The organism is Kitasatospora sp. NPDC004669 (assembly GCF_040609455.1).
In the GTDB taxonomy this organism is placed as follows: domain Bacteria; phylum Actinomycetota; class Actinomycetes; order Streptomycetales; family Streptomycetaceae; genus Kitasatospora.
Genome location: NZ_JBEXKB010000021.1, coordinates 1 through 114,316 on the forward strand (window position 1 = coordinate 1; position 114,316 = coordinate 114,316).

The following is a 114,316-nucleotide window of genomic DNA, read 5'->3' on the forward strand; positions in this document are numbered from 1 at the left end:
CTGTACATCCCGATGGTCTCGGGGGCCATGGTCAGCACGAAGCCGGGGCCGACCTTGGCCTGCAGGGCGTGCAGCGCGTCGCCGAGCGGGCCGGCACCGTGGGGGCCCGGGATCCGGACGACCCGACGACGAACAGGGGGACCGCCCCGGGCGGCTGGGCCACCCAGGGCGATCCCCCTGTCGTGTTCTGTCGTGCTCTACCGCACTACTGCTCCACTGCTCCACCGCGCCACCGGGCTACTGCCCGATGTTCGACGAGTCGCGGTACAGCCGCCGCAGCTCTTCCTCCAGCACCTTGACCTCGTCCAGGCGGGGGTGGCTCTTCGGAGCGAACAGGCCGTCCTTCTCCCAGCGCTCCGGGTCCAGGCTCATGGCCGACACGTTGAGCCAGCCGCGGGAGCGCACGGCCTCCAGCTGCTCGGGCAGCGCGTCCTCCAGGGCCAGGTAGAAGATGACGTGGGCCAGCTCCTCGATGCGGTCGATGCCGTCGCGGACGCTGGTCAGCACCTCGCCGAAGGCGGGCGTGGTGGGGCCGGGCAGGTTCTGGACGAAGAGGCGGGCGAGCGTCGGGAGGTCGTCGTAGTAGTCGATGTAGTCGAACTCGAAGACGCCCCGGTAAGCGGGCGACCAGGCCTTGAACAGGTTCATGATGGCGCCCTGGGTCGCCACCACGTGGGCGCCCAGCGAGCTGAGCGTGGTGCTGGCGGACTCGTCCAGGAAGGTCTTGCCGTAGAACTGCGGGTCGGAGAACGCCCAACCCACGTAGTAGTCCCAGATGGTCTTCAGCGACATGATCATCGGGTTGTGGTGGAAGGGGTAGGAACCCTGGATGTTCAGGGTGAGCCCTTCGGCCAGCGAGAGGAACCAGCGGTTGGCGTACCGGACGAAGCCGTCGTCGAAGGAGCCGGCCTGGTCGCGGCCGATCATCTCGGTCACGAAGCTGTTGGCGTAGCCGATCAGGTTCGACCCCACTGAGTAGTAGGGGTCGGCGAAGACCGCGGCGTCGCCGACGCACGCCCAGCGGTCGTGCGAGAACACCTGCTGCGAGGAGTGGCTGTAGTTCTTCAGGACGCGGAAGTCGAGCACGGGGAGCTCGCGGATGGCGGGTTCGAAGCCGGGGACCCGCTCGGCTACGAAGTCGATCGCCTTCTCTATCCGGTTGTACCCGGTGACCGGGTGGAGCTCGTCGGACACCACGATGCCGACACTCGTGTGGTCGGGCGCCAGCGGGATGGCCCAGACCCAACCGCCCTCGAACATGAAGTGGTTGGTGGAGTGCCAGCGGGGCTCGTGGATGCGGTCGTGCCAGACCGTGTGGTCGGCGGCGACCGCCTGGTCGGTGTCGAGGCGTCCCTCGAGCCGAAACCACACCGAGTTGTGCGGCTTGGGGTAGCGCTTGGTGAGCCCGAGTTTCCGCTGGAGCAGCCGGAGGCGCCCGGTGGCGTCGACGACCCAGCGGCAGGTGACGGTGGTGGACTCCTGCTCGCCCTCCCCGTCGGGCTGGTAGGTCACCCGGTGCGGCGCGTCCTGCTCCCCGAGCTCGATGTCGAGGACGCGGACGCCCTGCTGGAGCTCGGCTCCCGCGTCGGCCACCACCACACGCAGGTGCTCCTCCAGGGAACCCCGGTTGAGCTGGTAGGACTTGGCCGGCAGCCAGCGGTTGACGCCGAACTCGGATTCCTGGTGGAGGCCGGGGCGGTCGCCGTAGAAGTACCGCAGACCCAGCTTCTCCAGGTGGTGCTCCTCCAGGTAGTCGCGCAGACCGATGACCGAGGCGAAGTAGTGCGCGCCGACCTCGACCGTCGACTCGCCGACCTTGAACGCGGACAGCGGGATCGGCGACCGCTCGCGCTCGGCGACGAGGACGCTGAGCGAGGGGTAAGCGTCCCGGAGCTGCTTGGCGAGGCAGAGCCCGGCCAGGCCGCCGCCCGCGATGACCACGTCGTAGTCGACGCCCGTGAACATGGAATCAGTACCGCCTTGCGTGCTCAAGATGTCTCCGCCTTGGTGTTCTGAAGGTTCTCGATGATGCGGGCCAGACTCCGGATGGTCCTTCCGGTGTAGGGGTCGGAGTTGTCCAGCTGGACTCCTAGTCGCTCCTCCACGCCGGACACCAGGTCCATCACGCTGAGGGAGTCGCCGCCGAGTTCGAAGAAGTCGTCGTCCAGGCCGATGCCGAGGGGCGCGAAGATCTTCTGCCAGATCTCGAGCAGGGCGGCCTCGACGGGTGTCGCGGGCTCCGGTGCGGGACCGGCCTGGCCGGTGGCGTCCGCGTACCGGGCCGCCAGGGCCGTCTCGTCGACCTTGCCGTGGCCGGTGAGCGGCACCGCGTCGATCGGGATGATCGCCGACGGGACCATGTACTCCGGCAGTTCGTCCTTCGCCAGCGCGCGCAGCCGGTCGACGTCCGGCGCCGTCGGTCCGACGACGAAGGCGATCAGCCGGGGCGTCTCGGAGTCGGCGTCGTGGCGCAGCAGGACGACGTGGTCGACCGCGTCGTCCTTGGCCAGTACCTCGGCCACGCTGCCGAGTTCGACGCGCCGGCCGCGGATCTTCACCTGGTGGTCCCGGCGCTCGACGAACTCCAGGTCGCCGCCCTCGTGCACCCGGACGACGTCCCCGGTGCGGTAGACGCGCTCGCCGTCGAAGGGGGGCGCGGAGGACACGAAGAACCTCTCCGCGGTCAGCTCGGGGTTGCCCAGGTAACCGCGGGCCAGCCCGGCGCCGGACAGGTACAGCTCACCGGTCCCGCCGGGGGCCACGGCTCGTCCGTCCTCGTCGAGCACGAGCGCCCCGGTGTTGGTGATCGGCTGTCCGATGAGCACCTGCCGGTCCGTCGCGCGCAGCGGGTGGACGGTGGAGCACACCGAATTCTCGGAGGGGCCGTATTCGTTGAGGAGAGCCACCTCCGGAATGCGCCGGAAATGCTCGCGGACCAGGCCCGAGGTGAACCGTTCCCCGGCGACCGTGACGCTGCGCAGGGCCTTGGTTGTCTGCGCGTCGATACCCGGGAGAAGCCGTTGGTAGAGCGCTGGCGTAATGAGGAAATGCGAGACGTTCCGATGCTCCAGCAATTCGACCAGATAATACCGGTCGGTGATCCGCTCCCGGTCCGGCGTAAGGAGCCGGGAACCAGCCGTGAGGGCGCAGAAGATGTCCTCGACGGAGCTGTCGAAGGACGGCCGCGGAATCGCCAGCGTCACGTCGTCCGGACCGAATCCGTAATACGAATTGCGCCAGGTGATCGTGTTGACGATGGAGCGGTGTTCGACGGCGATCCCCTTGGGCGTCCCGGTGGTCCCCGAGGTGTAGATCACGTACGCGAGGTCCGCGGGCGTCGACGCCGGCGCGGGGTCCACGTCCGGGGTGTCCAGGGCGGCGCTCATGACGTCCGTCACGAAGAGCTCACCGCCGAAGAACATCGCACCCGCTGCCGCCGAGGACTCGATCACCATCACCCGGGGGGCCACGTTCTCGACGATCCGGTGCGTCACGGCCGGCGGGTTGTCCGGGTCCAGCGGGACGTAGGCGCCCCCGGCCTTGAGGGTGGCGAGCACCGCGACGATCACGCTCGTCGGATGCCGCACCAGGATGGCCACCCGGTCGTCCGGCCGGACGCCGCAGCCCTCCCTCAGGTGATGCGCCAGCCGGTTGGCCCGGCGATTGAGTTCGCCGTAGCTGATGAATTCACCCTCGTACTCCAGGGCGATATTCTCGGGATCCCGGCGGACACACTCTTCGAAAAGGTGATGCAGGGTCCCCGGATCGTCGGGGCTCGTCGGCATAAATTCCCCCTGTGGTATCATCTGAAATTCGATTTCGGTAGCCTATCCGTTACCGATCGAATGATCAAGGGGGGTTCGGTCCTTCTCCGGAGTTCACTGCGGATGAATCGGGCCGTTATCGGAGTTCGTTTGCTATCGATTGATGGCATGCAGGATCGTGTCGATCGTCGTGGCGGTCAGAGTCTGCGGGAAGAAATGCCCGCCCGGCATCGCGGCGAGGTCGAAGGGCCCGGCGTACAACGTCCGCCACTTCGCCGCCTCGTCGCCCGTCACGACGGGATCCTCGTCTCCGTACAGCACGGTGACCGGCACGGTCAGCGGCGGTCGGCGAAGCGGGGGCCGGAAGGCGGCGTGTGCTCCGAGGTCCGCGCGCAGGGCCGGGAAGAAGCGCTCGCGGAACTCCGGCAGCGCGAGCCCCGCGGGATTCGCGCCCAGTCGCCGCCACAGCTGCTCGATCTCGTCGTCGTTGCCGACGGGCTGCAGCGCCGTCAGCCCCGGAGCGCCGGAGGCGAGCAGGACGAGGTGCGCCGGCGGCCGCCCTTCCTGCGTCAGGCGATGTGTCAACTCGTGGGCCAGGAAGGCGCCGAAGCTGTGGCCGAGGAGGACCAGCGGCTTCGGGAGCGCCAGGATGTCCGGCAGGACATCCGCGACCAGCTCGTCCACCGAACCCAGCGTGGCCTCCCGCCCGCGCTCCTCGCGTCCGGGCGCGACATGGGCGTAGAGGTCGAGCCAGTCGGGGAGTTGGCGTCGCCACGGGGCGAAGGTTGTCGCCCCTCCTCCCGCGTACGGGAAGCAGACCAGGGCAGCGCGACGGGCGTCGCCCGTTCCGGGCGTCGGCGGACCGAAGCGGCGCAGCGGCATGCTGCCGTGGCCGGGGCTGTTCTGCATGTGTACTCCACCCGAAAGGTTCCATGACGGGTACTGCGGTGAAGGATGTCGGGTTCGCGTCATGACATGGCGTGCGCGGGGCTTGGGTCGAGTGGACTTGGGGGATGCCGCGTGCGGCCTGACCGGGAAGCACTGTGGGCTGCTGCGTGGGTCCGCGACTGGGCTGAACTCGCCCCCGCCTCGCGACTTTTCATGTCTATCACAGTTCAGGGATCATGAACCCGACTACTTTGCGTGACTTTCCCTCTGCGGATTGTGGCTTTCCGTGGCCTTAGCGTCACTCCTGGCGAGCAATCAAGGCGCGGGTCGGGTGACGCGGATCACGTGGAGTGGTGCGACATGGACATGCTTCACTGAGGCGAAAGTTCGTGGACCGGGGGAGGTGCTCCACGTGCGGGGCGGGGCCGCGAGTCGTCGGGCGTGGGCTACCGCTCGGCCGCGAGGTCGATGAAGAGGGCGGCGGATCAGCCGAAGCCGGGGGTCGCGCGGGGTGCGCGGATGCCGGTCAAGGGGTTCCAGTACTCGTAGAGGCCGCCGGCGCCGCGCGCCATGGCCAGGGTTCGGTAGCAGAGTTCATCGGCGGTGGTGGGGAAGCCGGAGCGGCGCAGACCCTCGATGAGGAGGTAGTTGATGTTGGCTGGCGCGGACGTCTTCCCCGGCTCCGGGTCGGCCGGGGCCCGCTGCCGCCGATCTGGTCGGTGATCGCGTCGGCGACGCGGTCGGAGAGGGCGTCCCAGTTGCGACTTGAGCGGATCTTGGGCGTGGTGAAGATGAGCTGGTTGTTGTCGACGGCTGAGAGCGTCCAGCGGATCTACATGAAGCGTTTGTCGATGTAGGCGTCGTCCTCGTGGAGGACGAGGGCTTCGCGGCGGCGGCAGCCGGAGCCGATGAGCAGCTCGGTGAAGTTGGTGATGAGGGGGGTCGACACCGTGGGCGTAGCGCAGGAACTCGGCGGCTCGGTCGGCGGTCCACCGGGGGCGTTCGGCGCGTCGGGGCCGCGGGATGACCATGCGGCGGGCGATGTTGCGGCGCGGACGGCTCGGTGTTCATCTCCACCATCTTCGGCCTGGCCGAACCGAAGGTCGGCGCTGCCAGCCAGGCGTTGGTGAACGCGGCGCGGTCTGCACCCTGCTCCACCGGCCCGTCCCCACGACCACGACGCCCTCCGCGCCCGGCTGAAACACGGCCGCCGAGGACGCGCGGCCGTCGAGCTCGCCGGGTTCGGTGGGATCCGCTTCGGGACGGACCCGGAGGAGACCGCCCGGCGGGCGTCGGAACTACTGGCCGTCCCGGCGACGGTCCGTGAGGTCAGCGTGCAGGCCGTCGAAGGCCGTGGCCACGTCGGCTACTGCGAGGTGGTGGTCGGGCGGCGCGGATTCTGGGGTGCCGGCATCGCGGACGAACCCGGCCGTGCGGTCGCGGAGGCGTCCCGGGCCGCGGTCGGCCGGGTGCCGCGGGGACTGCTCGCGCAGGCCGGCCACGGTCGGCAGCTGGACCTCGTCGGCGCGTGGGTCGTCGGCGAGGTGACCGAGGGGTCGGCGGCGCCCCGGCGCCGGCCCGGCTGGATGCCCAGGACCGTACCGGCGCGGACGAGTTGACGATTTCCGTCAGTCGGTGCGGCGCGGCAGGAGGAACGCGACCGGCGCGGCCGCCAGCAGCAGGGCGGCGGCGGTCAGTATGACCGGGCGGGCGGCGAGGACCTCGGCGAGCGAACCGGCCAGCAGGTAACCGGCCGCGTCGCCCAGGGCGTTGGCGGAGGCCATCCAGGTGAACGCCTCGGTGCGCCCGCCGGCCGGGACGCTGCCGCCGAGGATAGTGGCGCCCATGGTGGCCGCCGGGGCGATGGCCAGGCCGGCGACGAACATCAGCGGCACCAGCCCGGCGAAGCCGGAGGCCAGGGAGACGCCGGCGAACCCGATGCCGCCGAGCGCCATGAGCAGGCCGTACTGGGTCCGCAGCGACCAGGACCAGGAAGCGGCGCCGTAGCCGAGGTCGCCCACGACGCTGCCGAGGGCCCAGGCGGTCAGCAGCACGCCCGTCCCGGCGGGGCTGTCCAGTTCGACCGCGCGGGCGGCGGCGCCGACCTCGACCATGCCGATGGCGAGCATCTGCGGCAGGGCGGTGGCACTGATCATCCAGACCGTACGGTTGGACCGCAGCGAGGTGCGCGGCTCGCCGGCCGCCGGCCGCGGTCGGCGGCGCACGGGCGGGAGCTGAGAAAGAGGAAGGTGCCGGCCGGGGTGAACACGGCGCCGGCGAGGAGGGCGAACTCCGGCGCGGCCCAGGCGATGGCGGCGCCGACCAAGGCGGGGCCGGCCACGAAGGTGACCTCGGTGCTGATCGCGTCGAGGCTGTAGGCCGTCGCGCGGGTCTCGGCCCGGGCGAAGGTCTCCGCCACGAGGGCGCGCAGGGTCGAGGAGATCGGCGGCTGCGCGGCGCCGGCCAGCAGCGCCCCGGCCCACACCCCGGCGACCTGCCCGTACACGGCGGCGGTCACCAGCAGCACCACTCCCAGCGGCCCCAGCACGGCGCAGACCGTGAGCACGGCTCCGTGCCGGTCGATCAGCCGGCCGAGCGCCGGGCTGGAGACCGCCGAGGCGAGGCCGAAGCCGGACACCACGGCGCCGGCGACGGCGAAGCTGTCCAGCCGCCGCTGGAGCAGGAGCAGCAGCGCCATCGCGTACATGCCCTGGGCCAGCCGGGCCACGAAGGCGCCGATCATCGCCCGGCGGACGCGCGGCTCGGCCAAGACGGCGGTGAAGTGCCGCAGTCCGTGCGACGGCCGGGAGTCGGCCGTGGGGGCTTCGGTCGGATGCGACGTCTCGCGGGTGCTGCCGGCGCTCACTGGGCGGCCTCCGGGAATCCGTAGCAGATGAGGCGCACCGGCCGGCGTTCGGCGGATCGGCGAGCGAGATCAGGATTCAGGCCGAGCACCTGATGCGCACCAAGCAGCGGCTGATCGACATCACGGCCGAGCGCACCGGCCGCTCGGTCGAGGACATCAGGAGGGACTCCGACCGCGACAGGTGGTTCTCCGCCGAAGAGGCGGTGGCCTACGGGCTCGCCGACCGGGTGGAAGGCTCTGTCGGCATTCCGGGGACGGCCGTGACCGCGGGGTAGCGGTAGCCGACCGCCCGGGGTCGGCGGCGTAGGGCGCCACGGCCGCCAGTGACGTCCCGAGTCGACACCACCAGACGCGACTTCTTCGCATTAAGCTGTGCGTATGAGTGCCCGAGCGACCACACGCCCCGGCGGGCGCAGCGCCCGCGTCCAGCAGTCCGTGCACCAGGCCGTCCGGGATCTCGAGGCGGAACTGGGGCGGGACGCGCTCACCGTGCCCCTGATCGCCGCCCGCGCGGGAGTCACGCCGTCCACCGTCTACCGGCGCTGGGGGGACCTGCGGGAACTGTTGTCCGACGTGGCCGTCGAGCGGTTGCGCCCCGACGCCCCGCCGGCCGACCACGGCAGCCTGCGGGCGGACCTGGAGGCGTGGACGGTGCAGTTCGCCGAGGAGATGTCCTCGACGGCCGGCCGCACGTACATCCGCGACGCCCTGCTGGGCGACCCCGAGCACGGCAACGCGGCCCGGTGCTCCGACTATGCCGCCGAGCAGTTGAAGGCCATCGGCGTGCGCGCGGCCGGGCGCGGGGAGGCCGTGCCCGACGTGGAGACCCTGCTGGACGTCGTCGTCGCCCCCCTGATGTACCGGATCCTGTTCCGCCCCTCGGACCTGTCCGCGGCCTACGCCGGCCATCTGGTGGCGGCGGTGCTCGGCCGCGCCACACCCCCTCTCGCCACCTAAAAGCTAAATATTTGCGTTCCGGGACGACGCGGGCCTAGAGTGCTTAATGCAAAGCATTCGCCTTAAGGCTCAGAGGTGCTTCCATGACCAGCGTCACAGCCCTGCCGTCCCGTCCCCGCCACCTGCCCGTGCTGAGCCACCACGGTGCCTTCCGGCTCCACGCCTCGGTCCTGGTCGGCCTGCTGGCCGCCTCCAGCGCGCCGACCCCGCTCTACGCGCTCTACCAGGCCGCATGGCACTTCTCGGCCATGACGCTGACCGTCGTGTTCAGTGCCTACGCGCTCGCCCTGCTGGCGGCACTGCTGACCGCGGGCACGCTCTCGGACCACCTGGGCCGGCGCCCGGTCCTCGCCGGGGCGCTGCTGGCGGAAGGCGTCGCGATGGCCGTCTTCGCCACCGCCCAGGGGGTGCCGGCGCTGATCGCCGCCCGGATCCTGCAGGGCCTGGCCACCGGCGTGGCCACCAGCGCCGCCGGAGCCGCCCTGCTCGACTTCGAGGACCCCGACCGTCCGGGCCGGGCGACGGCCGCCAACGGCATCACCCCCGTGGCCGGCATGGCGGTCGGCGTGCTGGCCGCCACCGCCCTCGTGCAGTACGCCCCCGCCCCCACCCGCACCGTCTACCTGCTGCTGCTCCTGCTCTTCACCGCGCAGGCCGCCGCAGTCCTGCACACCCCCGAGACCGCCCGCCCCCACCCCGGCGCCTGGCGCTCACTGCGCCCCGCGATCACCGTCGCCCCCGCCTCCCGGCCGGCCATGGCGCTCGCCGCGCCCGGCGTCGTCGCCGCCTGGGCACTGGGCGGCTTCTACTCCTCCCTCGGCCCCTCGCTCGCCCGGCTCATCGCCCCGCACGCCGCCCGCGCAACCGGCGGCCTGGTCTTCTTCACCCTGACGGCCGCGGCCGGCCTCGCCGGCCACACCGCCCGGGCGCTGCCCGCCCGCACCGTGAGCCTCGCCGGCAGCGCGCTCCTGATCCCGGGGGCCCTGCTGACCCTGGGCGGCCTGCACCTGCACAGCCTGCCCGCGCTGTTCGTCGGTACCGCCCTGGCGGGCGCGGGCTTCGGTGCCGTCGCCCAGGGCGCCCTGCGCCTGCTGCTGCCCCCGGCCGCCCCGGACGAACGCGCCGGCACGCTCGCCGCCTACTACGTCCTCAGCTACCTGGCCATGAGCGTCCCCGCCGTCCTCGCCGGCCTGCTGACCAACCTGTACGGTCTGCGGACCGCCGTCTCGCTCTACGCCGTGACGGTCATCCTGCTGACCCTGATCGGCCTCACCCGCGCCGTGCGGCAGCCGCGCACCGCCTGACCGAGTCCTGCCTTCCCGCAACGCCCCGCCCGCCCGAAAGGACCCACCGATGAGCACCGCCACGCCCCGTCAGGCCACCTCCTTCGCAAGCACGGGATGGAGCCTCGGCGACATCGCCGTACGGCGCGTCGACGAGATCGAACTGCCGCGGCAGACCGGACCCTGGTTGCTGCCGGACGCCACCAAGGAGGTGCTGGACGAGGCGTCGTGGCTGCGCCCCGACTTCGCCGACGCCGACGTCCCCCGTCTGGCGAGCCACAGCTTCGCGGTGGAGGTCGGCGGGCTGCGGATCGTCGTCGACACCGGCATCGGCAACGCCAAGCCACGCGCCAACCCGGCCTGGAACGGTCTCGACACCGACTTCCTGGAGCGCCTGGCGGCGGCCGGCTTCCCGCCCCAGTCCGTGGACCTGGTGATCACCACGCACCTGCACACCGACCACGTCGGCTGGAACACGCGCCTCGTCGGCGACGACTGGGTCCCCACCTTCCCCAACGCCCGCTACCTCACCAGCCGCACCGAATGGGACCACTGGGCCGCCACCGACCTGGACGAGGCCCGCCGCCAGATGTTCCGCGACTCCGTCACCCCCGTCCGCGACGCCGGACAGTACGACCTCGTGGACGTGCCCGAGCAGGGGCGCGAGGTGGCGCCGGGCGTCTTCCTGGTCCCTGCCCCGGGCCACACCCCGGGGCAGGTCGCCGTGGAACTGCGCGGCAGCGACCGCCGGGCGCTGATCACCGGCGACAGCATCCACCACCCCGTGCAGCTGTCCCACCCGCACGTGAACAGCTGCGTCGACATCGACGCCACCCAGGCGGTCCGCACCCGCGGCCGGCTGCTCGACGCCCTGGCGGACACCGACGCGTTGCTCCTGGGCACCCACTTCCCGCAGCCGACGGGTGGCACGGTTCGGAGGGAGGACGGGCGGTACCGGCTGGTCGCCGAGCCGGGGAGGGGGATCCCGGCCGTCGGGATCTCGGCCGCCGGGGTCTGATCGTCGAGGTCTGACCGCCGGCATCCCATCGCCCCCGCTGTTCCGGTTTCCCGCTGAGAGGCCCGCCATGCCCGTGCCCGACCCGCGCTTCAGCATCCTGTCCGAGGACTTCGCCGCCGATCCCTACCGGTACTTCGCCCGGCTGAGAGACCGGTCACCGGTGCACTACGAGCCTGCGATCGACAGCTACTTCCTCTCCCGCTACCAGGACGTGCAGCGGGTGCTGACCGACCATGAGGCGTTCACCACCGAGACGCTGCAGGAGCGCGCCGAGCCGGTGATGCGCGGGCCGGTCCTCGCGCAGATGACCGGGGCCGAGCACACCGCCAAGCGAAAGATCGTCGTCCGGGGCTTCACCGGGCCGGCCCTGCAGGAGCAGATACGCGCGATCCACGCCAACGCCGCCGAGCTCGTCGCGCCGTTCCTTCCCCGGGGACGGATGGACCTCGTCAACGACTTCGGCAAGCCCTTCGCCGTCCGCGTGACGCTCGACGTCCTCGGGCTGGACCGGGAGGACTGGCAGCAGGTCGCCGCCTGGCTCGGCGGGGTCGGCGAGTTCATCACCGGCATCGTCCTCACCCCCGAACGACGTCGGCACTGCCTGGACTGCGCCGAGCAGTTGGAGGCCTACCTCGTCCCCGTCATCGAACAGCGGCGCCGCCACCCCGGCGAGGACCTGATATCGAAGCTGGGCACGGCCGAGTTCGACGGCATCGCCATGAGCACCCGCGACGTCACCGCGCTGGTCGTCAACGTTCTGGTCGCCGCCGTCGAGCCCGCCGACAAGACCCTCGCCCTGCTCTTCAAGCATCTGATCGACCACCCCGAGCAGCTGGCACAGGTCCGCCAGGACCCGACCCTGCTGCCCGCCGCGATCGCCGAGACGCTGCGGTACACCCCGCCCGTCCAGCTCATCCCGCGACAGGTGGAGGAGGACGCCGAGTTCGCCGGCACCGTCGTCCCGGCGGGCGCCACCGTCTTCTGCATGATCGGCGCGGCCAACCGCGACCCGGACGTCTTCACCGCCCCGGACACCTTCGACCTCCACCGCCCGGACCTGGGCACCGCCCGCTCCTTCACCGCCGCCGCCCAGCACCTCGCCTTCGGCACCGGCCTGCACCAGTGCGTCGGCGCGGCCTTCGCCCGGGCCGAGATCGAGACCGTGGCCGCGCTGTTGCTGCCGTTGCTCGACCGGGTCCGGTACAGCCCCGGGTTCGCCTACCGGGAGACGGGGCTGTACACCCGCGGGCCCGCCTCCCTGGCGCTGGACTTCAGCCCGTCGACGCCGTCCTCCGCGCCGACGCCGTTCACCCCGTCGGTGCCGTTCACCCCCTCGACATCGACGAATTCCGCCGCCGACGCAACCCGTCGGCACGTCCGGCGCGTTGTCTAGGTTCGCCACCGACGTGCTGGACACGCCACCACCGCGACGAACCCGTGGCGCGGTCCGGACCGGACCGGTCGGAGCAGGGCGGGCGCCGGCGCGTACAGCGCGGGCAAGACCGCCGCCACGCGTGCCTCGTGCCGGTGCCGGTCACCACGGGGCCTGGAGCGGACTTCCGGACGGCGTCGTCCGGTACCGGGATGGGAGGGGGATACCGCCATGGTGTCCGTCGGTGAGAGGCTGAGCAGCGCGCGAGTACAGGCGTTCATCGGCCGGGACGAGGAACTCGGGCGCTTCGCGGAGGCGCTGGCCGGAGATCCGCAGGCGCCGTTCGCGTTCTACCTGTTCGGGCCGGGCGGTATCGGGAAGTCGACGCTGCTGCGGCACCTGGCGGACCACGCTCGTGCGGCGGGCCGACCGCTCGTCGAGCTCGACGGCCGTTTCGTCAGCCGGGACCCGGCCGCCTTCGAGCGTGCGGCCGGTCCTTTCCTGGACGTTGCCGGCACGGTGCTGTTCGTGGACTCCTTCGAGCACTGCCAGTGGCTGGAGAGCTGGCTGTGGCACCACTTCCTGCCTCGCGCCGCGGACGATGCCCTGGTCGTCCTGGGCGGTCGGCTCGCGCCGCAGCCGCAGTGGACCGCCGACCCCGCCTGGGCCGGGCTCCTGCACGTGACCGAACTGGAGCCGTTCTCCGAGGAGCAGGCCCGGAGCCTGCTGACCACGGCGCAGATCCGGCCCGAACTGCGGGAACGGGTACTCCGCTTCGCCGGAGGCAATCCACTGGCCCTGTCCCTCGCGGCGGCAGCGGGTTCGACGGGATGGAGCAGGGAGGAGGTCTGGGCGCCGTCGGCGGACGTCCTGCGAACCCTGCTGACAGGGTTGATCGGAGAGGTGCCGTCGGCGGCCCACCGCCGTGCCCTGGAGGTGGCGGCCCAGGCCTATGCGACCTCCGAGGAACTGCTCGCCGCGGTGCTGCCCGAGGAGGACACCCACCTGCTCTTCGCCTGGCTGAGGGACCTGCCCTTCATGGAGTCCACTCCCCGGGGGCTCCACCCGCACGACGCCGCACGCGAGACGCTGGCCGCCGACCTGCGCTGGCGGGCTCCCAGTGCCTTCGTGACGATACGCCAGCGGTTGGCGGAGGAGTACCTGCGCCTGTTGCGCGAGGCACCCGAGGAGCGGGTCTGGACCGTCACCGACGAACTCTTCTACCTCTTCCGAGAGGGGGAGATCGTGGCGCGGCTGCGCACATGGTCCCGTGAGGACGAGGTGCACGACCGTCCGCTGCACCCGGACGACCTCGACGTCATGCTGCGCATGGCCGTGGAGACCGAGGGCCCGGCTTCCGCGGACCTGGTCCGCTACTGGGCGCAGCGCCAGCCGCAGGCCTTCAGCGTCTACCGTCTGGTGAGCACGGGCCGGATCGTGGCGTTCACGGCCCGACTCGCTCTGCCGGCCCCTGCCGACCCCCTGGACCTGGCCACCGATCCCGTCGTCGCGGCCGCTTGGGCACACACCGACGCCACCGCGCCGGTCAGCCCGGGTGAGCACATCGGCATAAGCCGCTTCTCGATCTACCCCGAGCGGTACCAGGTCCCCTCGCGCGTCATCGACCTGAGCAGTTCCCGCGCCCAGGCGGAATCCGCCCGAGCGCGCGGTCGCGCATACGGCTTCGCCGTCTGGCGGGACGCCGATGCGTGGTCCGCGCGCGTCAAGGGCAGCCTTGCCGACACCGGTGCGCGACCACGGGTCGGCGAGCACACGTACGGGCTGTTCGGCGTCGACTGGCGCGAGGTGCCCGTCGAGACCTGGCTTCGCCACTTCATAGCGGCCACCGATGTGCCGGCCCCGTCCGGGCCGTCGGGCTTCTCGCGCACCGCGTTCGACCAGGCCGTCCGCGAAGCCCTGCCGCACTGGCGCGACCCGGCCGCCTTCGCCGTCTGCGCCCTGACCCGCACCCGCCTGGCGGCGGACTTCACCGACCCCGTTGCGGAGCTGCGTGCCCTGCTGCGCCAGAGCGTCGACGACCTCGCCCGTGACCCGCGCGGTGTGCGCGCCCGGGAGGCCCTGACGGCGGGCTACTTCTCCGGCGCGCCCACCCAGGAGGCCGCCGCCCGCCGCCTCGGCCTTCCGTACGGCACCTACCGGCGCCACCTGCGCCAGGGCCTGGACCTGCTCTGCGAAGCCCTGTGGCAACGGGAGCTGCACGGCCCCCGATAGGAACGGCAGGCGCACGCCTTCGGCGGGAGCGGGTGGACAGGTGCGGACAGGAGTGGACATCGGCGGCTCCTGCCGGGCCTGGATAGTGGACACCGCCGCACACGAGGCTGTGCGCCATGAACCCCCACCCCACACAGCCGGGGCAGACGCCGTCAGCCCCTCGGCGGGCGGCCGTGCTCTCGGTGCTCGCCGCAGCCCAGTTCACCGTCATGCTCGCCACCTCGATCGTGAATGTCGCGCTGCCGCAGATCCGCGCCGGGGTCGGCCTGTCGGACAGCGGCACCACCTGGGTGGTCAACGCCTACGGCCTGGCGTTCGGAGCGCTGCTCCTGGCGGGCGGACGGGCGGGCGACCTGCTCGGTCGCCGCCGGGTGCTGATCGCCGGCCTCGCGCTGTTCGCGGCTGCCTCGCTGGCAGCGGGACTGGCCGCCTCCTCCGTCGTGCTGATCACGGCCCGCGTGGTTCAGGGCCTGGGCGCCGCCGCCATCGCCCCGGCCGCGCTCGCCCTGGCCATGGACCTGTTCCCGCCCGGCTCCGGGCGAGGCCGGGCACTGGGGGTGTGGGGCGCGGTCTCCGGTGCGGGAGGAGCGGGCGGCGTCCTGCTGGGCGGCGGGCTCACCCAGGCATGGGGCTGGCCATGGGTCTTCCACTCCGTCGCGCTCGCGGCGGCGCTGGTCCTGGTCGCCGTGGCGGCCCTCGTCCCACGGACGGCCGGCCGTAAGGCCGGGCGGTTCGACCTGGTGGGCACCGCCACCGTCACCCTCGCCCTGACCTGCCTGGTCTGGGGGCTGACCACCGCACGCGGCGCCGGCTGGACGGACGGCGGGGTGCTGGGCGCCCTCGGTGCCGCCGCCACGCTGCTCGCGGCCTTCGCCGTGATCGAGCTCCGCCGGCCGAACGCGCTGGTGCCGCCGAGACTGTTCACCACCGGCCGGGTGGCTGTGGGCAACCTGCTGATGGCCCTGCTGGGGTCCGTGTGGATCGCGCTGTTCTTCTTCCTGCCGCTCTATCAGCAACAGGTCCTCGGATCCAGTCCCCTGGCCACCGGAGCGGGCCAACTCCCGCTCGCCGCGGCCAACATGCTCGGCTCCGCCCTCGCCCCACGGGTCTCCCGGCGGATCGGCGCCGCCGCGACCGTGACCACGGCCCTGCTCGCCGAGGCCGCGGGCCTGCTGTGGCTGTCACGGATCAGCGCCGACGGGAGCTACCTCACCGACGTCGCGGGTCCGAGCGTCCTGGTCGGCCTTGGCCTGAGCATCGCCTTCGTCCAGCTCACCGCATTCGCCGTGGACGGCGTCCCGCCGCAGGACGCGGGCCTGGCCGGCGGACTGGTGAACACCACCCGCCAGGTCGGCGGTGCGATCGGCCTCGCCGCCCTGGCGACCCTCGCCGGCTCCGTCACCGCCCACGCGTCCACGCACGAGCCGCACCTGGAGGCCCTCACCGCCGGCTACCGGGCCGCCTTCACGGTCTCGGCCGCCGTCCTGGCCGCAACGGCCCTCCTCGCGGTGATCCTCACCCGCTGCACCGGCCCGCGGACCGCAGCCGGCTCCACGCGCCCGGCCGCCGATCCGCGAACCCCACGCATCTCCCGACTCTCCCGAACCCGCTGACCCGATGGATCAGCCACACCACCGACACGTGCCATCAAGAGAGGAAACACAGCTGTGATCACCATCGACGAGACCGCCCCCGTCATCGTCCGCCTGAGCACCGTGATCGACGCCCCGCTCACGACGGTGTGGGAACTGCACACCGACATCGCGGCCTGGCCCACCTGGAACACGGACGTCGACCAGGCCGAGCTCAACGGCCCGCTGGCGCCCGGCAACTCCTTCAGCTGGCGGACCCACGGCCTGGACATCACCTCCACCGTCCGCGAACTGGTCCCCGGCGAGCGGATCGTCTGGGGCGGCCCCGCGAACGGCATCGAAGGCATCCACGTCTGGACGTTCGAGCGGAACGGCGACCAGGTCACCGCCCGCACCGAGGAGTCCTGGAGCGGCGCCCCGGTCGAGGCCGCGGCCGACGACCTCGGCAAGGCCCTCCACGACTCCCTGCAGACCTGGCTCTCCCGCCTCAAGGCCCGGGCCGAGCAGACCACCTGACGAAGCAGCACGACATCCGACCGGGCGTCACCGATCGCCCGCCCAAGCGGCACACCTACCGAAAGAGGCCTCCGCCATGACCACCGACAAGCCCTACCTGACCGGCCACTACACCCCCGTCGCCGACGAGGTCACCGCCACCGAACTCACCGTCGAGGGCACCCTGCCCCCGGAGCTGACCGGCCGGCTGCTCCGCAACAGCCACAACCCCAGGCCCGGCGTCACCCCCACCCACTGGTTCAAGGGCAGCGGTATGGTCCACGGCATCCGCCTGCGTGACGGCCGGGCGGAGTGGTACCGCAACCGCTGGGTGCACACCCCCGCCCTGGACGGCGCCCCCTACATGACCGACAAGGGCCCGGACCTGACCGCCAGCGTCGCCGGCACCCACATCATCGAGCACGGCGGCCGGCTGCTCGCGCTGTGCGAGGCGAACCTGCCCTTCGAGCTCACCCCCGAGCTGGAGACGGTCGGCGCCTTCGACTTCGACGGAAAGCTGCGCGGCGCGATGACCGCGCACCCCAAGGAGGACCCGGTGACGGGCGAACTCCACTTCTTCGGGTCCTCGCCCTTCCCGCCCTTCCTGATGTACTACGTCGCCGACGCCAAGGGCGAGATCGTCCACAGCGCGGAGATCCCGGGAGCGACCGCCTCGCTCAAGCACGACTTCGCGATCACCCGCCGCCACGTGGTCTTCATCGAGGGCAACGTCACCTTCGACCCGAACGAGCACTCCGGCATCCCCTACGGCTGGAGCGACCAGCAGCCCGCCCGCATCGGTGTCATGCCGCGCGGGGAGGACGGCGCTCGGCACATCCGCTGGTTCTCCATCGAGCCGGGCAACATGCTGCACGTCTCCAACGCCTACGAGGACGGCCAGGGCCGCATCGTCCTGGAGGGCCCCACCGTGGACCGTGCGGGCTTCCAGCTCTCCTGGAACTGGTGGGTCGGCGCCCCCGGGCGCGGCACCGAGCCCAACGCCCGCTCCTACACCCGCCGCTGGGTGATCGACACAGCCGCCGGCAGCGTCGACGAGCAGATCATCGACGACCTCGCGGTGGAGTTCCCGACCCTCAACGAGGAGTACCTGGGCGCCGAGAACCGCTACCAGTACGCCATCTCCTTCCCCGACGAGAAGGGCTACGGCGGCTACGGGGTGGTCAAGTACGACCGCACCACCGGCGCTCGCCGCATCCACCAGGTCGGCGACGCCCGGATGCCCAGCGAAGCCGTCTTCGTCCCCGCCGCGGCAGCCACCCACGAGGACGACGGCTACCTGCTCACCGTGATCTCCGACCTCAAGCAGGACGCCTCGCAACTGCTGGTCCTCGACGCCTCCGGCCTCAACCGGGTCGCCATCGTCCACCTGCCCCGACGGGTGACCGCCGGAATCCACGGCTCCTGGATCCCCGAGACCGCCCTCGACGGGAACCAGGACTGACCACCACCGCCCACCCCGGGGGACCGGCGCGGCCCGTCCCCCGGGGTGCCGAACATCTCGAAGACCTTCCGTTCCAAGGAGTGACCATGAAGCCTCTGCTGTTCCCGAACGACGCCCAGTTCTGGTACGAGACCCTGCGGTCGTTCGGCCACATCGCCTACGGTGGGGCCGACTTCGGCGAGGTCGTCTCGACGGGCCTGCGGATCGTGGAGGGCGACTACGACAGCTGGCACGACGAGTGGCTGGCCACCGCCGACCGGGTCTCCGACGAAGCCCGGCGGGCCCTGGAAACGGGCCACCCGGTCAGCGCCCGGGACGGGTTCCTGCGGGCGTCGAACTACTACCGGTCGGCGGAGTTCTTCCTGCACGGCAACCCGTGCGACCCCCGCCACGACCACGCCTACGACCGCAGCGTGGAGTGCTTCCACGCGGCGGCGGCGCTGTTCACCCCGCGGATCGAGCCGGTCCGCATCCCCTACGAGGGCGGCACGCTCCCCGGCTACCTCTACCGCGCCGACACCACCGGGACACCGCGACCGACCCTGATCATGCACAACGGCTTCGACGGCACCGCGGAGGAGATGCACTACTTCGGCGCCATGGCGGGCGTGGAGCGCGGCTACACCGTCCTCGTCTTCGACGGACCGGGGCAGCCCGGGCCGCTGCACCACGACGGACTGGTCTTCCGGCCCGACTGGGAGAACGTCGTGGGCCCCGTCCTCGACTTCGCCCTGACCCTGCCGGAGGTCGACGGCGACCGCATCGCGCTGCTCGGCAACAGCATGGGCGGACTGCTCGCCCCCAGGGCGGCCGCGTTCGACCACCGGCTGGCCGCCGTGATCGCCCTCGACGGCGTCTACGACCTCGGCCAGGCGGTCACCACCATCGTGCCCGGCGACCGCGCCGAGGCCGAACGGCGGCTGCGCGCGGCCTCGGACCTCGAACTCGACGCCCGGCTCGACCACTTGATCGCCACCGACCCGGTGATGCGGTGGGCGCTGAACCACGGCATGTACGTGATGGGGGCCGACACCCCCCGCGCCTTCGGTGCCGCCTACCTCGACTACCACCTCCGCGACGGCATCGCCGAGAAGATCGAGTGCCCGGCCCTGATCTGTGAGGCCGCCGAGGACCTGTTCTTCGCCGGACAGGCCCGGCAGCTCTACGACCGCCTCACCTGCCCCAAGACCCTGCTCGAGTTCACCGCGGAAGACGGCGCCGACGCGCACTGCCAGGCGGGAGCCCAGCGACTCGCCCTCGCCCGGATCTACGACTGGCTGGACGACACGCTCCACCACCAGCCCGCGGCCAGGTAGGAACGTGCCGCCGCGGGGTTCGGCATGCTCCGGGCCCGCGCGGGCCGGCCCTGACGGCTGCGCCCGCGTGGGCGCAGCCGCTGCCGGGGGTGGAGGCTCGACGTGTCGATCACCGCCCGGATCGGATGGTTGCCTGCTGCGATCGCAGGTCTACTGAGCGGCGGCCCTGGAGCGTGAGGTCTCGATCTCGGCGTAGGCGTCGGCCTTGTTCGCCCAGTGGGAGCCTTCGACGGACTTTCCGGGTTCGAGGTCCTTGTAGACCTCGAAGAAGTGGGTGATCTCCTGCAGGTCGTGCTGGGGCATGTCGTCGATGTCCTGCAGGCGGGCGAAGCGGGGGTCGTGGGCGGGCACACAGAGGATCTTCTCGTCCGGCCCCTTCTCATCGGTCATGACGAACATGCCGATGGCGCGGCAGGTGATGCCGCATCCCGGAAAGGTGGGCTCGTCGACGAGGATGAGGGCGTCGAGGGGGTCGCCGTCTCCGCCGAGGGTGTCCTCGATGAACCCGTAGTCGGCCGGATAGCGGGTGGCCGTGAACAGCATCCGGTCCAGGCGGATCCGTCCGGTGGCATGGTCCATCTCGTACTTGTTGCGTGACCCCTGCGGGATCTCGACGATCACCTCGAAGTCCATGCCGCTCTCCTTCGCGATCCGTGGCGTCCGACGGCGTCGGCAGCACCATCTTCGAGGGGATCAGTCGCCGTCGCATGCCGGGTACGCGATTGCCCTAACCCCCGTGGAGACCTCCAGTCCCCGGGGTTAGCCTCGGTCTGAAGCTCCCGGCGGCCGATTCGCGCGCCTGGCGCCCAGGCACGACGTCAAGGAGGACGGAATGGCTGGGATCTTTCATGCGGGCGCATCCGTCGCGGCCGCGCCCGTGTTGACCGGGTCGGGCCGAACGCTGCTGGTGATCGTCGCGGTGATCGGGGCAGGAGCCCTGGTGGTGGCCTGGGCGTTCGTACGCCAGGTCCTGGCCGCGGACGAGGGCACCGAGACGATGCGGCGGATCGCCGGGGCGATTCAGGAGGGTGCGAACGCCTATCTGAGGCGTCAGTTCCGCACCCTGGGCGTCTTCGCCGGGGTGGTGCCCTTCGTGCTGTTGCTGCTGCCGGCGGACAACTGGGGGCAGCGGATCGGGCGTTCGGTGTTCTTTCTGGTCGGGGCGGCCTTCTCGGCGACGACGGGGTACGTCGGGATGCAGCTCGCGGTGCGCAGCAACGTCCGGGTGGCGGCGGCGGCCCGGGCGGGGACGGCGCCGGTGCCGGACGTCGAGTCCCGGGATGGGCCGACGGCGGCATCGATCGTGCGAGGGGTGTCGCACCGGGCGATGCGGATCGCCTTCCGTACCGGCGGGGTGGTGGGGATGTTCACCGTGGGGCTGGGCCTCATGGGGGCGGCGACGGTGGTGCTGATCTACCAGGCGAACGCGCCGAAGGTGCTGGAGGGGTTCGGCTTCGGTGCGGCGTTGCTGGCGATGTTCATGCGGGTGGGCGGTGGGATCTTCACCAAGGCCGCGGACGTGGGCGCGGACCTGGTGGGCAAGGTCGAGCAGGGGATCCCCGAGGACGATCCCCGCAACGCGGCGACGATCGCCGACAACGTGGGTGACAACGTGGGCGACTGCGCGGGGATGGCGGCCGACCTGTTCGAGTCCTACGCCGTGACCCTGGTCGCCGCGCTGATTCTGGGCAGAGCCGCCTTCGGTGACAACGGACTGACCTTCCCTCTGGTGGTGCCCGCCATCGGGGTGATCACAGCGGTCCTCGGCATCGAGACGGTCTCCCCGCGGCCCACGGACCGCAGCGGGATGACCGCCGTCAACCGCGGCTTCTTCGTCTCCGCCGTGGTGTCCCTCGTTCTGGTGGCCGGCGCGGTCTTCGCCTTCCTGCCGGCCCGCTTCTCCGGACTGCACGGGGTGCCTGCCGAGATCACCCGGCACGCGGGCAGCCCGCGGGCGTTCGCCCTGGCCGCGGTGGCCATCGGGATCGTGCTGGCCGCCGTCATCCAGCAACTGACCGGCTACTTCACCGAGACCACCCGCCGCCCGGTACGGGACGTGGGCAAGACCTCGCTGACCGGGCCGGCCACCGTGGTGCTCTCCGGTGTCGCGCTCGGCCTGGAATCGGCTGTGTACTCCGCCGTGGCCATCGGAGCCGCCGTCTACGGCGCCTTCCTGCTCGGCGGCGGCTCGCTGATCCTGTCCCTGTTCGCGGTCGCGCTGGCCGGGACCGGACTACTGACCACCGTCGGTGTGATCGTCGCGATGGACACCTTCGGCCCGGTCTCCGACAACGCCCAGGGCATCGCGGAGATGTCCGGAGACATCACCGGCGCCGGTGCCCGGGTGCTCACCGAACTGGACGCCGTCGGCAACACCACCAAGGCGATCACCAAGGGCATCGCCATCGCCACGGCGGTGCTCGCCGCCACCGCGCTGTTCGGCTCCTACACCGACACCATCACGACCGCCGAGGCGCAGATCGGCCCGGCCGCCCACGGTTCGAGCCTGAGCCTGGCCATCGACCAGCCCGACAACCTGGTCGGCCTGCTGGCCGGCGCCGCTGTCGTCTTCCTCTTCTCCGGTCTGGCGATCAACGCCGTCTCGCGCTCCGCCGGCGCGGTCGTCTTCGAGGTCCGGCGCCAGTTCCGGACCAGGCCCGGCATCATGGACGGCACCGAACGGCCCGAGTACGGCCGGGTGGTGGACATCTGCACCCGCGACGCGCTGCGCGAACTGGTCACCCCGGGCCTGCTCGCCGTGCTGACCCCGATCGCCCTCGGCTTCCTGCTCGGCGTCGGCCCGCTGGGCTCCTACCTGGCCGGAGCGATCGGCGCGGGCACCCTGATGGCCGTCTTCCTGGCCACCTCGGGCGGCGCCTGGGACAACGCCAAGAAGCTGGTCGAGGACGGTCACCACGGCGGCAAGGGCAGCCCCGCGCACGCGGCCACCGTCATCGGCGACACGGTGGGCGATCCCTTCAAGGACACCGCCGGACCGGCCATCAACCCGCTTCTGAAGGTGATGAACCTGGTCTCCCTCCTGGTGGCGCCCGCGATCGTCGAACTCAGCTTCGGCTCGCATGCCGACCCGGGCCTCCGGCTGGCCATCGCCCTGCTGGCCCTGGCCGTCGTCGTCCTCGCCGTGTGGGTCTCCAAGCGCCGGGGCATCACCGTCGGCACCGACGAGACGCCCACCGGGACCCGCGCGCCGGAGGAGCCCGCGCCCGTCCGGTGACCGGTCGCCGGCCGACGTGCGCGCCCGGCGGCGCCGGTACGGGTACGCCGCGCCCCGCGCGTGGTGTGGGCCTAGGCTGGTCGGTAGGAGCCACTCAGCGGAAGTCCCCGTCGCCCATCAACCGGGGGACGGGTGTGACCGCACTGGAGGTGTCCCATGGGGTCTCCTGCTTCCTCACCGACCGGTGCGAGCGAGAAGCCCGCAGTGCGCCACTGCTGTCCGAGCGGCACGGTGACCTTCGCCGGTGTGCTGGTGTTCATCCTGGCGCTCTTCAACGGCCTGAACGGCGTCGCCGCGATCAACCGGTCGCACGTCTTCATCGCCGGCGCCCACATCGTCGTGGGCGATCTGCGGGCCTGGGGCTGGACTCTGCTGGTGCTCGGGATCCTGCTGGCCCTGATCGCGGCCGGCATCCTGGCCGGCAGCCAGCTGGCGCGCTGGGCCGGCGTGGCCGTGCTGTCGCTCAACGCCTTCTCGCACATGTGGGTGGTGGCCAGCTACCCGCTCTGGTCGGTGCTGATCATCGTGCTGGACATCCTGGCGATCTACGCGCTCTGTGTGCACTGGGGCGACCACGGGCACGAGGGGGCGACGCGGTAGCTTCCCAGGACGGCCTGCACTCGGGCCCGCACTTGATCTCGTCGAGTGCGGGCCCTCCGGGGTCTCGCGGATCTTGCCGGGTACCGCGCCGCCCGGCACACGCCCTCGCCGCACGGCGCCGGCGGACAGGTGGCTTCGCCCACACCCCGAGCGCGGCCCGGCCGGCAGTGGCGGGACGCCTCGGGATCGCCGGTGCCGGCAGCCCGGAGAACCCCCGTCGTCACAGGTCACACCGCACGTCGTCGTCGGCAAGGCGCCCGTCGGCAGCCATCGTTCGGTAGATCCGGCTTCAAATCAAGAGCACGTGTTTCACACATCCCCCTCATTGGGTGGCCCCGATGCTCTAGATTGATTTTCGCTTCGCACGGTTGGACGCGAGGTGACGTAAATGATCTACCGTCCGGCGCTGCGGACAGCCAGTGGTCGTGTCCCCCGCGGCGGGCGTCGGGTGATCAATTCTTGGCGCCCGAGTGGGGGCTTTGAGTGTGGAGAGCAACCGTCGGCGGTTTCCCGCGCACCTCGGGATTCCGGCAGGGCGGGCGAGTCCGCTGCGCCTGGGCGGGATGTTCAAGTAGCGCTGCAGTAGCCGGTTTGCCATTCACGGGGGGCAGGGCCTCCCGGAGGTAGGAACAGCGCGGCACGGGAGGCGGGGCCTCCCAAGGGGAGGAACAGGTGCGGGAGGCTGCGGGCCTCCCGGGGGGAGGAACCGTGTGGAGCGAACACGTCGAACCCACTGGTGACCTGGAAGGGGCTGTGGAGCAGGGGGAAGGGGAATTAGTCAGCCCGTCGCTGTCGGCGCGGGGGCGTCCGATGAACGGGAAGATCAGCCGGCCCGGGATCGACTGGGAGCAGCAGTACCGCCGTACTGTGATCATCAGCGATACCGTGGCCACCGCCTTCGTGGTGGCGGCGATAGGCGGCTTCTTCGGGGTTCGGGACGCGGCCAACTGGCACGAGAAATGGGGAATTCTCGCCTTCGGCACCGAGCTGCTGGTGCTGGGAGCGCTTGGGACGACCCGGTCGTGGGCTCCGGCCGTGCTCGGCCAGGGCGCCGAGGAATTCCGTCGGCTCGGACGCTCACTGTTCACGGCGGCCGTCGTACTGGCGCTCGGCGGGATCGCCCTCACCTCGCACAACATCAAGCTCTGGATCTTCGTCGCGATCCCGGCGATCACGCTCATCACCATGACCGAGCGGTATCTGCTGCGCCTCTGGCTGCACAAACAGCGGAACAAAGGACGGTGCCTGCGTCCGGTGCTCGCTGCCGGGAGCCCGGCCACCGTTCGCGACCTGATCACCCGAACCCGCAAGTTCCCGCACCTCGGCTGGCGGGTGGAGGCGGTGTGCACGCCGTACAGTCTCGGGCCGGGCGGTGACCGGCTGGACGGAGTGCCGGTCGTCGGCCGACTGACGGACGTCGCCAACCACGTCCGCCGCGACGGCTACCGTGTCGTCGCGGTCACACCGGACCCGTACTGGACACCGGACCGGCTGCAGCGGCTGGCCTGGAACCTCGAAGGCGGCGACGCCGAGATGGTCGTGGCCCCCGTGCTGATGGAGGTGGCCGGCCCGCGGCTGCACGTCGATGCGGTGCTCGGGATCCCGATGCTGCGGGTCAGCATGCCGGCCTTCACCGGGGGCCGCCGGGCGGTCAAAGAGGTCGTCGATCGGTTGGGCGCCGCGGTCCTGCTGATCCTGTTCGCGCCGCTGATGGTGTTCGTCGGGATGCTCGTGCTGGCGGACAGCCGGGGCGGGGCGTTCTACCGACAGCACCGGGTCGGCAAGGACGGCCGCGAGTTCACCCTGATCAAGTTTCGCACCATGGTCGCCGGGGCCGACCGGGCACGTGCCGAGCTGGCCGACCGCAACGAGGGCGCCGGCCTGCTCTTCAAGCTCCGCCGGGATCCGCGGGTGACCCGGGTGGGAGGAGTGTTGCGCCGGTACTCGCTCGACGAGCTCCCGCAGCTTCTCAACGTGCTCACCGGCTCGATGTCGCTCGTCGGTCCGCGGCCTCCGTTGCCGGAGGAGTCCGCTGCGTACGGCCCGGAGATCCGGCGGCGGCTGCTCGTCAAGCCCGGGCTCACCGGCCTGTGGCAGATCAGCGGACGCAGCGACCTGCCGTGGGAGGAGGCGGTGCGGCTGGACCTGCGGTACGTGGAGGACTGGTCGCTCGCCCTGGACACGGTGATTTTGTGGAAGACGCTGCGCGCGGTGCTTCAGGGGCAGGGGGCCTACTGATGCGTGGGGGGCGTCGTTCGATCGGCGCGCGGATGGCCGGCCAAAAGGGCCTGCCCGAGGGGAGGAACGGGTCATGAGGATCAGCGTCTTAGGGCTCGGCTACGTGGGCTGCGTGTCGGCCGCGTGCCTGGCGAGTCTGGGTCACGAGGTCATCGGGGTGGACGTGAACCCGGTGAAGGTCGACCTGGTCAACGACGGCAAGGCCCCGGTGGTCGAGGAGCGGATCGGCGAGCTCATCGCCGAGGTCGTGCGGTCCGGAGCGTTGCGCGCCACCGGCGACGTCCGCGAGGCGATCATGGGCAGTGAGGTGTCGCTGGTCTGCGTGGGCACGCCGTCGGAGCCCAACGGCAGCCTGTGCACCACGTACCTGGAGCGGGTCACCGAGCAGATCGGTGCCGCGGTGGCCGAGCGGGGCGGGCGGCACACCGTCGTGTTCCGCAGCACCATGCTCCCGGGCACCTGCCTCGACCTGCTGGTGCCGATCCTGGAGAAGCACCTCGGCGGCACGGCCGGGGTGGACGTCGGGGTCGCGGTCAACCCGGAGTTCCTGCGCGAGGGCACGAGCGTGCGGGACTTCTTCGATCCGCCCAAGACCGTCATCGGCGAGCTCGACCCGGCGAGCGGTGACGTCGTCGCGGCGCTGTACGACGGACTGCCGGGCGAGGTGTTCCGGGTGCCCGTCCCGGTGGCCGAGGCGATCAAGTACGCGGACAACGCGTTCCACGGCCTCAAGATCGGCTTCGCGAACGAGCTGGGCGCGGTGTGCCAGGCGCTCGGGGTGGACTCGCACCAGGTGATGGACGTGTTCCTGGCCGACCGCAAGCTGAACATCAGCCCCGCCTACCTGCGGCCCGGCTTCGCCTTCGGCGGCTCCTGCCTGCCCAAGGACCTGCGCAGCCTGGTCCACGCGGCGCGCCGGGCCGACGTCTCGGTGCCCATCCTCTCCCACGTGCTGCCCTCCAACTCCGACCACCTCCAGCGCGCGGTGGAGCTGGTCGAGCGCACCGGCAAGCGCCGGGTGGGCCTGTTCGGCCTGTCCTTCAAACCCGGCACCGACGACCTGCGCGAGAGCCCGCTCGTCGAGCTGGCGGAGCGGCTCTTCGGCAAGGGCTACGACCTGCGGATCTACGACCCCAACGTGAGCCTCTCCCGGCTGCTCGGCGCGAACCGCGAGTACATCGAGACCCGGCTGCCGCACCTCGCGCAGCTGCTCGCGGAATCCGTCGACGAGGTGCTCGACCACGCCGAGGTGTGCGTGGTCGGGACCAGGGAGCCGGCCGTGCTGTCGGCGTTGCCCCATGGCGACGGCCCGATGATCGTCGACCTCATCCGCCTTCCCGACGCCGAGGCGCGCCGGACCGAACCGGGGTACACGGGCCTTGCTTGGTGACACGTCGTTTGATGACACGGTCGGCGGCGACGGGCGGGCCCGTCGCGCGCTGATCCTGGTGGAGAACCTGTCGGTGCCGTTCGACCGGCGGGTGTGGCAGGAGTGCACGACGCTGCGCGACGCGGGCTGGACGGTGGACGTCATCTGCCCGCGGGGGAGCAAGCGGGACACGGAGCCGGAAGCGGTGATCGACGGGGTGCGGATCCACCGCTACCCGCTGCAGGCGGCCACCGGAGGGCCGGCCGGCTACCTGCGGGAGTACGGATCGGCGTTGTGGCACACGGCCCGGCTGGCCCGCAAGGTCGGCCCGGTCGACGTGGTCCACGCCTGCAACCCGCCCGACCTGCTGTTCCTGCCGGCCCTGATGATGAAGCGGCGCGGCGCGCGGTTCGTGTTCGACCAGCACGACCTGGTGCCCGAGCTGTACCTCTCCCGGTTCGACCGCGGGAAGGACCTGCTCTACCGCGCCGTGTGCGCGCTGGAACGGTGGACGTACCGGGCCGCGGACGTCGTGCTCGCCACGAACGAGAGCTACCGGGACGTCGCGCTGCGCCGTGGCGGTCGGCGGCCGGAGGACGTCTTCGTGGTGCGCAGCGCGCCCGACACCGATCGGTTCCAGCCGGTGCCGCCCGAGCCGGAGCTGAAGCGCGGCAAGCCCCATCTGCTGTGCTACCTCGGCGTGATGGGCCCGCAGGACGGCGTCGACTACGCCTTGCGGGCCCTCGCGAAGCTGCGCGACGAGCTCGGGCGGACCGACTGGCACGCGGTGTTCGTCGGCGCCGGCGACACCTTCGACGCGATGAAGGAGCTGTCCCGGCAGCTCGGGCTCTCGGAGCAGGTGCAGTTCACCGGGCGCGTTCCGGACGCCGACCTGGTGCGCTACCTGTCCACCGCGGACGTGTGCCTCTCCCCGGACCCGCGCAATCCGCTCAACGACGTGTCGACCATGAACAAGGTCCTGGAGTACATGGTGATGGGCCGGCCGATCGTCTCGTTCGACCTCCGGGAGGCGCGGGTCTCCGCCGGTGACGCGGCCGTCTACGCGCCCGCCAACGACGAGGCCGAGTTCGCCAGGCTCATCGCGCTGCTGATGGACGATCCGGAGAAGCGGGCCTGGATGGGCAAGCTCGGCCAGGAGCGGATCAGCGGGCCGCTCTCCTGGCGGAACTCCCAGCGATCGCTGCTCGACGCCTACGCCGCCGCCTGCCGTGACCGGCCCGCGGGGTCGGCGCGCGGCCCGTTCCGGGCAGGGAGAAGGCCTCGCCGTTGAGCGACGAAACGATACGCCTGGTCGCGATCGGTCGGATCCTCCGTCGGCGCTGGCGGCTTCTCGCCGTCCTCGCCGTGGTGGGTGCGCTCGTCGGTTACGGCACCTCCTTGCTGATTCCGCCGAGTTACACGACGTCGGCATCGGTCCTGCTGCCGGGGGTGTGGCAGGACCGCGAGCTGCTGACCCAGGCGGAGATCGCGACCAGTTCGGTGGTGGTCGACCGCGCGGCCGCCACGCTGGGCTGGCCCGGGGACAGCGGCAGCAAGCTGCAGGACCGGGTGAGTGCCAGCGCCGCCGACGGGAACATCATCAAGATCTCCGGCACGGCCGACACCCCGGAGCACGCCCAGCAACTCGCCGATCAGGTGGCCCAGCAGTTCGTCGCGTTCGCCTCGCACGTCGCGGGCGACAGCACCGACCCCGAGGCGGCGCAGCCCGAGGCGCTGCGCCAGCTGGTGCTCCAGGCCGGCCGCCGCATCAGCGACCTCGCCGCCGCGGCCGGTCCGGGGCAGAGCGTGGAGAGCGTGGAGACCCGCACCGAGCTGGCGCAGCTGCGCACCACGCTGCAGGACGCCATCAAGAAGCTGGACCAGGTCGACCCGGCCGCCAACAAGGCCAACATGGTCGTCATGGGGTCGGCGCCCCGGCCGTCCGGCGAGGCACCGCCGACGAGGATCCAGCTCATCGCCGCCGGGGCGCTGCTGTTCTTCCTGCTCGCGGTCGTCGGCCACCTCACCGCCGCCCGGACGAGCCGCCGGCTGCGCACAGAACCGGAGATCGCCGCGGCGCTGGGCTCGGCGTTCCTCGGCACCGTCGACGTCCCCGGTGACCGGTCCGCGCACCGGCCCGGGGGCCGTGGCCCGCGGGCCCTGGTCCGCCGGCTGCTGGGCACGGACGTCCGGTGGGACCTGCCGGCCCCGCGCGCCTGCGGCGACGAGGCCGGCCGGCAGATCCGCTACCGGCGGGTGTGTGCCCGCCTGCGGGACCAGCTGCCGGACCCCCGGCGGCTGCTGGTCGTCGTCCCGGAGGGCGACGAGACGGCCCGCCGGGCCGCCGGGCAGCTCGTCGCCGAGGCAGCGGGCGATCCCGTGCTGCGGGCGGTGGACGTGTCGGTGTCCCAGCCGCTGGTGCCGGACCGCGACGACGAGTCCGGTGCCCTGGTCGTGCTCAGCGCGGGCGACTGGACCGCCGGGGAGCTCGCAGGCATCGCCGGGGCGTGTGCGGACGCCGGGCACGAGGTCGTCGGTGTCGTCGTCGCCGAGACGGTCCTGGACCATCCGACGCGCTCCGCCGACCGTCAGCCGGAGGGCGCCACGCCGGTGCTCGCGGTCGGCGACGACGCGAGGAGAGGTCCGGAGTGACGACGAGTACGACGCCGGAGCCGGCGGCCCCCGTTCCGTTGCTGGACCTGCAGTCGCTGGTGGTCGCGGTGCGCAGGCGCCGCCGCCTCTGGTGTGCGATGGCGCTGCTCGGGTTGCTCGCAGGCGCGGCGCTGGCCGTCCTGCGGCCGCCCGCGCCGAGTGCGACGGTCAAGGTGCTGGTCGCCCATCAGGCGGACCAGCCGAACGACCCCGGAACGCTGATCCGCACCGACGCCGCTCTGCTGCAGACCACGGGGATCGCCGGCAAGGCCCTGCAGTCCCTCGGGTCCTCGGAGAAGCCCGAGGACTTCATGCGGGACTACGGGGGCACCGGCCTGACCAACAACCTGCTGCAGATCAACGTGACGGGCCACAGCGACGCGGAGGCGGTGGCCCGGGCCAAGGCGCTGGCCGACGCCTTCGTCGCGGACCACGTGCGGCGGATCAAGGAGGCCGCGGACGCCGAGGCCAAGGCCCTGCTCGACCAGCGCGACCGGCTGCGCGAGGAACTCGCCCAGGTCAACAAGGCGATCGGGGACGCCTCGCAGCAGAGCGACCCGAAGACGGCGGCGAACCGGGAGTCGCTCGACGCCAGCCGGGCCGAACTCAAAGCGAGGATCACGGACTTCAGCCAGCGTGCCGCCGAGGCGGGCGTCGGCATGCCCCGGCTCGTCGCCGGCACGCAGATCGTGGACGCGCCCCGGGCCGTGCGGCAGTCGCTGCCCAAGACCGCCGCCACCAACGCGGCGATCGGGCTCGTCCTCGGGCTCGTCCTCGGGCTCGCGGTCGCCGCGGTCGGCGCGGTGGTGGCGGACCGCCCGGTGCTGCGCCGGGAGATCGCGGCGGACCTCGGCGCCTCGGTCATCGCGGAACTGCGCAGCGTGCCCCGCAGGTCGGCCGGCCGATGGCAGCGCCGGCGGACCCGGGCGGCCCGGACCCGGCTCACCACGACCCTGGCCCGCAGCGTGCGCGGCTCCGCGGAAGCGGTGTCGCTGCTCGAACTGGGCTGTGCGCGCAGCACGAGCGCGATCGCCCTGGACCTCGCCGGTGCGCTGGCGGCGGAGGACGAGGGGCCGGTGGTCGTCGTCGACGGCCTGCCCGGCCCGCAGCTCGCCAAGCGCCGCGCCCGGCCGGGGGATCCGACCGTCGTCGTCGGCGAGCGCACCGGCGCCGCGTCGCCCCAGGAGCGCCGGCTCGGCGTCGGGTCGGTGTCACCCGGCACGGCGTGGACCGACCTCCAGTACCTCGGCACCCGGACGGTGCTCGTCGTCCGGGCCGGGCACGGCAGCGCCGCCTGGCTGCACACCGTGGCACGCCAGCTCGCCGACCAGGGCATCCCCGTGATCGGTGTGGTGCTGATCGACCCCGATCCGCGTGACCGGACCGACGGCACGCTGTGGGACGGGCCGCACACCGCGCTGCGCGGCCGGAACGAGAGGCCGGCCCGGCGGAACCGGACGGGCCGGCGGCGGACGGAGCGACGACCGATGTGGACCGCACGGGTCCCGGACAGCGATCAGGAGGCGAGGTAGGACATGTGTGGCATCGCAGGCACGTACCGATGGCCGGACGGGAAGGCCGTGACCGACCTGCTCACCGACACCCTCGCCCACCGCGGTCCGGACGGGGCGGGCCGCTACAGCCACCCCGTCGGTGACGGCGACGTGCACCTGGGGCACCGCCGGCTGGCCATCGTCGACCTGTCCGAGACCGGCGCCCAGCCGATGGTCTCGGACGGCCTCGTGCTGACGTACAACGGCGAGCTGTACAACGCGCCCGAGCTGCGTGCCGAACTGGCGGCCGCCGGGGTGCGCTTCCGCGGCACCTCCGACACCGAGGTGCTGCTGGAGGCCTGGCGGCGCTGGGGCACGGACTGCCTGCCCCGGCTGCGCGGCATGTTCGCGTTCGGGATCTTCGACGAGCGAACCGGTGAGCTGGTGCTCGCCCGCGACCAACTCGGCATCAAGCCGCTGTTCCTGGTCCGGCGCGGTGAGGGCCTGGTGTTCGCCTCCGAGCTCAAGGCGCTGGCCGCCGCCACCGGCGGGTCGCTGGAGGTGGACCACGCGGCGCTGGTGGCCTCACTGCTGTACTACTGGGTGCCGGACTCACGGTGCGCGTTCCGCGAGGCGGAGAAGCTGCCGCCGGGGAGCTGGCTCCGGTGCCGGCCCGACGGCCGGGTGGAGCGCGGCCGGTTCTGGCACCTGCGGGACGTCGCGGCCGAGGGCCGGGAGCGGGCCCGGAGCGGCGAGCGGCCGGATGTCGCCGCCATCGTCGAGGAGTCGACCCGACGCCACCTGCTCTCCGACGTACCCGTGGCGACCTTCCTCTCCGGCGGGCTGGACTCCAGCTACCTGACCGCGTTGGCGGCCCGCGACCAACCCGGGATCTCCGCCTACACGATCGGGTTCCGCGCCGAGGACGCCAGGTTCGAGGCGATGCCGGACGACCTTCGTTACGCCCGGCAGGTGGCCGAGCGGTTCGGCGTCGACCTGCATGAGATCGAGATCGCTCCGGACGTGCTCGACCTGCTGCCGCAGATGACGTACCACCTGGACGAGCCGATCGGCGACCCCGCCGCGATCAACACCTTCCTGATCTGCTCGGCCGCCAGGGAGGCCGGGGTCAAGGTGATGCTCTCGGGGATGGGTGCCGACGAGTTGTTCGCCGGTTACCGCAAGCACCTGGCCAACCAGCTCGCGCTGCGCTACCAGCGCGTCCCGCGGCCCCTACGGCGTGGCCTGTCCGCGACCGTGGACCGGCTGCCGGTCGCCACGGCCCGCCGGGGGTTCCGGTCGGTGCGGTTCGCGAAGCGGTTCCTCTCCTTCGCCGATCTGCCGGAGGAGACCGCGTTCCGGCGCAGTTACACCATGTACGACCAGGACGAACTGCTCGCCCTGATCAACCCGGACTTGGCCGGGACCGTCGAGGACGTGCTGACCGAGCACGCGGACGTCTACCAGGACAACGACCTCGACGACTTCGTCAACCGGATGTGCCTGGGCGACGCCCGGATGTTCCTGCCGGGCCTGAACCTCGCGTACACGGACCGGTCGAGCATGGCCGCGTCGACCGAGGTGCGGGTGCCCTACGTGGACGTCGAGGTGGTCAAGGCGGCGTTCGCCGTGCCCGGCGATCGCAAGATCGTCGGACGCCAGGGCAAGGCCGTCCTCAAGGAGGCGGCCACCTCGATCCTGCCCCGGGAGATCGTGTACCGGCCCAAGGGCCTGTTCAGCGCCCCGCTGCGCGCCTGGATGAGCCGGGATCTGGCCCCGCTGGTGCGCGAGGTGATCAACGACGGCGTGCTCGTCCAGTCCGGGTTCCTGCGCCGCGACGCGCTGGCGCGGCTCGTCGCCGAGGACGCCGCCGGGCAGCGGGACTTCTCCAAGCACCTGTGGCACGTGCTGACCCTGGAGTACTGGTACCGCGGCGCGACCTCCGGCTCCAACGCTCACTTGACGGCTTAGGGCTCACTGAACGGCATAGAAGCAAGGGGACTTCCGGTGAAACAGGTTGTGCAGAACTACAAGAGCGGCGAGCTGTCGGTGCTCGACGTGCCGGTGCCGGGGTGCAAGCCGGGCGGGGTGCTGGTCCGCAGCGCCTTCTCGCTGATCTCCACCGGGACCGAGATGATGAAGGTGTCCGAGGCCGGCATGTCGATGGTGGGCAAGGCCCGCTCGCGTCCGGACCAGGTGGCCAAGGTCATGCAGAGCGTGGCCACCAACGGGCTGCCCGCCACCTACCGCAAGGTGATGGGCAAGCTGGACTCCTACACGCCGCTGGGCTATTCGCTGTGCGGGGTGGTCGAGCAGGTCGGCGCCGGGATCGACGATGTGAAGGTCGGCGACCTCGTGGCCTGCGCCGGCAACGAGCACGCGCTGCACGCCGAGTTGAACTGGGTGCCCAGGAACCTCTACGCCCAGGTGCCGGACGGCCTCGCGCCGCAGCACGCCGCCTTCGGCACCGTCGGGTCGATCGCCTTGCAGGGTGTCCGCCAGGGCGAGCCGCAACTCGGCGAGGTGGCGCTGGTCATCGGCCTCGGGCTGATCGGGCAGCTGGTGGTGCAGCTCCTCGCCGCCTCGGGGGTGCACGTCGTCGGGGCCGATCCCGACCCGGTGCGCTGCGAACTCGCCGAGCGCCTGGGCGCCGTGGCCTGCGGCGATCCCGCGTCCGCGGCCGTGGAGACCGCCGTCGCCGAGCTGACCGGCGGTCACGGGGTGGACCAGGTGTACCTGGCCGCCGGCGGCGGCAGCAACCAGCCCGTGGAGCTGGCCGCCCACTTGAGCCGGGACCGCGGCCGGGTCGTCGACATCGGCAAGTGTCGCCTGGACCTGCCGTGGAACGCGTACTACGAGAAGGAGCTCGACGTCCGGTTCTCCCGCTCGTACGGCCCCGGGCGCTACGACCCGGAGTACGAGCTGGAGGGGCGGGACTACCCGATCGGCTACGTGCGCTGGACGGAGCGCCGCAATCTGGCGTGCTTCCTCGACCTGATGGCCCGCGGCCGTGTGGACGTCGGCCCGCTGGTCTCCCACGTCGCCGACTTCGAGGACGCCGTGGAGACGTACCGGCGCCTGAAGGACGGCGAGTTGAAGGCCGTCACCGCGCTGTTCCGCTACCCCTCGGCGGAGGTGGAGGCGCCGGCCCCGAAGCTGGAGGTGCCCGCGGTGCGGCGCCCCGCCGCGCAGGCCGCCCCGGCCCGTAGTTCCAAGTCCCCGGTGCGCCTCGCGTTCGTCGGCGCGGGCAACTACGCGACGTCGATGCTGCTGCCGCACCTGGCCCAGCGCGAGGGCGTCGCGCTGTCCACGGTCGTCACCACCACGGCGCTGTCCGCGGCCAACGCGCAGCGCAAGTTCGGCTTCGCCCAGGCGACCACCGATCTCGACGCGGTGCTCGGGGACGAGTCCATCGACGCCGTGTTCGTGGTCACCCGGCACAGCTCGCACGCCGACCTGACCCGGAAGGCGCTGCTCGCCGGCAAGACGGTGTTCGTGGAGAAGCCCCTGGCCCTCACCGAGGACGAACTGGCCGGCGTGCTCGCGGCGGTGGAGGAGTCCGGCAACGACCGGCTGCAGGTGGGCTTCAACCGCCGGTTCGCGCCGCTGCTGCGCGAGGCCAAGAACCGCCTGGGCGCCCGGACCGGACCGGCGAGCCTGCGCTACCTGGTCAACGCGGGCCGCCTCCAGCACGGCAGCTGGTACCTCCAGCAGGGCACCGAGGGCTCGCGGTTCGAGGGCGAGGGCGGGCACTTCATCGACACGGCGAGCTGGCTGCTGGGCGCCGACCCGGTCGCGGTGTACGCCGTCGCCCCGTCCGGCAACGAGGACCTCCAGGTCGTCCTGCGCTACCCGGACGGCTCCACCGCCACCATCAGCTACGTCACCTCCGGCGCGCCCGCCTTCCCCAAGGAGACGCTGGACCTCCTCGCGGACGGCAAGGTGCTCAAGCTCGACGACTTCGTCCGCGCCTCGGTGTACGGCCGCAAGCGCTGGGTCAGCTCCCGGCTGCCCAAGGCCCGGGACAAGGGCCAGTCCAACGAGCTGGCCTCGTTCATCAAGGCCGTGCGCACCGGCGGGCCGATGCCGGTGCCGCTGGAGTCGCTGGTCGCCACGACGGCGGCCACCCTGGCTGTGCAGGCGAGCCTGGCCGGCGGCGCACCAGTGACCCTGGCGAGGTCGCTGTGACCATGAGCGCGGGCTGGTACCTGCGGCGCCTGTCGGCGATGGGGCCGCAGGAGGTCGCAGGCCGGGTGGGCGACACGCTGCGCCGGCGGCGGTGGCGATCGCTGACGCCGCCGGGCCCGGCCGTGACCGGCGCCCGGTTCACCGCCGTCCTGCCCGCCGGGGCGATCGACGCGGTGCTCGCGGACGCCGCCAAGCGGCTGGTCGCCCAGGCGGACCGGCTGATGGACGGCCACGCCGAGTTCTTCGGCGTGGAGCGCGAGGACATGGCGGCCCCGGACTGGTGGCTCGACCCGAAGACCGGGCGCTGGGCGCCGGGCGGCTACGCCTTCGACGTGCCGTACCGGGACGAGGACACGGTTGGCGACATCAAGCAGATCTGGGAGCCCTCCCGGCACCAGTACCTGACGGTGCTCGCCGCCGCCTACGCGATCACCGGCAACGAGCGCTACGCCGAGCGCGCGGCCGCTCACCTGCGCTCCTGGTGGCAGGCCAACCCGCCGCTGGAGGGCGTGCACTGGGTCAGCGGCATCGAGCTGGGCATCCGGCTGCTGTCCTGGGTGTGGGTGCGCCGGCTGCTGGACGGCTGGTCGGGCGCGGCCGCCCTGTTCGAGGACAACCCGACGGCGCTGCACCAGATCTGGCACCACCAGCGCTGGCTGGCCGCGTTCCCCAGCCGGGGCTCCTCGGCGAACAACCACGTCATCGCCGAGGCGGCCGGGCAGTTCGCCGCGGCCTGCGCGTTCGACTGGTTCCCCTCCTCGCAGCGGTGGCGCTCGGACGCGCTGCGCTCGCTGGACCGGCACCTGCGCGCCAACACCTTCCTCTCCGGCCTCAACCGGGAGCTGGCCACCGAGTACCACGGGCTCGTCCTGGAGCTCGGCCTGGCCGCGGTGGCCGAGGCGGACGCCGCCGCCGTGCCGGTCCCCGCGACGATCCGGCTGGTACTGCTGCGGATGACCGACGCGCTCGCGGCCGTGGTGGACAACCGGCTGCGCCCCCCGCGCCAGGGGGACGCGGACGACGGGCACGGCCTGGTCGTGGACGGCGCGGGCACCGACCGCTGGGCCTCGCTGCTGGCCACCGGCGGCGCCGTGTTCGGCCGCCTGCCCTGGTGGCCGGAGGTGACCGCCGCCGACGCGCGCACCCCGCTGCTGGCCGCGCTGATCCGCCCGTACGGAAACGACGGTTCGGTGACCCGCCCGGCGAGCCGGCCGGTGCACTTCCCCGACGCCGGGATGACCGTCCTGCGCGGCGGCGAGGAGATCTGGTGCCGCTGCGACGGCGGCCCGCACGGGTTCCTGTCCATCGCCGCGCACGGCCACGCCGACGCCCTGTCCGTGGAGGTCCGCCACGACGGCGTCGAGGTGCTCGCGGACCCGGGGACGTTCTGCTACCACGGGCAGCCCGAGTGGCGGCGCTACTTCCGCTCGACCCTGGGCCACACCACCATGGAGCTGGGCGGCCGGGACCAGTCCGTCTCCGGCGGCCCGTTCCTGTGGACCAGGCACGCCCGGACGAAGGTGCTGGTCGCGGACACCTCCGACCCGGCCGTGGCCCGCTGGTGCGCCGAGCACGACGGCTACCAGCCCTCGGTGCACCGCCGCCGGGTGGAACTCAACCGCTCCAGCCGGGAGTTGCGGATCACCGACGAGGTGATCGGCCAGGGCGGCGACGTCCGGCTGGCCTTCCACCTCGGCCCGGCGATCACCGCGAACCTGACGGGGAACCGGGCCGTACTGACCTGGACCCGGGACGGCGAGGACCGCTCCGCGGTGCTCGACCTGCCCGGTCAGCTGACCTGGCGGGCACACCGCGGCGAGACCGACCCGCCGCTGGGCTGGTACTCCGCCGGCTTCGGACGCAAGGAACCCGCCACCACGCTGGTCGGCACGGGCTTCGCCGACGGCGCACAGGGGTTCACCACCGTGCTCGGGTTCCGGGGCTAGGGGGGCGGGTGGGGATCAAGAAGCGGCACTGGGGGGCGCTGGCGTCGGTCCTGCTGCTGGCGACCGGCTGCACGAGCGGTTCGGACGCCCGGCCGGAGCCGACCGCCACGCCATCCGGGGCCGTGGCCGCGGCCCGGGTGTGCGCCACCCCCGAGGCCGGGCCGGCGAACGCGCCGGCGGGCGCGGTGACGGTCGACCCGGCGGTGGTCGGTGACCTGGCGGCGAAGACCAAGAGCAGCCCCCCGAACACCACCTTCTGGCTCCAACCGGGGACGCACAGGCTCGAATCGGACCGGTACGCCCAGATCATCCCCAAGGAGGGGGACAGCTACCTCGGCGCGCCGGGCGCGGTGCTCGACGGGGGGAAGACCAACGAGTACGCGTTCGGCGGTACCGCCGGCAACGTCACCATCCGCTACCTGACCGTGCAGGGTTTCGTCGCGCCGCAGAACGAGGGCGTGGTCAACCATGACTCGGCCGACGGGTGGGTGATCGAGCACGCGACGATCCAGAACAACTCCGGCGCCGGGCTGATGGCCGGCGTCCACCAGCGGGTCCGCGCCAACTGCCTGCGCGGCAACGGACAGTACGGCATGAACGCCTACAAGGCCGGCGCCCCGATCAGTGATCTGGTGGTCGAGGGCAACGAGATCACGGCCAACGACACCGATCAGTGGGAGCAGAAGCAGCCGGGCTGCGGCTGCACCGGAGGCGTCAAGTTCTGGGCCGTCAACGGCGCCGACGTACGCGGCAACTGGGTGCACGACAACCGCGGATCCGGGTTGTGGGCGGACACCAACAACAACGACTTCCGCATCGAGGACAACGTGCTGGAGGCCAACGACGGTGCCGCGCTGATCTACGAGACCAGCTACAACGCGGTCATCCGGAACAATGCGATCCGGCGGAACAACTGGGTCGAGGGCCGCAAATCCGCCGACCGCGGCGACAACTTCCCTTATCCGACCATCTACCTGTCCGAGTCCGGCGGCGAACCACGGATCCCGGCCCGCACGGACAAGATCGAGATCGACCGGAACGTGTTGGAGGACAACTGGTCCGGGATCACCCTGTGGGAGAACGCCGACCGGTTCTGCAACAGCCCGGCCAACACCTCGTCGGGTGACTGCACCCTGCTGGTGAAGAACACCGGCCGCTGCGCACAGCCGACGATCGCCACCCCACCGCTCTACGCCGACTGCCGGTGGAAGACCCAACGGGTGGACATCCACGACAACCGCTTCGTGCTGGACCCGTCCGTCGTCGGATGCACGGTGAAGTGCGGCCTGATGGCGGTGCTGGCCAACTACGGCACCTATCCGGACTGGTCGCCGTACAAGGGCGAACCGGTGGCCGAGGCGATCACCGGCAAGCAGCAGAACCACTGGCACGACAACGCCTACCTCGGACCATGGAGCTTCGTCGCCCACGACCCGAGCCGGATGCTCGACTTCGGGCAGTGGCGGGGCGCGCCGTACCAGCAGGACCCGGGCAGCACCTTCCAACCACGGGCCGGTGGTTGAGATGAGCCGGGACCTGACGTACGACAGGCTGCCGGGCGGACCGGATGGGGCGGCGGAGCCGCCGACCGAGTCGGAGGTGACCGCGGGCACGCGGCCCGGCGCCGGACCGCGCCCGGCCGGCACACCGAAGACCGTCGAGCTGGTCTGGGGGCTGCTGATCCTCAACACGCTCGGCTCCGCCGGGGCGCAGACCATCATCCCGCTGCCCCGCTCCCTCATCCAGATGGCCACCATGGGCGCGCTGGTCTCCGCGTTCGCGCTGGCACTCGCCCTCAATCTCCGGCTGCGCATCCGAGCCAGCGCCTTCCTTTTCCTGCTCACCCTGATGCTGGTGCTGAGCGTGATCTCCAGCGCACACCTGGAGTCCGGGTTCGGAGCGCTGTTCCGATGCTTCCGGCTGGCCCTCTTCGTCAGCACGCTGTGGCTGCTCAGCCGCTGGTGGGACGGCAGCCAGACGTTCGTCCGGTACCACATCCGGATGTACTTCGCGGTGCTCGCGACGGTGGCCGCCGGCCTGGTCGTCTCACCGGGCGCGGCCATGCCCGAGCTCTACGGCGGGCGGCTGGTCGGTGCGTTGTGGCCGCTCACCCCGCCGCAGATCGGACAGTACGCCGCGGTGATCGTCGGGCTCACCGTGCTGCTCCTCCTGGACCGCCGGACCACCGGGGCCGGCGCGGCGGCGGTCATCGTGCCGTCACTCGTCCTGCTCGCGTTGACCCACACCCGGACGGCCACGCTCGGCCTGATCATCGGCCTGGCGTTGGCGATCGGCTCGCTCATCCTGACCAGCGCCGCCGCCCGACGGTTCTTCGCCTGGGCGGTGGTGTGCGCCACCGTGGCCGCGGTGGGCTTGAGTTCGCTGCTCCAGGCGTGGTTCCTGCGCGGACAGAGCCAGGAGAACTTCTCCAACCTCACCGGTCGGGCCAAGGTCTGGGACGCCCTGCTGGCAGCGCCCCGGACGACCACGGAGCAGCTGTTCGGCATGGGCCTGGGCGACAAGTCGTTCGGCGGGCTGCCGATCGACAACAGCTGGCTGGCCGTCTACAGCGAACAGGGTCTGACCGGCGTCGCCGTCGTGGCGGCGATCTTCATCGTGCTGGGCGGCGTCGCGTTGCTGCGGCCGCCGTCGCTGTCGAGGGCCTGCGCGATCTTCCTGATCGGCTACTGCGCGATCGCGTCGTACACCGAGGCCGGGCTGGGCGACGCCTCGCCGTACCTGCTGCACCTGACCGTGGCGGCCTCGCTGCTGGCGGCGCCTGCCGCGGCCGCTCCCCTCCCGACGCCCGAAGCCCCTCGACGACGCTCAGGGCCTGTCCGGCGGATCTTGCCGGGCCCGACAACATCCGCCGGACAGGCCCTACCGCAACGGGCCCAGAGATCGGAGGGAACGTGAGCATGCGCATCCTCGTGGTGCACAACCGCTACGCCTCGGCGCAGCCGAGCGGGGAGAACAAGGTCGTCGACCAGGAGGTGGGGCTGCTGCGCGAGGCCGGCCACCGGGTCGAGGTGTTCGAGCGGCGCAGCGACGACATCGCCGCCCGGTCCCTGCTGGGCAAGGTCGCGGTGCCGCTGACGGTGCCGTGGAACCCGGCGGTCCGCGCGGAGCTCGCCGCCCGGCTTCGCACCGAGCGGCCGGACGTGGTGCACGTCCACAACGTCTTTCCCCTCCTGTCGCCCGCGGTGCTGTCCGCCTGCGCGGACGCCGGCGTGCCCGCCGTCGCCACGCTGCACAACTACACCCAGATCTGCCCGCCGGGCACGCTGCAGCGGGACGGCCGGCCGTGCACCGAGTGCGTCGGGGCGTCACCGCTGCCCGCCGTCCGGCACGGCTGCTACCGGAACTCCCGGCTGGCGACGGTGCCGCTCGCGGTCAGCCTGTCGATCAACCGGCGGCGGTGGTGGTCCGGCGTGGAGCGGTTCTTCTGCATCTCCGCGGCGCAGCGCGACGTCCTGGCGCGGGCCGGCATGCCACCCGAGCGGCTGGCGGTGAAGCACAACTTCGTGCCGGACCCGGGCGCCTGCCGAACGGGCGCCGGCGAGCATCTGCTCTATCTCGGCCGACTCGCGGAGGCCAAGGGCGTGCGGCTGCTCATGGCCGCGTGGGACGGGATCGCCGCGGACGGCGGTGTGGGCGTGCCGCTCGTGGTCGCCGGCGCGGGGCCACTGGAGCGAGAGGTGACCGCCTGGGCGGCGGGCCGGGACGACGTGCGGTACGTCGGCCTGTACGACCCGGACCAGTGCCGACAGGCCGTCGCACGGTCGGTCGCCGTGGTGGCTCCCTCGACGTGGCTGGAGGCGTTCGGCCTGGTGGTCGTGGAAGCGATGGCGGCGGGGGTACCGACCGTCGCCGCCGGTCACGGCGCCTTCGTCGAACTCGTCGAGGACGGCGTGACCGGGCTGCTGCACCAGCCGGGCGAGGCGGCCTCGCTCGCGTCCTGCATACGCCGGATCACGGCCGAGCCGGACCGCAACCAGGAGATGGGCCGGGCGGCCCGGCGCCGTTACGAGCAGGGGTTCAGCCCGGCCGTCGGGCTGGAGCGCCTGGTGGAGGGGTACCGCACCGCGATCGCGGTGCGGTCCGGCGGCGCGGACAGCGCGTCGCCGGTAGGGAACGGAAACGCTGGCTCGCGGCGGGGCACCCGCGCGAGCAGGAATGGGGGTAACAGATGACACGATGCCGACTCTGCGGCTCGGCGGCGATGGGGAGCGTCGTCGATCTGGGGGCGACCCCGCCGTGTGAGAGCTTTCTCGCCGCGGACCAACTGGACCAGCCGGAACCGGCGTACCCGCTGCACCTGCGGGTCTGCACCGACTGCTGGCTCGCGCAGATCCCTCCGCTGATCACGCCGGAGGACACGTTCACGCAGTACGCGTACTTCTCCTCCTACTCGACCTCCTGGGTGGAGCACGCGCGCACGTTCGTCGCCGATGCCGTACAGCGGCTCGGTCTCGGCCCCGACGACTTCGTGGTCGAGGTCGCGAGCAACGACGGCTACCTGCTCAGGCACGTGGTGGACCGGGGGATCCGCTGCCTCGGCATCGAACCGTCGGTGAACGTCGGCGCCGCGGCGCGGGACGCGGGTGTGCCCACGCTCACGGCGTTCCTGGACCCGGCCGCCGGCTCGGCCGTCCGCGCCGAGCACGGCCCGGCGGACCTGGTCGTGGCCAACAACGTGTACGCGCACATCCCCGACGTGGTCGGGTTCACCCGGGGGCTGCGCGCCCTGGTGTCCGACGACGGCTGGGTCTCCATCGAGGTGCAGCACCTGCTGACCCTGATCGAGGAGAACCAGTACGACACGATCTACCACGAGCACTTCCAGTACTACACGGTCGCGTCCGCGATCCGGGCGCTGGCGAGCGGCGGACTCGCGCTCGTGGACGTCGAGCTGCTGCCCACGCACGGAGGTTCCATCCGGCTGTGGGCCCGGCCGACCGAGGTGGCCGGCGAGCCGACCCAGCGGGTGGCCGACGTGCTGGACCGGGAGAAGGCCGCCGGGCTCCAGGAGCTGTCCGGGTACACCGAGTTCTCCGCCCGGGTGGCCAAGGTGCGCCGGGACCTCCTGCGGTTCCTCATCGACGCGGCCGAGCGCGGCGAGACGGTCGTCGGCTACGGCGCCCCGGGCAAGGGCAACACCCTGCTCAACCACTGCGGCATCCGGCCCGACCTGCTCCCGTACACGGTCGACCGGAACCCCTACAAGCACGGCAGGTTCACCCCGGGTACCCGCATCCCGATCCTGCCGCCCGAGCGGATCGGCACCGACCGGCCGGACTACGTCCTCGTCCTCCCGTGGAACCTGCGGGCCGAGCTGGTCGAGCAGCTGTCCTTCGTGCACGAGTGGGGCGGCCGACTGGTCTTCCCCATCCCGGAACTGAGCATCGTCGAGGTGAAGCCGTGAAGGTTGTCCTGTTCTGCGGCGGTTACGGGCTGCGGATGCGCAGCGGAGCCTCCGACGACATGCCCAAGCCGATGGCGATGGTCGGCCCGCGGCCGCTGATCTGGCACGTCATGCGCTACTACGCGTACTTCGGGCACACGGAGTTCATCCTGTGCCTCGGGTACGGGGCCCACCACATCAAGAACTTCTTCCTCAACTACGAGGAGACGACGTCCAACGACTTCGTGCTGCGGGGCGGGCGGACCGAGCTGTTGTCCACCGACATCTCCTCCTGGACGATCACGTTCGCGCAGACCGGCATCGATTCGCCGATCGGCGAGCGGCTGCGCCGGGTGCGGCACCACCTGGACGGCGACGAGATGTTCCTCGCCAACTACGCCGACGTGCTCACCGACGCCCCGCTGCCGGAGATGATCGACCGGTTCGCCCGGCGCGACGCCGGTGCGTCGATGATGGTGGTGCCGCCGCAGTCCTCGTTCCACTGCGTGGACCTGGGCGAAGACGGCCTGGTGGGGGGCATCACCGCGGTGAGCGAACTGCCGCTGTGGGAGAACGGCGGCTACTTCGTGCTCCGCCAGGAGGTCTTCGACCACATCCCGGAGAACGGAGACCTGGTCGCCGACGGATGTTCCCAACTGGCCAAGCGCGGACGGCTGGTGGCGCACCAGCACCGCGGCTTCTGGAAGCCGACCGACACCGTGAAGGAGCGGGCCGCGCTCGACGCCGCCTACGCCCGGGGCGACCGCCCGTGGGCCGTGTGGGAACGGGACGGCGCGGGGGCGAGCGCGACCGGCGGCGGGGGCGGCGCCGGGGCGAGGACCGCGTGATCCGGCTCGGGGCCGGGCGCCTGGACCGGATCGTCGCGGTGGGGGCGCACTGCGACGACATCGCCATCGGCGCCGGCGGCACGCTGCTGACGATGTGCCTCGCGCGGCCGGGTCTGCGGGTCGACGCGCTGGTGCTCTCCGGCGGTGGCGGCGAGCGGGAGCAGGAGGAGCGGGCCGCGCTCGCCGCCTTCTGCCCGGGCGCCGACCTGCGCCTGACCGTCCTCAAGCTGCCGGACGGGCGGCTGCCCGCGCACTGGGACGAGGCCAAGGCCGCGGTCGAGGAACTGCGCGGGCAGACCGAGCCCGACCTGGTCCTCGGCCCGCGGACCGAGGACGCGCACCAGGACCACCGCGGCCTGGCGACGCTGCTGACCACCGCGTTCCGCGACCACCTCGTGCTCGGCTACGAGATCGTCAAGTGGGACGCCGACCTGGGCCGCCCGGTGGCGTACCAGCCGCTGTCTCCGGAGATCGCCGAACAGAAGGTGCGGCTGTTGCAGGAGCACTACCCCTCGCAACGGCACCGGCCCTGGTACGACCGGGAGGCCTTCCTCGGGCTGGCGCGGATCCGCGGCATCGAAAGCCACGCGCGCTACGCCGAGGCGTTCGCCGCCACCAAAGTCACTCTCAATCTGGGCACTCTCAATCTGGGGGGATGAACCATGCGCGTACTGCTGACCGGACACCAGGGCTACCTGGGCACCGTGATGGCCCCGGTCCTCGCCGCAGCCGGGCACGAAGTCGTCGGGCTGGACGCCGGCCTGTTCGCGGACTGTGTGCTCGGCCCGACGCCCGCGGACCCGCCGGGGCCGCGGGTGGACCTGCGCGACGTCACGGCCGAGCACGTGGCCGGGGTGGACGCCGTGATCCACCTGGCCGCGCTCTCCAACGACCCGCTGGGCTCGCTGGCGCCGGACCTCACCTACGACATCAACCACCACGCCTCCGTACGGCTGGCCGAGCTGGCCCGCGACGCCGGCGTGCGGCGCTTCCTGTACGCCTCGACCTGCTCCGTCTACGGCGCCGCCGGCGGCGACGACCTGGTGACCGAGGACGCCCCGCTGCGCCCGGTGACGCCGTACGCGGAGTCCAAGGTGCGGGTGGAGGACGACCTGCACGCGCTGGCGGACGGCGACTTCAGCCCGGTGTACATGCGCAACGCCACCGCCTTCGGCTACTCGCCCCGGCTGCGCGCCGACATCGTGCTGAACAACCTGGTGGGCCACGCGCTGCTGTCCGGCGAGGTGCTGGTGCTCTCCGACGGCACCCCCTGGCGCCCGCTGGTGCACGCCGCCGACATCGCCCGGGCCTTCGCGGCCGCGCTGGTCGCGCCGCGGGAGGCGGTGCACGACCGGGCGTTCAACATCGGCAGCGAGGTCAACAACGTCACGGTCGCCGAGATCGCCGAGCAGGTCGCCGAGGCGGTGGCCGGCGCGAAGGTGCGGATCACCGGGGAGAACGGCGCCGATCCGCGGTCGTACCGGGTGGACTTCTCCCGGTTCCGCGCCGCGCTGCCCGGCTTCGACTGCGAGTGGACGGTGAAGCAGGGCGCGCTCGAACTCGCCGACGCCTACCGGAAGTTCGGACTCACCCGGGAGAGCTTCGAGCGCAGCTTCACCCGGCTGGCCGTGCTGCGCCAGGCCTCCGAGGCCGGCACCGTCGACGACACCCTGCGGTGGCGACGATGAGCGCGATCGGCGAGGAGATGCACGACCTGGTGGAGCGGATGTACCCGCTCTGCCGCAGCATCACCGGCGACGGGGTGCGCGCCACCCTGGACATCGTCGGCGAGTACCTTCCGCTGCAGGTGCACGAGGTGCCGACCGGGACGCAGGTGCTCGACTGGACGGTGCCGCAGGAGTGGAACATCCGGGACGCGTACATCGCCGACGGCGCCGGCAACCGGGTCGTCGACTTCGCCGCGTCCAGCCTGCACGTGCTCGGCTACAGCGTGCCGGTGGCGGCGACCATGCCGCTGAGCGAGCTGCGCGGGCACCTGCACACCCTGCCGGACCAGCCGACCCTGGTGCCGTACCGCACCAGCTACTACGCACCGGAGTGGGGGTTCTGCCTGTCCCAGGAGACCCTGGACGCGATGCCGGACGGCGAGTACGAGGTGCGCATCGACTCCACGATCGCCGACGGCCACCTCACCTACGCCGAGCACGTCGTCCCCGGGCAGGTCGCCGACGAGGTGATCGTCTCCTGCCACGTCTGCCACCCGTCGCTGGCCAACGACAACCTGGCGGGCATCGCGGTGGCGACGTTCCTGGCCCGGGAGCTGGCGCAGCAGACGCCCTGGTACACCTACCGGTTCATCTTCGCCCCCGGCACCATCGGGGCGATCACCTGGCTGGCCCGCAACGCGGAGCGGGTGGAGCGGGTCAAGCACGGGCTGGTGCTGGCCTGCGCCGGCGACCCGGGCCGGCTGACGTACAAGCAGAGCAGGCGCGGCGACGCGGAGATCGACCGGGTGCTGCGGCACGTCCTGACCGCATCCGAACGACCGCACCGCGTCACCGAGTTCACTCCGTACGGCTACGACGAGCGGCAGTACTGCTCGCCCGGGTTCGATCTCGGCGTCGGTTCGCTCACCCGGACCCCGTACGCCGGGTACCCCGAGTACCACACCTCGGCGGACGACCTGGACTTCATCTCCCCGGAGGCGATGGCGGACACCCTCGCCGTCTGCCGCGAGGCGTTCGCCGTGCTCGACCGCAACCGGCGCTACCTCAACCTCAGCCCCTACGGCGAGCCGCAGCTGGGCCGGCGCGGGTTGTACGACTCGCTCGGCGGCCGCAGCGACGCCAAGCAGGCCCAGATGGCCATGCTCTGGGTGCTCAACATGTCCGACGGCGAGCACGGCCTGCTGGACGTCGCCGAGCGCTCCGGGCTGCCGTTCGACACGGTCGCCGCCGCGGCCGGCGCCCTGGAGGGCGCCGGGCTGATCAAGACATGACGCGGATGACCACCGAGGGGGTGAAGACGACGACGGCCGGTCCGTCCGGGAAGACCGGGCGGACCGGGCGGACCGGACGGACCGCCAAGCGGGGCGTGCTCGGCCGGCTGTCCTGGGGACTGGCCGACCAGGCGGCCTCCAGCATGACCAACTTCGCGGTGGGCATCTACGTGGCACGCGAGCTGGGGGTGACCGCGTTCGGCGTGTTCAGCCTGGCCTGGCTGACCTACGGCGTGGTGCTCAACGTCGCCCGCGGGCTGGCCACCGACCCGCTCGTGGTGCGCTTCAGCGGCGTGCCGGACGCGCCCTGGCGCGCGGCGGCGGCCCGGTCGACGGGTGCCGCGCTCAGCGTCGGCGCCACCCTCGGCGCGGTGTGCCTGCTGGTCGGGCTCGGCCTCGGCGGCAGCGTCGGGCCCGCGTTCGCCTGCCTCGGCGTCGTCCTGCCGGCGCTGCTGCTCCAGGACTCCTGGCGGTTCGCGTTCTTCGCCGCCGGTGCCGGGAAGAAGGCGTTCGCCAACGACCTCGTGCAGGGTGTCGCGCTCGTCCCGGCCATGCTCCTGGCGGCCCACGCGGGCAGCGTGGCTGCCTTCGTGCTCGCCTGGGGCGCCTCCGCCGCGGTGGCCGCCGGGTACGGCTGCCTCCAGTCCGGCCTCCGGCCCCGGGTGACCGAAGCCGGCGGGTGGCTCCGCGAACAGCGTGATCTCGGCTCCCGGTACCTGGTCGAGAACGTCAGCCTCAGCGGCGCGAGCCAGCTGCGGGCGTACGGGCTCGGCGCGATCGTCGGGGTCGGCGCGGTGGGGGCGGTCCGGGGCGCCGAGCTGCTGCTCGGCCCGTTCCTCGCCCTGCTGATGGGGCTGTCGCTGGTCACCGTGGCGGAGGCGGCCCGGGTGCTGAGACGGGCACCGCACCGGCTCGGCAGGTTCTGCTTCCTGCTGGGTGGCGGGCAGGCCGGCGCCGCCCTGCTGTGGGGCGCGGCGCTGCTGCTGATGCCGGGTCGGCTCGGCGAGCTCGTCCTCGGCGACGTCTGGCACTCCGCCTCCCAGCTCATCGTGCCGGCCACGCTCGGCGTGGCCGGCGCCGGCCTCGGCAGCGGCGCGGCGGCCGGGCTGCGCGCGCTCGCCGCGGCCCGGCGCAGCCTGCGCAGCCAACTCTTCGCCTCCGCCTGCTACTTGGGCGGCGGGCTCGGCGGAGCCGCCGCGGCCGGTACCGCCGGCTCGGCCTGGGGCGTCGCCATCGCGACCGCCTGTGGCTCGGCCGTGTGGTGGCTGCAGCTGCGGGCCGCCCTGCGCGAGCACCACCGCGCCCCCATCCCCGAAGTAGAGGACGACATCCCCGAAGTGAGGACGACATGACCGCCGTTCCCCGGTTGAGCATCGGGCTGCCCGTCTACAACGGCGAGGAGTACCTCGCCGAGTCGCTCGACGCCCTGCTGGGCCAGACCTACGAGGACTTCGAGCTGGTCATCTCCGACAACGCCTCGACCGACGCGACCCAGGACATCTGCCGCAAGTACGCCGAGAAGGACTCGCGCATCCGGTACCTGAGGCTGCCCCGGAACATCGGCGCCGCGCCCAACCACAACCACGTGTTCACCGAGTGCCGTGGCGAGCTGTTCAAGTGGGCCTCGCACGACGACCTGTACGCCCGGGACCTGCTGCTGCGCTGCGTGGAGACGCTGGACGAGCGGCCGGACGTGATCCTCGCGCACTCCGGCCAGGCGGTCATCGACGGCGACGGCCAGGTGAAGGTCCCTTACGAGTACGGGCTCGCCACCGACTCGCCGCACGCGCCGGAGCGCTTCCGCAGTCTGCTGTTCGAGCCCGGTGGCGACGACTTCTACGGGGTGATGCGGGCCGACGTGCTGCGCCGGGTGAAGCCGCACGACAGCTACCACCACGCGGACCGCACGTTCGTCGCCGAGATCACCCTGCACGGGCCCTTCCACCAGGTGCCGGAGCTGCTGTACTTCCGCCGCGACCACCCCACCCGCGCCGAGCGGGCGAACCCTTCCATGCGTTCCCGGTGCGTCAACCTGGACCCGCGCCGGGCCGGCCCGCTGCACCCGACGCCCCGGCTGCTCGCCGAGTACGTCTGGGGCTTCGCCTCGGCGATCCGGCGGGCGCCGTTGTCCCCGGACGACCGGCGCGCGTGCTACCGCCACCTGGCCGCCTGGATGACCAGCCGGCTCCGGCCGGGCGCCGGTGAGCGGGTCGAGGACCGCGCCCCGGTCGAGCCGGCCCTGCTCACGGTCTCCGTCGACGCCCTCGTGGCCGGACGTGAGGGGAGGCAGGCATGACGTCCGCGGACGGAACCCCGGTGCGCGTCGGGGTGTTCGGCCTGCTCGGCTCCGGCAACCTGGGCAACGACGGGTCGCTGGAGGCCGTGCTCGGCTACCTCCGCACCGAGCACCCGGAGGCGGTCGTGGACGCGCTGTGCGGCGGACCCGAGGTCGTCACGGCCCGGTACCGGATCCCCGCGACGCGGCTGCACTGGTACCGCGGGGAGTACCGGACCGCATCGCGGGCGGGCGCGATCGCGGCAAAGGGTCTGGGCAAACTCGTCGACGCCGTCCGCACCGCCGCCTGGGTGCGCCGGCACGACGTGGTGATCGTGCCGGGCATGGGCGTCCTGGAGGCCACGCTGCCGCTGCGGCCGTGGGGCTTCCCGTACGCGCTGTTCCTGCTCTGCGCCTCCGGCCGGCTGTTCGGCACCCGGGTGGCGCTGGTCGGCGTCGGCGCCGCCCCGATCGGCAACCGGCCCACCCGGGCCCTGGTGCGCTGGTCGGCGCGGCTGGCCGCGTACCGGTCGTACCGGGACGCCCTGTCCCGCGACGCGATGCGGGCGATGGGCGTGGACACCGCGCGGGACGAGGTCTACCCGGACCTCGCCTTCGCCCTGGCGACGCCGTCGGCGAGCGCGCCCTCCGGTCCGCCGGGCCCGGTCTGTGTCGGCGTCATGGACTTCCACGGCGGCAACGACGACCGCGCCCGGGCCGAGGAGATCCACCGGCGCTACCTCGACGGGACGACCCGCTTCGTCCGCGCGCTGGTCGAGGACGGTCGGCCGGTCCGGCTGCTCACCGGCGACGAGGTCGACGCGCAGGTGGTCGCCGCGATCCTCGACGCGGTGGACTCGCCGCTGGTCACCGCCGCCGAGGCGGCCTCACTGGCCGACCTGATGGAGGAGACGGCGGCCGCCGACACCGTGGTGGCGACCCGGTACCACAACCTGGTCTGCGCGCTGAAGGTCGGCACGCCCACGCTCGCCCTGAGTTATGCGGCGAAGAGCGACGCGCTCATGGACCAGATGGGGCTGGGCGGGTACTGCCACCCGGCCCGCGAGGTCGACGCCGACCGGCTGATCGAGCAGTTCCGGGCGCTGGAGCGGCGATCGACGGAGCTTCGGCAGACCCTCACCGAGCGGAACCAGGCCGCCGCCCGGCGCCTTGAGCACCAGTTCACCGCCTTGACCGCGGCCCTCTTCCCGACGGCCGACCACGACCACCATGACCACGCCCACGCCCATGCCCTGAGGGAGGCGCCGTGAAGGCGACCGAAGTCCCGGCGATCGCCGGCGCATACCTGTTCGAGCCGACGCCGTACGCCGACGAGCGCGGCTTCTTCTGCCGCACCTTCGACGCCGACGTGGTCCGCTCGGTGGGCCTCGACCCGAACGCCTTCGTCCAGCACAGCGTCTCCCGCTCGGTCCGGGGCGTGCTGCGCGGCCTGCACCTGCGCTCCGGTGCCGGCGAGGCCAAGCTGGTGCGGTGCTCCTACGGGAGGGTCTTCGACGTCGTCGTGGACCTGCGGACGGACTCGCCGACCTACCGCGGCCAGGCCTTCTTCGAGCTGTCCGGCGAGACGCAGGCAAGCGTGTACATCCCGGCGGGGTGCGCGCACGGTTTCCAGGCGCTGACCGAAACCGCCGACGTCTCGTACCGGATCGACCGCCCGCACGATCCGGCCGAGGACGTGACGATCGCCTTCGACGACCCGGAGCTCGCCATCCCCTGGCCGTTGCCGGCCCTGTCGATGTCCAAGCGGGACCGGGAGGCACCGAGCCTCGCCGAGGGCCTGCGGCAAAAGGAGAAGTGAGACCGGCGTGAACATCCAAGTCACCGACGAATCCGGAGAGTTCGCCCTGCCGCGGTCGCGGGCGGCGAACGAGCGGCTGCACGCCGTGATCCCCGGGGGCGCGCACACCTACGCCAAGGGCGACGACCAGTACCCCGAGAACCTGGCCCCGGTCATCAGCCACGGCCGCGGTGCCCACGTGTGGGACATCGACGGCAACCGCTACGTCGAGTACGGCTCCGGCCTGCGGTCGGTCAGCCTCGGCCACGCCCACCCACGCGTGCTCGAGGCGGTGCGGCGGGAACTCGACCGCGGCAGCAACTTCGTCCGACCGTCCATCGTGGAGGTCGAGGCCGCGGAACGCTTCCTGGCCACGGTGCCGACCGCCGAGATGGTGAAGTTCGCGAAGAACGGCTCCGACGTCACCACCGCCGCGGTGCGACTCGCCCGCGCCGTCACCGGGCGCCCTCGGGTGGCCGTCTGCGGCGACCATCCGTTCTTCTCCGTCGACGACTGGTTCATCGGCACCACGCCGATGTCCGCCGGAATCCCGGCCGCGATCACCGAGCTCACCGTGGCGTTCCCCTACGGGGACCTGGCCGCCACGGAGGAACTGCTCACCCGGTACCAGGACGAGGTCGCCTGCCTGATCCTCGAACCCGCCGGCCACACCGAGCCGCCGCCCGGGTACCTCGCCGGCCTGCGTGAGCTGGCCGACCGGCACGGCTGCGTACTGATCTTCGATGAGATGATCACCGGCTTCCGCTGGTCCGAGGCGGGCGCCCAGGGCCTGTACGGCGTCGTCCCCGACCTCTCCACGTTCGGCAAGGCGCTGGGCAACGGGTTCGCCGTCTCCGCGTTGGCCGGGCGCCGCGACCTGATGGAGCGGGGCGGGCTGCGTCACTCCGGCGACCGGGTGTTCCTGCTGTCCACCACGCACGGTGCGGAAACGCACTCCCTGGCCGCCGCGATGGCCGTGCAGACCACCTACGTCGAGGAGGGCATCACCGCTCGGCTGCACGCCCTCGGCGAGCGGTTGGCCGCCGGTGTCCGCGAGGCCGCCGCCGGCATGGGCGTCGGCGACCACCTCGTCGTCCGGGGCCGGGCCAGCAACCTGGTCTTCGCCACCCTCGACGAGAACCGGCAGCCGTCGCAGCGGTACCGCACCCTGTTCCTGCGCCAACTCCTCGCGGGCGGAGTGCTGGCCCCGTCGTTCGTGGTGAGCAGCGCGCTCGACGACGCCGACATCGACCGCACCGTCGACGTGGTGGCCGGGGCATGTGCCGTGTACCGGAAGGCACTGGACGCCGCCGACCCCACCCCCTGGCTGGCCGGGCGGCCGGTGAAGCCCGTGTTCCGCCGTTTGGCGTGACGCCGCGTCAGATGCGTTGTCGGCGACCGGCTTCGGCGAGCCGGTCGGCCATCCGGTCGACCAGCCACGCGGTCGCCGGTATCACCGCCAGCGCGGTGCACCAGCCGCCGAGGACGTCGGTCGGGTAGTGCGCGCCCAGAGCGACCTGCGCCCAGCCCATGGTGGCGCCGGCAGCCGGCGCCGCGGTGAGCACGAGTAAGGTGCCGGCCGTGCTGCCGAGGCCGAGCCCGTCTCGGCCTCGGCGGCGGGTCACGAGCATCGCCACGGCGAGGGCGAACGCGGTGAAGAAGGCGGTGTGCCCGCTCGGGTAGGACAGGTTCTCGCCGTGGATGGTGCGTCCCGCCAGGTGCTTGAGCAGCGTCGCCGTCCCCACGGTCATGCCGACGCCGGCAACGGTGAACACCGCTGCGCGAGGACGCCGAAGCAGCAGACAGCCCGTCACGACGGCCGCGACCAGGGCGGAGGCTCCCACCGGCTCGCCCAAGGAGTCCATGGCCAGAGCGACGGACCGCCACGGCGACCCCACGCCGTACACCGCCGCCCCGATCCGCGCGTCCACCCTGCCGGGCTCGCTCTCGTCGGCGTACCGGACCCCGAGCACGACGACCACCAACGCGGCGAAGCCCGCAATCAGCCCGAGCCACACGCGAAGCGATGAGGGCAGCACCGCGGGCGCCGGTCGGCCGGTCACACGCCCACCGCGCCCGGTCGATCTGGACAGGGCCATCGGGATCAGCCTCCACATGTCAACCCAACCGACAACCCGGTCGCGGCGAACCGCCGACGGACAGTCACAGAGCCTGAACCGCAACCTGCTTCGGAGCGCCCCTGAAGCGGGATTCATGATACGGGCGTACGGCGACATGCGAGCGGTTTCGGCACCACGCGAAGCCGTCGGCCCCCGGGTGGCGCCGACGGCGGGGACGGCCCGAGGACGGTGCTGACGGACGGCGGGTCCCGGCTCAGTCGTGAGCGGTGGCCGGGGCCGCCGGTGGGGGCGTTGCCTTCAGGACGCCGAGCAGGCGGGTGACCTCGGTGGCGACGGCGGTGCGGGCGGGGTCGAGGTAGCGGCGGGTGTCGACCAGCCGCGCGTTGTCGGCCAGGGCCTGGCGGACGGTGGTGGTGAAGACCCGGTTGAGGTGGGTCGCGATGTTGATCTTGGTCATGCCGGCGTCCACGGCGGCGGTGAGGTCCTGGTCCGCCACGCCGGAGGAGCCGTGCAGCACGAGCGGGACCGGGACGGCCTCGTGCAGCCTTGCGATGAGCTCGAAGTCGAGGGCCGCGTCGCGGGTGAGCATGGCGTGGGAGGTGCCGACGGCCACCGCGAGCGCGTCCACGCCGGTGGCGGCGACGAATGCGGCGGCCTCGGCGGGGTCGGTGCGCGCGCCGGGTGCGTGGACGCCGTCCTTGCCGCCGACCTCGCCGAGTTCGGCCTCGACCCAGACGCCGGCGGCGTGGCAGTGCTCGACCACCTCGGCGGTGGTGCGCACGTTGTCCTCGTAGGCGAGCACGGAGGCGTCGAACATGACCGAGGTGAGGCCCAACTCCACGGCCTCGTGGACAAGTTCGACGGAGGTGGCGTGGTCGAGATGGACCGCGACCGGTACCCGCGCGGCGCGGGCGACGGTGAGCGTGGCGGCGGCGATCGGGGCCAGGGCGCCGTGGTAGCGGACGGCGTTCTCGCTGATCTGCAGGATGACCGGGGCGCCGGCGGCTTCGGCGCCGGCGACGATCGCCTGGGCGTGTTCGAGGTGGATGACGTTGAACGCGCCGACGCCGCGCACGGCATCGGCATCGGCTGCGGCGGTGATCGCGCCGGTTCCGGTCAGGGGCATGGGTCGGGCTCCTCGGCTGCGAAGGGTGCGAAGGGTGTGAGGGGACGGACGTCCACACGGGAGCGCAGGGCCCGGTGGACGGCCGGGTCGAAGTCGCCCGCGAGCGGTGCGGCGACGGCGGCCGCGGAGAGTGCCACGGCCTCGGCCAGCCGGTCGGGCCAGGGGGTGCCGGTGACCAGGCCGAGGGTGAGCGCGGCGACCGCGGCGTCGCCGGCGCCGGTGGGGTTGCCGGCCAGCCGCTCGGGTGCGCGGGCGCGCCAACTCCCGTGCGGCGTGACGGCGATGAGGCCGTCGGCGCCGAGCGAGGCGACCACCGCGCCGGCTCCGGCGGCCTGCAGCGCCCGGGTGGCGACCACCGGGTCGGTGAGGCCGGTGGCGGCGGCGAGTTCGTCGGCGTTCGGCTTGATCAGGGCCGGGCCCGCCGGAAGCGCCGCGCGCAGGGCCGCCCCGCCGGCGTCGAGTACGGCCGGGACGCCGTGTGCGTGCGCGTTCCGGAGCAGTTGGGCGTAGGCGTCCTGGGGGACACCGCGTGGCAGGCTGCCGGAGAGGACCACCGCGGTGGCGTCCGGTAGCAGCGTGTCGAGGTGGTTGAGGAAGTGCTCCCACTCCTCGGTGCCCACCATCGGTCCGGGTTCGAGGAGGATCGTGGTGTCCCCGACGCTCTCCTCGACCACGGCCACCGTGCGCCGGGACTCACCCGGGATCGTCAGCATCCGCTCGGTCAGTCCGGCGGCGGTGAGTTCGGCGCGGATCGCCCGGCCGGTGAGGCCGCCGACCAGGCCGGTGACGGCGGTCGGGTGGCCGAGGGCGTGCAGGACCCGGGCGACGTTGACGCCCTTGCCGCCCGCCCGCTCGGCCACCGCCCGGACCCGGTTGCTGCCGTGCGGACGCAACCGGTCCAGGTGGTGGGTGATGTCCAGAGCCGTGTTGAGGGTGACGGTGAGGATCACGGCGCCGCCCCCGAGGCCAGGAGGTCCCGTGCGAGCAGTCCGGCCCCGAAACAGCCTGCCTCGAGGCCGAGTTCGGCGGGTACGAGTTCCGGTATCGCCTGGAAGGCGAGCCGGGCGGCCAGGGCTTCGCGCAGCGGCGCGAAGTAGGGCTCGCCGGCTCGGGCCAGGCCGCCGCCGATCACGACGCGCTCGGGGTCGAGCAGCGTGACCGCGCTCGCCAGGCCGTCGGCGAGCGCGTCGACGGCCTCCTGCCAGACGGCGGCGGCCGTCCGGTCCCCGGCTGCGGCGCGCTCGGCGACCTGCTGGGCGGTGATGCCCGGCTCGCCGGTGGCGGCGGCGTAGCGGCGGGCGATGGCGGCGGCCGAGGCGAGGGTCTCCACGCAGCCGCGGGCACCACACGCGCAGGGATCGCCACCGGGGCGGACCACCAGGTGGCCGAGCTCGCCGGCGCGGGTGTGGCTGCCGGTGAGCGGGCGTCCGTCGACCATCACGGCGGCGGCGATACCGGTGCCGACCGGCACGAACAGGAAGTTACGGCTGCCGCGGCCGGCACCGGCCCTGGCCTCGGCGATGCCGCCGGCCCGCACGTCGTGCCCGAACGCGACCAGGACGCCCAGGTGTTCGGACAGCCGGTGCCGGACGGGCACATCGCGCCAGCCCAGGTTGGCGGCGAGCACCGCGATGCCGGCCCCCTCGTCGACGACGCCGGGCACGGCGACGCCCACGGCGGCCGGACCGAAGCGCCCGGCGAGTTCGGCGGCACAGTCGAGGACGGTTTCGAGTACGGCCTCAGGGCCGCGCTCGGTGCGGGTCAACCAGCGCTCGGTGTGGCGCAGGGTGCCGTCCTCGGCCACCGCTGCGCCCTTGATGTAGGTGCCGCCGACGTCGAGGGCGATCGCGGTGGCGCTCACGGCCGGGTCAGCACGATGGAGCGGGTGAGGCCCTGCGGCTGGTCGGGGTCCAGGCCGCGGCCCTTGGCCAGCTCGACGGCGAGCCGCTGGGCGCGGATCAGGTCGGCCATCGGGTCCAGCGGACTCACCGACAGCACTGCGCCGGTCGGCTCGACCTGGTCGACCAGTCCGGTCGGCGGCTCGCCGAAGAACCACAGGACGCTGTTCGGGCCGGTGACGCTGATCGGGCCGTGCCGGTACTCCATCGCCGGGTACGACTCGGTCCACGACCCGGACGCCTCGCGCAGTTTGAGCGCCGCCTCGTTCGCCAGGCCGACCGTCCAACCCGTCCCGAGGAAGGTGAACTGGGTTGCCTCGGTGGCCCGTTCGGGCAGCTGGGCGGCCAGCGCCCGCTCGGCGTGCGCGGCCAGGTCGGCGGGGGCGAGGCCGAGACGGCCACGCAGCAGGGCCAGCGCGGTGGTGGCGAAGCGGGTCTGCACCACCGACTTCTCATCGGCGAACTCCAGGTCGATCACGTGCCGGGCGGCCGTGCTGATCGGGGTGGCGAGGTCGCCGGTGAGCGCGACGCTCGGCGTCGCGCCGCACCGCTCCAGCGCGGCCAGCACCTCGGTCGTGGTACCCGAGCGGCTGATGGCGACGACGCGGTCGTAGCCGCGGGCGGCCGGGAACTCGGAGGCCGCGAAGGCGTCGCTCTCGCCGAGCCCGGCACCCTCGCGCAGACCCGCGTACGCCTGCGCGATGTAGAGCGAGGTACCGCAGCCGATCACGGCCACCCGCTCGCCGCACTCCGGCAGCCCGACGGGCTCCAGCTCCAGCGCCTTGCGCCAGCACTCCGGCTGACTGGCGATCTCCCGCTCGACGTGACTCATCAGAGCTCTCCTCGGTTCGGCTCGGGCGGCGATCCGGCCCGGGCGCGCGTTTCATGCTGCAAGCTTCTGCTTGAAACTGATTTATTCATAGCTCAAATGTTCATCTATGAGCAATACCGCGCGGCCGGAAGGGATGGAACGTCAGGCGTCGGGCGGAGTGCGCGGGGGTGGCGTCGAGCGCGACGCCGGTGAGGGCGGCGGTCGCCGCGATGAGCGTCGTGGGTCGGCGCGAGAGGAGTCGTCTGGTTGCAGGTGCAGGAGGCTCCTCTGCTCTGATCGAAATTGATCCAACGAGCCCCGCAAGTGATGCAGCTTCAGTCAGATGCGGAGCAGCTTCGGGCGGCTGGGCGCCCTGCGTCAAGACGCGGGACGCCTCACGTTCCCCTTGCCGATTGACTGCAACGCTTCGGTAACGCGGCTGGCCTGCCGAGATGGCAGCAGTGCACACTCTGTTCGAAGCGAATGCTCGATGTTGCGCAAATATCGATCACCTGGCGCACTTTTGTGCACGTCGCACCATCCCCACTCGGGCCGCCGCTGGGTCGGCCCCAGCTGCAAAGGCGGTATCAGAGATGAAGCGGCGTCTTCTCGCCCTGTCGGCGGCCACCGTGGCCGGAACGCTCGCGATGTCGGGGTGCAGCAAGGGTTCGAGCTCCGGTTCGACCTCCGCCGACGGCGTCACGACGATCAAGTTCGTCGCCGCCGACTACGGCTCCAACGGCCAGAACCCGAGCCAGGCGTACTGGCAGGGCGTGATCTCCGCCTTCGAGCAGCAGAACCCGAAGATCAAGGTCGACCTCCAGGTCATCAACTGGAACGACCTCGACACCCAGGTCAAGACGATGGTGCAGAACGGCAACCAGCCGGACATCCTGCAGACCGGCGGCTACGCCGACTTCGCCAAGAACGGCCAGCTCTACCCCGCCCAGGACGTCCTCTCCGGCAGCACCGCCGCCGACTTCATCCCCGCGATGGCGCACGCCGGCGAACAGGGCGGCACCCAGTACGGCATCCCGTTCGTCTCCAGCGCCCGGATGTTCCTGATCAACAACGCGCTCTTCAAGAAGGCCGGTCTCGACCCGGCCAAGGCGCCCAAGACCTGGGCCGACCTCACCACCGCCGCCACCGCACTGAAGAACGCCGGTGTGGAGATCCCGCTCGGAGTGCCGCTCGGCAAGGAGGAGGCCCAGGGCGAGTCGTACATCTGGATGCTGGAGAACGGCGGCGGCTACCAGGACGCCAAGGGCACGTACACCATCGACTCGCAGGCCAACATCGACACCTTCACCCAGCTCAAGAGCTGGGCGGACGCCGGCCTGACCGAGCAGAGCCCCGCCTCCGTCAACCGCACCGACCTCGCGAAGGACTTCGCGTCGGGCAAGGTCGGCATGCTCAACGGCATTCCCACCCAGCTGAACGACGTCAAGACCATGGACGTCACCTGGACCGCGATGCCCAGCAAGGACGGCACCGGCAAGGCCACCCTCGGCGTCGCCGACTGGGTGATGGCCTTCAAGAAGGGCGGCCACAAGGACCAGATCAAGGCCTTCCTCGACTTCGCCTACGGCAAGGACAACACGGTGAAGTTCGACAAGCAGTACAGCCTGATGCCGGTCACCCGGTCCGCTCTCACCGAACTCCAGGCCGATCCGGAGGAGAAGGGCCTCCAGCCGTTCCTGCAGATCCTGCCCACCGCCACCTTCTACCCGCTCAGCGACCCGACCTGGCCGGCCGTCTCCGCACAGATCAAGACCCAGATCGGCAGCGCGCTCGGCGATCCGAAGAAGGCCCTCGACGCACTCCAGCAGGCCGCCCAGCAGGCCGGCGAGTGACCCGGGCGGCCGCACGAGGAACGCACACCGTGTCCTCCACCAGTACCTCGGACGTCCGGCCGGACGACGCCTCCCGGCCGCCCGCGCCGACGACGGGCCCGTCGGCTCCGCCCGCGGGCCCGCCGGTCAGGCGCCGTTCCCTGTTCGTACGGCTCGGACCACTGCCCTGGCTGGCCCCGGCCGTCGTCCTCATCCTGGGCGTGGTCGTGTGGCCGGTCATCGAGATGGTCGGCACCTCGCTGCGCAGGATCGACACCACCGGCACCGACCACGGCCCGGCCGGCCTGGTCAAGTACCACAAGCTCTTCAGCGACCCCCGGCTGCCCCAAGTGCTCACCTGGACCGCCGTGTGGACGGTCGCCGTCGTCGGCCTGACCATGCTGATCTCACTCGCGCTGGCCCAACTGTTCAACCGGGACTTCCCCGGCCGCCGAGTCACCCGGTGGGCGCTGATCGCCCCCTGGGCCGCCTCCGTGCTGATGACCGCGATCGGCTTCCGCTGGATGCTCGACCAGGTCGCGGGCGTGTTCAACCGGCTGCTGCTCGACCTCGGCCTGATCGACCACCCGCAGGCCTGGCTGGGCGACGCCGCCCACGCCAAGCCCTGGCTGGTCCTCGTCGCCGTCTTCGTCTCGCTGCCGTTCACCACCTACACCCTGCTCGCCGGCCTGCAGACCGTCCCCGCCGAGGTCTACGAGGCCGCCCGGGTCGACGGCGCCACGCCCTGGCAGACCTACCGCAGGATCACCCTGCCGCTGCTGCGCCCCGCCTTCATGGTCGGCCTGGTGATCAACCTGATCAACGTCTTCAACTCGTTCCCGGTCATCTGGGGCATGACCCAGGGCGGCCCGAACGCCGACACCGCGACCACCACCGTGTTCATGTACATGTTGCGCGGCTACGACGTCGCGGAGTCCGCCGCCATGTCCGTGGTCAACTTCGCCGTCGTGATCGTGATGGTGGTCGTCTTCCTCAAGGTCAGCCGCTGGAACGGGGAGGAGAACCGATGACCACCCTTCAGCCGTCACCGCGGGCGGCGACGCGCCGCCCGCGTGCCCGGACCGTCCTGCTCACCGCGCTCGCCTGGGCGCTCGCCGCGCTCTTCCTGCTGCCCTACGTCGAGATGCTGATCACCGGCGGACGTCCGGCCGACCAGCTGCGCGACGACTCCTACCTGCCGACGCACTTCGACTGGTCCTCGTTCACCGAGGTCTGGACCGACACCACGCTCGGCCAGAACCTCCGGATCACCCTGCTGGTCGCCGGCGGCTCGACACTCCTGGTCCTGCTGGTCGCCCTGCCCGCCGCGTACTGCACCGCCCGGGTGCGCTTCCGCGGCCGCAAGGCGTTCCTGCTGCTGGTGCTGGTCACCCAGATGTTCCAGCCCACCGCCCTGCAGGTCGGCCTGTACCGCGAGTTCTACGCGATGGACCTGTTGGACACCGTCGGCGTGCTGGTCCTCGCGAACGCCGCGTTCAACCTGGCCTTCGCGATCTGGATCCTGAGTGCCTACATCGGCGCCATCCCGATGGAGCTGGAGGAGGCCGCGATGATCGACGGCAACAGCCGGATCGGCGCGCTGCTGCGCGTCACCCTGCCGCTCGCGCTGCCCGGGGTGGTCACCGCCGTGATCTTCACCTTCATCTCGGCCTGGAACGAGTTCATCATGGGCCTGACCCTGACCGACTCGCCCGACCGGCAACCGCTCACCGTCGGCATCAACAACATGATCGGCGCCTACAGCGTGCAGTGGAACCACGTGTTCGCCGCCTCGCTGGTGGCCATCGTGCCGGTGGTCGTGCTCTTCGCGGTGATCGAACGGCACGTCGTGTCCGGACTCACCGCCGGCTCCGTCAAGTAGCCCGGGCGGACCACGGCCGGGAAACGCGAGCGCGCGGCGGCGGGCCGCCCACAGGGGAGGAGCGGCCCAGCTGGTCCGGTGACGACCTCCTGCACCGGTGGTGCCTCCGCCCGCGCCGGGCGGAGGCACTGCGCTCCGGTCAGACCGGGAGCGGCTACGTGACCGCATCGCTCGGTGAGCAATGATGATTACAGATCCGTGGTTTTAGTCATGTCTGAACGGTGAGGGTTCTGGAGCTGGTCGTGCTCGGGACCGGGGATATGGCCAGGTCGGGCCATCTTCGCGAGGATGGCGCTACACTCCGATCATGCTCAAAGCTGATCGCGCGGCCTTGATCCTGTCCCACATCGGCGAGGTGGGGAGTGCGGATGTGCACGCACTCTCGCAACTGCTGGGCGTGTCGGGTGCGACCGTGCGGCGGGACCTGCAGGAGTTGCACGAGCAGGGCTTGCTGCAGCGCACGCGGGGCGGTGCGGTGACGGGCGCCGTGAACCTGGAGCTTCCGTTGCGGCACCGCAGTGGGAAGCGGCCGGAGGAGAAGCGGCGGATCGCCCGGGTGGCCGCCGAACTGGTGCCGGACGGCGCCGTCGTGGGGCTGACCGGCGGGACGACCGCCACGGAGCTGGCCCGGGTGCTGGGTGAGCGGGGCGGCTTCACGGTGGTCACCAACGCGGTGAACATCGCGGCGGAGCTGATCGTGCGTCCTGGGATCCGTCTGGTGGTGATCGGGGGGCTGGCCCGGTCGGCGAGCTACGAGCTGGTCGGGCCGGCGGCGGACCGGATGCTCGCGCAGTACCACTTCGACGTCGCGTTCATCGGGGTGGACGGCCTCACGGCACAGGAGGGCTGCACCACGCACGACGAGATGGAGGCGCAGACCGACCGCGCCTTCCTGCGCGGCAGCGCGCGCTCGGTGGTGCTGGCGGACAGCACCAAGGTGGGCCGGGTCACCTTCGCCTCGATCTGCCCGCTGTCCGACGTCCACGACCTGGTGACGGACGACGGGCTCACCGCCGCCCAGGAGAGAGCCGTCGCCGAATGCGGCGTACGGATCCACCGAGCCTGACGCGCCCCGCCGGCAGTTCGAACGCTTCTCCTCCGCATCGCCATCGGTCGGACCGACACCGACACCGGCCCCGCTCCTGGACGGGGCCGGGGTGTCGGCCGTGCCGCCGTGTCCGCGTCCGGTTCCCCGAGACTTCCCCGCGATCCTGTGCCCGTTCCGTACGGATCCGGCGGGTTGTGCGCACGCCCCTCCACCCCTGCGTTCCTCCTGGTGGAAGGCGGCAGAACTGCCGCTATGCTGTCCGGCGATCTTCGGACGGTATGACGGGGAATCGGGGGAGCGGCATGGGCGGCGACGGCGCCGGGACGGGGTTCAGCGCGCATCCGGACAAGCTCGGGGACGCGGGTGACCAGCTGGTCGCCCGCTGGCTCGACGCGGTCGCCGGCGTCCTGGCGCTGCGGGTCACCAACCGGGAGACGAACTCGTGAAGAAGAAGTGGCAGCGGATCCTCCTCGTCGCGGTCGTCCTGCTGGCCGTCGCGGGTGCGGCGGGCGCGGTGGCGATCCACAAGATGACCACCGGCAAACTGGACCACGGCACGGTGTTCACGGCGACCTCGGGCGAACTGGCCGTCAAGCCGGGCCAGTTGTTCTCGGTCGAGGTGAGCGCCCACCGGGAGTGGGGCGACATCTGGACCGTGGCGGATCCGGCCCCCGACCCCGCGGTGGTGCAGACCGTCGGTGACGAGTTCGTCCGCAACGTCGGTCTGGCGAACCTGGGCGGCGCGATCGGCTCGGATTCCGGCGGTCACTACTACTTCGTCTTCCGCGCCGCCCGGAACCCCGGCCGGACCACCGTCACCGTGCACGTCGCCTACCGCGACGAGCTGGGTGGAACGTTCTCCGGTGGCCCCGAGCAGACCAAGCGCCAGTTCACCGTCAACGTCGGTTGAGCCGTCACCGGTTGGGGGTGGGTCCAGACCCACCCCCAACCGGGGGCTCAGCCGTATTCTGCCGCCACCCCGCCGTCCCTAACGTTGATCACGAGCCGCCCGGAGCACGGGTGGCCGTGGGAGACACGGGGAGGACGCGGTGCGGGGCAAGGTGCGGGAAACGGTGCACACGGGGCGAGGGTCCCGTCCGGAAGCGGACGGCGGCGCCCCGGCACTGCGGCTGACGGGCCTGTGCAAGCGGTTCGGCGCGCACACCGCCGTGGACGGCGTCGACCTGGTCGTGCCGAGCGGATCCTTCTACGGGCTGGTCGGCCCCAACGGCGCCGGCAAGACCACCTCCCTCTCGATGGCCGTCGGCCTGCTGCGGCCGGACGCCGGGAGTTCGGAGATCTTCGGGGTCGACGTGTGGAGCGACCCGGTGCGCGCCAAGTCCCTCGTCGGGGTGCTGCCGGACGGCATGATGCTGCCCGAGCGGCTGACCGGCCCGGAACTGCTGCACTACCTGGGCCGGCTGCGCGGCCTGCCGGCCGCCACCGTGGACGCACGGGCCGAGGAACTGCTGGCCGTCCTGGAGCTGGACGAGGCCGAGCACACCCCGGTGATCGACTACTCCACCGGGATGCGCAAGAAGATCGGCCTGGCCACCGCCCTGCTGCACGCCCCCCGGCTGCTGGTGCTGGACGAGCCCTTCGAGGCCGTCGACCCGGTGTCCGCCGCGACCATCCGGGTCATCCTCCAGCGCTTCACCGCCTCCGGCGGCTCGGTGGTGCTCTCCAGCCACGTGATGGCCCTGGTCGAGCAGCTCTGCGACCACGTCGGCGTGATCGCCGGCGGTCGGGTCCTGGCGGCCGGCCCGGTCGACGAGGTCCGCGCCGGGCGCGGCCTGGAGGACGTCTTCGTCGAGCTGGTCGGCGCCCGTACCGGTGGGAAGGAGGGGCTGTCGTGGTTGGCGTCCTGACCGGGATGAAGCTGACCGTCCTACGACGGTCGATGTCCGGCCCCCGGGCCGCGAGCCTGATCATCGGGGGCGTGTGCGGCGCCCTGGCGGCGGTCGGCACGGCGCTGCTGGGCCTGGTGGACTTCCCCACCCCCGAGGCCGGGGTCGGCACGATCGCCCTGGTGCTGCTGGTGTGGACGGTCGGATGGGCGGTCGGCCCGACCCTCACCGGCGGCGACCCGACCCTGCGGCTGTCCTACTTCACGCTGGTGCCGCAGCGCCCGGGCAAGCTCGCCCTCGGTCTGCTGGGCGCCTCGTTCGTCGGCATCACCCCGCTGGTCAGTCTGGTCGCCTTCGCGGTGCTGATCGTCTTCGGCGCCGGGCTGGGGCTGCTGCCCGCCCTGGTCGCCGTCCCCGCCGTACTGCTCCAGCTGCTGTTCGTGGTGGTGCTCGCCAAGCTGAGCCTGCAGGGCCTCGGCAGTGTGGCCCGCTCGCGGCTCGGCTGGGAGCTCTCCGCGCTGCTGGTCGGCCTGGTCTGCGGTTTCCTCAACACCGGCTGGTTCAGCATCGGCTTCTTCTTCGAGCTGCTCGGCGGCCACTGGGCCGCCACCATCGGGACGGTCGTGCGGGCGCTGCCCTCCGGCTGGGCGGTGGTCGCCGTGGACGCCGCCCGCCGCTCGGACTGGGCCCAGGCCGGCGCCTGCCTCGGCGGACTGCTCGCCCTCTGCGCGCTGCTGTTCGCCGCCTGGACCGCCCTGCTCTCCCGGCAGTTGGTGCGCGGCACGGCCGGCGGCGGCCGGTCCACCGCCCGGCGTGGCGTCCGGCTGCGAGCCGTCCCGGACAGCCCCGAGGGCGCCGTCCTCGGCAAGGAGCTGCGCTTGTGGGTACGCGACCCGCGCCGCGCCCGGTTCCTGCGGATCGCCCTGTGGACCGGCCTGTTCACCGGCCTGCTCCCGGTGCTCGGCGGATTCACCACCGTGCTGCCGTGGACCGGTGTGGTCCTCGCGCTGTACGCCGGGGCGCTCGGCTCCGGCCTGTACGGCCTGGACGCCGGCGCGCTCTGGCTGACCCTGGTCGTCCCCGGCGCCGAGCGGATCGACGTCCGGGCCCGGCAGCTGGCCTGGCTGTTGGTCGTCGGCCCGGCCGCCCTGCTGCTCACCGTGGTCGCCACCCTCGCCGTCCCGAACGGCTGGGCCTGGCCCTGGGTGCTCGCCACCCTGCCCGCCGTACTCGGCGCCGGGGCGGGCCTGACACCGCTGATGTCCCTGCTCGGCCCGGCGCCGTTCCCGGACCGGCCCGGCGGCAACCCGCTGGACGGCTTCAGCGACGAGAGCGGCGACCAGGCCCGGATGCAGTCCCTGGCCGTCCTGCTGCTCCAGCTCTTCGCCGCGCTGCCCGCCGCCGGCGTCGTGCTGGCCGGCACCCTGCTGCACAGCGCGCCGCTGTGCTGGGCCGGGGTCGTGGTCGGCCTGGGCACTGGGCCGCTGTACGCCTGGTGGATGGGCCGGGAGGCCCGGCGCCGGCTGGAGACCCGCGGGCCGGAGCTGCTCGACGTGATGCGCAAGGGCGTGCGCCGGGTGACCGAGACCGCCCGGTCCGAGGAGGAGCGGGACCTGCTGGACAGCCTCTCCCGCCGCCGCACCACGATCGCCGGCCTGCTGGTGACGGTCGGCGTGCTGAGCACCGCCCCGCAGGGCGGGGTGGCGATGGGGATGTCGCTCCTCGCGCCGACGAACCGGAGCTGGTTCCTCGCCCTGTACCTGCCTGCGGGCTGGCAGGTGCCGGTGGAGGCGGGCTTCATCCTGCTGGGCGCGGCCTGCTTCTTCGGGGTGTACCGGCTGATCCGCGCCAAGCACTCCGCCGCCGGGCCCGTCCCGGCGGAACTCCCGGACCCCTCGGACCCCTCGGACCCGGAGACCGCGCCCGCCGCTCAGGCGCCCTCCGAGCGGACAACGGCCCACTGAACACCGACCGTTGTCCGGGTCCGGCCCGCCCTGTTCCGCCGGCAGGGCGGGCCGGCTGCCATCATGATCATCCGAACTCGACACCCCGGAGCGCCCCGTGAGCACCCCTCAGACCCGAGCCGCCCAGGCGCTGCGCCCCGCCGTGCGGGCGCTCGGGCGCCTCGCCGTCCTGACCCTCCTGATCCCGGCCGGGGCGGTGCTGTCCGTGCTCTACCTGGCGTCCTTCCTGCTCTGGGGCTGCCTCGGGATGTTCCCGCTCTTCCCCCTGGCCACCAAGGTGGTCCGCAGCGCCGCCGGCGCCGCCCGCTGGGCGTCCGGCCACTGGTCGCAGGTGCCCGTACCGGCGCCCTACCAGCCGCGACCGGCGCTGGAACGCACCCTGCACGGCTGGTTCTGGACCGGCCACGACTACCACAAGAGCCGCTGGTTCGCGGGCATGGCGCGCACCCTGCGCTGGCTCTGGAACGACCCGGCGACCTGGCGCGACGCCCTCTGGGCGATCACCGACCCGCTGGTCGGCGGGGCGATCGCCGCCGCGCCCGTGCTGCTGATCGGCTCCGGCCTGTACGGGCTCGGGCAGCCCCTCGTGCCGTACGACCTGCCGCTCGGCGGCCCGCTCGCCTTCCTCCTCGGCCCGGTCCTGATCGCCGGCGGCCTCGCGCTCGCCCCGCCCGCGCTGCGCCTGCACGGCCGGTGGACCCTCTCCGTGCTCGGCCCCACCGAGCGCTCCCGGCTGGCCCAGCGGGTCGAGCAGCTCACCGAGATCCGGCTCGACGCCACCGAGGCCCAGGCCGCCGAACTGCGCCGCATAGAGCGGGACCTGCACGACGGCGCGCAGGCCCGACTGGTCGCGGTGAGCCTGCGGCTCGGTGCCGTCGCGGCGCTGATCGACCGGGACCCGGAGAGTGCCAAGCAGGTGGTGGCGGACGCCCAGGAGAACGTCACCCAGGCCTTGCAGGAACTGCGGGACCTGGTCCGCGGCATCCACCCGCCGGTGCTCGCCGAACGCGGATTGGCCGAGGGGGTACGGGCGTTGTCGCTGGACGTGCCGCTGAAGGTCGAGGTCCGGGCCGAACTGCCGGGCCGGGCCGAGGCCCCGGTGGAATCGGCGGTCTACTTCGCCGTCAGCGAGGCCCTCACCAACGCCGTCAAGCACGGCGGCGCCCGTCACGCCACGGTGGAACTCACCCACGCCGCCGGGCTGATGAGGGCCGAGGTGACCGACGACGGCCAGGGCGGGGCCGACCCCGGCAAGGGCAGTGGCCTGCGCGGCATCCAGCGCAGGCTGGCGGTCTTCGACGGTACGCTCACGGTGACCAGCCCCCCGGGGGGCCCGACCAGGCTGATCATGGAGCTACCGTGCGTGTTGTCCTCGCCGAGGACCTCGTCCTGCTGAGGGACGGACTGGAACTGCTGCTGCGTGCCCACGGGCACGAGATCGTCGCGGCGGTGGAGAGCGGCCCCGAACTGGCCGCCGCCCTCGCCGAACACCGTCCGGACATCGCCGTGGTCGACGTCCGCCTGCCCCCGACCCACACCGACGAGGGCCTCCAGGTCGCGCTGGCTGCCCGCCGCGAACAGCCCGGCCTGCCGGTGCTGGTCCTCTCCCAGCACGTCGAGCAGCTCTACGCCCGCGAGCTGATCGCCGACGGCACCGGCGGCGTCGGCTACCTCCTCAAGGACCGCGTCTCCAAGGCCGACCAGTTCGTCGACGCCGTCCACACCGTCGCCGCCGGCGGTACGGTCATGGACCCCCAGGTCATCACCCGCCTCCTCGCCCGCAACGCCTACGACGAGCCGCTCGCGATGCTCACCCCGCGGGAGCGGGACGTCCTGGAGATGATGGCCGAGGGCCGCTCCAACGCCGCGATCGCCCAGCGCCTCCACTTCAGCGAGGGCGCGGTCAGCAAGCACACCTCCAGCATCTTCGCGAAGCTGGGGCTCGGCGCCTCCGACGACGACAACCGGCGGGTGCTCGCGGTGCTTGCGTACCTGAACGGGACCCGCGTGGACTGAGGGCCACGGCCCCGGGCGGACGGCCGTACGTCGGTACGATCCCTGTATGGGTGGTGCGAAGGAAGAGGCCTGGGACGCGGACGCGGCCGAGCGGGCGGTGGCCGTGCTGAAGGCGGTGGCCGATCCGTCGCGCTACCGGCTGCTGTGGGCGCTGAGCCGTCGCGAGCTGCCGGTCAGCGAGCTGGCCGAGCTGCTGGGCGCCCATGTCGCGGCGACCTCCCAGCACCTGGCGAAGCTGCGGGCGGCGGGCCTGGTGGTGGCCCGCCGGGAGGGCACCCGGATCTTCTACCGCGCCACCGAGGTGCGCGGCCTGCTGACCGAGGCCGCCGTGATCGCCAACGACCTGCCGGGCCGCGGCGGCGACGGCGGCGGCGACGGTGTCACCCCGGCCGCCGCGACGGCCGAGCAGCCCTTCGCCCGCGCCGTCCGGGCGGTCCGCCGCCGCCCGGCGACCTAGCCTGTCCGGCGGATGTTGTCGCGGATGGCCTGGGCGCGGCGGAACATCGCGTCGGTCCGGTCGGCCGGCACCCCGCCGGCCTTGTCCCGGCTAGGCCTCCTCCAGCCGGTACTCCTGCCGGTCCGCGTCGTAGCCGAACAGGCCCGCGTAGCGCCCCCAGTCGGTTGCCGTCTCCAGCTGCCGGTCGACCTGCTCGCTGGTGTAGTGGTGGGCCAGCAGGTCGCGGAAGAAGCCGGCCCGGACGGTGGCGCCGGGCTCGCCGCGGAGGCTGTTGGCGATCAGCTTGACCAGCGGCACCTCCACCGCGGCGGCGGCGAAGAGCGCGCGGGAGTCCTGGACGTCGGCGTGGGCGAAGGCGGTGCCGTCCTCGGTGAGGAGCAGGTCGTCGCCGTGGATCTCGGCGAAGCCGAGCAGGTCGAGGGCGTCGACCTGGGGGAGCACGTCGTCCATGTCGAGGCCGAGTCCGTCGGCGAGGTCGGCGAGGTCGCAGCAGCCGTGGCGGTGGGCGATCATCTCGGCGAGGCCGGAGAGGCCGTCGACGCTGACGGTGGGCAGCGGGGTGGTGGCGAGGGTGCGGCGGTCCGGGCGGCCCGGGTCGGGGCGCTCGGGCGGGCGGGTCTCCTTGGGGCGGCCGGTCATGATCCGGTAGACCCGGTCGACGAGTTCGTCGAAGGCGGCGCAGTCGCGGTCGCGCGGGCGGTCGAGGCCGACCTCGACGGTCTCGCGGATGGTGCCGTACGGGCGGGAGCCGAGGACGACGATGCGGTCGGCCATCAGCACCGCCTCCTCGATGTTGTGGGTGACCAGGACGACGGCCCGGGTGGGGAACTGGCCGGAGTCCCACAGCTCCATCAGCTCGCCGCGCAGGTTCTCGGCGGTGAGCACGTCGAGCGCGGAGAACGGCTCGTCCATCATCAGCACGTCCGGCTCGACCACCAACGCCCGGGCGAAGCCGACGCGTTGGCGCATGCCGCCGGAGAGCTCCTTGGGGTAGGCGGACTCGAAGCCGGCCAGGCCGATCAGGTCGATGGCCTGGTCGGCGGCGCGGGCGCGTTCGCGGGGCGGCACCCCGCGGGCTTCCAGGCCGAGTTCGACGTTCTGTCGGACGGTCAGCCAGGGCAGCAGCGCGAAGGTCTGGAAGACCAGTGCGGTGCCGGGGTTGGCACCGGCGAGCGGGGTGCCGCGGTAGCGGACGGTGCCGGAGCTGGGCGGCAGGAGGCCGGCCAGGCAGCGCAGCAGGGTGGACTTGCCGGAGCCGGAACGGCCGAGCAGGGCGACGATCTCACCGGACCGGACGGTGAGGTCGATCCCGGAGAGCACCGGCAGTTCGCCGTCGGCCCCGGCGTAGGCCTTGGTCAGGCCGACGGTCTCCAGCAGGACCCCGTCGTCGACCGGCGGCACCGGTGACCCGTGGGTGCCAGGAGCCGCGGGGGCGACCGCCGGGGCGGGACGGAAGAACGGGAAGCGCATCGGGCGGAACCTCACTGGAGCGAGTAGCGGCGCTCGGCCAGCCGGTACAGGCGGCGCCAGAGCAGGCGGTTGAGGGCGACGACGTACAGGCTCATCACCGCCACCCCGGCGAGCAGGTGCGGGCGGTCGCCGCGCTCGGTGGCCTGGGCGATGTACGCGCCGAGGCCGGTGGCGGTCAGGGTGGTGCCGCCGAAGGTGACCACCTCGGAGACGATGGCGGCGTTCCAGGCGCCGCCGGAGGCGGTGATGCCGCCGGTGACGTACGCCGGGAAGATCCCGGGGATGATCAACCGCCGCCAGCGCTGCCAGCCGCGCACGCCGAGGTCGTCCATGGCCTCGCGCAGGTCGCTGGGGATGGCCATGGCCCCGGCGATGGCGTTGAACAGGATGTACCACTGGGCGCCGAGTGCCATCAGCAGGATGCCGCCGAGGTCGATCGACAAGCCGGTGCGCAGCAACAGCCAGACCACCAGCGGGAAGAGGAAGTTGGCCGGGAAGCTGGCGAGGATCTGGACCAGCGGCTGGGCGATCCGGGTCAGCCGGGGCGAGAAGCCGATCCGCACCCCGATCGGCACCCAGACGACCGTGGCCACCGCGACCAGGACGACCACCCGGGCCAGGGTGGCCAGCCCGAGCAGCAGCGGTTCGCCGAAGACGCCGAGGCCGGTGCGGTCGGCGAGGTAGTGGCCGAGGTCGACCAGGCCCCAGAGCACGATGCCGCCGGAGACCAGGGAGAAGGTGACGTCCCCGGCGCGCTGCCGGGCCGGGTGGACGGCGAGCGGCCGGTCGTCGGTGCCGAACACCCGCCCGGCCCGGTTCAGCGCCCGCCCGAGGGGGCGCAGTGCCCGGCCGAGCAGTGCGGGCAGGTGCGAGCGGCGCAGCAGGTCGAGGACGGCGGAGCGCTGCACCTCGGTGGCCTCGGACTGCTCGTTGCGGAAGCGCTCGGCCCAGGCGGTGAGCGGCCGCCAGAACAGGAAGTTGACGCCGGTGACCAGGACGGCCATGGTCGCGATCGCCCAGCCGACGCCGCCCAGGTCCCCGGCGGCGATGGCGGCGCCCGCGTAGGAGCCGACCCCGGGCAGCGCGTACCGCTGGTCGTCGACGCTGATCGCCTCGGAGGCGACCAGGAAGAACCAGCCGCCGCCGAAGCTGAGCATGCCGTTCCAGACCAGGCCGATCATGCCCGAGGGCAGTTCGACCTTCCAGAACCGCGTCCACCGGCTGAACCGGAACGACCGTGACAGCTCGTCGAGTTCGCGCGGCAGCGAGACCAGCGAGTGGTAGAAGCCGAAGGTCATGTTCCACGCCTGGGACGTGAAGATGGCGAACACGGCGGCGCACTCCAGGCCCAGCATCGAGCCGGGGAACAGGGCGAGGAATCCGGTCACCGCGACGGTCAGGAAGGCGAGCACCGGCACCGACTGGAGGATGTCCAGTGCCGGGATCAGCACCCGCTCCAGCCGCCGGCTGCGGGCGGCGGCGTAGGCGTAGCCGAACGTGAAGACGACGGAGACGACGAGCGCGGCGAACATCCGCAGCAGCGAGCGCGCCGCGTAGTAGGGCAGGTGGGACGGGTCGGTGGAGACGGCGGCGTCCCGGGCGGTGGCGAACCGTACCGTGGTGCCCTGCCCCACCCGCAGTGCCAGGTAGAGCAGGACCAGGACGGCGGCCGCCACGACCGCGTCCACCCAGATCGTCCGGGCCCGGCGGCGCTCCGCCCGGGGCGGCAGCGGGCCCCGGGGTGGCAGCGGGCCCCGGGACAGGACCGGGGCGGACTTCAGCAAGGACATGGTGGACCTCCGGCACGCAAACCCGGGCAGTCTGCTCTGTTCTGACGTCCGTATGCAAATGAACCGGGGGTCGGGCCGGCGTTCAGGCCGACTGCTCGGCCGCCTCGACGAACTCCAGCAGGTTGCCCACCGGGTCCGTGGTGTAGAAGCGCCGCCGGGGCGGCAGGCTCTCGTCCCAGACCACCTGGGCGCCGAGTTCGGCCAGCCGCAGCGCGAACTCGTCGATCTCGCACACGGCCATCCCGGGGTGCGCCTTGGTGCTGGGCCGGAAGCGCTCCTCGATGCCGAGGTAGAGCCGCACCCGGCCGCCGTCGGCGGCGAACCAGCAGCCGCCGCGGCCGGTCAGCGGCTGGGGCTTGGGGAGCTCGGCCATCTGCAGGACGTCGCCGTAGAAGGCGCGCAGCAGGGCCTCGCTGCCGGGTGGGGCGGAGAGCTGGACGTGGTCGAGGGCCGTGATCACTGCGGCCTCCTGTCGGACGGTGCGTTCAGGGTGGACGTGGCGTGCCGCCGGGCGGCGGCGACCAGCAGCCGGGCGGTCGGGGTGGGCAGGTCCAGGTGGTGGGCGATCCACTGCGGGTCGTGCCCGTGGGTGGCGAACACCCAGGCGGTGTAGAGCCGGTTCAGGCCGGGGGCGCCGGGGGAGAGCAGCAGCGGGCGGACCTGCTCCATCGGGAAGCCCTCCAGCGAGCGGGCGCTGAACCACTGGGTGTCGTCCTCGCCGGCGGCGGCCCGCGCGGCGAGCGGGCGGTCCGCGGCCCGCCCGCTGAGGGCGAGCAGCAGGGCGAGCAGCAGCCCGGCCGTCGAGGCGCCGATGAGCACGCCGGACAGGAAGGGCCGCAGTGCGGCCGGGGCGAGGGCGACGGTCTGCAGGACGAGCAGGAGGAGGACGCCGCACAGGGCGGTCCCTCTGTCGGTCCGGGGCAACAGGGCGGTTCTGGTCATGCGGTGTCCTCCTCCAACGGGTCGGTGCGGCGGCTCAGGCGGCCCGGAGCAGCCGGGGGTCGTACTTGTAGCCGATCTGCCGGACGGTGGCGATCGCCTCCCGGTGGCCGGGGCCGAGCTTGCGGCGGATCCGGGCGATGTGGGTGGCGATGGTGCGGGTGTCGCCGGTGTCGGGCCGGCCCCAGACCGCCTCCATCAGCTGGCGGCGGGAGTGCACCCGCAGCGGGTTGCCGACCAGATGCGCGAGCAGTTCGAACTCCAGGTACGGCAGGGCGAGTTGCTGGCCGTCGACGGTGACGGTGCGCTGCTCGGCGTCCACGATCAGACCGGCGTCGTCGACGACGGGCGGGGCGGGTGCGGTGGGTCGGGCGGGGACGGGGGCGTGGTCCGAGAAGATGGCGTCGAGCCTGCGGTAGCGCACGGCCATGGCGATGCTCCTTCGGCTGGTGGGGTCGGTCGGTTCAGTGCCCGGGGCGCCAGGAGGCTTCCAGTCGGGTGGTCCCGTCCGGCGCGGGGACGCAGTGCCAGCTGGCCCGCAGCCGGGTCGGGCGGCCGGTCGGTTCGGCGGCGACGGGAGTGGTGACGGCCTGCAGGACGGGGCTGTCGAGCGGGCTCTGGGCCAGCCGTCGGCCCACCGCGGCGAGGGCGGCGCGCAGTCGGCCGGAGCCGGTGGACGGGAGGGTGGGCTGGAACGCGGCAACGGTGGACATGACTGGTCACCTCCGTGACAGGACGGGGAAATGTGAGCGACTGCACCGATGGGTGCGGAAACCGGTGAAGTCCCGGACTTCAGGCCGCGGTCGGCGTCGCGGCGGCCCGGTGGTGGGCGGCGGCATGGGCGAGGCGGTGCGCGGCGGCCGGCGGGAGGTCCGCGAAGGTGGCGAGCCAGTTCGGTCGGTGCCCCTGGCGGGCCAGCAGGTAGGCCAGGTGGACGCGCGGCTCGTACGCGGAGGCCGGGCTGTTCGGCGTGCCCGAGTGGGGGCAGGCGCCGGGGTCGTCGAGGCGGTAGGCGCGCTCGACGCCGTCGTGCAGGGCGAGGCGGACGCTCGGGCAGCGGTGGAACGGGGTGGTGGTGCGCATGGCCGTACTCCCTTCCTTCCCCCGGGTGCGGGGTGGTCGAGGGTTCCGGGGGTCGGGGCCGGGGGCGGCGGCGGTGGTGACGGGCGCCGCCCCCGGCGTCCGGGTCAGTGGTTCAGGGCGGTCTGGACGACCTTGACGATCACCATGATCATCGCGATCAGCAGGTAGGCGCGCAGGGCGCCCATGCCGATCTTGCGGGCGGTGGACATCACCGGCTTCTCCAGGGTCTCCAGCGGGGGCATCCGCCAGTTCTCGCGCCCGGTGCGGTCGATCGGGTCCTCCTTCGTACCCCGGCGCCCGAAGGTGAAGAAGTACCCGGCGACCAGCACGCCCGCCACGCCGCAGCCGGCCATGATCCACAGGATCGCGTTCGAGCTGATGTCCGGCCAGACGACGGCGGCGGTCAGGATGAGCGACAGCATCACCAGGACGCCGACCACGGCCGAGGTGAAGGCGTTGGTCTTCGGGCCGTTGACCCACGGGCCGAGCACGGCCTTGTCGTTGCACAGCAGCAGCAGGAAGACGGTGGCGGAGGGCAGCAGCACCCCGGCCAGCACCTGGACGAACTGCGTCATCAGGCCCTGGGTGTACTCGGTGGACAGCAGCGTGATCGCGGCGGCGACCACGACCAGGCCGGCGTAGATCCCGTAGAAGCCCTTGGCGCCCTTGACGCCCCGGTGCAGCGAGTGCTTGATGCCGCACACGTCGCCGATCGCGTAGGCGGTGGACAGCGAGACCGCGAAGGCGCCGATGATCGAGGCGTCCAGCAGCGCGATGGCGAACAGCACACCCGCCAGGTGGCCGGCCTTGTCCTCGATGCCCCTGGCGACGGCGCCCGCGTCGGAGAACTGGCCGAAGCCGTCGGTGCCGGCGAACGCGGCGGCGGTCAGGCCCATCATGGCGGCGGCGCCGATGATCACGACCGCGATGCCGATGACCAGGTCGGCCTTCTCGTACTTCATGAAGCGCGGGGTGATGCGCTTGTCGATGACGTACGACTGCTGGAAGAACAGCTGCCACGGGGCCACGGTGGTGCCGACGATGGAGACGATCACCAGCATCACGGCGGCCAGCTCGCCCGAGCCGCCCGGCATGGACGGCACCACGAAGTCGTGGGCCATCTGCGAGGTCTTCGGGTGGATCAGGAAGTACACCGGCACCAGCAGCAGCGAGCCCACGCACAGCGTGATCGCCACGCGCTCGAAGCGCTGGAAGGAGCCGGTGAAGGCCGAGGCGATGATGATCGCCGCCGCCAGCACCACGGAGGCGACCTTGGGCAGGCCCAGGTAGTCGGCGGCGAGGGTGACGCCGATGAACTCGGTCACCAGGGTCAGGGCGTTCAGCAGGAACAGGTCGATGACGCTGAACGCGCCCCAGAACTTGCCGAAGCGCTCCAGGATGAGGCGGGCGTGGCCCACGCCGGTGACGGCGCCGAGCCGCAGCACCATCTCCTGGTTGACGTACAGCACGGGGATCAGCATCAGCAGGGTCCACAGCAGCTGGGTGCCGTAGTTCTGCCCGGCCTGGCTGTAGGTGGAGAAGGCGCCGGCGTCGTTGTCGCCGACCATCACGATCAGGCCGGGGCCGACGATCGCGAGCAGGGTCTTGAGTCTCGCTGACAGGCCCTGGCGTGGCGCGTCGTCATCGAGCTTGATGGTGCCGAGGGCACCCTTGATGTCGCCGACGTGGGCGTCGTCCAGCACCGCTGAACGCGGCGGCGGAACCTTGGAGTCGAGCGTGGCGTTGGTGGTCATGACGTTCCTCCCGTGAACCCCTGGCAGGTGGGGTGGTTGGGGGCGCGCAGCAGCAATTCTCCCTGCGTGCGGGCACGGCGCATCGGCGCGCGGTGGTGCGCGCCCGTTCGGGCGCGGCGAGGCCGCGTGCGTGGTCCGTGCTGATGCGGATGCGCCGTCAGATCTGCGCGCAGGGAAGATTGTTACCGCGTGCCGGAGGTGTGCGAGGGCAGGCGGGGGCAGGGGCTACTGTGGCCCGGACTACTGCAATCCACGTCTCTCGCCTCCTCCCGGTCGACGCACCCCGTGGTGCGTGTCATCGACGCGGCAAGGAGTTCGCCGGCGCGCGAAGCGACCGCCGGTTCACCCCAACTCGTCAGAGCTTTGGCACTCCACGGCGTGTCCAGCCTGTCCGGCCGGAAGCCACTTCGGATCAACCCTTAGGTCGGGAGGATCTGTCCTAACCCTGGGCGTCTCTCGACGTCGTCGGATCAGTGGCCTGTGTCCGTGAAGAAGCCTCACCGAACGAGGTGCCTTCTTCAAACCTCCAGAAGCATAGAACGCCCGGAGCCCGATACTTGCGCACTTGGTAGAATCTTTACCTTTCCGGAGGTGTGCCACCCGTCCAGGTGACGCGGGTTTGACCACCCCGCCGCCACGGAACGATTTCCCGCCGTACCCGGCAGCGGCAGCAGGTCGTGCCCATTACCCGAGGGGTGGCATGGCGACCGCAGGCTCCCAGGGGGCTCCCCGGCAGGCGAGGGCGCTGGCACTCGCCCGGCGCCCGAAACTGTGGCTCTTCCCGAGCATCCTGTGCGGCCTGGTGGCCGTGCTGCTCTCACTGCTCTACATGGGCGGCATCATCAACCCGACCGGCAATCTGCACCGGCTGCCGATCGCCCTGGTGAACGGCGATCAGGGCCCGCCGCCACCGGGACGGGCGGTGAACCTCGGCACCGAGCTGGCCCGGGCGGTGGTGGCCGGAACCCCCGACGACACCGTCGACTGGCGGCAGACGGACGCCGCCGGGGTGGGCGACCTGCTCGCCTCCGGCAAGGTCTACGGTGCGCTGCTCGTGCCGCAGGGCTTCACCGCCACCGTCACCAAGCTGGCCACCGGCGGGGCCACCGAACGGCCCACCCTCACCGTCCTCACCAACCCGGGCCTGGGCAGCCTCGGCTCCTCGATGGCCGCGCAGATCGCCCAGAACGCCGCCCACCAGGCCTCCGTCGCGGCCGGCCGGCAACTGCTGGCCGCCGCACCGGCCTCCGGCGCCCGGGGCCCGGACACCGGCGCCACCGCCCGGCTGCTGCTCGCCGACCCGATCGCCGTCGCCACCGAGGTCGGCCACCCGATCGGCAGCCACAGCGGCCTCGGCCTGAGCGCCTTCTACTACACCCTGCTGGCCGTGCTGACCGGCTTCATCGGCGGCAACATCATCCACAACGGCGTCGACGGCGCGCTCGGCTACAGCGACAGCGAGATCGGCCCCTGGCACACCCGCCGCCCCACCGTCCCGATCAACCGCACCCAGACCCTGCTGCTCAAGATGGTCATGACGGCCGGGATCGTGCTGCTCACCACCAGCCTGGTGCTGCTCTGCACGGTCGGGATCCTCGGCATGGACGCCCCGCACCAGGCGATGCTCTGGTTGTTCTCCTACTGCGCCAGCCTCGCCGTGGGCCTCGGGGTGCAGGCGATCAACGCCGCGTTCGGCGGGATCGGGCAGCTGGTGTCCATGTTCGTCTTCATCGCGCTGGCCCTGCCCTCCTCCGGGGCGACCGTCCCCCTCCAGGCGGTGCCCGACTTCTACCGCTTCCTCGGCGTCTTCGAGCCGATGCGTCAGCTGAGCGAGGGCATCCGGGCGATCATCTTCTTCGACGCCCGGGGCGACGCCGGACTGGCCCGCGGCTGGACCATGATCGCCGTCGGCGCGGTGCTCGCCGTGGTCTTCGGCTTCGCGATGACCCGCTACTACGACCGCAAGGGCCTGCACCGCTGGACGCCCCAGCCCTCCGACTAGGAGCCCTTCGTCACGGTCACCGTCAGGTGCTCATGACCGGCCGGTCGCTCCGGGTGCTGTGGTCGTCGTCGCGCACGTCGATCCGGTCCGCGCGGGTGTAGACGTTCATCGAGTCGCCGCGCATGAAGCCGACCAGGGTCAGTCCGCTCTCCTCGGCCAGGTCCACCGCCAGCGAGGAGGGCGCGGAGACGGCGGCGAGCATCGGGACGCCCGCCATCACGGCCTTCTGGACGAGTTCGAAGGAGGCCCGGCCGCTGACCATCAGCACCGTGCCGCGGGCCGGGAGCAGGCCCTCGCGCAGCGCGTGGCCGACCACCTTGTCCACCGCGTTGTGTCGGCCCACGTCCTCGCGCAGGCAGAGCAGCCGGCCCTCGGCGTCGAACAGCCCGGCCGCGTGCAGGCCGCCGGTGCTGTCGAAGATCTTCTGGGCCGCGCGCAGCCGGTCGGGCAGCGCGGACAGCAGCTCGGGGGTGACCCGCAGGTCGTCCTCGGCGACGCTCCAGGGCGCGGTGGTGCGCACCGCGTCCAGGCTGGCCTTGCCGCACAGGCCGCAGGAGGAGGTGGTGTAGAAGTTGCGCTCCAGCGAGGCGTCCGGGGCGGGCACGCCGCGGGCGAGCACGACGTCCACCACGTTGTAGGTGTTGCCGCCGTCGGCGGTCGCCCCGGCGCAGTAGCGGATCCCGGCCAGGTGGTCGGCGGCGTGCAGCACGCCCTCGCTCACCAGGAAGCCGGCCGCCAGGTCGAAGTCGCTGCCGGGGGTGCGCATGGTGACCGTCAGCGGGCGCCCGCCGACCCGGATCTCCATCGGCTCCTCGGCGGCCAGGGTGTCGGGGCGGTGCGAGGGCACGCCCTTGCGCAGCCGCAGCACCCTGCGCGGTACGGTCACTCGGCCCATCGTCGTCGGCTCCTCGGTGGTGTGCTCGTGGCGGACTGTACGGACGATCCTCGCGCGTTGCGGGGCCGGGGGTGCGTCGGGCGGTCGGCGCCGGGCAGGTGGCGGCGGCCGCGCGCGGTGGTGACGGCAAGTACAGCACGCCCACCGCCGCCATGGCGATGAGCGTGTTCCGGGGCCGGCAAAGACGGCTGACCGCTATCCGCTGTTCCCCGTTGAGTTCCCCACCGACAGCACCACCGCGCTCGCCGCGCCGCCCGGCGTCTCGTAGTTCACCGTGTCCCCGGCGTGCCGACCCAACAGCGCCTTCCCGAGCGGACTGTCGTAGGTCACCAGGGTCAGCTCCCGCTCCTCCGCCACCTCCGAGATCTCGACCGTCTCCTCGGCCCCGTCCCCGAACCGCACGGTCACCGTCGAGCCCACCCCCACCACCTCCGTCGACGGCGCCCCGGCCGCCTCGGCCTCCCGCAACCGCCCCTCCAACTCGGCGATCCGCCGGTCCAGCCGCGTCACCTCCGACGCCCGCTGCAACTCGTCCGCCGCATCCGCCCGGTCGCCCACCGGGTCCTCGCCCCGCAGCGTCGCGGCCACCTCCCCCCGCTCCATCCGCAGCTGTGCCAGCTCCTCCCGCACGGCACGCAGCCCCTCGGCACTGATCGGTTCCGGCCCACCGCTCATGGGAAGCTCCCGGGTCTCTCACGGAACGCTCGAACACCGGCCGCCTCCATTACCCCACCCCACCGGGCCCCCGGCAAATCCGCGGACGACTGCCGGGACAGTGCGTCACCGAGCGAGAGGCCGCGCCGCGACGACCGGTTCGAGGAAGACGCTGGGCGCGCCGTGCCAGGAGACGGAAAGAGCCTCCCGCGCCCGCGTGCACGCCACGAAGAGCAGGCTGAGCTCGCCGTTCAGGTCCTCCCGGTGCTGCTGCGGGTCCGTGTCCTCCGGGGTGATCGCGTTGCGCATGGGCACCACGCCGTCGCTCACACCCGCGACGGCGACGCAGCGGAACTCCAGCCCCTTCATCCGGTGCATGGTCCCGATCCGCACACCGGGGGACGGCGCGTTGCCGAGCAGGTAGGCGGGCGTTCCGGCCTGCTCCAGGGCCTGGGCGATTTCGCGGCCGAGTTGGACGGTCCGGGCGGCGACGCCGATGTCCTCCGGGCTCACGCCCGAGGTGGTCCACTCCTCGATGCGGGCGACGAGTGCCCGGATCTCCTCGGACTTGTCGGCGTGACCGTGCGTCTCGGGGTGCGCGCCGTGCAGGGTCGAGTGGTAGCCCACGAGGGACTCCTCCCCGCCGTCCATGTCGTCCGGGCGTTCGCCGGTGAGCAGGGAGGCGGACCAGCCGAGGATCTCTTGTGTGGTCCGGTAGTTGATCCGCAGCCGGGAGGACCGCCCGACCACCTGGATCCCGAGCGAGCGCAGCGAGACCTTGTTCCCGTAGATCCGCTGGTGCGGGTCGCCGGCGAGGAACAGGTCGTCCGGCCCGGGTGCGACGAGTGCGCGGAGGAACCGCCACTGCGCGGGGTGCAGGTCCTGCGCCTCGTCGATCACCACGTGCCGGAACGGGCGGTCCCCCTGCTCGTCGAGCACCCGCGCGGCCTGCGCGCAGACCTGGAGGAACGTCCACTCCCCGGCCTGCCGCAGCTCCTCCTCGAACGCGGCCACCGCGCGCCACAGTTGGGCCTTCTTCAGCGGTCCGAGGGGCGTGCCCCGACCGGACCGCGATGCCTTCAGGTACTGCTCCGGGCCGTCGATCGCCTGGGCCAGGACGACCTGGCGCCACTCCTGGTCCAGGAAGACGTCGGTGAAGTCGACCCCGAGCCGCTGGGCGACCCGCCCCCAGCGGGCGAGGACCGCGCGCTGGTTGAAGACGATCTTCAGCGGAGCGCCGCCGCGGGAGCGGCGCAGGACCTCGTTGGCCAACGCGTCGACGGTGACCACCCGGACCTTCGCCCTGATCCGCTCGTCCGTGACGAGCAGGGCGAGGCAGCGTTCCAGCTCCGCGGCGAGGTCCTTGGTGTAGGTGGTGAGCAGTATCGACCCGTCGGGGACGTCCGGCGGCAGCCGGCGCGCCAGGTGGTAGGTCCGGTGCAGGGCCACCACGGTCTTGCCGGTCCCCGGGCCGCCGGTGACGCGGGCGGGCCCGTTGTACGAGTCCCGGTAGGCGATCCGGTACTGGGCCGGGTGCAGGAAGATCCGCCACGCGTCGAACGGGCGCTCCAGGATCTCCAGCAACTCTTCGGGGCAGGACACCAGCGCGACCCGGCCACGCGCGTGGGCCATCGCCGAGACCAGCCCGTCCTCGGGCTGCGCGGCGCTCACCGGAGCCGCCGCCCGTGCGTACGCCTGGACGATCTCACGGTCGATGTCGGCCGGCTCCATGCCGCTGGCGAGGCCGATCAGGACGTCGAACTGCTGCTCCGGCAGGACCCGGTGGAGCGCTTCCAGGTGGGCTTCGTCGGGCAGCAGCCGGATGATCGGCAGGATCTCCTCGTCGATGCCCAGGCTGCGCAGGACCTTGTCGGAACGGTCGGCGAAGAGCCGCCGGGGTTCGTCGGGGGCCCGGGTCCGCAGGGACGCGGTGGCACGTTCCAGGGCGACGTCGTTGCGGATCTCGACGCCCTGGGTGGCGGCGTTGACCGAGGCCCGGTGCTTGTACGCCCAGTCGTTGGCCTTGTCGTGCGGGAGGACCTTCAGCAGCAGGTAGCCGTCGCCCCGGTCGGCCTTGAGGACGACACCGCGCCAGAAGTCGGTGATCCGGATGGTCCGGATCCGGGGGTCCCGCTGATGGGTGAGCTTCTCCAGGTGCGCGCCGGCGTGCGTCGCCCCGGTGAACTTCTCGAAGGTCTCGAAGACCCTCCGCTGCACCGACTTCTCCAAGCCCGCGAATTCCATCAGGAAGTCCCGGTGCATACCCAGCGTCGCCACGCAGGCCCCCTCACGTCTCTGTCCGGTCGGGCAGTCCGATCACTGTACTGGCCCTGATGATCACTCGGGGTGGGGCCGGACGGCTGCCGTACGCCCCCCCGAGGCGGGAGGGGACGCATGGGGCGCATCGGCCGCGGCACTGTGCTCGGGAGGCGCTACCAGCTGGAAATCCCTCTGGGGCGTGGGTCGATGAGGCACGCGTGGCGGGGCGAGGACCAGCACCTGGGTCGAACGTCGCCGTGAAGACCGTCCCGGCCGAACCGCTCGCCGATCCGGCGGGCCGGGCGAGCGCGATGCGCCGTTTCGAGCGGTTGGGCGCCCGTGCTGTCGGAACGGGGCCCGCGGGCGGGTCCTGAGGGTGGCGGTGATCACCTTTGGGGGTGGGGCGGCGGGTGGAAGCGCAGGTGGGAGGCTCGGGTGGGACGGTCGGAGGAGGGACCGGCCGCTGGGTCGGGGGCGGGCGAAGCTACCATGTGCGCAACACCCTCAGCTCGAAAGATGGACTTGTGACTGTCAACGACGACGTGTTCACGGACTGGAAGAACCGCGAGGAGATCGCGGAGTCGATGATCCCGATCATCGGGCGGCTGCACCGGGAGAAGGACGTCACTGTCCTGCTCCACAGCCGTTCCCTGGTGAACAAGTCGGTGGTCAGCATCCTCAAGACGCACCGCTTCGCCCGGCAGATCGCGGGCGAGGAGCTCTCGGTCACCGAGACCATGCCGTTCCTGCAGGCGCTGACCACCCTGGACCTCGGCCCCTCGCAGATCGACCTCGGGATGCTCGCCTCGACCTACCGGGCGGACGACCGCGGCCTGTCGGTGGAGGAGTTCACCGCCCAGGCCGTCGCCGGTGCCACCGGTGAGAACAAGCTGGAGCGCCGGTCCGCGCAGGACGTCGTGCTGTACGGGTTCGGCCGCATCGGCCGCCTGGTCGCCCGCCTGCTGATCGAGAAGGCCTCCGGCAACGGCCTGCGCCTGAAGGCCATCGTCGTGCGCAACGGCGGCGGCGACGACCTGGTCAAGCGCGCCTCGCTGCTGCGCCGGGACTCCATCCACGGCCAGTTCCAGGGCACCATCACCGTCGACGAGGCGAACAACAAGATCGTCGTCAACGGCAACGAGATCACGGTGATCTACTCCGACGACCCGAGCAAGGTCGACTACACGGAGTACGGGATCAACGACGCGATCCTGATCGACAACACCGGCAAGTGGCGCGACCGCGAGGGCCTGTCCAAGCACCTGCGCCCCGGCATCGCCAAGGTCGTGCTGACCGCCCCGGGCAAGGGCGACGTCCCGAACATCGTGCACGGCGTCAACCACGACATGATCAAGCCGGACGAGCAGATCATCTCCTGCGCCTCCTGCACCACCAACGCCATCGTCCCGCCGCTGAAGGCGATGGAGGACGAGTACGGCGTCGTGCGCGGCCACGTGGAGACCGTCCACTCGTTCACCAACGACCAGAACCTGCTGGACAACTACCACAAGGCCGACCGCCGCGGCCGCTCGGCGCCGCTCAACATGGTGATCACCGAGACCGGTGCCGCCTCGGCCGTCGCCAAGGCCCTGCCGGACCTCAAGGCGAAGATCACCGGCAGCTCGATCCGCGTGCCGGTGCCGGACGTGTCCATCGCGATCCTGAACCTGCAGCTGAAGCGCGAGACCAACCGCGAGGAGGTCCTCGACTACCTGCGGAACATCTCGCTGACCTCCCCGCTGAAGCGTCAGATCGACTTCACCGACTCGCCCGACGCGGTCTCCAGCGACTTCATCGGCTCGCGCCACGCCTCGATCGTGGACGCCGGCGCGACCAAGGTCGAGGGCGACAACGCGATCCTGTACCTGTGGTACGACAACGAGTTCGGCTACTCCTGCCAGGTCGTCCGGGTCGTGCAGTACATCTCGGGTGTCGAGTACCCGACCTACCCGGCTCCGGCGGTCTGATCCACCGGTTGGGCTGTTCCGGCGGGGCGGTGACCTTTCGGTCGCCGCCCCGTCGGCGTTCCCGGGGGTGTTCCCGGGGGTGTTCGTGCGGGGGGCTCTCGGGAGGGTGGGTGCTGGGGGCGGGTGAGGCGGTTCGTGTGCGGGGAACCCGGGGCGGGTGTGGTGTGGGGCGGTCGCTATCTTGAGGGGTCACGGGCAGCCGTAAGGGAGCGGGCATGGGGATGGGTGGTCGGCGGATGGCCGCCGGGGTGGCGGTCGGGGTGCTGACGGGCGTGCTGGCCGGGTGTTCGTCCGGTGGGTCGGAGGACGCCAAGGGGGCCTCGGGGGCGTCGAGTTCGGCGGTGACGGGTTCGGTGGCGACGGGTTCGGTGGCGACGGGCGCGGCGGCGACGGGCGCGGCGGGCGGTACGGCCACGACCTCCGCGGCGGCGCCGTCCGCGTCCGCGGCCGGGGCGGGAGCCGCGCCGTCGGCGGCCGGTGCCGCGACGGCCGGGGCCACCGCCGGGGCCGGGAGCGGGGCGCCGGTGCCGCCGCCCGCTGCCGCGGCGACGCCCGGGGCGGATCTGGAGGGGGTGCTGCTGGACGACAAGGTCGTCGGGCAGGTGCTGCCGGACGTCAAGGCGATGGCCGGGTGGGACGAGGAGAAGCGCAAGGTCGACACCGCCGACCACGCCACCACCTGCACGGCTTCGACCCCCTGTGCGGGCAGGCCGCTGAGCGGGTCGGTCCGGTTCTCCTCGGGGGACCTGGTCACCCGCTTCCTGGTGGACACGCTGCCGAGCCGGGACGCGGCCAAGGACCGGCTGAAGGAGACGTACGCCTCCTACCCCGTCGGGCCGTTCCACAAGGTCGACACCCCGGTGCTGGGCAGCGAGAGCCAGGCCTTCGTCGGGCCGCTGTCCGCGGGTGACGGGGTGAGCATCGTGGTCCGCTCGGGCACCGTGGTGGCGAGCGTGACCACCGAGGGCGGTCCGGTGGATGTGAACGCCGCCCGGCGGTTCGCGGTGATGCTGGTCAAGCGGATCGAGCAGGCGCAGTCGGGGAAGGCGCCGGACGCCGGGGTCGGCCCGGCCTGACCGCGGTAGGGCGCGGCTGCGGCCTGCCTCAGGGACAGGCCGGCGGCTCGTGCTGCCCGAGCGCCAGCAGGGTGTCCACCGCGCAGTGCGGTACCCGCCAGCCGGGCAGCGGGCCGTCTGCGTCCGTCAGCTCGGCGCAGGCGGTGGTGACGGCGGCCTCGGCGGCGAGCAGGTGGTCGGCGAGGACGAAGACCACGCCGTCCACGGTGCCCGGGCCGACCAGGATCCGGGCGTGTTCGATTCTGGCGGGACCGTGGACCGCGCGCGCCGGCCCGTCCCGGACGGTCTCCGGGGTGGGCGGGCGCTCGGTCGCGGGGGCGTCGTCCGGGGCGCTGAGGTGGAAGCGGATGACGTGCACGGGAGCAAGCCTGACGGATCGTCGGTGCGATCGGCGGCCTCGGGACTGTCAGGAAACTGTCAGGCAGCAGGATGTCACCCCGTCCCATCTGGAACGTCGTCTCGTGGGAACGTCGCCGCCGCCCCCGCGCCGCACCCCGCCCCCGGACGTCGCTGGGCTGGGGAAACGGATGTCGGTCACCCGTGATATGTACTCATCTGGCGTGGCCACTGTGCGGCCGTGCGAAAGATGCCGATGATGTTCGAGGGGGCCACACATGCCGCTGTTCCGACGCCGCTCGGGCGGGGAGGGCGCGCAGGACCGGGCCGGTCGGCGCGGGTTCGGGTTCGGCGGACGGGCCGCCGGGGCGCCCGCGGTCGCCCGTGCCGCGGAGCCGCGGCTGGACCCGACCTTCGGTGACGAGTCCGTCCGGCTGATGCTCGGGCAGGCCGCGGCCGGGGACTGGACGGCGCTGCGGCCCGCGCTGGCCGCCGCGGACGGGGCCGACCTGACCTGGCTGGCCGGCTCGATCGCCGACGTGTCCGGGGTCGAGCGGTGGACGGCCCGCGCGATGGCCGACGCGCCGGACGACGCGCTGCCGCTGCTGCTGTCCGGCGCCCGGCACGTCACCTGGGCCTGGGAGGCGCGGACCGGCGCCCGGGCCAAGCACGTCACCGAGGAGCAGTGGAAGCTGTTCCACGAGCGGCTGGACACCGCCGAGGAGCAGCTGCTGGAGGTTGCCGAGCGTGAGCCGTCCTGGCTCGCCCCCTGGTACTTCCTGCAGATCAGCGCCCGCGGCGCCTCGCTCGCCCCGGACGTCGCCACCTGCCGCTTCGAGGCCGCCGTCCGGCGCGTGCCCGGGCACCCCGGCTCGCACCGCCAGCGGCTCCAGCAGCTGTGCGCCAAGTGGGGCGGCTCGCACGACGCGATGCACGAGTTCGCCCGATCCTCGATGCTGGCCGCCCCCGAGGGCAGCCAGCTCGGCGAACTGGTGGCGCTCGCCCACCTGGAGCGCTGGCTGGACCTCCCGGACGGCGAGGACCACGCCTACCTGTCCAGCCCCACCGTACTGGCCGAGCTGCAGGAGGCCGCCTTCCGGTCCGTCCTGCACCCGGACTTCGTCCCGGTCCGCGGCTGGCAGGCGAGCTTCAACACCTTCGCCATGGCCTTCTCGCTCGCCGACCAGCGCAAGACCGCGCGGCTGCTGTTCGACGCGCTGGACGGCCTCGTCACCGAGTCGCCCTGGCACTACCTGGCCGGCGACCCGGTCAAGGCCTACCGTGCCCACCGCGACCGTTGCGCCACGTACTGACGCCGAGCCGCGTACCGCTGCCGAGCCGCCTACCGGTGCCGAGCCACGCACCGCTGACGCCACGCCGCGTCCCCTGAACCCTTCACCCCCCTCGCGATCGAAAGAGCCTCCGGTGTCCCCATCCGACAACCCGACGAGTGCGCACACCTTCCAGGTGGACCTGCGCGGCCTGGTGGACCTGCTCTCCCACCATCTCTACTCCAGCCCGCGGGTCTACCTGCGCGAGCTGTTGCAGAACGCGGTGGACGCTATCTCCGCCCGCCGCGCCCTCGACCCCGAGGCGCCCGCGGCGATCACCGTCCGCGCCGACGACGAGCTGTCCGTCACCGACACCGGCATCGGCCTGACCGAGAAGGACGTCCACACCTTCCTCGCCACCATCGGCCGCAGCTCCAAGCGCGACGCCGACGGCCGCCTGGACGGCGCCGGACTGGCCAAGGCCCGCGGCGACTTCATCGGCCAGTTCGGCATCGGTCTGCTCGCCTGCTTCGTGGTCGCCGACGAGATCACCGTGGTCACCCGTTCCGCCGCCACCCCGGACGCCCCGGTGATCGAGTGGCGCGGCAGCTCCGACGGCAGCTACACCATCCGCACCCTGCCCGCCGAGGCCAAGCCCGAGCCCGGCACCACCGTCACCCTCGCCCCGCGCGCCGACGCCGCCGAGTGGACCCGCTCCGGCCGGGTGCTCTCCCTCGCCCGGGACTTCGGCAGCCTGCTGCGCCACGACGTCACCGTCATCGACGCGAACGGCACCGCGCACCGGGTCAACCGCACCCCGCCATGGGCCGAGCGGCACGCCTCCCCGCTGGCCCGGCGCGACGCGCTCGCCGAGTACTGCCGCGCCACCTTCGACTTCACCCCGCTCGACACCATCGAGCTGAACCTCCCGCTGGTCGGCCTGCGCGGCGTCGCGTACGTCCTGCCCGACGCCGCCGCGCCCTCGCGCCGCAACGGCCACCGGGTCCACCTCAAGGGCATGCTGCTCTCCGACCAGGCCGACGAACTGCTGCCGGACTGGGCCTTCTTCGTCCGCTGCGTGGTGGACACCGACGGGCTGCGCCCCACCGCCTCGCGCGAGGGCCTGTACGCCGACGAGACGCTGTCGGCCGTCCGCGAGGCGCTCGGCGCCAGGATCCGCGACTGGCTGACCGGCCTGTCCGCGAGCGACCCGGCGCTGCTGCACCGCTTCCTCTCCGTGCACCACCTGGCCGTCAAGGAACTCGCCCGCTACGACGACGAGTTGCTGCGGATGATGCTGCCCTGGCTGCCGTTCGAGACCACCGACGGCAACGTCACCCTGGACGAGTTCGCCCGCAGCCACCCGGTGGTGCTGGTGACCCGTACGGTCGAGGAGTTCCGCCAGGTCGCCCCGATCGCCGGCGCGGCCGGTCTCGGCGTGGTCAACGGCGGCTACACCTACGACCGCGACCTGGTGCACCGGCTGCCCGAGATCCGCCCCGGCGTCTCGGTCGCCGACCTCGACCCGGGCACCGTCACCGCGCACCTGGACAGCGTGGACCCGGCCGCAGAGCTGGCCGCCAACGCCTTCCTGGCGATCGCCCGCGAGGTGGTCGGCCGCTTCGACTGCGACGTCGCCCTCCGCAGCTTCCATCCGACCAACGCGCCCGCCCTGCTGCTCGACAACCGGGAGGCCCGGCACGAGCGCACCCGCGCCCAACTCGCCGACGAGGCCGACGGGTTGTGGGCGGACATCCTGGGTTCGCTGCGCGCCGAGGCGCCCCGCGCCCAGCTGGTGCTGAACCACCTCAACCCGCTGGTGCGCCGCGCCGCGACGGTCACCAACCGCGAGTTGGCGGTCACCGCCGTCGAGGCGCTGTACGGGCAGGCCGTGCTGATGACCCGCCGCCCGCTCAAGGCCAGCGAGTCCGCGCTGCTGAACCGCTCGTTCATCAGCCTGCTCGACCACGCGATGCTCGGCCACGAGGCGGCCGGCGCCGCCGGCACCGACGAGAAGGAGGCGTGATGCTGGACACCCCCGACGCGGTGATGGCCGGGCTGCGCGAGAACGACGCCCGCCCGTACGGCCGCACCCGCACCGTCACCGCCGAGGAACTCGTCGACGCCGCCGAGCAGTTCGAGGACACCGGCGTACGGTCGATGGCGCTGCTGGAGCTGATGGAGGCGTACGAGTACGACGGCGAGCGCAGCAAGATCCCGGTGGTCTTCGCCCGCGTGCTCAAGCTCTGGGACACCGACCCGGACGGGTTCGGCGAGTGGGCCCGGCACCAGGTGTTCTGGCGCTTCAAGTGGGTGGCCGTCGCTCTGCTCGACACTCCGGACGTGCCGCTGGCGGCCATCCGCCGCTGGCACACCGAGCTGCGGGACCGCTACCGGGCGGCCGGCTACGACCTCCAGCCGTACTACGCCCAGCGCTACCACCTGGCCGTGCACGCCGGCACCGACGTCCAGGATGCCTACGAGCTGTGGGCGGCCCGCCCGCGCTCCGAGCTCAGCGACTGCCACGCCTGCGAGACCCGCGCTCGCGCCGACCACCAGGTGGCGGCCGGCGACGACGCGCTGGCCCTGGAGGTCATGCAGCCCGTCCTCACCGGCCGGAGCACCTGTGCGGAGGAGCCCTTCCGGAGCCACGCCGCCGCTCTGCTGCCGCTGCTGCGTCAGGGCCGCCTCGATGAGGCCCGCTCCAGCCACCTGGTCGGTTACCGCTTCGCTCGCGGCAAGGCCGGAATGGTGCGACCGGTCGGCCAGCACATCGAGTTCTGCGCTCTCACCGGCAACGAGGCGCGCGGCCTGGAGATCCTCGCCGAGAACCGCGACCTGTTCGCCGTCAACGGCGACCCGCTCGGAGTGCTCGACTTCCTCACCGGCGTCGAGGTGCTGATCGCCGCCCTGGCGCGGGCCGGCCACGGCGATCTCACGGTCAGCGGCCCGGTCGGTACCGCCTGGACGGTGGACACCCTGCTCGCCCACGTGCGTACCGAGGCCGACGCGCTGGCCGCCCGCTTCGACGCCCGCAACGGCACCGACGCTGTCAGCGCCAACCGCAGTGCCCGGCTGGCCCGCGACCCGCTGTTGGCCGAGCCGCTGGCGCTCGGAGTGCGGGCGGTTGCCGCGCCCGAGCTGGCAGCCGCCCCCGCCGTCGCCCCGGCGCCGCGTCGGACCGTCGAGGTGGAGCCGGAGGACTTCACCGCCCTGGTGCTGCGGGCCCGTGAGCTGGAGGTGGTCGGCCACCCCGACGCCGACCGGCTCTGGAAGCGGATCGTCGAGCGCGCCGGCGCCGAGGGCTTCGTCCATCCCGAGAGCGTCGAACTCGGCGGCCCCGAGCGGCTGGCCGCCGAACTCGCCGAGCAGCGCGCCCACGAGGCGCTGCAGCGCGACGAGCACGCCGAGGGCAAGGCGGGCCTGCTGGCCGCCGCCGAGCTGTACGAGCAGGCCGGGCTGCCCGGCCCGGCGCTGATGGTCCGCACCCGCACGCTGATCGCCGAACTCGGCGACGTCGACGGCGCGGTGGCCGACTGGACGGCGCTGGACGCCGCGCTGGCCCGGGCCGAGGACCTGCGGGCGGCGGGCACGCTGACCGACGACGACTACCTGATCATCCTGCAGTCGCGCGCCTACGCCGCCCACCACGACATGGTCGAGGCGCTGCCCGAGCCCTCCGACGGGACCGCGGCGCGCTTCGAGGCCGCCGTCGGCGCCTACCGGCAGACCGCCGTCGCCCTCGGCTCCGCCCGTCGGGCCGCGACCTCCCGGCAGTACACGGCCGACGCCGCCGCCCGGCAGGGCCGCCTGGCCGATGCGTCGGCCGAACTGCGCGAGGTGCTGGCGCAGTTGGACGCGGCCGAACTGCCCTGGCACACCCCGCGGGTACTCGGCCTGCTCGGCCAGGTGCTGCTGCAGGACGGCGAACCCGCCCAGGCCGTCGAGGTGTTCCACCGGGCGCTGGCCGAGGCGGTGCGCTGGGGCGACGACTCCTACCCGTACGCGCCGACGTACATGATGCTCGGCCACGCGAGCATGCAGGTGGAGGACCTCGGCGGTGCGGTCCGGGCGCTCTCGGAGGCCGCCGCGCGCTACGACCGCCAGGGCGGGACCGCCGTCGAGGAGGCCGCCCAGGTCCGGCTGCAGTTGGCCGATGTGCTGCGCGGCACCGGACGCACGGCGGACGCGGTGGCCGTCCTGGAGTCGGTGCTGGACGCCGCGACCGGCGGCCTGGACGTGCGGATGCTCGCCCAGGTCCGGCTCGACCTCGCCCGGGGCCTGGTCGAACTGGACGAGCACCGGGACGCCGCCGAGGAGTACCTGCGCCTGGCCGACCTGGTGGCGGACTGGGAGGACCAGCAGACCCACACCATGGTCGCCTGCGAGGCCACCCTCGCGCTCGCCCAGGCGGACCGCTGGGACGCCGCCGAGGCGGCCCTGGAGCGGGCTCGCGAGGCCCACCGCAGGGCCCCGCAGCTGGACCAACTGGCGGCGACTCTGCGCGAGTTGGCGCGGCTCACGATCTGCGGCAGGGGCGCCGAGTGGCTGGACGCGGCGCTCGCCCTGCTCGCCGAGGCGGACGCGCTCGGCGAGGCCGCCGAGCAGAGCGGCGAGGAGTACAACAGCTGGTACCTGCGCGGCGGTTCGCACCATGAGCGGGCGCGCTGCCTGGCCGTCGCCGACCGGCACGAGGAGGCGCTCGCCGAGGTCGAGCGGGCGATCGCGGTCTACGAGCAGGGCGGCGAGGAGGCCGAGTCGCCACGGGCGGAGTCCGTGCGGCTGGCCGCGCTGATCGAGGGCGGCGATCTCGGGCGCCCCCGGGCGGCGGTGGCCCGGCTGACCGACGGGATCACCCGCTGCGAGGCGGCCGGGCTGCCGGAGGCGGCGCGGATCCTGGCCGAGCTGCGCGAGCGGTTCACCTCCGACTGACCTGGAAGCGGCGGGCGTTGTGCACGCCCGCCGCTGTCGTCCAGGTGTTCCGGTCAGCAGGGGCCGTCGTCGGCCCAGACGCCCCACTGGCCGCTGGCGCTCGGCACCTCGTTCAGCGTCCACCACTTGGCGTGGTAGTCGTGCCCGTTGTACGAGACCTTGGCGCCCGCCGTGTACGTGGTGCTCGCGTTCCACGCCGGGGCGGTGCAGGTGCCCGGATTGCCGGTCGGGGTGCCGGGACCGGTCGGCGGGGTCGACGGGGGTGTGGTGGGCGGGGTCGCCCCGGCGAACTTCACCGTGTACTTGGTGAAGTCCCAGTCGCTCTGCGCCACGCTGGAACAGGAGCCGGACAGCCCCGGGTCCACCGGGCCCGGGCACTGGCGGTCCCGGTTGACCGACCAGTAGGTGTACCGGGCCAGGCCGTGCGCGGTGGCGAAGTCCAGCACGGTCTGGAAGTCCGCCTGGTGGAAGTACTCGGCGGCGTCGGTGCGGCCGTTCATCATCGACACGCCCTCGTGGGCGTACGCGGTGGCCTCGGTCCAGCCGAAGGTGGTCTGCAGGATCTGGTTGAACTTCACCAGCGCGTCGGTCTGCGCGGCGGCTCCGTTGAAGCCGCCGTCGAACGGCATGATCGAGTAGTTGTTCGGAGTGAAGCCCTGGGACTTGGCCTCGCCCAGCATCTGGGTGCCGAACCAGCCGGTGCCCGCGTTGGTCCCGGCGGTGGTGATCGAGATGTACAGCCCCGGGTTGTTCTGCTGGAGGATGCGGGCGGCGCCGATCTCGTTGTGGATCGCGGCCGTGTTCTCGTACTCGGGCTCCTCCAGGTCGAAGTCGATCGCCTTGAGGCCGTACTTGGTGATCACCCGCTGGTACCCGGCCGCGGTCGCCTCGGGCGTGCCGCAGACCTGGCCCAGCTTGGTGCCGCCGTACCCGCCGACCGACACCGAGACGTCCCCGCCCTTGGCGCGGACGGTCTGGATGACGTTGGGCATGGTGGTGTCGGAGTCGATCGAGGAGGTGCCGCCCCAGGCGGGCGAACAGCTGTTGCCCTGGGCGAGGACGAAGGCCAGCTGGAAGGCCTTCTGCCCGGTGGCGTCCATCACGGCGGCGGCGTCCGGCGGGCTGTTGTCCTCGGGCATCAGGTACGGCGCCGAGGCGTACCAGTTGCTGCCCAGTCCGCCCGCCCCGGTGGCGGCGACGGTGTCGGCGGAGGCGGAGCCGGTGCCGGTCAGCGCGGCGACACCGCCGGCGACCAGGCCGAGCACGCCGGCCACGGCGAGCGCGGCGCGGGATCCGCGCTTCGTCGGGGCGGTGGGCTGTGGGGGAAGAGCGCGTTCCATCGGAAGCCTTTCCAGGAAGCGGCGGTGGGGGAAGGTCGGCCCTGGTCGCGCCCGGTGTGGGGGTGGCGCGACGGCCGAACGGGCCGTCGGCGGCGGGTAGTTGCCGATGGTCATCACTGGTATAGACCTGTTGAGGAGGGGTGGTCAACCCCTGGAAGGTCAAGGCGTTCGGGGTGCTCGGCCCGGAGCGCGGAGCGAAGTCGCTCGATCGCCGGGTGAGTCCATGGCAGGATGGGGCCCATGACGATCAACCGAAAGGCCCGTGCCGCGTAGACGGCCGGGGCAGGTCCGGGCGGAGCTTCCGTGTCGCCGGACGCGTCAGAGGCGGCATGCGATCGACGGTGTGTCCGCAGGGGCGCTCGCCGAGATCGCGCGGCTCGAACGGACGCGGAACTATCTGCAGCCGGGGGACGTGGGGGCTGCGCTGTGGCGGTGGCGGGAGTACGTTCATCGCCCGGAGCGCCTGTTGTGGCGCGACTACGAGTTCGGCGACGGGCATTGCGACTGCTGTGGTTCCCCGTGGCGCGCCCGCCATCTCCTCGATGCCGCGCTTCGGGCGATGTCGCCGCGCGGCGCCCGTGAACTCCGTGCCGTTGTGGGCCGGTTCGATGCGGTGTGGAACACGCCCACGCCGCCGTATCTCGCGCCGGCCCCGTGGGTTTGAGGAGCCGACGCCGCCCCTGCGTCCCGGCCGATGTGATCGCCCGTCGCCCGTCGCCCGTCGCCCGTCGCCCGTCGCCCGTCGCCCGTCATCCGTCATCCGTCGTGCCGCAGCGCCGCACGCAGTGCCGGAACCGGCCCCGCCGCCTTCAGCGTCCGCAGCACCGGCGCCGACTCCAGCCCGGTGATCGCCGCGACGCCCCCCAGCCGACGGGTGAGATAGCGGTGCAGGTCCGCCGGGTCGGTGCACAGGGCGAGCGCCGCGAGGTTGCTGGGGCCGGTGGTGGCGGCGACGAAGGCGAGCTCCCGGTGGGTGGCCAGGGTGCGGCCGACCTCGTCGAGGTGGGTCGGGGCGACGCTCAGCCAGAGCAGTGCCTGCATGTCCGCCCCCAGCAGTCGGGGGTCCAGCTCGACGTCGAGGAAGACCGCCCCGTCGGCCCGCAGTTCGGCCAGGCGCCGCGCGACGGTGGCCGGGGTGCGCCCGGTGGCGGCGGCGAGCTCGCCGAGGGGCGTGCGCCCGTCCACGTGCAGCGCGCCGAGCAGCGCCCGGTCGGCGGCGTCCAGGCCGCCGGAGGGCCCGCTCACGAGCACGGGCCGGAGCCGGGCCTGCTGCTCCTCGGTGAGCGCCTCGGTGCTGACCGGCCAGGCGGTCGGGCCGCCCCGGTAGGTGTGCAGCAGGCAGTGCGCGGAGACGGCGGTGACGGCGGCGGTGCGCGGGATGTCGCGCAGCAGCAGACTGTGGCCGTCCGGCCCGGGGGCGGTCTCCACGATCGCGGTGATCTCGGTGCCGCCGGAGGTGAGCTTCACCCAGGCCGTGTCGTCGCGCCGGGCCAGCGCCCGGGCGAGCTGCTGCGCGGTGTTCGGCCCGGCGGTCAGGCGCAGCAGCCACTGCGCCCGCCCGGCCCGGTGCGGGTCGGCGAGCCCGACGACCCGCAGCCCGGCCTCGGCCCGCAGTCGCCGGTAGCGGCGGGCGACGGTCTGCGGGGACACGTCGAGCACGGCTGCGATCCGGCTGAACGGGGCGCGCCCGTCGACCCGCAGGGCGTGCACGAGGGCGCGGTCGAGCTCATCGAGCATGTGTCGGTTCCCGGTGGTCGGAGGCGCGGCCGTCCCATTCTGCCGCGTGGCGGGCGGTCATCACCCGCCCCGCCACTGCGGCGGCCGCCAGTGCCGCCACCGTCACCCAGCAGGCCCGCTGCGCCCCGGCGGCGGACGGGTCGGCCAGGTAGAGCCGCCCGAGCAGTGCGACGCCCAGGGTGGCGCCGAGCTGTTGGACGGCGTTGAGCAGCCCCGCCGCCGAGCCCGTCTCCTGTGGCCGCAGCGGCTGCAGCGCGGTGGTGAAGAAGGCCGGGGTGAACAGCCCCTGCCCGAGGCCGACCACCGCGAGCGCGTACGGCAGCAACTCCGGCCGCTCGCCGGTACGGTAGGCAGCCACGGCGACCAGCAGTCCGGTCGCCATCACGGCGAGTCCGACGGGCATCACCCGCGCCCCGTACCGCCGGACCAGTGCGCCGCCCGCCCACAGCGACCCGGCCGCGAGCCCGGCCGACATCGGGAGCAGGGTCAGTCCGCAGGTCAACGCGTCCGCACCGGAGGCGAGTTGGAGCTGCAGGACGACGACCAGGGTGAGCCCGGTGGTGACCGCGAAGGCCAGTGCCAGGGCGACCAGCGCGGCCGGGAACCGGAGTGAGCGGAACAGGCTCGGCTCGACCAGGGTGTCCGCGCCGCGCCGGGCGCCGTAGCGCTGGTGGGCGGCGAAGAGGAGCGCGAGCACCGCCCCGGCGGCCACCAGGACCCACGAGCCGCCACCGCTCAGCAGCGGCAGCACGACCGACCCGGTGGCCAGGGCGGCGAGCGTGCTGCCGAGCGGGTCGAGGTCGGGGCGGCGCGGGGCGCGGTCCTCGGCGAGCAGCGGGGCGAGGGCCAGGACGACGAGCGAGAGCGGCAGGTTGACCAGGAAGACCGCGCGCCAGGAGGAGCCGAACAGGTCGGCGTGGGTGAGCAGCCCGCCGAGCACCGGTCCGGCCACCGCCGCGAGCCCCATCACCGGCCCGATCGTTCCGAGTGCCCGGGCCGTCTCCTCGCCCCGGAACATGGCCTTGATCAGCCCGATGGTCTGCGGCACGATCACGGCCGCCGCCGCGCCCTGGACGGCCCGGAAGGCGAGCAGCGCGTCGAGGGTGGGCGCGCAGGCGCAGGCCAGCGAGGCGAGCAGGAAGCCCGCGACGCCGATCCGGAACATCCGGCGCCGTCCGAGCCGGTCGCCGAGTCGTCCGCCGGTCAGGAGCAGGACGGCGAACGGCAGGGTGTAGGCGGAGGTCAGCCAGGGCACGGTCGCCGTCGGCCCGCCCAGCTCGGCGTGCATGCGCGGGGCGGCGACCTGCACGATCGTCGCGTCCAGCAGGTTCATCGCCTCGGCGGTGAGCAGCGCGCAGAGCGCCCACCAACGGTGCGGGTGGGCCGACGGCGGGTGGACGGACGGCGGGTGGACGGACGGCGGGTGGACGGACAAGAGAGGGCTCCCTGGGATGAGTGGCCGGAACGCCGCCACCTTCCGTTCGGACGACCACTGCCACCAGCCAACGCCGCCCCGATCCACGAAAAGCTCCACCGCCCCTGCTCCGGGCGTCGAAAAGCTCCACTCAGACCAGGGCGGTGACCCCCACCCCCGAAAGTAGCCCGCTGACCGCCGGCGACCACGGTCGGCCGGTCGGCCCGGTGAGCGTCAGTGTCCGGTGCACGGCCGGACGGATCGGCACCAGGACGCAGTCCGCCGGCAGCATGGTCAGCGCCAGCGCCGGCATCACCGAGACCCCGACGCCCGCGTGCACCATGGCGATCAGCGTGTTGAGGTCGCGGATCCGGTGCCGGGGTGTGAAGCGGGTGCCGGCCCGCCGGTAGGCCTCGCGGATCTGGCGCTCGCAGCCGCCCTCGGAGAGCAGGAAGTCGTCGTCCTCCAGGTCGGCCACGTGGATGGTCTCCTGCCCGGCGAGCGGGTGGTCGCGGCGCAGCAGCGCGTGCATGGAGTCGGCGCCGAGCGCGACCGCCCCGGGCGGTAGCGGCCCGGCGTCCACCAGTACGGCGGCGTCCACCGTGCCGGCCTCCAGCCAAGCGGCCAGCTCGGCGTCCTCGCCCTCGAAGAGCCGTACGGTGACCTGCGGGTACGCCGCCTTCCAGTCCCGCAGCAGCCCGGGCAACAGCGCCTGGCAGACGGTGGTCGGCGCGGCCAGCCGCACGGTGCCGGTCAGGCCGCCGGTGTGCCGGGTGGCGATGGCGCGCACGGCGGCGGCGGAGGCGACGGCGGTGCGGGCGTGCGGCAGGACCTGCTCGCCGAGCGGGGTGGGCCGGCAGGGGCTGCCGCGCCGCAGTACGGGCGCGCCGAGCGAGCGCTCCAGCGCGGCGACGGCGTGCGAGACGGCGGACTGGCTGATGCCCAGCTCGTCGGCGGCCGCGCCGAAGCCGCCGGTGTCGGCGACCGCGACCAGCGCCCTGAGCTGGGCCAGGTTGACCTCCGAGGCCATGAGACTTCCTCATCCTTCCGACATCGCCACTTGTTGGACTCATGCTCCGCCGCCGGGCCACCCTCTGTCCAGAACACAACGGGAGGACGGACGGGGAGGTGGTCGGGGTGCGGCGCTGGTTGCCGGGCTTCGTGGCACTGTCGGCGATCTGGGGCGCGAGCTTCGCCCTGATCAAGGTGGCGGTCGAGGCCGGGGTTGCGCCGGTGTGGGTGGCGCTGTGGCGCAGCCTGCTCGGCGCGGTCACGCTGTGGATCGTCCTGTTGCTGCGCGGCGAGCGGGCCCCGCGCGACCGGGCGCTGTGGGGGCACTCGGCGATGGTCGCGGTGCTGCTCAACACCGTGCCGTTCACCCTGTTCTCCTTCGGCGAGACCCGGGTCAGCTCGGTGCTGGCCGGGGTGATGAATGCGACCACCCCGCTGTTCACCCTGCTGTTCGCGGTGCTCACCGTCCCCGAGGATCGCCGCCCGGGCGCCCGCCGGCTCTGCGGCCTCGCGCTCGGTTTCGTCGGCGTGCTCACCGTCCTCGGGGCGTGGCACGGCCTCGGTTCCGGCGCGACCGTGGGCGCCCTCGCCTGCCTGTCCGCCGCCTGCTGCTACGGCGCCGGCTTCGCCTACCTGCGCCGCTTCCTGTCCGGCCGCCCGGAGTCGGTGACCACCCTCTCCGCGCTCCAGATCGGCTGCGCCGCCGCCGAGTTGGGCCTGGTCGCCCCGCTCGCCGCGGGCGCCCCGCACTGGCCGGGAGCCGCCGCGGCCGGCGCCCTGCTGGTGCTCGGCGGGCTCGGTACGGGCCTGGCGTACCTGCTCAACCTCGGCCTGATCCGGGCGGCGGGCACCGCCGTCGCCTCCGCCGTCACCTATGTCATGCCGCTGTGGTCCACCGCCCTCGGGGCGGCCTTCCTGGCCGAGCCGGTCGGCTGGAACGCCCTCGCCGGCGGCGTCCTGGTGATCGCCGCGGTCGCCCTGACCCGGCCGCGCCGACTTCCCGCCGCCTCCGCTGTTCCTCCACCCCCGAAGGAGCGTCAGCCGGTCGGTTAGGGTGACCGGGCGGACCGGGACCCGCGGCCGGTGGCTGGTGGCCGTCCGGGCCGCGCTGCGGGCCCATCCGTTGCGCTTCCCGCTCACCCGCCGGGTGCCGCACTGCCGGGCGCACCGGTTCTGCGGCGCGCCGCTCGGGCCGCCGTTGCCGGTCCCGGCGGGCCCTGACGGCCGGTGCTCGGCGGATTACGGTTCGTGCCCGGCGGCCCGCTATCGTGGCACGTGTGAGGTCGTGGGATGCCGCGGTGGAGCGGGCGCAGGGGCGGTTGGCGGCGGGGGAACGGCTGCGGGCGGCGGGGGAGGGGGAGGAGCGGCGGTTCGCGCTGTGGGACTTGGCGTCACTGGTGGAAGGCGAGCTGGGCGAGGCGGTCGACCCGGACGCGCTGACGGCGCGGGCCGAGCGCGGGTGGCGCGAACGGCTGGGGGAGAGCGGGCGGGAGTGGCCCGGCGGGGAGCTGTACCGGCGGCGGTACTGGATCCGGGACGACCGCGCGGAGGTCGTCGGCACCGTCGCGGTGGACAACTGGACCAGGGGGCCGAGCCAACTCGCCGTCAGTTCCCTCTACGTGCGGCCCGAGGCGCGCGGTCGCGGGCTGGCGGCCGCCGCGCTGGACGAGGTGTACGCGGCGGCCACCGCCGAGGGGCTGCCCGGTTTCCGGTTGGAGGCGCACTGGACCTGGCAGCCGGCGGTCCGCTACTACCTGCGCCGGGGGCTGTGGGTGGTGGGCTGGAAACGGTCGCTGTCGCTGGCCCGGATGCCCCAACTGCCGCTGCACCGGGTGCGGGAGGAGGGTGGGCGGCTGCTCCTGCTGGTCGCCGACCGGCAGCGCGGGTGGGTGCCGATACTGGCCGCCGGGCGGGAGGGGCGTTGGCTGCGGCTGGACGAGACCGCCGACTACCGGGGCTGTGACGGCTGGGTGCACGAGTACGCGCGCTCGACGCTGGCGCTGTACCTGGCGCTGGCGGGGTGGCCGATGGTGCGCGGGCCGCAGTGGTGGGCGGAGGCGTGGCGCTGGTCGGACGCGGGGGAGCCGGAGGGGCTGGCGTTCAAGATCGAGCAGTTCGAGCGGGCCGCCCGGACGAGGGCGGGCCGCGCGGTCGCCGGCCCGAACCGTCCGGTGCCGACGCCGGGGGCGACCCCGCAGCTGGCAGACTCGGGGGATGGCTGAGATCGAGATCGACGGCGCGCCCGCCGACCCGGCGCGGCTCGCCGCCCTGGGGCTGCTCAACTACGGGCACTTCACGACCCTGCGCGTCGAGGCGGGCCGGGTGCGCGGTCTGACGCTGCACCTGGAGCGACTGGTCCGGGACTGCCGGACGCTGTTCGGCGCCGAGTTGGACCGGGCGGTGGTCCGGGAGCGGATCCGCGCCGCGCTGCCCGCCGACGGCGGGCCGGGGATCGTCCGGGTCACGGTCTACGACCCCGCCCTCGGCCTGGAGCGGCCCGCCGCCCCCGCCGCGCCCGCTCTGCTGGTGACCACCCGCCCTGCCGCCACGGCCGAACCGGCCCCGCTGCGGGCGCGTACGACGGTGTACCGGCGGGAGCTGCCCGAGGTGAAGCACGTCGGGCTGTTCGGGCTGGTGCACCAGCGTCGGCTGGCCCAACTCGCCGGGTACGATGACGCGTTGCTCGCTGACGAGGACGGCCTGGTGACCGAGGGCGCCACCTGGAACATCGGCTTCCTGGCCGGGGAGCGCCTGGTCTGGCCCGAGGGCCCCAGCCTGCGCGGCGTCACCGAGGCGCTGCTGGCCGGCGCGTACGACGGCCCGCAGTCCCGCGAGCCCGTCCACGCCACCCGGCTGGACGCGTTCGACGCGGCCTTCGCCGTCAACGCGGGCGTCGGTGTGCGCCCGATCGCCGCCGTGGACGACACCGCCTTCGACCCGGCCCACCCCGTGCTCGCCGAACTGCGCGCCGCCTACCGGGGGATCGCCGCCGAGCCCGTGTAACGGGCCGGTCTTGCGGCAGGCCCTGGGGACAGCCCAGCCCCGGGCGGGTGACAAACCCTGGGGAGCCGACGCAAAAGGGGTGGTGGGAACCGCCAAATACCTTTGATTTACCTGATCATGATGGCCGATCAGCTACGCTCTCGCCCGCCCCGCCCGACCCGCCGAAGCAGAGAGTAGCCCGACATGAGTAGTCCCCCTGCCGCTCCCGCACCCCGCTGGCCGCTGATCCTGCTGCGGGTCTCCACTGTCGTGCTGGCGCTGCTGGCCCTGCTCCAGGTCATGCTGGCCGGCAGCTTCCTGAACGGCACCTACGAATCCCTCAAGGACCACGAGGGCACCGCGATGACGATCGGCACCGTGGTGGTGCTGCAGCTGGCGGTGGCCGCGCTGGTCCGGCGGCCCGGTCGCGGCCCGCTCTGGCCGCTGTGGACCACCGCCGTGCTCGCCGTCGCCGTGGTCGGCCAGATCGCGGCCGGCTACGCCCGGGCGATGGGCGTGCACGTCACCCTCGGCGTGCTGCTGGTCAGCGGCGTCCTGTTCGGCCTGGTCGGCGCCTGGCGGCTGCCGCTGCCGGCCCGAGCGGGCCTGCCCGAGGGCGGCGCGGACGGCGGCGGACGGTTGCCGCGCCCCGGCGGGCCGGTGGAGGTGAGCAAGTGAACCGGCGCCGGTTCCTTGGCATCGGCGCCTCGGTGCTCGGTGCGGGTGCGCTGGCCGCCGTCGCCGTCCCCTCGGCGGCCTGGCTGCTCGCCGAGGGGCGCCCCGGCCGGCTGCTGAGCAGCGAACTCGACCTGCCGGAGGCCTTCCAGGTGCCGCTGCCGGTGCCGGCCGTGCTCCAGCCGGTGCGCACCGACGGCACCAACGATTACTACGAGATCACCCAGAAGGTCGCCGAGCTGGAGATCCTCCCCGGGGTCAAGACCGAGGCGTGGACGTACGGCGGCAGCTACCCCGGGCCGACCGTGGTCACCCGCTCCGGGCGGGCGGCGGTGATCAAGCACCGCAACGAGCTGCCGGTGGCGTCCGTGGTCCACCTGCACGGCGGGCACACCCCGGCGGACAGCGACGGCTACCCGGTGGACCTGCTGCTGCCGGTGGGGTCCTCCGGCGCGGCCGCGTCCATGTCCCCGGGTTCCGTGTCCCCGGGTTCCATGTCCCCGGGGACCATGGACGGCATGCCGGGGATGCGGCACGCGGCGGGACGCAACACGGTCGGCGAGCGCACCCACACCTACCCGGGCAAGCAGCGCGCCGCCACCCTCTGGTACCACGACCACCGGATGGGCTTCACCGGCCCCGGCGTCTGGCGCGGCCTGTCCGGCTTCCACCTGGTCCACGACGACGAGGAGGGCGCCCTGCCGCTGCCGCGCGGCGAGCGCGACCTGCCGCTGATGCTCGCCGACCGCTCCTTCGCCGCAGACGGCTCCTTCCGCTACCCGTCCACCGACGCCGCGCTCGCCGTGCCCGGAGTCACCGACGACTACATGAACGGCGTGCTCGGCGACGTCATCCTGGTCAACGGCGCCCCCTGGCCGCGCCTGGACGTCGACCGCGCGCACTACCGGCTGCGGCTGCTCAACGCCTCCAACGCCCGGCTCTACCGGCTCGAACTCGACCCGCAGCCCTCCGGCGGCGACGCGCTGGTCCAGATCGGCTCCGACGGCGGGCTGCTCGCCGCCCCGGTCGCCCACGACGGGATCGAGATCGCCCCGGCCGAACGCTTCGACGTGGTGGTCGACTTCTCCCGCTACCCGCCCGGCACCCAGGTGCGCCTCCTCAACCGCTTCGGCAGCGGGCGGACCGCCGAGGTGATGCGCTTCGACGTCTCCTCCCGGCCGGTGAGCGACGACGCCCGGGTGCCCGACAAGCTGTCCGTGATGGAGGAGTTGGACGCCTCGGCGGCCGTCACCACCCGCGACTTCAGGTTCCGCCGCAGCCGCTCCGACGGCTGGACCATCAACGACGACCCGTACCAGCCCGGGCGCAGCCTCGCCACCCCCGCGCTCGGCAGCGTCGAACGATGGCGCTTCTCCACCGACGTGCACCACCCCGTGCACCTCCACCTCGACCACTTCCAGGTGATCGGGCGCAACGGCAAGGACCCGGGCCCGTGGGACGCGGGCTGGAAGGACACCGTCGACCTGCGCCCGGCCGAGGCGGTGGAGGTGCTGGTGCGGTTCACCGACTACGCGGGGACGTACATGATGCACTGCCACAACCTGGAGCACGAGGACATGGCGATGATGGCCGACTTCACGGTGGGGTGACCGGTCGGCCTCACCCGATCGGCCGAGTGCCGGAGGGCGCGGCATGCGCCCTCCGGCGCTTGTGTCCTAGCGTCGCGGTGAGGTGTACGCGTTGAAGGTTGCCTGGTGACGGACGGAGCCGCCGCATGACCACCCCCGCCGAACGCCGCCGTACCGGCCGGGCCGCCCGTGAGCGCGTCTCCCGCGCCGACCACGGCCGGTGGATCCCGGCCGCCGACCGGCCCGACCCGCTCGGTGTGCTGGAGGCACAGGGCGCCGACCGGGTCACCCGGCTGCTGCCGATCCGCTACGGGCGGATGGCCGACAGCCCGTTCAGTTACCTGCGCGGCGCCGCCGCCGTGATGGCCGCCGACCTCGCGGCCGTCCCGAACACCGGCCTGACCGTCCAACTCTGCGGCGACGCACACCTGTTGAACTTCGGCGTGTACGCCTCGCCGGAGCGCGCGCTGCTCTTCGACGTCAACGACTTCGACGAGACCTACCCCGGGCCCTTCGAGTGGGACGTCAAGCGCCTGGCCGCCAGCGTCGCGGTCGCCGGCCGGGACAACGGCCAGGGGGACCAGCGCGCCCGGCACGCCGCGCTCGCCGCCGTCCAGAGCTACGCCACCGCGATGCGCCGGCTGGCCGGGAGGGGTGAACTCGACGTCTGGTACAGCCGGATCGACGCCGCCGACCTGTTGCCGCTGGTCGGCAAGGACAAGCGGCGCCGACGGACCGAGGCCGAACTCGCCCACGCCCGGCGCCGCACCAGCCTGCAGGCCTTCGGCAAGCTCACCGAGGAGCGGGACGGGCAGCGGCGGATCATCGGCTCGCCGCCGCTGATCGAGCCGCTGAAGAAGACCGAACTGCGCGACATCGGCAAGGTGTTCAGCGACTACCGGGCCACTCTGGCGGAGGACCGCCGGGTGCTGATGGACCGCTACCGGTTCGTGGACGCGGCGATGAAGGTGGTCGGCGTCGGCAGCGTCGGCACCCGCTGCTTCATCCTCCTGCTGGAGGGCAGGGACACCGGTGACCCGCTGTTCCTGCAGCTCAAGGAGGCCGGCCGGTCGGTGCTCGAGGACCACCTGCCGCCCACCCGGGTGGACGCCGAGATCACCGCCCACCACGGCGGGCGCCGGGTGGTCACCGGGCAGCACCTGATGCAGGCCGCCAGTGACATCTTCCTCGGCTGGACCGCCGGCCCGGCCGGGCGCCACTTCTACGGCCGCCAACTGCGCGACATGAAGGGCTCGGTGGAGGTCGACTCGATGACCCCCTCCGGTCTGCGCGCCTACGCCGACCTGTGCGGGCGCACCCTCGCCCGGGCCCACGCCCGCACCGGCGACCGCCTCGCCATCGCCGGCTACCTGGGTGGTGCCGACACCTTCGCCGAGGCGGTCGCCGACTTCGCGATGCGGTACGCGGACCGGACGGCGGCCGACCACGCGGAGCTGGTCGAGGCCATCGAGGCCGGGCGGGTCACCGCGACGCGGGGCGTGTGAGGACGGGGAGCGGGGTGAGCGGGGAGTCGTCGACGATCAGCGAGGAGAAGCCCGACTCCTCGGCCCCGCGGGCGAATCCGATCAGGTCGCGGGGGTTGCCGGCGGGCACCCAAGTCGCTCGATCGCCTTCCGTCGTGCTCCGGCATCGGGCTCGGTCCACAAGGCGGCGTAACAGTCGGCGAGTTGCTGGGCACCGGTGGTCATGGCCGGCTCCTTCACGGGTTCGGTCGGGCACTGTGTGCTCCCGTCCTCGGAGCGGCGCGGCGGCCGGACAATTCCCCCCCGGGAATGCCCGCCGCTCCCGGGTGGAAGGCGTGCGGCGTCCGTGGGAACGTCGAGAGCGGGGGAGTCCTTGGCCGCTGCCCCGCGGGAGGTGGACGTCATGAGCGCCGAGGTCAACAAGCAGATCGTGGACGGCTTCGACGCCCTGGCCCGGGCCGGGGACGTCGCCCGCCTGGACGAGCTCTGCACTCCGGACCTGGTCAACCACGCCCTCGCCCCCGGCCGCCCGGCCGGCCTCGTGGGCACCCGGGAGTACCTGACCACGATGGCCGGGCAGTTCGAGGACGACCACTGGCGCAGCTGCCTCACCGTCGCCGAGGACGACCTGGTCGTCCAGTTCGGCCTGCGGGCCGGCCACTGGGCGGGCGGCGATTTCCTCGGCTTCCCCACCCACAGCGGGAACTACGCCCGGGACGTCGCCTTCGCGTACCGGCTGAGGGAAGGGCGGATCGCCGAGCGCTGGGCGATCCGCGACGACCTCACCATGATCCGGCAGCTCGGCGGCATCCGGCTGTGAGCCGGGATCGCGCTCCGGGCGGCCGGTAGGCTGCCGCGGCCTCCGTCTCCGAAGCACCCCGTTTTTCGCTTGCCCGGGCGGGCGTGGTGCCGTTGGGTTGGCGGCATGAACGAACTGTGCACCGACCGCTTGCTGATCCGCCGCTGGCGGGAGGCCGACCTCGCACCCTGGGCCGCGATGAACGCCGACCCGGAGATCCGCGAGCACCTCGGCGGCACCCTCACCCGCGAGCAGAGCGACGCCTCGGTGGCGCGGTACGAGGTGGCGATCGAGAAGCGCGGGTACGGGTGGCTGGCCGTCGAGGTGCGGGAGAGCGGCGAGTTCGTCGGTTTCGTCGGCCTGGACGACGTCGAGGAGCAGGACCTGGTCGGCGGGGTCGAGATCGGCTGGCGTCTGGCGCGCTCCGCCTGGGGCCACGGCTACGCGACGGAGGCGGCCCGCGCCGTCCTCGCGTACGGCTTCGACACGCTCGACCTCTCCGAGATCCTCGCCCTCACCACCGCCGCCAACCTGCGCTCCCAGGCCGTGATGCGGCGCCTCGGGATGTCGCACGACCCGGCCGAGGACTTCGACGACGCCGAGGGGGGTCGCAATGTGGTGTTCCGTCTGCGGCGGGAGGACCGGGCCTGAGCCGTCAGGGGCCGGCGCCGATCGTGTCAGTGGCCTGTGCAAGGGTGACCGCATGCTGGCGATCACGGTGCAGACGAACGACACGCGGCACCTTCGGATGACCGCGGAGGAACTGGCGGGGCTGGTCCGGCGCATCGGCGCGGGGGCCGACTCCTTCCTCGTCGTGCAGCGGATACCGGACCTGCCGGACGTGTACATCCAGATGTGCCACAAGGACGGCGGCGACTACACGCTGGAGCACCGCGACGGTTCCGCCGCCCGGCACTTCGAGGTGCGGGTGGACGGGCCGGAGCCGGTGGTCGCGGCGATGACGGGGTGGGCGCGCCAGGAGCCGGGCTGGGGTGACGGCCTGGACTGGGCACCGCTCGACTTCGGGCCGCCGGAGCCCGTGCCTGCCCTGGTGCTGGAGGCGGACGAGCGGCGGGAGCTGGAGGATCAGCTGCGGCTGACGCTGGCTTGCGGCTACACCGACCGCGCCCGGCTCGCCGAGCAGGCGGAGGAGTACCTGGTGTCGGGGGAGCGACGCCCGGTCTCCCGGGCGCAGGCCGAGCAGCTCGCCGACCGGCTGTGGCTGGAGCGGGTCGGCGTGCAGAGCGGCTGGATCGGCGAGACGGATCCGGAGCGCCTCGCCCGTGCCTTCGCCGCCCTGGAGGAGACCGGCATCACCGCGCGGGAGCACTTCACCTGTTGCCGCTCCTGCGGCCAGGCCGAGATCGGCGCGGCCGGGGAGCCGGACGCGCGCGGCTTCGTCTACTTCCACTCCCAGTGCACCGAGTCCGCGGCCGCCGGGCACGGCCTGACCCTGCTCTACGGCGGCTTCGACGGGTCGTCGGAGACCACCACGGCCGTCGGCAAGGAGGTGGTCGCCGCCCTGGCGGCCGTCGGGCTGCCGACGGTCTGGAGCGGTGACCCGTCGGACGCGATCGAGATACGCCCGCTGCTCTGGCGTCGCCGCCTCGTCGGATGAAGCCGGAGCAGGTGCCGCGGAGCAACGCCCGGGAGGTGCAGTGCGGCGTGCGGCGGCAGTGATCGCGGCGGCCAGGAGGGGGCGGGCCCGCGCGGACGGGGCCTGAGTCCCCCCTGGCGGCGTGGGCCGCCCGGGGGACGTCACGGCTCACGGCACCAGCAGTCGCAGGGCCTCGCGCTCCACCGTGACCTCGACCGGCAGGGCCGTGATGAACTCGCCGTCGGCGTAGGCGGTGATGCCCGGGGACTCGATCCGCAGGGATTCGGTGCGCAGCGTGGTGACCTCCGGGTGGCTGACGTGGGTGCCCTTGAAGATGGTGGGGAAGAAGCGGGCGATCCGCAGCCGGGGCATGGCGTCGACCAGGGTGACGTCGAGCAGGCCGTCGTCGGGGAGGGCGGAGGGGCAGATCAGCATGCCGCCGCCGTAGCTGCGGGTGTTGCCGACGGCGGCCAGTGTGAGGTCGCGTTCGATGACGGTGCCGTCGGCGAGGGTGATCCGGAACGGCAGCGGGCGCAGGTTGGCGAACTCGGCGAGGATGGCCAGGTTGTAGCGCATCCGGCCGCGCGGCCACCGCAGCCGGTTGGCGCGGTCGCTGACCAGCGAGTCGAAGCCGGTGGCGAGGACGGAGCCGTACCAGCGGACGGCGCCGTCCGGGCCGGTGATCCGGCCGAGGTCGATGCCGCGCACCCGCCCGGCGGCGATGACGTCGGCGGCGGCCTCGGGGGCGGCGATCGGCAGGCCGTACTCGCGGGCGTGGTCGTTGCCGGTGCCGGCCGGTATCACACCGAGCGGGACGGTGGTGCCGGCCAGGGCCTGGAGGGCGAGGTTGATCATGCCGTCGCCGCCGACCACGACCACCGCGTCCACGCCGTCCGCCGCCGCCTCGCGGGCCAGGCGGACGCCGTCCTCGGCGGAGCGCCCGGCCTGCGGTTCGACCTCGACTCCGAGGGCGCGCAGGCGGGCGACGGCCCGGTGGGCGGCGGGTTCGGCGTGGCCGATGCCCGCCGCCGGGTTGGTGAGAACGGCGACCCTGCGGACGGTTCTCATGCCGGTCATGGGATCAGCTTGCCGGGGTTGAGGATGCCCGCCGGGTCGAGTTCGGCCTTGACGGCGCGCAGGATGCGCACGCCGAGGTCGCCGATCTCCTCGGTCATCCAGGGCCGGTGGTCGGCGCCGACCGCGTGGTGGTGGCTGATGGTGCCGCCCGCGCCGAGGATGGCGTCCCCGGCGGCGCGCTTGGCGACGCCCCAGCGGCTGAGCGGGTCCTCGCCCAGGGCGGAGACGACGGTGAAGTACAGCGAGGCGCCGGTCGGGTAGACGTGCGAGATGTGGCAGAGCACCAGCGCGCCGGGCAGGGCGCCGGTCAGCGCCTCGGTGACGGCCGTCCGGAGGTGGGGCAGTGCGCTCCAGCCGGCCGCGGTCTCCAGGGTCTCGCACAGAGCGCCCGCGTTGAGCAGGGAGTCGCGCAGGTAGGGGGCGTTGAACCGGCCGTGCTCCCAGGCCCGGGCGGGCTCCTCGCCGAGCGAGGTGCCGCCGGCGGCGAGGAGGACCTCGCGGGTGAGGTCGTGCCGGGCGGCGACCTGCTCGGCGCTGCCCTCGAAGACGGTGACGGCCAGGCAACCGCTGACCGCCGGGGCGCCGCCGATCTGCTCGGTCATGGCGAGGTTGATCATGGTTTCGGCCTCGTCGGAGAGCCGGATCACGGTCGGGCCGGTGCCCTGCTGCTCGACGGCGCGCAGCGCGGCCGTACCGGTGGCGAAGTCGGGGAAGCTCCACGCCTCGTACGCCTTGACGGCGGGCAGCGGGTGGACGCGCAGCCGGACGGCGGTGATGACGCCGAGGGTGCCCTCGGAGCCGAGGAAGAGCTGGCGCAGGTCGGGGCCGGCGGCCGAGGCGGGGGCGCGGCCGAGGTCCAGCACCCCGGCGGGGGTGACCACGCGAAGGCCGCGAACCATCTCGTCGAAGCGCCCGTACCCGGCGGAGTCCTGGCCGGAGGAGCGGGTGGCCGCGAAGCCGCCGATGGTGGCGAAGCGGAAGCTCTGCGGGTAGTGGCCGAGTTCCCAGCCGTGCTCGGCGAGCAGTGCCTCCGCCGCCGGGCCGGTCAGGCCGGCGCCGAGGACGGCCTCGCCGGAGGTCTCGTCCAGGTCGAGCAGCTGGTCGAAGCGGCGCAGGTCGAGCGAGACGACGGCCTGGAGGCCGCCGCGCTCGGGGTCGAGGCCGCCGACCACGCTGGTGCCGCCGCCGAACGGGACGACGGCGATCCGGTGCTCGGCGCAGACGGCCAGGACGGCGGCGATCTCCTGCTCGCTGCCGGGCACGACCACGGCGTCGGGCGCGTCCTGCGGCTCGCGGCTGCGGCGGCGCAGCAGGTCAGGGGTGGACTTGCCGCCGGCGCGCGGCAGGCGGTCGGCGTCGGCGGCGCTGATGTGCGCCTCGCCGACGGCGGCGGCCAGCGCCTTGAGGTCTTCGGCGGTGATCCGGGAGGGACGCAGCAGGACCTCCTCGGCGCTCGGCCCGGGGGCGGCGTCGCCGGTGACACCGAGGGCGGCGACGAGCAGTCCCTTGATGTCGGCGGACAGCTCCTTGGCGAGGGCCGGGTCGCCCCAGGCGTTCCACTTCATCGGGGGGAGCGGCAGCGCGGCGTTCGCCGGTCCCGCTTGCGTCTCAGGTGCCATGCGTTACAGTTTCACACATCATGTCAAGTAGTAACGTCGAGCCGACGGCAGCAGCCGAGCAGCCCCGCAGCGCCGGGAACCACCGTGTCGGGAGCAGCAGTGGCGTCGCGAACAGCGCCGCCGAGCAACCGCGCAGCACCGACGACACGATCCTGGACGCCGCCGCCGACCTGATCGTCCACCTCGGCGTCCGCCGGACCCAGCTGGCGGAGATCGCCCGCCGCGCCGGGGTCAGCCGGCCGACCGTCTACCGGCGCTGGCCGGACGTCCGGGCGGTGATCGGGGCGCTCCTGACCCGGGAGATCCTGGCCACCCTTGAGGGCACCGCGTTGGACGTCCACGGCCGGGAGGTCTTCGTGGACCGGGTGGTCGAGGTCGCCGTCCGGCTGCGCGACCACCCGGTGCTCGGCGCGCTGCTCCACTCCGACGACGACCTGCTGCTCCAGTACGTGGTGGAACGGCTCGGCACCAGCCAGCGCGGCCTGCTGGAGGCCCTGCGCACCGGCATCGAACAGGGGCAGGCCGGCGGCTCGATCCGGGCCGGGGAGTCGACCGAACTGGCGGCCATGGTCCTGCTGATCGCCCAGTCCACCGTCCAGTCGCACCGCATGGTCGCCTCCCTGTTGACCGAGGCGGCCTGGCGGCGCGAACTGGCCAGAGCACTGAACGGATACCTCGCGCCTTGACGCCCACCGCCGGTCCATCCACCGGTCCCTTCGCCGGAACCAGCCGACTCAACGCCGCCCGCCGGACGTTCGAGCTCCACGCGCTCGCCGACGACCCGCACATCGACCTGCTGGTGATCGGCGCCGGCGTCACCGGGGCCGGGGCGGCCCTGGACGCCGCCTCGCGCGGCCTGCGCACCGTGCTGGTCGAGTCCCGCGACCTCGCCTTCGGTACGAGCCGCTGGAGCTCCAAGCTGGTGCACGGCGGCCTGCGCTACCTCGCCTCCGGCCGGATCAAGGTGGCCCGGGAGAGCGCGGTCGAGCGTGGCGTGCTGATGACCCGCACCGCCCCGCACCTGGTCCGCGCCCTGCCCCAACTGGTGCCGCTGCTCCCGGACCTGCTGCGTCCCGGCCAGAGCGCGCTGATCCGCGCGGGCTTCCACGCCGGGGACGCGCTGCGGCTCAGCGCCGGGACGCCGGGCGCCCTGCTGCCCCGGGTCCGCCGGGTCGACGCCGCCCGCACCCGCCAGCTGGTGCCCGGCGTGCGGACCGCGGGACTGCGCGGCGCGCTGGTCGCGCACGACGGCCAACTCGTCGACGACGCACGACTGGTGGTCGCCCTGGCGCGCACCGCCGCGCAGTACGGGGCGAGCGTGCTGACCCGGGTGCGGGCCGAGTCCGTCACCGGAACCTCGGCGCGGCTGGTGGACACGCTGACCGGCCAGGAGCTGACCGTCACCGCGGGCGCGGTCATCAACGCCACCGGTGTCTGGGCGGGCGAGGTGGACACCTCGATCAAGCTGCGGCCCAGCCGCGGCACCCACCTGCTGGTCGACGCCGCGACCCTGGGGTTCCCGGCCGCCGCGCTCACCGTGCCGGTGCCCGGCTCCACCAGCCGCTTCGTCTTCGCCCTGCCGCAGCAGCTCGGCCGGGTGGCGATCGGTCTGACCGACGAGGACGCCCCGGGCCCGGTCCCGGACGAGCCGCAGCCCACCGAGTCCGAGCTGACCTTCCTCCTCGACACCGTCAACGCCGCCCTCGCCACCGAGCTGACCAGGGCGGACGTGCGTGGCGCCTACGCCGGGCTGCGCCCGCTGATCGACACCGGGGGCGGGAACACCGCCGACATCTCCCGGGAGCACGCGGTGCTGGAGTCCCCGTCCGGGGTGGTCACCGTGGTCGGCGGCAAGCTCACCACCTACCGGCGGATGGCCGAGGACGCGGTGGACGCCGCCGTCCGGCTGCACGGCCTGCCCGCCCGTACCTGCTGGACGGCCCGCCTCCCGCTGGTCGGCGCCCCCGGCCACCGCGACAGCCGCCCGCTGCCCGTCCAGGGAGTGCCCGCCTCGCTGCTCGCCCGCCACGGCGGTGCGGCCCGCGAGGTGCTGGCGGCGGGGGAGCTGGCGCCGGTGGCGGAGGGACTCGACGTGACTCGCGCCGAGATCGCGTACGCGGTCACCCATGAGGGCGCGCTGGACGTGGCCGATGTGCTCGACCGCCGGACCCGGATCGGGCTGGTGGCGGGGGACGCCGAGCGGGCCCGGAAGACGGTCGAGGAGATCGTCGCCGAGGTCGCTCCGGAGCGGTAGTGCGGTAGTGACACCGACGGCCGGTACGGCGGATTCGCCGTACCGGCCGGGCAGTTGTCCTCAGAAGAGGACCGTTACGACTGGGCCTTGGCCGGTGCCTGCAGGTTCCAGAGTCGCCCGTCGGGGTCGCGGACGGTCATCAGCCTGGTCCCGAAGTGGGTGTCCTCGAACGGGGTCACCACCTCCATGCCCTCGCCGGGCTGGAAGGCGTCGGCGTCGGCGACCTTCAGCACCAGCTGGAGCGGCGTCTCCCGGTCCGCGGGGACCTCCGCGATGAACACGGTCGGTCCGTCACCGTTGCGCAGCCGGCCGGAGTTGTGGTCGGTCTCGAACTCCAGCTGGTAGCCGAGACTCTGGAAGAACTTCGCGGACTTGCCCCAGTTGTGGGTCTCGATGAACACGGCTTCGATGCCTTCGGTCGTCATCTCAGTCCTCCTGGACGGATTCGTCGATTTCGTCGATCGGTTGCTCGTGCTGGGCGGTGGGGACATCGAGGTAGGCGCGCAGCGCCGCGGCGACCAGCGCCGAGAGCGACAGCTCCTCCTCGATGGCGCGGAACTTGACCTGCTTGATCAGGCCGATCGGCAGGTACACGTTGAACTGCTTCACATCGTCGTCTCCCACGGGGACGATGCTAGCAGCTTAGCTTGCTAGCAAAGTAGCCGTGCGGGATTTCGGTGCGTTTCGGCGCGCTCTTCGGACGGCTTTCGGCGAGGGGCGGCGAGGGGCGGTGGGAGGTCAGCGCGTCCAGGGGAAGGGGGCGAGGTCCGGCTCGACCCAGGCGGTGCGGGCCCGCTCGTCGGCCAGGGTCTCGGCCCGGTAGTGGCGGCTGAGCAGGTTTCGGTCGAGCAGCTCGGGGTGGCGGGCGGCGAACTCCTCGAAGTCGGCCGCGCCCTCGGCGTGGTGGGCCACCAGCTCGACCCAGGCCCGGGTCATGGTGACGTGGAACTTCTGCGGCGCCCCGGCCTTGGTGGCGGTGCGCCGGATGCCCTCGCCGACCAGGTCGAGTGCGGCGGTGGCGCCGTGGCGGCGCACGGCGAGCCAGGTGAGCCGGACGTGCTGGCGGTGGCCGAAGCGCTCGGCGTCGGCCATCACGTCGCGCAGCAGCTCGTCGAAGGCGTCGGGGGTGGTGGGGGAAGTGGGGGAGGTCATGCGGAGGCCTTCGGGCGGGGAGGGGTGGAGCCGGACGGACGATTGTAGGTTTTCGCGCGATTCGTCCGCAAACCACTCCCGCGGGCGGTTTCAGCGCGCCGTACGCTCCGGCACCGGCTGCTCGGCGCCCGCGACCGCCAGCACGCAGGCCAGCGGGTGCTCGGCCCGGCCCGTACGGTCGAGCGTCACCACGAGTGGCTGCGGCGGCTCCCCGGGCAGTTGGCCGGAGAGCGTCAGCGGGTAGCTGCCGTGGCTGTGGACGCGATGGAAGGCGCACTCCCTGCCGTCCACCAGCAGCTCGGTCTCGGTGATCCGGCCGGAGCGGACGTTGACGGTGATCGAGTGCCCGGCCCGGTCGACGTGAAAGCTGTACCGCTGGCGCATGGGAACCTCCCGCGAGGGCCTCGCATCAGGTTCGGGGCGAACCCGTCAAGGCGAACCCCGAGCAGAGCGGCCAGGGCCAGTCTAGGTCGGCCCTGCGGGCCCGGCGCCCCGGCCGGTACTGTGCCCGGGGCGCTGCGGATCATCATCGACGACGTGGGGTGGGGCCGCGGTTCCGGTTCGCGTCCCTGAGAAATTCCCGGGGTGGGCCCGCCCGCAGGCGGATTCTCGGGATCTCTACAGTGTTGTAGATTCGTCCGCAGGGAGAGATCCGAGGAGGGCATTGTGGGAGTTTCGCTGGCCAAGGGCGGCAACGTCTCGCTGAGCAAGGAGGCGCCCGGTCTGAGCGCCGTGATCGTCGGTCTCGGCTGGGACGTGCGCACCACCACCGGGGCCGACTACGACCTGGACGCCAGTGCGCTGCTGTGCAACGCGCTCGGCAAGGTGGTTTCGGACCAGCACTTCGTCTTCTTCAACAACCTGCGCAGCCCCGAGGGTTCGGTCGAGCACAGCGGCGACAACCTGACCGGTGGCGGCGACGGCGACGACGAGCAGATCAAGGTCGACCTGGCCCGGGTGCCGGCGGACGTCGCCAAGGTCGTCTTCCCGGTGTCGATCTACGACGCCGACGCCCGGCTGCAGAACTTCGGCCAGGTCCGCAACGCCTTCATCCGGATCGTCAACCAGGCCAACGGCCAGGAGATCGCCCGCTACGACCTGAGCGAGGACGCCTCCACCGAGACCGCGATGGTCTTCGGCGAGCTGTACCGCAACGGCGCCGAGTGGAAGTTCCGCGCCATCGGCCAGGGCTACGCCTCCGGCCTGCGCGGCATCGCCACCGACTACGGCGTGAACGTCTGATCCACGCAGTGGTCTGAGGGGGTTCGGCGGTCGTCCGGCCCGGTCGGCCGAGCCGGTCCGCCCGGGTGGACCGGCTCAGTCGGTCCGTCCGAGCGCGTGGCCGCCGAAACCCCCGCTGCCGGTGAGCTGTTCCCGCCACCAGGCGGTCATCGCCGGCTCGTCCATGGTCGACCAGTCCGGGGCCTCGGTGACCTGTGCCCGGCCGAGCGTGCGGCCCAGGTCCACCAACGCCAGCCCGGCCGCGCTGGTTTCACGGTCGTACTCGGCCGGCAGGGACGACCAGGACCCGTCGTCGAGCCGTCGCCCGGCCTGCTCGAAGGCGTGCGCGTCCTGCAGCGCCTTCACCGCGCCGCTGGTGTTGTGCGGGCGGACGATGGTCGCCGCGTCCCCGCCGATGAGCAGCCGGCCGGCCGTACGGCGCGGGGTCGCAAGGTCGTAGACGGGCTGCAGCAGGGTCCGTTCGCGCGGAGTCAGCGCGACCACGCCGGCCCAGTACGGAGGCAGGTGCCGCCGTGCGAACCGCCGGAGCCCGTCCAGCTGTCCGTCGGTGAGGGAGCCCGCCGCGACGGCGGTCGGGCCGTCCAGACGCAGCCAGTCCGGGGTGGGCGTGTAGAAGACCCAGTTCACCTGTGTGCTCCCGGGGGCGAGTCCGGGGATGCGGTAGATCACGACCTGGCCGCCGCGGTAGCAGACGGTGATGCACTCCTCCTCGGGCCAGACCGAGGCCCCGCCGGGCAGTTCGGCCAGCAGCGCGGAGTCGTAGCTGCCGCGCCAGCACACGTACCCGGCGTATTCGGGCACGGCCTGCGGGCAGACCGCGGCGCGGACCACCGACCGGTAACCGTCCGCACCGATCACCAGGTCGTACGGCGTACGGGTGCCGTCCGCCGATTCGACCCACCCGCCGCCGTGGTCGCCGCCGACCGCCGCGACGGTGGTGTCCAGCCGGTACTCCACCGTGTCGGGTGTCCGTTCCCGCAGGGCCTGCCAGAGCACGGCCCAGTGGTGGGAGTGGAACGGGAACGGCTGGGCCCAGAGCAGCCGCCCGCGCCCGTCCGGGCCGTCGCCCCCGCCGGCCGGCTCCCGGGTGACCCAACTGCGCACGGTGAGACGGTGGCGGCGGGTGTCCGGGGCGAGGTGTCCGGCGTCGACCAGTTCGGCGAAGCGGTCGTTGTGGGTGCAGATTCCCAGGCCGCGGTCCTCCAGCCGACCGGGGCTGCGCTCCAGCACCACGACCCGTTCCGCGCCCAGCCGGGCGGCGGCGCCGGCGAACGCGCTTCCGGCGATGCTGCCCCCGACCACGGCCACCGAGCCACCCCGCACGGTCGCCCCCTCTCACGAGTCCCGCGACGTCGGACACGACGATACGCCGCCCGGCGGGGGCGCGGGGGCGGTACGGCTCCTCCCGCGCTTCCTCCCGTGCTTTCCCCGCGCCTGGCTATGCAACTAGTTGCATAGCACCTCGACCGTCCCCTACCCTGCGGTAACAATCCCCACTGGCCGCCCCTTCAGGAGACGTCGATGAGCTCCACGCCCGGCAGCAGCCGCTACCCGCACCTGCTCAGCCCGCTCGACCTCGGCTTCACCACCCTGCCCAACCGCGTGATCATGGGTTCGATGCACGTCGGCCTGGAGGAGGCCCCCGGCGGCTACGAGCGGATGGCCGCCTTCTACGCCGAGCGCGCCCGCGGCGGCGTCGGCCTGATCGTCACCGGCGGCATCGCCCCCAACGAGGCCGGGCGCCCCTGGGAGGGCGGCGCGATGCTGACCACCGAGGAGGAGGCCGACAAGCACCGGGTGGTCACCGACGCCGTGCACGCCGCCGGCGGGAAGATAGCCCTGCAGATCCTGCACTTCGGCCGCTACGCCTACCACCGCGACCTGGTCGCCCCCAGCGCCCTGCAGGCCCCGATCAGCCCCTTCGTCCCCAACGAGCTCACCGCCGAGCAGGTCGAGCAGACCGTCGAGGACTTCGCCCGCTGCGCCGAACTCGCCCGGCGGGCCGGCTACGACGGCGTCGAGATCATGGGCTCCGAGGGCTACCTGATCAACGAGTTCATCGTCGCCGCCACCAACCGCCGCGAGGACGAGTGGGGCGGCCCGTACGAGCGCCGGATGCGCTTCCCGGTGGAGATCGTCCGCCGGGTCCGCGAGCGGGTCGGCGAGGACTTCATCATCGTCTACCGGCTCTCCATGCTCGACCTGGTGCCCGGCGGCTCCACCCTCGACGAGGTGGTCCAGCTCGCCCAGGCCGTCGAGGCCGCCGGCGCGACCGTCATCAACACCGGCATCGGCTGGCACGAGGCCCGCATCCCCACCATCGCCACCTCCGTGCCGCGCGGCGCCTTCGCCTGGGTCACCAAGCGGGTGATGGGCAAGGTCGGCATCCCGCTGGTCACCACCAACCGCATCAACACCCCGGAGATCGGCGAGCAGTTGCTCGCCGACGGCTACGCCGACCTGGTCTCGATGGCCCGCCCGCTGCTCGCCGACGCCGACTTCGTCGCCAAGGCGCGTGACGACCGCGCCGACGCCATCAACACCTGCATCGGCTGCAACCAGGCCTGCCTGGACCACACCTTCAGCCTCCAGATCACCTCCTGCCTGGTGAACCCCCGCGCCTGCCACGAGACCGAACTCGTGCTCTCCGCCACCAAGTCGCGCAAGCGCATCGGCGTCGTCGGAGCCGGACCGGCCGGGCTCG

General features: G+C 72.7%; 99 protein-coding genes, 1 pseudogene and 1 riboswitch (1 of these 101 cut by a window edge). Of the genes and pseudogenes, 65 read left to right on the forward strand and 35 right to left on the reverse strand.

Annotated features, from left to right (window positions below; translation table 11 throughout):
* Positions 1-237: 237 nt before the first annotated feature.
* From ABZW30_RS19230 to ABZW30_RS19240, 3 genes are all read right to left on the reverse strand, one after another.
* A complete protein-coding gene (locus tag ABZW30_RS19230; RefSeq protein WP_355672312.1) occupies positions 238-1,965 on the reverse strand; it encodes an NAD(P)/FAD-dependent oxidoreductase in 1,728 nt (575 codons plus the stop codon).
* 23 nt (positions 1,966-1,988) lie between these two features.
* On the reverse strand, positions 1,989-3,785 hold the full coding sequence (locus tag ABZW30_RS19235) for a non-ribosomal peptide synthetase (RefSeq protein ID WP_355672313.1): 1,797 nt from the start codon (positions 3,783-3,785) through the stop codon (positions 1,989-1,991).
* Positions 3,786-3,917: 132 nt separating this feature from the next.
* Positions 3,918-4,673, reverse strand: coding sequence for an alpha/beta fold hydrolase (locus ABZW30_RS19240; protein WP_355672314.1), 756 nt, complete (start codon positions 4,671-4,673; stop codon positions 3,918-3,920).
* 1,313 nt (positions 4,674-5,986) lie between these two features.
* On the opposite strand from ABZW30_RS19240, the gene ABZW30_RS19245 reads away from it, so the two are divergent.
* Positions 5,987-6,271 (forward strand): hypothetical protein, encoded by a 285-nt coding sequence (locus ABZW30_RS19245; RefSeq protein ID WP_355672315.1) that lies wholly within the window; start codon positions 5,987-5,989, stop codon positions 6,269-6,271.
* A gap of 9 nt (positions 6,272-6,280) precedes the next feature.
* Here the strand turns inward: ABZW30_RS19245 and ABZW30_RS19250 are convergent, their stop codons facing one another.
* On the reverse strand, positions 6,281-6,808 hold the full coding sequence (locus ABZW30_RS19250) for a hypothetical protein (RefSeq protein ID WP_355672316.1): 528 nt from the start codon (positions 6,806-6,808) through the stop codon (positions 6,281-6,283).
* Positions 6,805-7,518, reverse strand: coding sequence for an MFS transporter (locus ABZW30_RS19255; protein WP_355672317.1), 714 nt, complete (start codon positions 7,516-7,518; stop codon positions 6,805-6,807). Before ABZW30_RS19255 ends, ABZW30_RS19250 begins: the two co-directional genes overlap by 4 nt.
* A 35-nt stretch (positions 7,519-7,553) precedes the next feature.
* Between ABZW30_RS19255 and ABZW30_RS19260 the strand changes: the two are divergent.
* The 10 genes and pseudogenes from ABZW30_RS19260 to ABZW30_RS19305 form a co-directional block, all read left to right on the forward strand.
* Positions 7,554-7,793 (forward strand): annotated as a pseudogene (locus tag ABZW30_RS19260) (ATP-dependent Clp protease proteolytic subunit); the annotation flags it as partial.
* 103 nt (positions 7,794-7,896) lie between these two features.
* On the forward strand, positions 7,897-8,475 hold the full coding sequence (locus ABZW30_RS19265) for a TetR/AcrR family transcriptional regulator (protein WP_355672318.1): 579 nt from the start codon (positions 7,897-7,899) through the stop codon (positions 8,473-8,475).
* 83 nt (positions 8,476-8,558) lie between these two features.
* Positions 8,559-9,779, forward strand: a complete 1,221-nt coding sequence (locus tag ABZW30_RS19270; RefSeq protein ID WP_355672319.1) for an MFS transporter — start codon at positions 8,559-8,561, stop codon at positions 9,777-9,779.
* A 49-nt stretch (positions 9,780-9,828) separates the two neighbouring features.
* Positions 9,829-10,776, forward strand: coding sequence for an MBL fold metallo-hydrolase (locus ABZW30_RS19275; RefSeq protein ID WP_355672320.1), 948 nt, complete (start codon positions 9,829-9,831; stop codon positions 10,774-10,776).
* A 67-nt stretch (positions 10,777-10,843) separates the two neighbouring features.
* The gene (locus ABZW30_RS19280) at positions 10,844-12,169 is read left to right on the forward strand and encodes a cytochrome P450, cyclodipeptide synthase-associated (protein ID WP_355672321.1); all 1,326 of its coding nucleotides are present in this window, start codon (positions 10,844-10,846) and stop codon (positions 12,167-12,169) included.
* Between the two features lie 210 nt (positions 12,170-12,379).
* Positions 12,380-14,380: an ATP-binding protein gene (locus tag ABZW30_RS19285; RefSeq protein WP_355672322.1), complete on the forward strand. Its 2,001-nt coding sequence runs from the start codon at positions 12,380-12,382 to the stop codon at positions 14,378-14,380.
* A 116-nt stretch (positions 14,381-14,496) separates the two neighbouring features.
* Positions 14,497-15,993: an MFS transporter gene (locus ABZW30_RS19290; RefSeq protein WP_355672323.1), complete on the forward strand. Its 1,497-nt coding sequence runs from the start codon at positions 14,497-14,499 to the stop codon at positions 15,991-15,993.
* A 54-nt stretch (positions 15,994-16,047) separates the two neighbouring features.
* Positions 16,048-16,488 carry an SRPBCC family protein gene (locus ABZW30_RS19295; protein WP_355672324.1) on the forward strand — a complete coding sequence of 147 codons (441 nt, stop codon included), beginning with the start codon at positions 16,048-16,050 and terminating at the stop codon, positions 16,486-16,488.
* Between the two features lie 76 nt (positions 16,489-16,564).
* The gene (locus ABZW30_RS19300; protein ID WP_355672325.1) at positions 16,565-17,929 is read left to right on the forward strand and encodes a carotenoid oxygenase family protein; all 1,365 of its coding nucleotides are present in this window, start codon (positions 16,565-16,567) and stop codon (positions 17,927-17,929) included.
* 86 nt (positions 17,930-18,015) lie between these two features.
* Positions 18,016-19,245, forward strand: a complete 1,230-nt coding sequence (locus ABZW30_RS19305; RefSeq protein WP_355672326.1) for an alpha/beta fold hydrolase — start codon at positions 18,016-18,018, stop codon at positions 19,243-19,245.
* A 150-nt stretch (positions 19,246-19,395) separates the two neighbouring features.
* Here ABZW30_RS19305 and ABZW30_RS19310 read toward each other — a convergent pair whose 3' ends face one another.
* A complete protein-coding gene (locus ABZW30_RS19310) occupies positions 19,396-19,878 on the reverse strand; it encodes an inorganic diphosphatase (protein WP_355672327.1) in 483 nt (160 codons plus the stop codon).
* A 199-nt stretch (positions 19,879-20,077) separates the two neighbouring features.
* On the opposite strand from ABZW30_RS19310, the gene ABZW30_RS19315 reads away from it, so the two are divergent.
* The 23 genes from ABZW30_RS19315 (at position 20,078) to ABZW30_RS19425 (ending at position 51,622) form a co-directional block, all read left to right on the forward strand.
* Entirely contained in the window at positions 20,078-22,480 is a 2,403-nt protein-coding gene (locus tag ABZW30_RS19315; RefSeq protein WP_355672328.1) for a sodium-translocating pyrophosphatase, read from the forward strand.
* A gap of 156 nt (positions 22,481-22,636) precedes the next feature.
* Complete coding sequence (locus ABZW30_RS19320; protein WP_355672329.1) at positions 22,637-23,080, forward strand: hypothetical protein; 444 nt, start codon at positions 22,637-22,639, stop codon at positions 23,078-23,080.
* Positions 23,081-23,890: 810 nt separating this feature from the next.
* Positions 23,891-25,318, forward strand: coding sequence for a sugar transferase (locus tag ABZW30_RS19325; protein ID WP_355672422.1), 1,428 nt, complete (start codon positions 23,891-23,893; stop codon positions 25,316-25,318).
* A 73-nt stretch (positions 25,319-25,391) separates the two neighbouring features.
* Positions 25,392-26,708 carry a nucleotide sugar dehydrogenase gene (locus tag ABZW30_RS19330; protein ID WP_355672330.1) on the forward strand — a complete coding sequence of 439 codons (1,317 nt, stop codon included), beginning with the start codon at positions 25,392-25,394 and terminating at the stop codon, positions 26,706-26,708.
* Positions 26,698-27,978, forward strand: coding sequence for a glycosyltransferase family 4 protein (locus ABZW30_RS19335; RefSeq protein ID WP_355672331.1), 1,281 nt, complete (start codon positions 26,698-26,700; stop codon positions 27,976-27,978). Before ABZW30_RS19330 ends, ABZW30_RS19335 begins: the two co-directional genes overlap by 11 nt.
* Positions 27,975-29,339, forward strand: coding sequence for a Wzz/FepE/Etk N-terminal domain-containing protein (locus ABZW30_RS19340; RefSeq protein ID WP_355672332.1), 1,365 nt, complete (start codon positions 27,975-27,977; stop codon positions 29,337-29,339). The genes ABZW30_RS19335 and ABZW30_RS19340 overlap by 4 nt, the downstream gene beginning before the upstream one ends.
* The gene (locus ABZW30_RS19345; protein WP_355672333.1) at positions 29,336-30,871 is read left to right on the forward strand and encodes a Wzz/FepE/Etk N-terminal domain-containing protein; all 1,536 of its coding nucleotides are present in this window, start codon (positions 29,336-29,338) and stop codon (positions 30,869-30,871) included. Before ABZW30_RS19340 ends, ABZW30_RS19345 begins: the two co-directional genes overlap by 4 nt.
* 3 nt (positions 30,872-30,874) lie before the next feature.
* Positions 30,875-32,803 carry an asparagine synthase (glutamine-hydrolyzing) gene (gene asnB / locus ABZW30_RS19350; RefSeq protein WP_355672334.1) on the forward strand — a complete coding sequence of 643 codons (1,929 nt, stop codon included), beginning with the start codon at positions 30,875-30,877 and terminating at the stop codon, positions 32,801-32,803.
* Between the two features lie 36 nt (positions 32,804-32,839).
* Positions 32,840-35,020: a bi-domain-containing oxidoreductase gene (locus tag ABZW30_RS19355; protein ID WP_355672335.1), complete on the forward strand. Its 2,181-nt coding sequence runs from the start codon at positions 32,840-32,842 to the stop codon at positions 35,018-35,020.
* A gap of 2 nt (positions 35,021-35,022) precedes the next feature.
* Positions 35,023-36,966, forward strand: a complete 1,944-nt coding sequence (locus ABZW30_RS19360; protein ID WP_355672336.1) for an alginate lyase family protein — start codon at positions 35,023-35,025, stop codon at positions 36,964-36,966.
* An 8-nt stretch (positions 36,967-36,974) separates the two neighbouring features.
* Positions 36,975-38,489, forward strand: coding sequence for a right-handed parallel beta-helix repeat-containing protein (locus tag ABZW30_RS19365; RefSeq protein WP_355672337.1), 1,515 nt, complete (start codon positions 36,975-36,977; stop codon positions 38,487-38,489).
* A gap of 1 nt (position 38,490) precedes the next feature.
* Positions 38,491-39,882 carry an O-antigen ligase domain-containing protein gene (locus tag ABZW30_RS19370; RefSeq protein WP_355672423.1) on the forward strand — a complete coding sequence of 464 codons (1,392 nt, stop codon included), beginning with the start codon at positions 38,491-38,493 and terminating at the stop codon, positions 39,880-39,882.
* 2 nt (positions 39,883-39,884) lie between these two features.
* The gene (locus tag ABZW30_RS19375; RefSeq protein ID WP_355672338.1) at positions 39,885-41,159 is read left to right on the forward strand and encodes a glycosyltransferase; all 1,275 of its coding nucleotides are present in this window, start codon (positions 39,885-39,887) and stop codon (positions 41,157-41,159) included.
* On the forward strand, positions 41,156-42,391 hold the full coding sequence (locus ABZW30_RS19380; RefSeq protein ID WP_355672339.1) for a class I SAM-dependent methyltransferase: 1,236 nt from the start codon (positions 41,156-41,158) through the stop codon (positions 42,389-42,391). Before ABZW30_RS19375 ends, ABZW30_RS19380 begins: the two co-directional genes overlap by 4 nt.
* A complete protein-coding gene (locus ABZW30_RS19385) occupies positions 42,388-43,218 on the forward strand; it encodes a glucose-1-phosphate cytidylyltransferase (RefSeq protein WP_355672340.1) in 831 nt (276 codons plus the stop codon). Before ABZW30_RS19380 ends, ABZW30_RS19385 begins: the two co-directional genes overlap by 4 nt.
* Entirely contained in the window at positions 43,215-43,877 is a 663-nt protein-coding gene (locus tag ABZW30_RS19390; RefSeq protein WP_355672341.1) for a PIG-L family deacetylase, read from the forward strand. Before ABZW30_RS19385 ends, ABZW30_RS19390 begins: the two co-directional genes overlap by 4 nt.
* A gap of 3 nt (positions 43,878-43,880) precedes the next feature.
* Positions 43,881-44,906 carry an SDR family oxidoreductase gene (locus tag ABZW30_RS19395; RefSeq protein ID WP_355672342.1) on the forward strand — a complete coding sequence of 342 codons (1,026 nt, stop codon included), beginning with the start codon at positions 43,881-43,883 and terminating at the stop codon, positions 44,904-44,906.
* Positions 44,903-46,177, forward strand: a complete 1,275-nt coding sequence (locus ABZW30_RS19400) for a DUF4910 domain-containing protein (protein ID WP_355672343.1) — start codon at positions 44,903-44,905, stop codon at positions 46,175-46,177. Before ABZW30_RS19395 ends, ABZW30_RS19400 begins: the two co-directional genes overlap by 4 nt.
* Positions 46,174-47,529 (forward strand): hypothetical protein, encoded by a 1,356-nt coding sequence (locus ABZW30_RS19405; protein WP_355672344.1) that lies wholly within the window; start codon positions 46,174-46,176, stop codon positions 47,527-47,529. Before ABZW30_RS19400 ends, ABZW30_RS19405 begins: the two co-directional genes overlap by 4 nt.
* Positions 47,526-48,473, forward strand: coding sequence for a glycosyltransferase family 2 protein (locus ABZW30_RS19410; protein WP_355672345.1), 948 nt, complete (start codon positions 47,526-47,528; stop codon positions 48,471-48,473). Before ABZW30_RS19405 ends, ABZW30_RS19410 begins: the two co-directional genes overlap by 4 nt.
* The gene (locus ABZW30_RS19415) at positions 48,470-49,723 is read left to right on the forward strand and encodes a polysaccharide pyruvyl transferase family protein (protein WP_355672346.1); all 1,254 of its coding nucleotides are present in this window, start codon (positions 48,470-48,472) and stop codon (positions 49,721-49,723) included. Before ABZW30_RS19410 ends, ABZW30_RS19415 begins: the two co-directional genes overlap by 4 nt.
* Positions 49,720-50,271 carry a dTDP-4-dehydrorhamnose 3,5-epimerase gene (gene rfbC / locus ABZW30_RS19420; RefSeq protein ID WP_355672347.1) on the forward strand — a complete coding sequence of 184 codons (552 nt, stop codon included), beginning with the start codon at positions 49,720-49,722 and terminating at the stop codon, positions 50,269-50,271. Before ABZW30_RS19415 ends, rfbC begins: the two co-directional genes overlap by 4 nt.
* 7 nt (positions 50,272-50,278) lie before the next feature.
* Entirely contained in the window at positions 50,279-51,622 is a 1,344-nt protein-coding gene (locus ABZW30_RS19425; RefSeq protein WP_355672348.1) for a glutamate-1-semialdehyde 2,1-aminomutase, read from the forward strand.
* A 7-nt stretch (positions 51,623-51,629) separates the two neighbouring features.
* Here ABZW30_RS19425 and ABZW30_RS19430 read toward each other — a convergent pair whose 3' ends face one another.
* From ABZW30_RS19430 to ABZW30_RS19450, 5 genes are all read right to left on the reverse strand, one after another.
* Positions 51,630-52,313, reverse strand: a complete 684-nt coding sequence (locus ABZW30_RS19430) for a phosphatase PAP2 family protein (protein WP_355672349.1) — start codon at positions 52,311-52,313, stop codon at positions 51,630-51,632.
* Positions 52,314-52,584: 271 nt separating this feature from the next.
* A complete protein-coding gene (locus ABZW30_RS19435; RefSeq protein WP_355672350.1) occupies positions 52,585-53,457 on the reverse strand; it encodes a class II fructose-bisphosphate aldolase in 873 nt (290 codons plus the stop codon).
* Positions 53,448-54,407 carry a 1-phosphofructokinase family hexose kinase gene (locus ABZW30_RS19440; protein WP_355672351.1) on the reverse strand — a complete coding sequence of 320 codons (960 nt, stop codon included), beginning with the start codon at positions 54,405-54,407 and terminating at the stop codon, positions 53,448-53,450. Before ABZW30_RS19440 ends, ABZW30_RS19435 begins: the two co-directional genes overlap by 10 nt.
* Positions 54,404-55,318, reverse strand: coding sequence for an ROK family protein (locus ABZW30_RS19445; protein ID WP_355672352.1), 915 nt, complete (start codon positions 55,316-55,318; stop codon positions 54,404-54,406). The genes ABZW30_RS19440 and ABZW30_RS19445 overlap by 4 nt, the downstream gene beginning before the upstream one ends.
* A complete protein-coding gene (locus ABZW30_RS19450) occupies positions 55,315-56,187 on the reverse strand; it encodes a sugar isomerase (protein WP_355672353.1) in 873 nt (290 codons plus the stop codon). Before ABZW30_RS19450 ends, ABZW30_RS19445 begins: the two co-directional genes overlap by 4 nt.
* 572 nt (positions 56,188-56,759) lie before the next feature.
* Between ABZW30_RS19450 and ABZW30_RS19455 the strand changes: the two genes are divergently transcribed.
* The 11 genes from ABZW30_RS19455 (at position 56,760) to ABZW30_RS19505 (ending at position 67,212) form a co-directional block, all read left to right on the forward strand.
* Positions 56,760-58,019, forward strand: coding sequence for an extracellular solute-binding protein (locus ABZW30_RS19455; protein ID WP_355672354.1), 1,260 nt, complete (start codon positions 56,760-56,762; stop codon positions 58,017-58,019).
* Between the two features lie 140 nt (positions 58,020-58,159).
* On the forward strand, positions 58,160-59,029 hold the full coding sequence (locus tag ABZW30_RS19460; protein ID WP_355672424.1) for a sugar ABC transporter permease: 870 nt from the start codon (positions 58,160-58,162) through the stop codon (positions 59,027-59,029).
* Positions 59,026-59,880 (forward strand): carbohydrate ABC transporter permease, encoded by an 855-nt coding sequence (locus tag ABZW30_RS19465; RefSeq protein ID WP_355672355.1) that lies wholly within the window; start codon positions 59,026-59,028, stop codon positions 59,878-59,880. Before ABZW30_RS19460 ends, ABZW30_RS19465 begins: the two co-directional genes overlap by 4 nt.
* Before the next feature lie 307 nt (positions 59,881-60,187).
* Positions 60,188-60,946, forward strand: a complete 759-nt coding sequence (locus tag ABZW30_RS19470; protein WP_355672356.1) for a DeoR/GlpR family DNA-binding transcription regulator — start codon at positions 60,188-60,190, stop codon at positions 60,944-60,946.
* 284 nt (positions 60,947-61,230) lie between these two features.
* Positions 61,231-61,374, forward strand: coding sequence for a hypothetical protein (locus tag ABZW30_RS19475; RefSeq protein WP_355672357.1), 144 nt, complete (start codon positions 61,231-61,233; stop codon positions 61,372-61,374).
* On the forward strand, positions 61,371-61,838 hold the full coding sequence (locus ABZW30_RS19480) for a protease inhibitor I42 family protein (RefSeq protein ID WP_355672358.1): 468 nt from the start codon (positions 61,371-61,373) through the stop codon (positions 61,836-61,838). Before ABZW30_RS19475 ends, ABZW30_RS19480 begins: the two co-directional genes overlap by 4 nt.
* Before the next feature lie 163 nt (positions 61,839-62,001).
* Positions 62,002-62,796 (forward strand): ABC transporter ATP-binding protein, encoded by a 795-nt coding sequence (locus ABZW30_RS19485; RefSeq protein ID WP_355672359.1) that lies wholly within the window; start codon positions 62,002-62,004, stop codon positions 62,794-62,796.
* Positions 62,781-64,739 (forward strand): hypothetical protein, encoded by a 1,959-nt coding sequence (locus ABZW30_RS19490; protein ID WP_355672360.1) that lies wholly within the window; start codon positions 62,781-62,783, stop codon positions 64,737-64,739. The genes ABZW30_RS19485 and ABZW30_RS19490 overlap by 16 nt, the downstream gene beginning before the upstream one ends.
* Before the next feature lie 97 nt (positions 64,740-64,836).
* Entirely contained in the window at positions 64,837-66,135 is a 1,299-nt protein-coding gene (locus tag ABZW30_RS19495) for a histidine kinase (protein WP_355672361.1), read from the forward strand.
* Positions 66,099-66,755: a response regulator transcription factor gene (locus tag ABZW30_RS19500; RefSeq protein WP_355672362.1), complete on the forward strand. Its 657-nt coding sequence runs from the start codon at positions 66,099-66,101 to the stop codon at positions 66,753-66,755. The genes ABZW30_RS19495 and ABZW30_RS19500 overlap by 37 nt, the downstream gene beginning before the upstream one ends.
* Positions 66,756-66,801: 46 nt before the next feature.
* Positions 66,802-67,212, forward strand: a complete 411-nt coding sequence (locus tag ABZW30_RS19505) for a metalloregulator ArsR/SmtB family transcription factor (protein ID WP_355672363.1) — start codon at positions 66,802-66,804, stop codon at positions 67,210-67,212.
* A 90-nt stretch (positions 67,213-67,302) separates the two neighbouring features.
* Here ABZW30_RS19505 and ABZW30_RS19510 read toward each other — a convergent pair whose 3' ends face one another.
* The 8 genes from ABZW30_RS19510 to ABZW30_RS19545 all read right to left on the reverse strand — a co-directional run bounded on the left by ABZW30_RS19510 (position 67,303) and on the right by ABZW30_RS19545 (position 74,248).
* Positions 67,303-68,682, reverse strand: coding sequence for a nitrate/sulfonate/bicarbonate ABC transporter ATP-binding protein (locus ABZW30_RS19510; protein ID WP_355672364.1), 1,380 nt, complete (start codon positions 68,680-68,682; stop codon positions 67,303-67,305).
* An 11-nt stretch (positions 68,683-68,693) separates the two neighbouring features.
* On the reverse strand, positions 68,694-70,472 hold the full coding sequence (locus tag ABZW30_RS19515; protein WP_355672365.1) for an ABC transporter permease subunit: 1,779 nt from the start codon (positions 70,470-70,472) through the stop codon (positions 68,694-68,696).
* Between the two features lie 82 nt (positions 70,473-70,554).
* A complete protein-coding gene (locus tag ABZW30_RS19520) occupies positions 70,555-70,932 on the reverse strand; it encodes a glyoxalase (RefSeq protein WP_355672366.1) in 378 nt (125 codons plus the stop codon).
* A complete protein-coding gene (locus tag ABZW30_RS19525; protein WP_355672367.1) occupies positions 70,929-71,414 on the reverse strand; it encodes a hypothetical protein in 486 nt (161 codons plus the stop codon). Before ABZW30_RS19525 ends, ABZW30_RS19520 begins: the two co-directional genes overlap by 4 nt.
* Before the next feature lie 34 nt (positions 71,415-71,448).
* On the reverse strand, positions 71,449-71,841 hold the full coding sequence (locus tag ABZW30_RS19530) for a winged helix-turn-helix domain-containing protein (RefSeq protein ID WP_355672368.1): 393 nt from the start codon (positions 71,839-71,841) through the stop codon (positions 71,449-71,451).
* Positions 71,842-71,875: 34 nt separating this feature from the next.
* Complete coding sequence (locus tag ABZW30_RS19535; RefSeq protein ID WP_355672369.1) at positions 71,876-72,124, reverse strand: hypothetical protein; 249 nt, start codon at positions 72,122-72,124, stop codon at positions 71,876-71,878.
* A 79-nt stretch (positions 72,125-72,203) separates the two neighbouring features.
* On the reverse strand, positions 72,204-72,494 hold the full coding sequence (locus ABZW30_RS19540; protein ID WP_355672370.1) for a hypothetical protein: 291 nt from the start codon (positions 72,492-72,494) through the stop codon (positions 72,204-72,206).
* Positions 72,495-72,598: 104 nt separating this feature from the next.
* Positions 72,599-74,248, reverse strand: coding sequence for an NRAMP family divalent metal transporter (locus ABZW30_RS19545; RefSeq protein ID WP_355672371.1), 1,650 nt, complete (start codon positions 74,246-74,248; stop codon positions 72,599-72,601).
* A gap of 339 nt (positions 74,249-74,587) precedes the next feature.
* Positions 74,588-74,764: riboswitch (M-box (ykoK) riboswitch) on the reverse strand.
* A 184-nt stretch (positions 74,765-74,948) separates the two neighbouring features.
* Here ABZW30_RS19545 and ABZW30_RS19550 point away from each other — a divergent pair.
* On the forward strand, positions 74,949-76,250 hold the full coding sequence (locus tag ABZW30_RS19550) for a DUF3533 domain-containing protein (protein WP_355672372.1): 1,302 nt from the start codon (positions 74,949-74,951) through the stop codon (positions 76,248-76,250).
* A 22-nt stretch (positions 76,251-76,272) separates the two neighbouring features.
* On the opposite strand, the gene fdhD is transcribed toward ABZW30_RS19550, so the two are convergent.
* From fdhD to ABZW30_RS19565, 3 genes are all read right to left on the reverse strand, one after another.
* A complete protein-coding gene (gene fdhD, locus ABZW30_RS19555) occupies positions 76,273-77,145 on the reverse strand; it encodes a formate dehydrogenase accessory sulfurtransferase FdhD (protein WP_355672373.1) in 873 nt (290 codons plus the stop codon).
* A gap of 195 nt (positions 77,146-77,340) precedes the next feature.
* Positions 77,341-77,820: a GreA/GreB family elongation factor gene (locus tag ABZW30_RS19560; protein WP_355672374.1), complete on the reverse strand. Its 480-nt coding sequence runs from the start codon at positions 77,818-77,820 to the stop codon at positions 77,341-77,343.
* Positions 77,821-77,925: 105 nt separating this feature from the next.
* A complete protein-coding gene (locus tag ABZW30_RS19565) occupies positions 77,926-80,061 on the reverse strand; it encodes a UvrD-helicase domain-containing protein (protein ID WP_355672425.1) in 2,136 nt (711 codons plus the stop codon).
* Positions 80,062-80,582: 521 nt separating this feature from the next.
* Between ABZW30_RS19565 and ABZW30_RS19570 the strand changes: the two genes are divergently transcribed.
* A complete protein-coding gene (locus tag ABZW30_RS19570) occupies positions 80,583-82,025 on the forward strand; it encodes a glyceraldehyde-3-phosphate dehydrogenase (protein ID WP_355672375.1) in 1,443 nt (480 codons plus the stop codon).
* A 215-nt stretch (positions 82,026-82,240) separates the two neighbouring features.
* Positions 82,241-83,101: a hypothetical protein gene (locus ABZW30_RS19575; protein ID WP_355672376.1), complete on the forward strand. Its 861-nt coding sequence runs from the start codon at positions 82,241-82,243 to the stop codon at positions 83,099-83,101.
* Between the two features lie 28 nt (positions 83,102-83,129).
* Here ABZW30_RS19575 and ABZW30_RS19580 read toward each other — a convergent pair whose 3' ends face one another.
* The gene (locus tag ABZW30_RS19580; protein ID WP_355672377.1) at positions 83,130-83,459 is read right to left on the reverse strand and encodes a hypothetical protein; all 330 of its coding nucleotides are present in this window, start codon (positions 83,457-83,459) and stop codon (positions 83,130-83,132) included.
* Between the two features lie 256 nt (positions 83,460-83,715).
* Between ABZW30_RS19580 and ABZW30_RS19585 the strand changes: the two genes are divergently transcribed.
* The 3 genes from ABZW30_RS19585 to ABZW30_RS19595 all read left to right on the forward strand — a co-directional run bounded on the left by ABZW30_RS19585 (position 83,716) and on the right by ABZW30_RS19595 (position 89,640).
* A complete protein-coding gene (locus tag ABZW30_RS19585) occupies positions 83,716-84,750 on the forward strand; it encodes a hypothetical protein (protein ID WP_355672378.1) in 1,035 nt (344 codons plus the stop codon).
* Between the two features lie 112 nt (positions 84,751-84,862).
* Positions 84,863-86,734 (forward strand): HSP90 family protein, encoded by a 1,872-nt coding sequence (locus ABZW30_RS19590; RefSeq protein WP_355672379.1) that lies wholly within the window; start codon positions 84,863-84,865, stop codon positions 86,732-86,734.
* The gene (locus tag ABZW30_RS19595) at positions 86,734-89,640 is read left to right on the forward strand and encodes a hypothetical protein (RefSeq protein WP_355672380.1); all 2,907 of its coding nucleotides are present in this window, start codon (positions 86,734-86,736) and stop codon (positions 89,638-89,640) included. Before ABZW30_RS19590 ends, ABZW30_RS19595 begins: the two co-directional genes overlap by 1 nt.
* A gap of 53 nt (positions 89,641-89,693) precedes the next feature.
* On the opposite strand, the gene ABZW30_RS19600 is transcribed toward ABZW30_RS19595, so the two are convergent.
* Positions 89,694-90,980, reverse strand: a complete 1,287-nt coding sequence (locus tag ABZW30_RS19600) for a carbohydrate-binding protein (protein WP_355672381.1) — start codon at positions 90,978-90,980, stop codon at positions 89,694-89,696.
* A 343-nt stretch (positions 90,981-91,323) separates the two neighbouring features.
* Here ABZW30_RS19600 and ABZW30_RS19605 point away from each other — a divergent pair, with 343 nt between their 5' ends.
* The gene (locus ABZW30_RS19605; RefSeq protein WP_355672382.1) at positions 91,324-91,644 is read left to right on the forward strand and encodes a hypothetical protein; all 321 of its coding nucleotides are present in this window, start codon (positions 91,324-91,326) and stop codon (positions 91,642-91,644) included.
* Between the two features lie 92 nt (positions 91,645-91,736).
* On the opposite strand, the gene ABZW30_RS19610 is transcribed toward ABZW30_RS19605, so the two are convergent.
* The 3 genes from ABZW30_RS19610 to ABZW30_RS19620 form a co-directional block, all read right to left on the reverse strand.
* Positions 91,737-92,717 (reverse strand): AsnC family transcriptional regulator, encoded by a 981-nt coding sequence (locus tag ABZW30_RS19610; RefSeq protein WP_355672383.1) that lies wholly within the window; start codon positions 92,715-92,717, stop codon positions 91,737-91,739.
* Complete coding sequence (locus tag ABZW30_RS19615) at positions 92,707-94,152, reverse strand: MFS transporter (protein ID WP_355672384.1); 1,446 nt, start codon at positions 94,150-94,152, stop codon at positions 92,707-92,709. The genes ABZW30_RS19610 and ABZW30_RS19615 overlap by 11 nt, the downstream gene beginning before the upstream one ends.
* Before the next feature lie 130 nt (positions 94,153-94,282).
* On the reverse strand, positions 94,283-95,161 hold the full coding sequence (locus ABZW30_RS19620; RefSeq protein ID WP_355672385.1) for a LysR substrate-binding domain-containing protein: 879 nt from the start codon (positions 95,159-95,161) through the stop codon (positions 94,283-94,285).
* 107 nt (positions 95,162-95,268) lie between these two features.
* On the opposite strand from ABZW30_RS19620, the gene ABZW30_RS19625 reads away from it, so the two are divergent.
* From ABZW30_RS19625 to ABZW30_RS19650, 6 genes are all read left to right on the forward strand, one after another.
* The gene (locus ABZW30_RS19625; RefSeq protein ID WP_355672386.1) at positions 95,269-96,195 is read left to right on the forward strand and encodes a DMT family transporter; all 927 of its coding nucleotides are present in this window, start codon (positions 95,269-95,271) and stop codon (positions 96,193-96,195) included.
* Positions 96,196-96,419: 224 nt separating this feature from the next.
* Positions 96,420-97,364, forward strand: a complete 945-nt coding sequence (locus ABZW30_RS19630) for a GNAT family N-acetyltransferase (RefSeq protein WP_355672387.1) — start codon at positions 96,420-96,422, stop codon at positions 97,362-97,364.
* Complete coding sequence (locus ABZW30_RS19635; protein ID WP_355672388.1) at positions 97,357-98,145, forward strand: aminotransferase class IV; 789 nt, start codon at positions 97,357-97,359, stop codon at positions 98,143-98,145. Before ABZW30_RS19630 ends, ABZW30_RS19635 begins: the two co-directional genes overlap by 8 nt.
* Before the next feature lie 183 nt (positions 98,146-98,328).
* A complete protein-coding gene (locus tag ABZW30_RS19640) occupies positions 98,329-98,802 on the forward strand; it encodes a hypothetical protein (protein WP_355672389.1) in 474 nt (157 codons plus the stop codon).
* Complete coding sequence (locus tag ABZW30_RS19645) at positions 98,799-100,409, forward strand: multicopper oxidase domain-containing protein (protein ID WP_355672390.1); 1,611 nt, start codon at positions 98,799-98,801, stop codon at positions 100,407-100,409. The genes ABZW30_RS19640 and ABZW30_RS19645 overlap by 4 nt, the downstream gene beginning before the upstream one ends.
* Positions 100,410-100,534: 125 nt before the next feature.
* Entirely contained in the window at positions 100,535-101,893 is a 1,359-nt protein-coding gene (locus ABZW30_RS19650) for a DUF2252 domain-containing protein (protein ID WP_355672391.1), read from the forward strand.
* On the opposite strand, the gene ABZW30_RS19655 is transcribed toward ABZW30_RS19650, so the two are convergent.
* The gene (locus ABZW30_RS19655) at positions 101,871-102,002 is read right to left on the reverse strand and encodes a hypothetical protein (protein ID WP_355672392.1); all 132 of its coding nucleotides are present in this window, start codon (positions 102,000-102,002) and stop codon (positions 101,871-101,873) included. The two genes, ABZW30_RS19650 and ABZW30_RS19655, sit on opposite strands and share 23 nt — an antisense overlap.
* Positions 102,003-102,275: 273 nt before the next feature.
* On the opposite strand from ABZW30_RS19655, the gene ABZW30_RS19660 reads away from it, so the two are divergent.
* The 3 genes from ABZW30_RS19660 to ABZW30_RS19670 all read left to right on the forward strand — a co-directional run bounded on the left by ABZW30_RS19660 (position 102,276) and on the right by ABZW30_RS19670 (position 104,289).
* Positions 102,276-102,692, forward strand: a complete 417-nt coding sequence (locus ABZW30_RS19660; protein WP_355672393.1) for an ester cyclase — start codon at positions 102,276-102,278, stop codon at positions 102,690-102,692.
* Positions 102,693-102,797: 105 nt separating this feature from the next.
* The gene (locus ABZW30_RS19665; protein ID WP_355672394.1) at positions 102,798-103,322 is read left to right on the forward strand and encodes a GNAT family N-acetyltransferase; all 525 of its coding nucleotides are present in this window, start codon (positions 102,798-102,800) and stop codon (positions 103,320-103,322) included.
* 52 nt (positions 103,323-103,374) lie between these two features.
* Positions 103,375-104,289 carry a hypothetical protein gene (locus ABZW30_RS19670; protein ID WP_355672395.1) on the forward strand — a complete coding sequence of 305 codons (915 nt, stop codon included), beginning with the start codon at positions 103,375-103,377 and terminating at the stop codon, positions 104,287-104,289.
* A gap of 147 nt (positions 104,290-104,436) precedes the next feature.
* Here the strand turns inward: ABZW30_RS19670 and ABZW30_RS19675 are convergent, their stop codons facing one another.
* Both ABZW30_RS19675 and ABZW30_RS19680 read right to left on the reverse strand, forming a co-directional pair.
* Positions 104,437-105,345 carry a diacylglycerol kinase gene (locus ABZW30_RS19675; protein ID WP_355672396.1) on the reverse strand — a complete coding sequence of 303 codons (909 nt, stop codon included), beginning with the start codon at positions 105,343-105,345 and terminating at the stop codon, positions 104,437-104,439.
* Positions 105,342-106,964 carry an FAD-linked oxidase C-terminal domain-containing protein gene (locus tag ABZW30_RS19680; protein ID WP_355672397.1) on the reverse strand — a complete coding sequence of 541 codons (1,623 nt, stop codon included), beginning with the start codon at positions 106,962-106,964 and terminating at the stop codon, positions 105,342-105,344. The genes ABZW30_RS19675 and ABZW30_RS19680 overlap by 4 nt, the downstream gene beginning before the upstream one ends.
* A 20-nt stretch (positions 106,965-106,984) precedes the next feature.
* Here ABZW30_RS19680 and ABZW30_RS19685 point away from each other — a divergent pair, with 20 nt between their 5' ends.
* Entirely contained in the window at positions 106,985-107,650 is a 666-nt protein-coding gene (locus tag ABZW30_RS19685) for a helix-turn-helix domain-containing protein (RefSeq protein ID WP_355672398.1), read from the forward strand.
* Positions 107,647-109,218: a glycerol-3-phosphate dehydrogenase/oxidase gene (locus tag ABZW30_RS19690; RefSeq protein ID WP_355672399.1), complete on the forward strand. Its 1,572-nt coding sequence runs from the start codon at positions 107,647-107,649 to the stop codon at positions 109,216-109,218. Before ABZW30_RS19685 ends, ABZW30_RS19690 begins: the two co-directional genes overlap by 4 nt.
* Positions 109,219-109,292: 74 nt before the next feature.
* Here ABZW30_RS19690 and ABZW30_RS19695 read toward each other — a convergent pair whose 3' ends face one another.
* From ABZW30_RS19695 to ABZW30_RS19710, 4 genes are all read right to left on the reverse strand, one after another.
* Positions 109,293-109,643 carry a VOC family protein gene (locus ABZW30_RS19695; protein WP_355672400.1) on the reverse strand — a complete coding sequence of 117 codons (351 nt, stop codon included), beginning with the start codon at positions 109,641-109,643 and terminating at the stop codon, positions 109,293-109,295.
* A gap of 1 nt (position 109,644) precedes the next feature.
* Complete coding sequence (locus ABZW30_RS19700; RefSeq protein WP_355672401.1) at positions 109,645-109,842, reverse strand: CopG family transcriptional regulator; 198 nt, start codon at positions 109,840-109,842, stop codon at positions 109,645-109,647.
* A 114-nt stretch (positions 109,843-109,956) separates the two neighbouring features.
* Positions 109,957-110,370 (reverse strand): hypothetical protein, encoded by a 414-nt coding sequence (locus tag ABZW30_RS19705; RefSeq protein ID WP_355672402.1) that lies wholly within the window; start codon positions 110,368-110,370, stop codon positions 109,957-109,959.
* Between the two features lie 90 nt (positions 110,371-110,460).
* The gene (locus ABZW30_RS19710; RefSeq protein ID WP_355672403.1) at positions 110,461-110,754 is read right to left on the reverse strand and encodes a hypothetical protein; all 294 of its coding nucleotides are present in this window, start codon (positions 110,752-110,754) and stop codon (positions 110,461-110,463) included.
* Positions 110,755-111,036: 282 nt separating this feature from the next.
* Between ABZW30_RS19710 and ABZW30_RS19715 the strand changes: the two genes are divergently transcribed.
* Positions 111,037-111,612 carry a TerD family protein gene (locus ABZW30_RS19715; RefSeq protein ID WP_355672404.1) on the forward strand — a complete coding sequence of 192 codons (576 nt, stop codon included), beginning with the start codon at positions 111,037-111,039 and terminating at the stop codon, positions 111,610-111,612.
* Positions 111,613-111,687: 75 nt separating this feature from the next.
* On the opposite strand, the gene ABZW30_RS19720 is transcribed toward ABZW30_RS19715, so the two are convergent.
* Positions 111,688-112,920, reverse strand: a complete 1,233-nt coding sequence (locus ABZW30_RS19720; RefSeq protein WP_355672405.1) for a monooxygenase — start codon at positions 112,918-112,920, stop codon at positions 111,688-111,690.
* 213 nt (positions 112,921-113,133) lie between these two features.
* Between ABZW30_RS19720 and ABZW30_RS19725 the strand changes: the two genes are divergently transcribed.
* A protein-coding gene (locus ABZW30_RS19725; protein ID WP_355672406.1) for an NADPH-dependent 2,4-dienoyl-CoA reductase crosses the window boundary here: on the forward strand, positions 113,134-114,316 show its 5' portion. 860 nt of this gene lie beyond the right edge of the window; 1,183 of the gene's 2,043 nt are visible here — the first part of the coding sequence; it begins with the start codon at positions 113,134-113,136; the stop codon falls past the right edge of the window.

What these genes read in the sequence shown, in the direction of transcription:
- ABZW30_RS19230 (WP_355672312.1), bottom strand. Translation starts at nt 1,965, where the DNA reads ATGTTCACGGGCGTCGACTACGACGTGGTCATCGCGGGCGGCGGCCTG.
- ABZW30_RS19235 (WP_355672313.1), bottom strand. Translation starts at nt 3,785, where the DNA reads ATGCCGACGAGCCCCGACGATCCGGGGACCCTGCATCACCTTTTCGAA.
- ABZW30_RS19240 (WP_355672314.1), bottom strand. Translation starts at nt 4,673, where the DNA reads ATGCAGAACAGCCCCGGCCACGGCAGCATGCCGCTGCGCCGCTTCGGT.
- ABZW30_RS19250 (WP_355672316.1), bottom strand. Translation starts at nt 6,808, where the DNA reads ATGATCAGTGCCACCGCCCTGCCGCAGATGCTCGCCATCGGCATGGTC.
- ABZW30_RS19265 (WP_355672318.1), top strand. Translation starts at nt 7,897, where the DNA reads ATGAGTGCCCGAGCGACCACACGCCCCGGCGGGCGCAGCGCCCGCGTC.
- ABZW30_RS19270 (WP_355672319.1), top strand. Translation starts at nt 8,559, where the DNA reads ATGACCAGCGTCACAGCCCTGCCGTCCCGTCCCCGCCACCTGCCCGTG.
- ABZW30_RS19275 (WP_355672320.1), top strand. Translation starts at nt 9,829, where the DNA reads ATGAGCACCGCCACGCCCCGTCAGGCCACCTCCTTCGCAAGCACGGGA.
- ABZW30_RS19280 (WP_355672321.1), top strand. Translation starts at nt 10,844, where the DNA reads ATGCCCGTGCCCGACCCGCGCTTCAGCATCCTGTCCGAGGACTTCGCC.
- ABZW30_RS19285 (WP_355672322.1), top strand. Translation starts at nt 12,380, where the DNA reads ATGGTGTCCGTCGGTGAGAGGCTGAGCAGCGCGCGAGTACAGGCGTTC.
- ABZW30_RS19290 (WP_355672323.1), top strand. Translation starts at nt 14,497, where the DNA reads ATGAACCCCCACCCCACACAGCCGGGGCAGACGCCGTCAGCCCCTCGG.
- ABZW30_RS19300 (WP_355672325.1), top strand. Translation starts at nt 16,565, where the DNA reads ATGACCACCGACAAGCCCTACCTGACCGGCCACTACACCCCCGTCGCC.
- ABZW30_RS19305 (WP_355672326.1), top strand. Translation starts at nt 18,016, where the DNA reads ATGAAGCCTCTGCTGTTCCCGAACGACGCCCAGTTCTGGTACGAGACC.
- ABZW30_RS19310 (WP_355672327.1), bottom strand. Translation starts at nt 19,878, where the DNA reads ATGGACTTCGAGGTGATCGTCGAGATCCCGCAGGGGTCACGCAACAAG.
- ABZW30_RS19315 (WP_355672328.1), top strand. Translation starts at nt 20,078, where the DNA reads ATGGCTGGGATCTTTCATGCGGGCGCATCCGTCGCGGCCGCGCCCGTG.
- ABZW30_RS19320 (WP_355672329.1), top strand. Translation starts at nt 22,637, where the DNA reads ATGGGGTCTCCTGCTTCCTCACCGACCGGTGCGAGCGAGAAGCCCGCA.
- ABZW30_RS19325 (WP_355672422.1), top strand. Translation starts at nt 23,891, where the DNA reads ATGAACGGGAAGATCAGCCGGCCCGGGATCGACTGGGAGCAGCAGTAC.
- ABZW30_RS19330 (WP_355672330.1), top strand. Translation starts at nt 25,392, where the DNA reads ATGAGGATCAGCGTCTTAGGGCTCGGCTACGTGGGCTGCGTGTCGGCC.
- asnB (WP_355672334.1), top strand. Translation starts at nt 30,875, where the DNA reads ATGTGTGGCATCGCAGGCACGTACCGATGGCCGGACGGGAAGGCCGTG.
- ABZW30_RS19360 (WP_355672336.1), top strand. Translation starts at nt 35,023, where the DNA reads ATGAGCGCGGGCTGGTACCTGCGGCGCCTGTCGGCGATGGGGCCGCAG.
- ABZW30_RS19370 (WP_355672423.1), top strand. Translation starts at nt 38,491, where the DNA reads ATGAGCCGGGACCTGACGTACGACAGGCTGCCGGGCGGACCGGATGGG.
- ABZW30_RS19375 (WP_355672338.1), top strand. Translation starts at nt 39,885, where the DNA reads ATGCGCATCCTCGTGGTGCACAACCGCTACGCCTCGGCGCAGCCGAGC.
- ABZW30_RS19380 (WP_355672339.1), top strand. Translation starts at nt 41,156, where the DNA reads ATGACACGATGCCGACTCTGCGGCTCGGCGGCGATGGGGAGCGTCGTC.
- ABZW30_RS19395 (WP_355672342.1), top strand. Translation starts at nt 43,881, where the DNA reads ATGCGCGTACTGCTGACCGGACACCAGGGCTACCTGGGCACCGTGATG.
- ABZW30_RS19400 (WP_355672343.1), top strand. Translation starts at nt 44,903, where the DNA reads ATGAGCGCGATCGGCGAGGAGATGCACGACCTGGTGGAGCGGATGTAC.
- ABZW30_RS19405 (WP_355672344.1), top strand. Translation starts at nt 46,174, where the DNA reads ATGACGCGGATGACCACCGAGGGGGTGAAGACGACGACGGCCGGTCCG.
- ABZW30_RS19410 (WP_355672345.1), top strand. Translation starts at nt 47,526, where the DNA reads ATGACCGCCGTTCCCCGGTTGAGCATCGGGCTGCCCGTCTACAACGGC.
- ABZW30_RS19415 (WP_355672346.1), top strand. Translation starts at nt 48,470, where the DNA reads ATGACGTCCGCGGACGGAACCCCGGTGCGCGTCGGGGTGTTCGGCCTG.
- ABZW30_RS19435 (WP_355672350.1), bottom strand. Translation starts at nt 53,457, where the DNA reads ATGCCCCTGACCGGAACCGGCGCGATCACCGCCGCAGCCGATGCCGAT.
- ABZW30_RS19450 (WP_355672353.1), bottom strand. Translation starts at nt 56,187, where the DNA reads ATGAGTCACGTCGAGCGGGAGATCGCCAGTCAGCCGGAGTGCTGGCGC.
- ABZW30_RS19455 (WP_355672354.1), top strand. Translation starts at nt 56,760, where the DNA reads ATGAAGCGGCGTCTTCTCGCCCTGTCGGCGGCCACCGTGGCCGGAACG.
- ABZW30_RS19465 (WP_355672355.1), top strand. Translation starts at nt 59,026, where the DNA reads ATGACCACCCTTCAGCCGTCACCGCGGGCGGCGACGCGCCGCCCGCGT.
- ABZW30_RS19470 (WP_355672356.1), top strand. Translation starts at nt 60,188, where the DNA reads ATGCTCAAAGCTGATCGCGCGGCCTTGATCCTGTCCCACATCGGCGAG.
- ABZW30_RS19475 (WP_355672357.1), top strand. Translation starts at nt 61,231, where the DNA reads ATGGGCGGCGACGGCGCCGGGACGGGGTTCAGCGCGCATCCGGACAAG.
- ABZW30_RS19505 (WP_355672363.1), top strand. Translation starts at nt 66,802, where the DNA reads ATGGGTGGTGCGAAGGAAGAGGCCTGGGACGCGGACGCGGCCGAGCGG.
- ABZW30_RS19510 (WP_355672364.1), bottom strand. Translation starts at nt 68,682, where the DNA reads ATGCGCTTCCCGTTCTTCCGTCCCGCCCCGGCGGTCGCCCCCGCGGCT.
- ABZW30_RS19515 (WP_355672365.1), bottom strand. Translation starts at nt 70,472, where the DNA reads ATGTCCTTGCTGAAGTCCGCCCCGGTCCTGTCCCGGGGCCCGCTGCCA.
- ABZW30_RS19525 (WP_355672367.1), bottom strand. Translation starts at nt 71,414, where the DNA reads ATGACCAGAACCGCCCTGTTGCCCCGGACCGACAGAGGGACCGCCCTG.
- ABZW30_RS19530 (WP_355672368.1), bottom strand. Translation starts at nt 71,841, where the DNA reads ATGGCCGTGCGCTACCGCAGGCTCGACGCCATCTTCTCGGACCACGCC.
- ABZW30_RS19535 (WP_355672369.1), bottom strand. Translation starts at nt 72,124, where the DNA reads ATGTCCACCGTTGCCGCGTTCCAGCCCACCCTCCCGTCCACCGGCTCC.
- ABZW30_RS19540 (WP_355672370.1), bottom strand. Translation starts at nt 72,494, where the DNA reads ATGCGCACCACCACCCCGTTCCACCGCTGCCCGAGCGTCCGCCTCGCC.
- ABZW30_RS19545 (WP_355672371.1), bottom strand. Translation starts at nt 74,248, where the DNA reads ATGACCACCAACGCCACGCTCGACTCCAAGGTTCCGCCGCCGCGTTCA.
- ABZW30_RS19550 (WP_355672372.1), top strand. Translation starts at nt 74,949, where the DNA reads ATGGCGACCGCAGGCTCCCAGGGGGCTCCCCGGCAGGCGAGGGCGCTG.
- fdhD (WP_355672373.1), bottom strand. Translation starts at nt 77,145, where the DNA reads ATGGGCCGAGTGACCGTACCGCGCAGGGTGCTGCGGCTGCGCAAGGGC.
- ABZW30_RS19560 (WP_355672374.1), bottom strand. Translation starts at nt 77,820, where the DNA reads ATGAGCGGTGGGCCGGAACCGATCAGTGCCGAGGGGCTGCGTGCCGTG.
- ABZW30_RS19565 (WP_355672425.1), bottom strand. Translation starts at nt 80,061, where the DNA reads ATGCACCGGGACTTCCTGATGGAATTCGCGGGCTTGGAGAAGTCGGTG.
- ABZW30_RS19575 (WP_355672376.1), top strand. Translation starts at nt 82,241, where the DNA reads ATGGGGATGGGTGGTCGGCGGATGGCCGCCGGGGTGGCGGTCGGGGTG.
- ABZW30_RS19585 (WP_355672378.1), top strand. Translation starts at nt 83,716, where the DNA reads ATGCCGCTGTTCCGACGCCGCTCGGGCGGGGAGGGCGCGCAGGACCGG.
- ABZW30_RS19595 (WP_355672380.1), top strand. Translation starts at nt 86,734, where the DNA reads ATGCTGGACACCCCCGACGCGGTGATGGCCGGGCTGCGCGAGAACGAC.
- ABZW30_RS19600 (WP_355672381.1), bottom strand. Translation starts at nt 90,980, where the DNA reads ATGGAACGCGCTCTTCCCCCACAGCCCACCGCCCCGACGAAGCGCGGA.
- ABZW30_RS19610 (WP_355672383.1), bottom strand. Translation starts at nt 92,717, where the DNA reads ATGCTCGATGAGCTCGACCGCGCCCTCGTGCACGCCCTGCGGGTCGAC.
- ABZW30_RS19620 (WP_355672385.1), bottom strand. Translation starts at nt 95,161, where the DNA reads ATGGCCTCGGAGGTCAACCTGGCCCAGCTCAGGGCGCTGGTCGCGGTC.
- ABZW30_RS19635 (WP_355672388.1), top strand. Translation starts at nt 97,357, where the DNA reads ATGGCTGAGATCGAGATCGACGGCGCGCCCGCCGACCCGGCGCGGCTC.
- ABZW30_RS19640 (WP_355672389.1), top strand. Translation starts at nt 98,329, where the DNA reads ATGAGTAGTCCCCCTGCCGCTCCCGCACCCCGCTGGCCGCTGATCCTG.
- ABZW30_RS19650 (WP_355672391.1), top strand. Translation starts at nt 100,535, where the DNA reads ATGACCACCCCCGCCGAACGCCGCCGTACCGGCCGGGCCGCCCGTGAG.
- ABZW30_RS19660 (WP_355672393.1), top strand. Translation starts at nt 102,276, where the DNA reads ATGAGCGCCGAGGTCAACAAGCAGATCGTGGACGGCTTCGACGCCCTG.
- ABZW30_RS19665 (WP_355672394.1), top strand. Translation starts at nt 102,798, where the DNA reads ATGAACGAACTGTGCACCGACCGCTTGCTGATCCGCCGCTGGCGGGAG.
- ABZW30_RS19670 (WP_355672395.1), top strand. Translation starts at nt 103,375, where the DNA reads ATGCTGGCGATCACGGTGCAGACGAACGACACGCGGCACCTTCGGATG.
- ABZW30_RS19675 (WP_355672396.1), bottom strand. Translation starts at nt 105,345, where the DNA reads ATGACCGGCATGAGAACCGTCCGCAGGGTCGCCGTTCTCACCAACCCG.
- ABZW30_RS19680 (WP_355672397.1), bottom strand. Translation starts at nt 106,964, where the DNA reads ATGGCACCTGAGACGCAAGCGGGACCGGCGAACGCCGCGCTGCCGCTC.
- ABZW30_RS19685 (WP_355672398.1), top strand. Translation starts at nt 106,985, where the DNA reads ATGTCAAGTAGTAACGTCGAGCCGACGGCAGCAGCCGAGCAGCCCCGC.
- ABZW30_RS19695 (WP_355672400.1), bottom strand. Translation starts at nt 109,643, where the DNA reads ATGACGACCGAAGGCATCGAAGCCGTGTTCATCGAGACCCACAACTGG.
- ABZW30_RS19705 (WP_355672402.1), bottom strand. Translation starts at nt 110,370, where the DNA reads ATGACCTCCCCCACTTCCCCCACCACCCCCGACGCCTTCGACGAGCTG.
- ABZW30_RS19710 (WP_355672403.1), bottom strand. Translation starts at nt 110,754, where the DNA reads ATGCGCCAGCGGTACAGCTTTCACGTCGACCGGGCCGGGCACTCGATC.